General features: G+C 37.4%; 99 protein-coding genes and 2 tRNA genes (1 of these 101 only partly in view). 38 read left to right on the top strand and 63 right to left on the bottom strand.

The features are described from left to right. Positions 1–263 precede the first annotated feature (263 nt). Positions 264–866, top strand: coding sequence for an HXXEE domain-containing protein (locus LS68_RS08610; RefSeq protein WP_034369729.1), 603 nt, complete (start codon positions 264–266; stop codon positions 864–866). Between the two features lie 65 nt (positions 867–931). Here the strand turns inward: LS68_RS08610 and LS68_RS08605 are convergent, their stop codons facing one another. Next, positions 932–1,993, bottom strand: coding sequence for an AI-2E family transporter (locus LS68_RS08605; protein WP_034369727.1), 1,062 nt, complete (start codon positions 1,991–1,993; stop codon positions 932–934). Positions 1,994–2,076: 83 nt separating this feature from the next. Between LS68_RS08605 and LS68_RS08600 the strand changes: the two genes are divergently transcribed. The 10 genes from LS68_RS08600 (at position 2,077) to LS68_RS08555 (ending at position 10,696) form a co-directional block, all read left to right on the top strand. Next, positions 2,077–2,856, top strand: coding sequence for a Nif3-like dinuclear metal center hexameric protein (locus LS68_RS08600; protein WP_034369725.1), 780 nt, complete (start codon positions 2,077–2,079; stop codon positions 2,854–2,856). Between the two features lie 58 nt (positions 2,857–2,914). Further along, positions 2,915–3,658: a zinc ribbon domain-containing protein gene (locus LS68_RS08595; protein WP_034369723.1), complete on the top strand. Its 744-nt coding sequence runs from the start codon at positions 2,915–2,917 to the stop codon at positions 3,656–3,658. Positions 3,659–3,678: 20 nt separating this feature from the next. Continuing rightward, the gene (gene waaA, locus LS68_RS08590) at positions 3,679–4,911 is read left to right on the top strand and encodes a lipid IV(A) 3-deoxy-D-manno-octulosonic acid transferase (protein WP_052100160.1); all 1,233 of its coding nucleotides are present in this window, start codon (positions 3,679–3,681) and stop codon (positions 4,909–4,911) included. Next, on the top strand, positions 4,898–5,632 hold the full coding sequence (locus LS68_RS08585; RefSeq protein WP_034369721.1) for an RluA family pseudouridine synthase: 735 nt from the start codon (positions 4,898–4,900) through the stop codon (positions 5,630–5,632). Before waaA ends, LS68_RS08585 begins: the two co-directional genes overlap by 14 nt. Before the next feature lie 163 nt (positions 5,633–5,795). Then, positions 5,796–7,079 carry a citrate synthase gene (locus LS68_RS08580; RefSeq protein WP_034369719.1) on the top strand — a complete coding sequence of 428 codons (1,284 nt, stop codon included), beginning with the start codon at positions 5,796–5,798 and terminating at the stop codon, positions 7,077–7,079. Positions 7,080–7,144: 65 nt separating this feature from the next. Next, a complete protein-coding gene (locus tag LS68_RS08575) occupies positions 7,145–7,681 on the top strand; it encodes a 50S ribosomal protein L25/general stress protein Ctc (RefSeq protein ID WP_034369717.1) in 537 nt (178 codons plus the stop codon). Next, a complete protein-coding gene (gene pth / locus LS68_RS08570; RefSeq protein ID WP_034369715.1) occupies positions 7,681–8,277 on the top strand; it encodes an aminoacyl-tRNA hydrolase in 597 nt (198 codons plus the stop codon). The genes LS68_RS08575 and pth overlap by 1 nt, the downstream gene beginning before the upstream one ends. Next, positions 8,278–9,357 (top strand): LptF/LptG family permease, encoded by a 1,080-nt coding sequence (locus LS68_RS08565; protein ID WP_034369713.1) that lies wholly within the window; start codon positions 8,278–8,280, stop codon positions 9,355–9,357. Positions 9,358–9,438: 81 nt separating this feature from the next. After that, positions 9,439–10,119, top strand: a complete 681-nt coding sequence (locus LS68_RS08560) for a F0F1 ATP synthase subunit A (protein ID WP_034369711.1) — start codon at positions 9,439–9,441, stop codon at positions 10,117–10,119. A 49-nt stretch (positions 10,120–10,168) separates the two neighbouring features. After that, the gene (locus LS68_RS08555; RefSeq protein WP_052100158.1) at positions 10,169–10,696 is read left to right on the top strand and encodes a thiamine phosphate synthase; all 528 of its coding nucleotides are present in this window, start codon (positions 10,169–10,171) and stop codon (positions 10,694–10,696) included. Positions 10,697–10,722: 26 nt separating this feature from the next. Here the strand turns inward: LS68_RS08555 and LS68_RS08550 are convergent, their stop codons facing one another. Together LS68_RS08550 and hemW are read right to left on the bottom strand one after the other, a co-directional pair. Then, positions 10,723–12,768: an alkaline phosphatase family protein gene (locus tag LS68_RS08550; RefSeq protein WP_241993722.1), complete on the bottom strand. Its 2,046-nt coding sequence runs from the start codon at positions 12,766–12,768 to the stop codon at positions 10,723–10,725. 90 nt (positions 12,769–12,858) lie between these two features. Then, positions 12,859–13,947 (bottom strand): radical SAM family heme chaperone HemW, encoded by a 1,089-nt coding sequence (gene hemW, locus LS68_RS08545; protein ID WP_034369708.1) that lies wholly within the window; start codon positions 13,945–13,947, stop codon positions 12,859–12,861. Positions 13,948–14,104: 157 nt separating this feature from the next. Here hemW and LS68_RS08540 point away from each other — a divergent pair, with 157 nt between their 5' ends. From LS68_RS08540 to LS68_RS08500, 9 genes are all read left to right on the top strand, one after another. Next, on the top strand, positions 14,105–14,578 hold the full coding sequence (locus LS68_RS08540) for an RNA pyrophosphohydrolase (RefSeq protein ID WP_034369706.1): 474 nt from the start codon (positions 14,105–14,107) through the stop codon (positions 14,576–14,578). 98 nt (positions 14,579–14,676) lie between these two features. Beyond that, the gene (locus LS68_RS08535) at positions 14,677–15,882 is read left to right on the top strand and encodes an aspartate kinase (protein ID WP_034369704.1); all 1,206 of its coding nucleotides are present in this window, start codon (positions 14,677–14,679) and stop codon (positions 15,880–15,882) included. Positions 15,883–15,887: 5 nt separating this feature from the next. Beyond that, the gene (locus LS68_RS08530; protein ID WP_138091408.1) at positions 15,888–16,448 is read left to right on the top strand and encodes a HobA family DNA replication regulator; all 561 of its coding nucleotides are present in this window, start codon (positions 15,888–15,890) and stop codon (positions 16,446–16,448) included. An 8-nt stretch (positions 16,449–16,456) separates the two neighbouring features. After that, positions 16,457–17,077, top strand: a complete 621-nt coding sequence (locus LS68_RS08525) for a DNA polymerase III subunit delta' (protein WP_034369777.1) — start codon at positions 16,457–16,459, stop codon at positions 17,075–17,077. Then, positions 17,074–18,210: a dihydropteroate synthase gene (folP, locus tag LS68_RS08520; protein WP_034369779.1), complete on the top strand. Its 1,137-nt coding sequence runs from the start codon at positions 17,074–17,076 to the stop codon at positions 18,208–18,210. Before LS68_RS08525 ends, folP begins: the two co-directional genes overlap by 4 nt. After that, the gene (locus tag LS68_RS08515) at positions 18,207–19,187 is read left to right on the top strand and encodes a hypothetical protein (protein WP_034369781.1); all 981 of its coding nucleotides are present in this window, start codon (positions 18,207–18,209) and stop codon (positions 19,185–19,187) included. The genes folP and LS68_RS08515 overlap by 4 nt, the downstream gene beginning before the upstream one ends. A 71-nt stretch (positions 19,188–19,258) precedes the next feature. Beyond that, on the top strand, positions 19,259–20,545 hold the full coding sequence (locus LS68_RS08510) for a TolC family protein (protein ID WP_241993721.1): 1,287 nt from the start codon (positions 19,259–19,261) through the stop codon (positions 20,543–20,545). Next, complete coding sequence (locus LS68_RS08505; protein WP_034369783.1) at positions 20,545–21,633, top strand: efflux RND transporter periplasmic adaptor subunit; 1,089 nt, start codon at positions 20,545–20,547, stop codon at positions 21,631–21,633. Before LS68_RS08510 ends, LS68_RS08505 begins: the two co-directional genes overlap by 1 nt. Next, the gene (locus LS68_RS08500; RefSeq protein ID WP_034369786.1) at positions 21,633–24,698 is read left to right on the top strand and encodes an efflux RND transporter permease subunit; all 3,066 of its coding nucleotides are present in this window, start codon (positions 21,633–21,635) and stop codon (positions 24,696–24,698) included. The genes LS68_RS08505 and LS68_RS08500 overlap by 1 nt, the downstream gene beginning before the upstream one ends. Before the next feature lie 48 nt (positions 24,699–24,746). Here LS68_RS08500 and LS68_RS08495 read toward each other — a convergent pair whose 3' ends face one another. The 5 genes from LS68_RS08495 to recA are packed head-to-tail and all read right to left on the bottom strand — an operon-like array spanning position 24,747 to position 28,453. Further along, complete coding sequence (locus tag LS68_RS08495; RefSeq protein WP_034369787.1) at positions 24,747–25,259, bottom strand: shikimate kinase; 513 nt, start codon at positions 25,257–25,259, stop codon at positions 24,747–24,749. 5 nt (positions 25,260–25,264) lie between these two features. Then, on the bottom strand, positions 25,265–25,852 hold the full coding sequence (locus LS68_RS08490) for an AMIN domain-containing protein (protein ID WP_052100291.1): 588 nt from the start codon (positions 25,850–25,852) through the stop codon (positions 25,265–25,267). Between the two features lie 5 nt (positions 25,853–25,857). Further along, the gene (locus LS68_RS08485; RefSeq protein ID WP_034370992.1) at positions 25,858–26,121 is read right to left on the bottom strand and encodes a hypothetical protein; all 264 of its coding nucleotides are present in this window, start codon (positions 26,119–26,121) and stop codon (positions 25,858–25,860) included. 7 nt (positions 26,122–26,128) lie between these two features. Then, the gene (eno, locus tag LS68_RS08480; RefSeq protein WP_034369790.1) at positions 26,129–27,403 is read right to left on the bottom strand and encodes a phosphopyruvate hydratase; all 1,275 of its coding nucleotides are present in this window, start codon (positions 27,401–27,403) and stop codon (positions 26,129–26,131) included. A 9-nt stretch (positions 27,404–27,412) separates the two neighbouring features. Continuing rightward, entirely contained in the window at positions 27,413–28,453 is a 1,041-nt protein-coding gene (gene recA / locus LS68_RS08475) for a recombinase RecA (protein ID WP_034369792.1), read from the bottom strand. 105 nt (positions 28,454–28,558) lie between these two features. Here recA and LS68_RS08470 point away from each other — a divergent pair, with 105 nt between their 5' ends. Next, positions 28,559–29,416, top strand: coding sequence for an MqnA/MqnD/SBP family protein (locus tag LS68_RS08470; RefSeq protein ID WP_138091406.1), 858 nt, complete (start codon positions 28,559–28,561; stop codon positions 29,414–29,416). Positions 29,417–29,436: 20 nt separating this feature from the next. Here LS68_RS08470 and LS68_RS08465 read toward each other — a convergent pair whose 3' ends face one another. From LS68_RS08465 to LS68_RS08430, 8 genes are all read right to left on the bottom strand, one after another. Further along, positions 29,437–30,315 carry an ATP-binding cassette domain-containing protein gene (locus LS68_RS08465; RefSeq protein WP_034369796.1) on the bottom strand — a complete coding sequence of 293 codons (879 nt, stop codon included), beginning with the start codon at positions 30,313–30,315 and terminating at the stop codon, positions 29,437–29,439. A gap of 20 nt (positions 30,316–30,335) precedes the next feature. After that, the gene (gene modB / locus LS68_RS08460) at positions 30,336–31,001 is read right to left on the bottom strand and encodes a molybdate ABC transporter permease subunit (protein ID WP_034369798.1); all 666 of its coding nucleotides are present in this window, start codon (positions 30,999–31,001) and stop codon (positions 30,336–30,338) included. 24 nt (positions 31,002–31,025) lie between these two features. Further along, positions 31,026–31,427, bottom strand: coding sequence for a hypothetical protein (locus tag LS68_RS08455; protein WP_034369800.1), 402 nt, complete (start codon positions 31,425–31,427; stop codon positions 31,026–31,028). Positions 31,428–31,429: 2 nt separating this feature from the next. Continuing rightward, the gene (gene modA, locus LS68_RS08450) at positions 31,430–32,194 is read right to left on the bottom strand and encodes a molybdate ABC transporter substrate-binding protein (RefSeq protein WP_034369802.1); all 765 of its coding nucleotides are present in this window, start codon (positions 32,192–32,194) and stop codon (positions 31,430–31,432) included. A gap of 94 nt (positions 32,195–32,288) precedes the next feature. Further along, positions 32,289–32,681, bottom strand: coding sequence for a LysR family transcriptional regulator (locus LS68_RS08445; protein ID WP_138091404.1), 393 nt, complete (start codon positions 32,679–32,681; stop codon positions 32,289–32,291). A gap of 16 nt (positions 32,682–32,697) precedes the next feature. Next, positions 32,698–33,327: a lactate utilization protein C gene (locus LS68_RS08440; protein WP_034369804.1), complete on the bottom strand. Its 630-nt coding sequence runs from the start codon at positions 33,325–33,327 to the stop codon at positions 32,698–32,700. Then, positions 33,320–34,753, bottom strand: coding sequence for a LutB/LldF family L-lactate oxidation iron-sulfur protein (locus tag LS68_RS08435; protein WP_034369806.1), 1,434 nt, complete (start codon positions 34,751–34,753; stop codon positions 33,320–33,322). The genes LS68_RS08440 and LS68_RS08435 overlap by 8 nt, the downstream gene beginning before the upstream one ends. Position 34,754: 1 nt before the next feature. Next, positions 34,755–35,486 carry a (Fe-S)-binding protein gene (locus LS68_RS08430; RefSeq protein ID WP_034369808.1) on the bottom strand — a complete coding sequence of 244 codons (732 nt, stop codon included), beginning with the start codon at positions 35,484–35,486 and terminating at the stop codon, positions 34,755–34,757. Between the two features lie 306 nt (positions 35,487–35,792). On the opposite strand from LS68_RS08430, the gene LS68_RS08425 reads away from it, so the two are divergent. After that, positions 35,793–37,439 (top strand): L-lactate permease, encoded by a 1,647-nt coding sequence (locus tag LS68_RS08425; protein ID WP_034369811.1) that lies wholly within the window; start codon positions 35,793–35,795, stop codon positions 37,437–37,439. 77 nt (positions 37,440–37,516) lie between these two features. On the opposite strand, the gene LS68_RS09865 is transcribed toward LS68_RS08425, so the two are convergent. From LS68_RS09865 to gatB, 6 genes are all read right to left on the bottom strand, one after another. Beyond that, positions 37,517–38,155 carry a glycosyltransferase family 90 protein gene (locus tag LS68_RS09865; RefSeq protein WP_241993720.1) on the bottom strand — a complete coding sequence of 213 codons (639 nt, stop codon included), beginning with the start codon at positions 38,153–38,155 and terminating at the stop codon, positions 37,517–37,519. Beyond that, positions 38,100–38,513 carry a hypothetical protein gene (locus LS68_RS09860; RefSeq protein ID WP_241993719.1) on the bottom strand — a complete coding sequence of 138 codons (414 nt, stop codon included), beginning with the start codon at positions 38,511–38,513 and terminating at the stop codon, positions 38,100–38,102. Before LS68_RS09860 ends, LS68_RS09865 begins: the two co-directional genes overlap by 56 nt. Next, positions 38,510–39,448 (bottom strand): UDP-glucuronic acid decarboxylase family protein, encoded by a 939-nt coding sequence (locus LS68_RS08415; protein WP_034369813.1) that lies wholly within the window; start codon positions 39,446–39,448, stop codon positions 38,510–38,512. Before LS68_RS08415 ends, LS68_RS09860 begins: the two co-directional genes overlap by 4 nt. 131 nt (positions 39,449–39,579) lie before the next feature. Next, entirely contained in the window at positions 39,580–40,200 is a 621-nt protein-coding gene (locus LS68_RS08410; RefSeq protein ID WP_241993727.1) for an ATP-grasp fold amidoligase family protein, read from the bottom strand. 154 nt (positions 40,201–40,354) lie between these two features. After that, positions 40,355–40,699: a hypothetical protein gene (locus LS68_RS08405; protein WP_034369815.1), complete on the bottom strand. Its 345-nt coding sequence runs from the start codon at positions 40,697–40,699 to the stop codon at positions 40,355–40,357. Between the two features lie 153 nt (positions 40,700–40,852). Then, complete coding sequence (gene gatB, locus LS68_RS08400; RefSeq protein WP_034369817.1) at positions 40,853–42,280, bottom strand: Asp-tRNA(Asn)/Glu-tRNA(Gln) amidotransferase subunit GatB; 1,428 nt, start codon at positions 42,278–42,280, stop codon at positions 40,853–40,855. Between the two features lie 237 nt (positions 42,281–42,517). Between gatB and LS68_RS08395 the strand changes: the two genes are divergently transcribed. Beyond that, positions 42,518–43,177: a hypothetical protein gene (locus LS68_RS08395; protein WP_034369819.1), complete on the top strand. Its 660-nt coding sequence runs from the start codon at positions 42,518–42,520 to the stop codon at positions 43,175–43,177. A 60-nt stretch (positions 43,178–43,237) separates the two neighbouring features. Next, positions 43,238–44,182 carry an NAD(P)H-dependent glycerol-3-phosphate dehydrogenase gene (locus LS68_RS08390; protein WP_034369821.1) on the top strand — a complete coding sequence of 315 codons (945 nt, stop codon included), beginning with the start codon at positions 43,238–43,240 and terminating at the stop codon, positions 44,180–44,182. 26 nt (positions 44,183–44,208) lie between these two features. Here LS68_RS08390 and LS68_RS08385 read toward each other — a convergent pair whose 3' ends face one another. The 11 genes from LS68_RS08385 to LS68_RS08335 form a co-directional block, all read right to left on the bottom strand. Beyond that, the gene (locus LS68_RS08385) at positions 44,209–44,496 is read right to left on the bottom strand and encodes an HU family DNA-binding protein (RefSeq protein WP_034369824.1); all 288 of its coding nucleotides are present in this window, start codon (positions 44,494–44,496) and stop codon (positions 44,209–44,211) included. 130 nt (positions 44,497–44,626) lie between these two features. Further along, positions 44,627–44,860, bottom strand: a complete 234-nt coding sequence (locus LS68_RS08380; RefSeq protein ID WP_034369826.1) for a hypothetical protein — start codon at positions 44,858–44,860, stop codon at positions 44,627–44,629. Continuing rightward, on the bottom strand, positions 44,844–45,227 hold the full coding sequence (gene fliS, locus LS68_RS08375) for a flagellar export chaperone FliS (protein WP_034369828.1): 384 nt from the start codon (positions 45,225–45,227) through the stop codon (positions 44,844–44,846). The genes LS68_RS08380 and fliS overlap by 17 nt, the downstream gene beginning before the upstream one ends. 9 nt (positions 45,228–45,236) lie before the next feature. Further along, positions 45,237–47,285 carry a flagellar filament capping protein FliD gene (gene fliD, locus LS68_RS08370; RefSeq protein ID WP_034369830.1) on the bottom strand — a complete coding sequence of 683 codons (2,049 nt, stop codon included), beginning with the start codon at positions 47,283–47,285 and terminating at the stop codon, positions 45,237–45,239. Positions 47,286–47,331: 46 nt separating this feature from the next. Continuing rightward, on the bottom strand, positions 47,332–47,724 hold the full coding sequence (locus LS68_RS08365; protein ID WP_034369832.1) for a FlaG family protein: 393 nt from the start codon (positions 47,722–47,724) through the stop codon (positions 47,332–47,334). A gap of 62 nt (positions 47,725–47,786) precedes the next feature. Next, positions 47,787–49,004, bottom strand: a complete 1,218-nt coding sequence (locus LS68_RS08360) for a peptidoglycan DD-metalloendopeptidase family protein (RefSeq protein WP_034369834.1) — start codon at positions 49,002–49,004, stop codon at positions 47,787–47,789. Continuing rightward, positions 49,004–49,813 carry a hypothetical protein gene (locus tag LS68_RS08355; RefSeq protein WP_034369837.1) on the bottom strand — a complete coding sequence of 270 codons (810 nt, stop codon included), beginning with the start codon at positions 49,811–49,813 and terminating at the stop codon, positions 49,004–49,006. The genes LS68_RS08360 and LS68_RS08355 overlap by 1 nt, the downstream gene beginning before the upstream one ends. Beyond that, complete coding sequence (locus LS68_RS08350; RefSeq protein ID WP_034369839.1) at positions 49,800–50,468, bottom strand: ABC transporter ATP-binding protein; 669 nt, start codon at positions 50,466–50,468, stop codon at positions 49,800–49,802. The genes LS68_RS08355 and LS68_RS08350 overlap by 14 nt, the downstream gene beginning before the upstream one ends. Positions 50,469–50,471: 3 nt before the next feature. After that, positions 50,472–51,671 carry a tRNA (guanosine(46)-N7)-methyltransferase TrmB gene (gene trmB / locus LS68_RS08345; RefSeq protein WP_034369841.1) on the bottom strand — a complete coding sequence of 400 codons (1,200 nt, stop codon included), beginning with the start codon at positions 51,669–51,671 and terminating at the stop codon, positions 50,472–50,474. Further along, positions 51,671–52,873 carry a hypothetical protein gene (locus tag LS68_RS08340; protein WP_241993726.1) on the bottom strand — a complete coding sequence of 401 codons (1,203 nt, stop codon included), beginning with the start codon at positions 52,871–52,873 and terminating at the stop codon, positions 51,671–51,673. Before LS68_RS08340 ends, trmB begins: the two co-directional genes overlap by 1 nt. Continuing rightward, on the bottom strand, positions 52,860–53,948 hold the full coding sequence (locus LS68_RS08335; protein WP_034369845.1) for an RluA family pseudouridine synthase: 1,089 nt from the start codon (positions 53,946–53,948) through the stop codon (positions 52,860–52,862). The genes LS68_RS08340 and LS68_RS08335 overlap by 14 nt, the downstream gene beginning before the upstream one ends. A gap of 64 nt (positions 53,949–54,012) precedes the next feature. Here LS68_RS08335 and LS68_RS08330 point away from each other — a divergent pair, with 64 nt between their 5' ends. From LS68_RS08330 to LS68_RS08305, 6 genes are all read left to right on the top strand, one after another. After that, positions 54,013–55,155, top strand: a complete 1,143-nt coding sequence (locus tag LS68_RS08330) for an FtsW/RodA/SpoVE family cell cycle protein (RefSeq protein ID WP_081950918.1) — start codon at positions 54,013–54,015, stop codon at positions 55,153–55,155. After that, positions 55,117–55,193 (top strand) — tRNA-Ile (locus LS68_RS08325). The genes LS68_RS08330 and LS68_RS08325 overlap by 39 nt, the downstream gene beginning before the upstream one ends. Before the next feature lie 230 nt (positions 55,194–55,423). Then, on the top strand, positions 55,424–56,917 hold the full coding sequence (locus LS68_RS08320; RefSeq protein ID WP_034369847.1) for a peptidylprolyl isomerase: 1,494 nt from the start codon (positions 55,424–55,426) through the stop codon (positions 56,915–56,917). 10 nt (positions 56,918–56,927) lie between these two features. Beyond that, positions 56,928–58,310: a cell division protein FtsA gene (gene ftsA / locus LS68_RS08315; protein ID WP_034369849.1), complete on the top strand. Its 1,383-nt coding sequence runs from the start codon at positions 56,928–56,930 to the stop codon at positions 58,308–58,310. A 10-nt stretch (positions 58,311–58,320) separates the two neighbouring features. Continuing rightward, entirely contained in the window at positions 58,321–59,487 is a 1,167-nt protein-coding gene (gene ftsZ / locus LS68_RS08310; RefSeq protein ID WP_138091400.1) for a cell division protein FtsZ, read from the top strand. Positions 59,488–59,519: 32 nt separating this feature from the next. Next, positions 59,520–60,014, top strand: coding sequence for a hypothetical protein (locus LS68_RS08305; protein WP_138091398.1), 495 nt, complete (start codon positions 59,520–59,522; stop codon positions 60,012–60,014). Positions 60,015–60,120: 106 nt separating this feature from the next. On the opposite strand, the gene LS68_RS08300 is transcribed toward LS68_RS08305, so the two are convergent. After that, positions 60,121–60,197: transfer RNA gene (locus LS68_RS08300), tRNA-Arg, on the bottom strand. A gap of 132 nt (positions 60,198–60,329) precedes the next feature. On the opposite strand from LS68_RS08300, the gene rpsU reads away from it, so the two are divergent. From rpsU to LS68_RS08275, 5 genes are all read left to right on the top strand, one after another. Next, positions 60,330–60,542 (top strand): 30S ribosomal protein S21, encoded by a 213-nt coding sequence (gene rpsU, locus LS68_RS08295; RefSeq protein ID WP_034372203.1) that lies wholly within the window; start codon positions 60,330–60,332, stop codon positions 60,540–60,542. A 117-nt stretch (positions 60,543–60,659) separates the two neighbouring features. Beyond that, entirely contained in the window at positions 60,660–61,409 is a 750-nt protein-coding gene (locus tag LS68_RS08290) for an ABC transporter ATP-binding protein (protein ID WP_052100461.1), read from the top strand. Continuing rightward, complete coding sequence (locus LS68_RS08285) at positions 61,406–62,140, top strand: hypothetical protein (RefSeq protein WP_034372206.1); 735 nt, start codon at positions 61,406–61,408, stop codon at positions 62,138–62,140. The genes LS68_RS08290 and LS68_RS08285 overlap by 4 nt, the downstream gene beginning before the upstream one ends. Next, complete coding sequence (locus LS68_RS08280) at positions 62,137–64,062, top strand: phosphoethanolamine transferase (protein WP_138091396.1); 1,926 nt, start codon at positions 62,137–62,139, stop codon at positions 64,060–64,062. Before LS68_RS08285 ends, LS68_RS08280 begins: the two co-directional genes overlap by 4 nt. After that, on the top strand, positions 64,059–65,861 hold the full coding sequence (locus LS68_RS08275) for a phosphoethanolamine transferase (protein ID WP_138091394.1): 1,803 nt from the start codon (positions 64,059–64,061) through the stop codon (positions 65,859–65,861). The genes LS68_RS08280 and LS68_RS08275 overlap by 4 nt, the downstream gene beginning before the upstream one ends. A gap of 15 nt (positions 65,862–65,876) precedes the next feature. On the opposite strand, the gene LS68_RS08270 is transcribed toward LS68_RS08275, so the two are convergent. The 8 genes from LS68_RS08270 to selA form a co-directional block, all read right to left on the bottom strand. Then, on the bottom strand, positions 65,877–66,986 hold the full coding sequence (locus LS68_RS08270) for a glycosyltransferase family 4 protein (protein WP_138091392.1): 1,110 nt from the start codon (positions 66,984–66,986) through the stop codon (positions 65,877–65,879). Continuing rightward, complete coding sequence (locus LS68_RS08265) at positions 66,983–67,756, bottom strand: glycosyltransferase family 2 protein (RefSeq protein WP_034371839.1); 774 nt, start codon at positions 67,754–67,756, stop codon at positions 66,983–66,985. Before LS68_RS08265 ends, LS68_RS08270 begins: the two co-directional genes overlap by 4 nt. Positions 67,757–67,864: 108 nt before the next feature. After that, positions 67,865–69,484, bottom strand: a complete 1,620-nt coding sequence (gene traF, locus LS68_RS08260) for a conjugal transfer protein TraF (protein WP_052100414.1) — start codon at positions 69,482–69,484, stop codon at positions 67,865–67,867. 32 nt (positions 69,485–69,516) lie between these two features. Then, on the bottom strand, positions 69,517–69,933 hold the full coding sequence (locus LS68_RS08255) for a universal stress protein (protein ID WP_034371844.1): 417 nt from the start codon (positions 69,931–69,933) through the stop codon (positions 69,517–69,519). 9 nt (positions 69,934–69,942) lie between these two features. Then, positions 69,943–71,193 carry a molybdopterin molybdotransferase MoeA gene (locus LS68_RS08250; protein ID WP_034371847.1) on the bottom strand — a complete coding sequence of 417 codons (1,251 nt, stop codon included), beginning with the start codon at positions 71,191–71,193 and terminating at the stop codon, positions 69,943–69,945. Between the two features lie 10 nt (positions 71,194–71,203). Continuing rightward, entirely contained in the window at positions 71,204–72,331 is a 1,128-nt protein-coding gene (locus LS68_RS08245) for a cysteine desulfurase (protein ID WP_138091390.1), read from the bottom strand. Beyond that, on the bottom strand, positions 72,331–74,247 hold the full coding sequence (gene selB / locus LS68_RS08240) for a selenocysteine-specific translation elongation factor (RefSeq protein ID WP_138091388.1): 1,917 nt from the start codon (positions 74,245–74,247) through the stop codon (positions 72,331–72,333). The genes LS68_RS08245 and selB overlap by 1 nt, the downstream gene beginning before the upstream one ends. Beyond that, positions 74,231–75,622 (bottom strand): L-seryl-tRNA(Sec) selenium transferase, encoded by a 1,392-nt coding sequence (gene selA, locus LS68_RS08235; protein ID WP_052100171.1) that lies wholly within the window; start codon positions 75,620–75,622, stop codon positions 74,231–74,233. The genes selB and selA overlap by 17 nt, the downstream gene beginning before the upstream one ends. Positions 75,623–75,711: 89 nt before the next feature. Here selA and LS68_RS08230 point away from each other — a divergent pair, with 89 nt between their 5' ends. Next, positions 75,712–76,296, top strand: coding sequence for a hypothetical protein (locus LS68_RS08230; RefSeq protein WP_034369853.1), 585 nt, complete (start codon positions 75,712–75,714; stop codon positions 76,294–76,296). Between the two features lie 80 nt (positions 76,297–76,376). On the opposite strand, the gene LS68_RS08225 is transcribed toward LS68_RS08230, so the two are convergent. The 3 genes from LS68_RS08225 to LS68_RS08215 all read right to left on the bottom strand — a co-directional run bounded on the left by LS68_RS08225 (position 76,377) and on the right by LS68_RS08215 (position 78,202). Beyond that, positions 76,377–77,393, bottom strand: a complete 1,017-nt coding sequence (locus LS68_RS08225; protein ID WP_277872322.1) for a glycosyltransferase family 8 protein — start codon at positions 77,391–77,393, stop codon at positions 76,377–76,379. Continuing rightward, on the bottom strand, positions 77,380–77,559 hold the full coding sequence (locus tag LS68_RS08220) for a hypothetical protein (RefSeq protein ID WP_138091384.1): 180 nt from the start codon (positions 77,557–77,559) through the stop codon (positions 77,380–77,382). Before LS68_RS08220 ends, LS68_RS08225 begins: the two co-directional genes overlap by 14 nt. Positions 77,560–77,857: 298 nt before the next feature. Further along, on the bottom strand, positions 77,858–78,202 hold the full coding sequence (locus LS68_RS08215; protein ID WP_138091382.1) for a hypothetical protein: 345 nt from the start codon (positions 78,200–78,202) through the stop codon (positions 77,858–77,860). 68 nt (positions 78,203–78,270) lie between these two features. Between LS68_RS08215 and LS68_RS08210 the strand changes: the two genes are divergently transcribed. Continuing rightward, positions 78,271–80,358: a phage tail tape measure protein gene (locus LS68_RS08210; protein ID WP_034370002.1), complete on the top strand. Its 2,088-nt coding sequence runs from the start codon at positions 78,271–78,273 to the stop codon at positions 80,356–80,358. 19 nt (positions 80,359–80,377) lie between these two features. Continuing rightward, positions 80,378–80,869 (top strand): hypothetical protein, encoded by a 492-nt coding sequence (locus LS68_RS08205; RefSeq protein ID WP_241993718.1) that lies wholly within the window; start codon positions 80,378–80,380, stop codon positions 80,867–80,869. 158 nt (positions 80,870–81,027) lie between these two features. Here the strand turns inward: LS68_RS08205 and LS68_RS08200 are convergent, their stop codons facing one another. From LS68_RS08200 to LS68_RS08115, 18 genes are all read right to left on the bottom strand, one after another. Continuing rightward, entirely contained in the window at positions 81,028–81,795 is a 768-nt protein-coding gene (locus tag LS68_RS08200) for a hypothetical protein (RefSeq protein ID WP_034370000.1), read from the bottom strand. Next, positions 81,782–81,970: a CJH_07325 family protein gene (locus LS68_RS08195; RefSeq protein ID WP_034369998.1), complete on the bottom strand. Its 189-nt coding sequence runs from the start codon at positions 81,968–81,970 to the stop codon at positions 81,782–81,784. The genes LS68_RS08200 and LS68_RS08195 overlap by 14 nt, the downstream gene beginning before the upstream one ends. A 193-nt stretch (positions 81,971–82,163) precedes the next feature. Beyond that, positions 82,164–83,093 carry a contractile injection system protein, VgrG/Pvc8 family gene (locus tag LS68_RS08190; protein WP_034369996.1) on the bottom strand — a complete coding sequence of 310 codons (930 nt, stop codon included), beginning with the start codon at positions 83,091–83,093 and terminating at the stop codon, positions 82,164–82,166. Further along, on the bottom strand, positions 83,084–83,335 hold the full coding sequence (locus LS68_RS08185) for a hypothetical protein (RefSeq protein WP_034369994.1): 252 nt from the start codon (positions 83,333–83,335) through the stop codon (positions 83,084–83,086). Before LS68_RS08185 ends, LS68_RS08190 begins: the two co-directional genes overlap by 10 nt. 2 nt (positions 83,336–83,337) lie before the next feature. Continuing rightward, on the bottom strand, positions 83,338–83,886 hold the full coding sequence (locus tag LS68_RS08180) for a hypothetical protein (RefSeq protein ID WP_034369992.1): 549 nt from the start codon (positions 83,884–83,886) through the stop codon (positions 83,338–83,340). A 137-nt stretch (positions 83,887–84,023) separates the two neighbouring features. After that, positions 84,024–84,287: a phage tail assembly protein gene (locus LS68_RS08175; protein ID WP_034369990.1), complete on the bottom strand. Its 264-nt coding sequence runs from the start codon at positions 84,285–84,287 to the stop codon at positions 84,024–84,026. An 18-nt stretch (positions 84,288–84,305) separates the two neighbouring features. Continuing rightward, on the bottom strand, positions 84,306–84,809 hold the full coding sequence (locus tag LS68_RS08170; RefSeq protein ID WP_034369987.1) for a phage major tail tube protein: 504 nt from the start codon (positions 84,807–84,809) through the stop codon (positions 84,306–84,308). Next, the gene (locus LS68_RS08165; protein ID WP_034369985.1) at positions 84,810–85,922 is read right to left on the bottom strand and encodes a major tail sheath protein; all 1,113 of its coding nucleotides are present in this window, start codon (positions 85,920–85,922) and stop codon (positions 84,810–84,812) included. It lies immediately after the preceding gene. Positions 85,923–85,975: 53 nt separating this feature from the next. Next, positions 85,976–86,188 (bottom strand): hypothetical protein, encoded by a 213-nt coding sequence (locus LS68_RS08160; protein ID WP_034369984.1) that lies wholly within the window; start codon positions 86,186–86,188, stop codon positions 85,976–85,978. Further along, a complete protein-coding gene (locus tag LS68_RS08155) occupies positions 86,188–86,523 on the bottom strand; it encodes a hypothetical protein (RefSeq protein WP_034369982.1) in 336 nt (111 codons plus the stop codon). The genes LS68_RS08160 and LS68_RS08155 overlap by 1 nt, the downstream gene beginning before the upstream one ends. Further along, the gene (locus tag LS68_RS08150) at positions 86,523–87,101 is read right to left on the bottom strand and encodes a DUF5675 family protein (RefSeq protein ID WP_138091380.1); all 579 of its coding nucleotides are present in this window, start codon (positions 87,099–87,101) and stop codon (positions 86,523–86,525) included. Before LS68_RS08150 ends, LS68_RS08155 begins: the two co-directional genes overlap by 1 nt. A gap of 25 nt (positions 87,102–87,126) precedes the next feature. Beyond that, entirely contained in the window at positions 87,127–87,426 is a 300-nt protein-coding gene (locus LS68_RS08145) for a phage holin family protein (RefSeq protein ID WP_052100374.1), read from the bottom strand. Between the two features lie 2 nt (positions 87,427–87,428). Next, the gene (locus LS68_RS08140) at positions 87,429–87,725 is read right to left on the bottom strand and encodes a hypothetical protein (protein ID WP_034371674.1); all 297 of its coding nucleotides are present in this window, start codon (positions 87,723–87,725) and stop codon (positions 87,429–87,431) included. Positions 87,726–87,728: 3 nt separating this feature from the next. Next, positions 87,729–88,277, bottom strand: a complete 549-nt coding sequence (locus LS68_RS08135) for a hypothetical protein (RefSeq protein WP_034371671.1) — start codon at positions 88,275–88,277, stop codon at positions 87,729–87,731. A gap of 10 nt (positions 88,278–88,287) precedes the next feature. Beyond that, complete coding sequence (locus LS68_RS08130) at positions 88,288–89,787, bottom strand: hypothetical protein (protein ID WP_034371669.1); 1,500 nt, start codon at positions 89,785–89,787, stop codon at positions 88,288–88,290. Positions 89,788–89,897: 110 nt separating this feature from the next. After that, complete coding sequence (locus LS68_RS08125) at positions 89,898–90,962, bottom strand: hypothetical protein (protein WP_138091378.1); 1,065 nt, start codon at positions 90,960–90,962, stop codon at positions 89,898–89,900. 84 nt (positions 90,963–91,046) lie between these two features. Beyond that, entirely contained in the window at positions 91,047–91,628 is a 582-nt protein-coding gene (locus LS68_RS08120) for a phage tail protein (protein ID WP_034371663.1), read from the bottom strand. Then, on the bottom strand, positions 91,628–92,353 hold the 3' portion of the coding sequence (locus LS68_RS08115) for a baseplate J/gp47 family protein (RefSeq protein WP_034371660.1). 306 nt of this gene lie beyond the right edge of the window; 726 of the gene's 1,032 nt are visible here — the last part of the coding sequence; its start codon lies off the right edge, out of view; its stop codon occupies positions 91,628–91,630. Before LS68_RS08115 ends, LS68_RS08120 begins: the two co-directional genes overlap by 1 nt.

The raw sequence follows: 92,353 nt of genomic DNA, 5'->3' as shown, positions 1-92,353 counted from the left end.
AGAGAATGTAGAGATTGCTAATGCAAGCTCTGAAATCAGTGAGAGAGTAGATAAGGTTGCTAAAGATATTTTAGATGATGTGAATAAGAAGAGGTTTTAATAAGGATACAATGGTTTCTTTGGGGATTCTAAAAACTTAGATTCTGTCATGGACTACAGAAACCTAAGTCGGTGCAGTTTAATGAAGTTGAGATGCTATGTGAGCGTTTTTTTTTTTTTTGATATAATCTTGACTTTTAAAAATATGATATAGGGAGGTTTTAATGAAAAAATGGCTTTATGACAATTGGATGAGGGCAACTCCGTTCTTGGCAATTTATACATTTATCTTGGTTTTTTTGTATGTGAGAGATGCGAATTATGCGCTATATCTGATATGGCTACAAGGTATTATTTATTGGATTCATGAATTTGAAGAGTATATTTTGCCGGGTGGATTCTTAGAATTTTTTAATCGCAATATGATGAGTTCCAATCAAGCCGAATATCCATTGAGTAAAGTTGGGTCTTTTTGGATTAATATTCCACTTGTTTATTTCGCTATGCCTTTTTCGGCGGTTATTGCGCATTTTTTTGGTCTTGAATGGGGCTTATGGACGGCATATTTTTCATTTTTAAATGCGTTTGCCCATGTGGTGATGTTTTTTAAATTTGGACGCAAATATAATCCCGGGCTTATAATCAGTATATTGCTTAATATCCCTGTTGCGATTTATATGATATGGTATTTCTTGTCAAACGATCTTGTATCTTTTAATGTCAATGTTATCAGTATTATTGTTGCGATTTTGGCTCAAGCGTCAATGATGATTTATGGCTTTGGTTTTCTTAAACCTAAAATGGAAAAAGACGCCATATGCAAATAATTTTACTTCTTAATGGGCTAGGGAATGTTTCAGATTCTGTGAGGCAAACCTAGCCTTTATTTTGTCTATGCCTCACCACTTTTAGGAGTATCAAGCGATTCTTTAGTCATTTGTTTGCGATAAATACGAAGCAATGAAATAAATAAAGCAGTAATTGCAGGTCCAAGAATAATCCCCCAGAATCCAAAGCTTGTAAGCCCAGCTAAAATCGCGAAAAATATGACAAGCTCATTGATTCTCACTGATGTTTTGAGAATCTTTTTGTTTATGATGCCAATCAAAATAGGCTTGATGATATTATCAATAAACACCGCACAGATAGACAAGGCATACAGAGCGATAATGATTGCATTTTTCGTGTGTCCTAGATAAAATTCATATCCAGCCAAAGGCAACCACACAAGCCCTCCTCCTACAACAGGGACAAGCGAGGCAAAGCCATAAAGTGCGCCAAAAAATGCTCCGTCATACCCAAAAAATGCAATCATCACACCAAACGCAAAGCCTTGCAAGACGATATTGACAAGTGAAGTATAAAATACGACTTTAATCACACTTGTTACTTCGTTTAACACATCTGTGGTTTGGGTATTTTCAAAAGGAATGAGAGCCAAGATATACTCATAGGCTTGTTTCCCATACAAAAAATAAAAGAATAAAAACACCACAATAAAGCCGGTATCAATGATAAAATTGAGACTTGATTTTCCAAGTTGTGAGCTAAAATTTAAACCATAGCTTAGAATCGATGAGGCAGAAATATTGCTTAGCACATCTGCGACTTTGCGCTCGATTTCGGGGAATGAAACAAACAATGAGAGAATCTGTGTTTTTGTGCCTTCTATAAAATGCGTAAAATCCGTGGGATTGATCTCTGTGGCAGAAACCACGATAGATTTTATCAAAAAGAAAAAGGGCACGACTAAAAGCAGGACGAGTATTGCAACACTTAATAAGGCAGCTATGATAGGGAATCGAATATGTTTGGAGATGAAGTTATGTAGCCCGTAGGTCGCGATGCAGATGAGAAGTGCAATCAGTATGTCCATTAAATAGATAGCATAGACATAATACATCAAATATGCTGCTGCTCCAAACGCAAGCCAAAAGAAAGTAATTGCTCTCAATAAAATCCTTCGCTAAATAATTGAAGCGGATTCTATCAAAATTAAGCTACAATATGGTTATAAAATCTAATCAAAGGGATAGAATGCCTCCGTTGTCTTTGCACAAATTTAATGTTAGAGAGATTTATACATTGTGTGATTGTATTTCTCCTTTTGCCACACAAGAATCATGGGATAATAGCGGTCTGAATCTAGGTTCTATAGAATCTTCTTGCAACTCGCTTGTTGTGTGTCTGGAGCTTACTTATGAGATTGCCCTTAGGCTCTCTCCCAAGACGCTTGTCATCACGCATCACCCGCTTTTTTTCCGCCCTCTTAAAAATTTTATTTATGAAACTTATCCTGCTAATATTGCGCAAATCTTGATTCAAAAAGAATGTTGCGTCTTAAGCCTTCATACGAATTTTGATAAAAGTCATTTAAATGCTTACCTTACGCATCAAGTGTTGGGATTTTCGCATTTTAAACCTGATGACAATGAGTTGATGATGCAAGGGAAGCTAGAGCCTGTGAATCTTACTACGCTCGCCCAGCAAGTCAAGCAAAAGATTCACGCTCCTTTGGTTAATTTTGTCAAAGCAGAGAAAGATTCTAAAGATGATATGATTTCTTATGCTTATGTCGTGTGCGGGAGTGGTTGCTCACTGATGTATGACATTACTCATAAAGATAATGTATGTCTTATTACTGCAGATATTAAGCATCACGATGCGATGATAGCGAAAAGTATGGGGTTAAGTTTGATTGATATGGGGCATTATGAGAGTGAAAAATATTTCGTGCAAATTTTTGATTCTATTTTGCAAAATGAAGGATATAACGCTATAATTACGGATTGTAAAAATCCGTTCTGTTTTTGTTGATTTGGCAAAAGGCATTAGCAGGGCATCTTGACACAAAATAAAGCATAAGGAAAGCACAATGAATAAACACTTACGAGATTTGATTGAGGTGGCAAATTTTGATAAACAAATTGACGATTTGGGACCGAAAATTGATGAAGTGCGTAAAGAACTTGATGAGAAGATTCGACAAAAAAATCAGATTCTCAAAAATATCGAGAATCTTCATCAAGAGTATAATAGCATCAATTTAGAGATTGCCCATCATGATAGAAATATCCAAGAAACATCATTGAAGTTAGATACTATCGCTAAAAAACAAAAGGATATTAAGACCGAAAAAGAATTGCGCGCACTTGATATAGAAGAAGATATTGCTAAAGAGAATATGACACATTCTAATAATGAGATTCAGCGGTTAGAAGCTGTGAAAAGCGCAAAAGAAGAAGAAAAGGCAAACCTTGAAAGTCAGATTCAGTCTTTGCAAGAAGAAATTGATGTGCTAGAAAGCCAAACCCAAAGTAAGGTGCAAGAAATCAAAGCAATACAACAAAATCTCTTCGATCAAAAAGAAGCACTTGTCGCACAAATGGACAATAAAATTACAAGTTTTTATGCCAAAATCAGACGTTGGGCGTTGAATACGAGCGTTGTCCCTGTTTTTAAGCAAGCCTGTGGCGGTTGCTTTATCAGATTAAACGATACGATTTATGCGGAGATTTTAAAGGGTAATGATATTATTAATTGCCCACATTGTGGTCGGATTCTCTATGTCCCTACAGATAAGGCAAAAGTGTCTTCAAAAACTAAGGCAGAAGCTTAAGATTCTGTGAGGATAAGCAGTTGCGATTTCCTTATGGGTATTATTTACTTTGTGTATTTGTTTATCTTATCGCACTTCCTTTTTTGGTGATAAGTAGCTTTCGTCAAAAACACAGATATTCCTTGCCAGCGCGTTTTTTTACGCGTGATTTGAATCTCACCTACAAACCACATTATTGGTTTCACGCTTGTTCATTTGGTGAGGTTAAATCTCTTGAACCCATTATTTCAGCCCTCAAAAAAACGCACACAACGATTCTGATTACAACCATTACACAAACAGGATATGAAGAAGCCAAGCGTCTTTATGAAACATCCGATTCAAAGGATTTGGGGCATCAAGAAGAAAAAGGGCAAGTGATGGTTAAATATTTGCCTTTTGAATTGTTTCTGCCTGTTTGGAATCGCTATTTGGACGAATTGAAATGTCTTATAGTTACGGAAGCAGAGATTTGGAAAATGCTTTTTTTTGTTGCTAAAGCACATAATGCCCATACAATGCTGATTAATGCGCGTATTTCCGAACGCTCATTAAAAAATTATTTGCGTTTGAAGTGGTTTTATCGGGGTGTTTTTAAGACAATAGATTCTGTCCTTGCGCAAAGTCAGCTTGACAAAAGCCGATTAGAAATGGTAGGTGCGCATAATGTCGAAGTATTTGGGAATCTCAAGGTGTTAAATGCTCCAAAGTTGGGTAAATCTTATGTCAAACCTCCTGCTTTTGTGGTGATGGGAGCAAGCACTCACAAAGGCGAAGAAAAACTGATTTTGCAAGCCTTTATGTCTCTCAAAAAGACAACGCCCGATGCGATACTTCTTATTGCGCCTCGACACCCCGAGCGATTTTCAGATGTTTATCAATCCCTTTTGCAAAGCTCACTGCGTGTGGCAAGATTTTCACAAAAAGGTTTAGAAGCGATAGAATCCGCGGAGGTGATTCTTGTCGATGTTTTAGGAGAGCTTGTGAATCTTTATGCAATCAGTGATGTGGTGATTTTAGGTGGAGCATTTGCAAAAGTCGGTGGACACAATCCGCTTGAACCAGCTTTTTTTCATACTAAATTGATTAGCGGGGAATATATCTTTAATCAACGCGCACTTTTTGAATGTGTAAAAAATGCTTATATCATTCCTCCCGAGAAACTTGAAGAAACTCTTTTAAATCATAAAAATTTATCTCAAAGCAGTGTGGAATGTGCTAGTGATGACAAACTCCACCAACTTCTTGAAAAGATCACCCATGCAAACCGATAAAGCCTATAAGATTCTCGCCTTAAATCATAATCTTTCCCATAAACAGGCAAAATCCCTCATCGATAGTGGGCTAGTGATGCTTAACGGCAAAAAAATAAGTATTGCGCGTTTGGAAGTCCCGTATTCGAGTAAGTTTGAGATTCTCGAAGTGCGTAAGCCTCATATCCTTTTTGAGAATGATGATCTTCTTGCAATTGATAAACCTGCATTTATAGAATCTTACGCACTTGCTAAGATGTTTGAGGGTTGGAGCTTATTGCATCGTCTTGACCAAGAGACAAGCGGTGTGATTTTGCTCATTAAAGAGGGGAGCGCATTTCATCAACAGGCTAAAGAAGCGTTTAAAAAAAATGAGGTCTATAAAGAATATCGTTGCCTTGTGCAAGGGATCATTGCACAACCTATGGATATTGATACGCCTATTTCTACAAGTAAGAAAAAAGGTTTTGCAAGATCTCGTATTGACAAACAAGGCTTAGAATCTTTTACGCAGATTACACCTATTGGCATAGTGGGTAAAAAAACATTATTAAAAGTCGTGATCAAAACAGGGCGGACACATCAGATTCGTGTGCATCTCCAAAGTATCCAACACCCTATTGTGGGTGATCGCATTTATGCAAAAGATTCTAGTGCTAAGCGTTTGATGCTCCATGCACATAAAATCGCACTTCTTGGCGTAGAAATTACCTCGCCTTTACCTCCTAATCTCTGTCTTTAATACTAAAAATTCTTATTAACAAGCTATATCAAAGTAGTATTTTTTGTATCATTTGCCCCTTTTACTTATAGAATTTGTTAAAAAAATTAATTTTTTTTTGACTTTAGTGGGTGGATTGTGTCATAATGGATTACTTTGAGATAAAATGAAGGAGAACAAAAATATGGCAACTGTAACACTCACTAACAATGAAACAAATGAAAGTTTTGAATTTGACTTGATCGAATGCACACGCGGACCTAAGGCGGTAGATTTTTCAAAACTTTTTGAGCGCACTAATATTTTCTCTTATGATCCGGGGTATGGCTCTACAGCAGGTTGTAAATCTACAATCAGCTATATCAATGGAAAAGAAGGCAAACTGCTTTATAAGGGTATTCCTGTGGCGGAGTTGGTTGAAAAGTATCGATTCACCGATGTGTGTAAGCTTTTGATTACAGGTGAAGCCCCCAATAATGACAAAGAATCTAAAGAGTTTGAAAATGAATTGCGTCATCGAAGTTTTTTACATGAAGGATTGGTAAGTATTTTTAATGCTTTTCCTGACTCAGCACACCCTATGGCAAATCTTTCTGCTTCGCTATCGGCACTTTCTACTTTCCATTTTCAACATTTAGATATGAGCAATGAGGAAGAGCGTCAAGTAATGGCTCGCCGAGCAATTGCAAAGATTCCTACACTTGCAGCTTTTGCTTATCGTCATTCGATTGGTGCGCCTTTTATCTATCCAGATGTTGAACGAGGATATGTAGAAAACTTCTTGTATATGCTTCGTGCATATCCGGGAGGTAAAATGAAGCAAACTATTGATGGAGCAGCAGAAATCACACCTTTAGAAATTGAAGCTATGGATAAAATTTTTACTTTACATGCTGATCATGGACAAAATGCTTCTACGACAACTGTTCGCAATGTCGCTTCTACAGGCGCACACCCTTATGCAGCATTGAGTGCGGGAGTGAATGCACTTTGGGGTGCAGCACATGGGGGAGCAAATGAAAAAGTGCTTGATATGCTTAATCAAATTGGCGATGCAAAGAATGTAGAAAAATTTATTGCTAAAGCCAAAGATAAGAATGATCCTTTTAGACTAATGGGATTTGGACATCGTGTGTATAAAAATTACGATCCTCGTGCGAAGATTCTTAAAAAATTGAAAGATGATCTTGATGCCAAGGGTATCAAAATGGACGCAAGATTAAGTGATTTGGCTCATAAAGTAGAGGAAGTTGCTCTAAAAGATAGCTATTTTGTTGAAAGAAATCTTTATCCTAATGTGGATTTTTATTCTGGCATTATTCTTTCTGCTTTGAAGATCCCTGTCTCACTCTTTACACCGATTTTTGTTATTGGACGAATGCCCGGTTGGTGTGCGCAGCTTTTGGAACATATCCAAGATCCAGCTACGCGTATTACAAGACCAAGACAAGTTTATATCGGAAAATGAGCTTAAGTCTTTTTAAGTCTTTTTCGCTATAATTGCAGGCTTAAATTTTTCAAAAGGACAAAGTTATGTTAGAAGGAAAGATTAGAGAGAGTATTTCAAAATCTGAAGCAAAAGCTTTAAGGAATGATGGTTATCTAATTGCAAACATTTATGGCAAAGGACAAGAGAATATTCATTGTGCTTTTAAAATAAATGATTTTATCAAAGAAGTAAAGCAAAAAACGACTTTAATTTTTCAAGTTAAAGTCGGAGGGAAAACTTTAGATGTTGTAATACAAGAATATCAAAAAGATCCCGTGAGCAATACTATACTTCATGTTGATTTACTTCTTGCACAAAAAGGTGTTGTGAGTAAATACAAAGTGCCTGTAAGTGTCAAAGGAAGCGCAAAAGGGCTTAAGAACAAAGGGGTGCTTTTCATCTCTACAAAACGCATTAGCGTTAAATGTGCGGCTGAAAATTTGCCCAATGTCTATGAGCTTGATGTAACAGATTTAGATGTGGGAGATTCTATTTTGGTTCGAGATCTTCCACAAATCAAAGGCGTTTCCGTGCTGAATCGCCCTGCTGTAGCTGTTGTCGGGGTTATTAAAGCAAAATAATGTCTTGTCTTGTTGTTGCAGGACTTGGCAATCCCGGTGCTACATATCAAAATACACGGCACAACATTGGTTTTATGGTGCTTGATGTTTTGTCAGAATCTCTTCAGTTTCGTTTTTTGTTTGAAAAGCGATTTAATGCCCAAGTAGGTGAGGTGATGATAGGAAAGCAGAAAATCTTTTTTATCAAACCTCAAACTTTTATGAATGCTTCTGGTGAATCCATTGCTCCTTTTATGCAATATTTTGATACTCAAACATTGATGGTTATCCACGATGAGCTTGATATTCCATTTGGCGATATTCGTTTCAAATATGCTGGCTCAAGCGGAGGACATAACGGACTAAAATCTATTGACAAGCATTATGGCAATAATTATACAAGGATTCGTTTTGGAATCGGACGACCTTTAGATTCGCAAATGAGCGTCGTGGATTTTGTATTGAGTGATTTTAACAAAAAAGAATCTTCTCAACTCCCATTATTGCTAGAGCATTGTAAAGAAGCGGTTTTATCGTTTTGCTCACATCAAGATATGGTTTCCTTGCAAAATCAATTTACTCTTAAATCCAAGAATCTATCTATCCAAAGGACTTAGATGCTTTTTAGATTCGTAGGATTTTATTATTTAAAATATTTTTTGATTATATTTTTAGCTTTGGAAGGGTTTTTTCTTGCTATTGATACACTGAAATATGTTGATGATTTGCCAGATTCTGCAAACTTGTTGATTTTGTTTTTATTTTACGATGGTGTTTATGCACTTACTTACACTCTTCCTATCTCTTTAGTGCTTTGTTCGATTATGTTTTATATAACTTTCTTAAAAAATTCTCAATTAACCGCATTAATGGCATTAGGATATTCCAAGCGTCAGATTCTTGCACCGATTTTGTGTATTTCGAGTTTGGTTATTGCAGGATTTATAGGGCTCAATGCAACACCTTTTGCTTATGCACAAGAATATGCTGAAGCTATCGTTTATCAACAAAGGGCAAAAAGTGTGCGTGAAAATTTATTGCTAAAAAGTGATAATCAATATATTTTTGTGCATAAACTTTATCCGCTTTTAAATGGTGAAGTGAGGGCAGAGGGGATTAAGATTTTTGAGCTTGATGAGGAATTTAAATTGCGCGCATATCACGAATCGCGTGAGGCATATTTTGAAAACAATGGGTGGATTCTCAAAAATGCTACAACATCAAAGATTGCCTCAAATTTGATATTAGGTAAAAAGGTTTTACAGACAATATTTGACCAAGATCTTAGGACACTTGAAGGATTTAATTCAAAAGTTTTAGAGACAATTGCTCAAGATAAGCCTGTCGCCTCAATCATTGACGCGTTAGCATCTTTGAAAATTGCGCATCAGCAAGGTATAAGCTCTGATAAGATTCGTGCGATTTTATATGGACTAATCATCATACCTTTTTTTGTGCCTTTGTGCATAGCTATCATTGCTTTTTATATTCCCTCGTTGCCACGATATGGGAATCTTGCGATGATTTCGTTTGCTTGTATTATTGGTGCTTTAGCGATTTGGGGGCTATTTTTCTCATTGACACAATTAAGCGTGGCAGGACTTGTGTATCCTGAAATAGGTTTGTTGTTTCCTATAGCAATACTTTTTGCAGTGTTTTTGTGGCATATTACACATATCAATAAAAAATTTTTATAAAAGTAAAACTTTTTAAGCATATTTTACAAAAAATAAGGCATAATCTTAGTGCATTATAAAATTTGTCATAAAGGCAAGATTATGGACGAGAGAGTATTTACCTTTGCGGGATTGATCAATCCAGATCATGATTTTATCATCGGGTTTTATACCGTTGTAGTAGCGGTATTGATTTTGTTATTTGCTAAGATTGCTACACATAAGATGCAAGTCGTGCCTAGTGGGATACAGAATGTCTATGAATTTTTACTTTCTGGAATTGTTTCCTTTTCAAAAGACATCGTAGGTGAAGAAGTAGCAAGAAAATATTTCCCTTTAGCAGCTACGATTGCTTTCCTTGTGTTTTTTGGCAATGCAATAGGGATTATTCCCGGATTTGAATCTCCTACATCTAGCTGGAGTTTCACACTTGTATTGGCTCTTGTAGTGTTTTTCTACTATCATTTTGAAGGTATTCGGACGCAAGGCGTTATCAAGTATTTCAAACACTTTATGGGACCTGTTTGGTGGTTAGCACCATTAATGTTCCCTGTCGAGATCATTTCTCACTTATCTCGTATTATTTCTCTTTCTTTCCGGCTTTTTGGAAACATTAAGGGCGATGATATGTTCTTGCTTGTAATGTTGATGCTTGCTCCTTGGGTAGTGCCTGTTGTTCCTTTTGCAATTTTGGCATTTATGGCATTACTTCAAGCTTTTGTTTTTATGATTCTTACTTATGTGTATATTCACGGCGCAGTAGTCGTGGATGAAGACCATTAATTTTTTATCTTTTCTTATCACGCCTTCCCTCACAAGGGAGTATCTACAGATGCTCCCTTTTATTTTAGAATCTCGATTTAATGACATTGATTGTATTATTTATCGTGATCAATCTGATTATTTTATACCGGCTTTTTTGCGTCTTGTTGCCCCTTATAAAAAGAAGCTCTATCTGAATCTACCTTTACAAAATGTGAAAGATATTTTGCCGCTAGCCAAATGTTTTGATGGCGTGCATTTAAAAGGTGCTTATCAGCATTTGATTCCTCAGATATGTGAATATAATCAGCAAAGGCGGCGAGATTCTAAACATACTTTGCAGATAGGCTTCAGTGCGCATAGCGTGGAAGAAGTCTTGTTGGCATTACAATTAGGGGCGGATTATTGCACACTTAGTCCGATTTTTGCCACTCCTAATAAAGGCGCGCCTTTAGGCATACAATCCTTGCAGTCTTTGCCTGTGGAAGTGAGACAAAAGGTCGTGGCTTTAGGAGGGATCATTTCCAAAGAGCAGATTGAGCAAATCAAGCATTTAGGGGTCTTAGGATTTGCATCAATCAGATTCTATGAGAAATAAAATCTTGCAAAACTGCTAAGATTCTGTTATTCTTCTGTTTTGACGCCCATAATACGTTTGTTGATTTCATAAACTAATAATTCATGGTATTTTGTAGCAAAATTTTTCTTAAAAGAATCCAGCTCGAAACTTTCTTCACTTGAAACAAGTGGAATCATCTTTTGAGAGGGGCTATAAGCATAGCCTTTTGTGCTATTGACAGGATAGATTCCTTGTTTGTCAATCCACACTAAAGCATTATAACCAAAATCATATCGAGAATCTTGTATGCGTGCAAGGATATTGCGTCCTCCTATGCTCATATAGTTTGTGCGAGACAGGCTTAGCTCATACAAAGTAGGAAAAATATCTTTATGTGAGCCAAATCGCAAGGGGTCATAAAGGGTATTGTCTTGGTAGGGTTTTGGCACATATAAATACAAGGGCACAGCATATCCTAATGCTTTATCAAGGCTAGGATCAATAGTCAAGTTTCTTACATGATGATCTCCACTTGCTGCGACAATGGTTTTTTCTTTTAAAGATGAGTTTTTAATGTTATTCATAAATTTACCAAAAGCATCATTGGCGTATTGATAAAGTTGTATGGCTAATAAGGTTTTTTCTTCTGAATCTTGTGTTTTGTTGATAATGTCTTGAGGGATTGTTAAGGGTATAGGTGTGTAATTGCGAGGTAGTAGGTAAGGTGGGTGATTACTAGTGGTTAAAATCGCAATAAATGTGGGCTTTTGGGCGCGAGAGAGTATATCAAAGGCAAGTCTGTAAGCGTATTCATCGGCGACACCATAGCCATTTTCATCATATTTTGCTTCGGGATAAGCTTTGAGAAGAGACAAGGTATCAAAGACTTGCGTCCCCCCCCCTCCTTGTGTTTTTATGTATTCTCCTAAGCTTTTCCATGAGCCATGACCTGAAGTGATGAATATTGTTTCATAACCCGCATTTGCGTATATTTCAAAAGGATTCAGTGCAAGTTTGATTGTTTTAGCATGACCTTGTGCGATTTTATCAAAAGGGCTTTCAAAGAAAAGCGCGACAAATGAAGGTGCTGTCCAATTAGCCGCCGATAAGAAACGATAAAACATAAAATCATTTTGCAAATGCTCTCTCAAATCTCCCAATAAGTCAAAATCCTGTGGATTATCATAAGCCAAAAGATTGCTCCCGAAGCTCTCCATAAGATTCACAATAATATGCGGGGGATTTTCTGCTGCAAAGGTATTTGTAGGCGTTTGGTGGTAAATAGGAAAAAGCTCTTCTTGGAATTTCTGCTCTTGATTTTTTGCTACAGGATAGAATCTCATATCGGCTCGATAGTTTTTTAATGCCCAGTCAAATGCCATTATAGGATTGGCAGCTAAGTCATTAAAAATCGCATGGGAGGAGATGTGGTAATTGTTTTCTTTAATAGGAAATGTCCCTAATGATCCCCTAGAGGCAATTACAAGCATAATGATAAAGCCAAGATTTAGTATTGTGCCTATTATATTTTGTTTAAAGATACAGAAAGGTTGGTGAGAGCATTGAGGAATCTTAGAAAAAGTGTGATGTAGCCATAAAGTTATAAGCCCTGCTATAAGAGATATGAGAATCCCCGTTATTAAAGGATAGTCTCGCCAAATGATTTCTAGAATCGTCCAAGTATTGTCGTCTTTGAGTTCAAAAATAAAAACATCAATCTTGCCTCCATAAGTTTGGTAATAATAAAAACTGATAAAAGCAAAAACAACAAAAATAAATCCTAATAAAAAAGCATAAAAATGTGTAAAAAATGACAGAAAAGAAGAAGAGAATCGAAGTAATGTGCGTTGATGATTTGCATTTAAAGAATAGATTCTGTCAAATAAAAGCATTATATAATTTAAGATAATATAGCCAAGCATTGCTATACCAATTGCGCGCATATCGAGCCTAAATCCCATAAGCCACATGGCTTTAAAATCTTCCCCATACTCACTCCATAGATTTTGAGGAAGATACTCTAATACTAAGATAAGACGTGAGAGAAAGCAAATAAAGATTAAAAATAGCATCAAAATGCTTGCACGAATGATGAGTTGGACAAAACGCATAAAAACTCCTTAGAAAATGATAGAATCTTTGTAAAAAGCGTATTTTATCCAAATAAAGTTGTAAAAGATTCGCAATTTTTCAAACGATTTTTAATCTCCCCTTGTGAGCCATAATGCGATTTCGTCAGCTAAAAATAACTCATTTGCGACTAAATAATCTCCATTTTTGCGGGATTCTATATGGCATTTTTGCTCATCAAGAAGTAATTTTGTGCGTTTTGAAGCAAGATTGATACGCTCACAATTGACGCCTATTTTGCATCTTAAGCCAAGCATTATTTCTTCGAGATTTAAGTCTTCTTTACTAAGAGATTCGATATTTTTGTGTGTGGGTTGTTGGATATAAGAATCAAGTTTAAGCAAACCCTGTGTTCTTGTATTTTTTACTCTTCCCACAGCTCCCGCACCACAACCGATATAAGGTAAGCCTCGCCAATAGCCAAGATTGTGTTGGCATTCATAACCTCGCGCATAATTTGAGACTTCGTATTGTAAAAATCCGTATTTGTGTAGGTTTTCTCGCACCCATTTTTCCCAGTCATTATCAGAGATTAGTTTTTTTGTATAATGAGCAAAACGTGAGCCGTCATCAATGCTCAAAGCATAGGCTGATAGGTGATTGATAGGCAGGTTGCTTGCACATTTGATTTCAAAAGCAAGAAGTGAAGGATTATCGACAGAAGTGCCATAGATAAGGTCGCAGCTGATATTTGTGAATCCTGCACGATAAGCAATGCCAAAATAGTGTTCAATGTCATTCACTTGATGATCTCGTTCTAAGAGGTCGAGCTTCTCTTGGACAAAACTTTGCACACCGATACTTAGGCGATTTGCCCCTAAAGCGATGAGATTCTGACACCATTGGGATTCTATAAGATTCACATTTGCCTCAAGTGTGATTTCGCAAGTTTTGCTTAGTTGTGCATATTTATGGATTGTCGCAAAAATCTCTTCATAAAAATGCGATGGAAGGATATTAGGTGTCCCTCCACCAATAAATACAGAATCTATCACAAGCGGCGTATGAGGAGCAGAGCGATAGGTCTGTAAGCTCCATTGAATGTCTTTGCATAATGCTTGAATGTAGGGAGCATAAAGATTCTGTTGATTGGGGAGTGAATGAAATGCGCAATAGCCGCATTTGCTTGCACAAAATGGGATATGGATATATAAAAGCATTTTGTCTCTATGAATTAAGATTAAAATATTGATTTTGTATTCATTTTCTTTTATCTTTAAAAGCCGTAATATCGTTATGGACGATATTATAGCATTTATTAGCAATAATTAAATATAATAAATATAATATAATAATTATTTTTGAGAGGTGGTGTTGATGCAAAAAGCTAAAAAATATCGTCCTAATGTTGCAGCGATTATCCTTTCAAGTGATTATCCTCTTAAATGTCGATTTTTTATTGCCCATCGTTGTGATATTAAAGGTGCATGGCAATTTCCTCAAGGTGGCATTGATGAAGGTGAAAGCCCAAGAGATGCGCTTTTAAGAGAGCTTAAAGAAGAGATAGGCACAAATGAAGTTGAGGTGCTTTGCGAATGTCCCGAATGGATCAAATATGATTTTCCTAAAAATATGGCAAAGAAAATCTATGCTGGCTTTGATGGGCAGATTCAGAAGTATTTTCTAGTGCGTTTAAAGAATGATTCATTAATTGATATTCAAACGCCTGTGCCTGAATTTGATAAATATGATTTTGTCGATTATGAGCGACTTTTGGAGCAAGTAACGCCTTTTAAAAAAGAAGTGTATAAGCAAATTTTGAATTATTTTAAAAAAGTGGGCTATATTTGAGGTAAAAGTAGGGGAATGTAAGGAGTTTTGCTTGATTTAAGCAATAACATTTTATTATTTCATTCTCTATTTTGAAGGCACTTTATTAAGGATAACAAATGTTGATTGTGCAGAAATATGGTGGGACAAGTATGGGAGATTGCGACAGAATCCGCAATGTAGCTCAACGCGTGATAAAGACAAAATCACAAGGGCATGATATGGTGGTAGTCGTGTCGGCAATGAGTGGTGATACAGACCGCTTGATTGGATACACACAACAATTCACATCTTTACCCAATACGCGTGAGGTAGATATGGTTCTTAGTTCCGGTGAGCGAGTAACTGCAGCGCTTCTTGCGATTGCTTTAGAATCTATGGGTGTTAAGGCAATTTCATTAAGCGGGAGAGGGGCAGGCATTATCACTGATGAGATTCACACAAAAGCAAGGATTAATTATATTGATACCACGAAAATATTTCAGTTTATTAACGAAGGTTATGTTGTTGTCGTTGCTGGATTCCAAGGGATCACACCAAAAGGTGAGGTAACAACTCTAGGACGCGGAGGGAGTGATTTATCTGCAGTCGCACTTGCTGGAGCTCTTAATGCGGGAATGTGTGAAATTTATACTGATGTCGATGGTATCTATACTACTGACCCACGCATTGAAAAAAAGGCAAAGAAAATCGAAAAAATCAGTTATGATGAGATGCTTGAGTTAGCTTCAATGGGCGCAAAAGTCTTACTGAATCGTTCCGTAGAGCTTGCTAAGAAGTTGAATGTAAAGCTTGTTTCACGAAGTTCTTTTAGCGATGCAGAGGGGACGCTTATTACTAAGGAGGAGGATATTATGGAAAAACCCATTGTAAGTGGTGTAGCACTAGATAATAATCAAGCACGCGTAAGTATTGCTGATGTGCAAGATCGACCGGGTATTGCAGCAGATATTTTTGGATCGCTTGCTGATAATAATATTAATGTCGATATGATCGTGCAAACGATTGGGCGAGATGGAAAGACAGATATTGATTTTACCATTCCAAAAACAGAAGTAGCAATCACCCAAAAAGTGCTTGAAAGATTCAAAGATGATGTCCAAAGTATCGAATACGATAATGACATTGCAAAAGTTTCTATTGTAGGTGTAGGTATGAAATCTCACTCCGGCGTTGCAAGCACGGCTTTTAGAGCTCTCGCACAAGATAATATTAATATCATGATGATTAGCACAAGTGAAATCAAAATTTCTATGATTATTGCAGCTGATTTTGCAAAACGCGCTGTGCAGACATTGCATAGTGTTTATGATTTGGATAAGTAGCAGTAATGGAAAACCTTAGTGATTGGATATTGAAAACAATCCGCGAAGATGAGAAAAAAGGCATAATGAGCGGTTGGCTTGAGGAAAAGCGATTTGTGCTTTTGCCTATTATGGCTCGCAGTATCCAGCATCTTATCAGCGGTCGGAGCATTATTGTTTTGACAGACAATCAATTTGAATGGTGTGGAAATTATATTTTGACGCACATTAATCGTCCGCATGCAGGGCGACCTTTCTTTCCTATTGTCAAAATGGAGCATTTGGACAAGATGATTGATTTGGGTGCTAAAGAAAATGGTGTGCAAGGATTCAAGCTGATTTATAATATGCTTGATATGATGTATGGACATTACATATTTTGGTATGTTGGGAAGAAAAATGCTCGGGCAGATTTTGCAATGGGCAAAGGAGATGGGCTTTATTGGATTCTCGATGAAATAGTCGATGATGCCTTTGGGCTTAGCTCGACTGATGAGAAGCTTGATTATAAGCTTTTAGGGCTAGTAAAGCTTTTTGATCGTGCTATTTTGGAAGCGATGCTTAACAGAATCTCACTTGAGATATAAGAGGGATTATGTTAGGTGAAATTCATATCACACACACGCCACAAGATTTGATTGAGCGTTTGACTTTGAATCTTGACCCGGAAAATTATTATATTTTTGAAAGGGAAGACTTTAAAATTGATGATGCCAAAGAAGTCATTGCTCAAAGCTATCTAACAATTAAAGATGATATGTTGATTATCCTTAGTGCTAATAAATATAATCAAGCCGCTCAAAATGCCTTGCTTAAAATCACTGAAGAACCTCCAGAAAAAATTAAATTTATTTTTATTGCAAGAAATAAAAATGCTTTTTTGCCTACTATTCGCTCAAGAATGAGGATTATTTCACATAAGCAATATACAGAGATTCCGCCATTTGATATTGATGTGAATAAACTTACTTTAGAATCTATCTATCACTTTTGTAAATATAATGATGATCATCGTCATACTAAAGATGAGGTCAAGATACGCATAGAATCACTTCTGTATGCCTTACATAATGCGAAAATCCCGCTTAATAAAAATGAATTAGCATATTTTGACAAAGCTATTGCTCTCAATCAAAATGACGCAAGTGAAAAAGAAAACTACATTTTTTTACCACTTTTATTAAGGCTTTTACAAAAGCAAAGAGGCAGAAAATGATCGTTCAAAGATGTAATCCTCATCAACTTCGCAATACGATTAAGGCTATCGGTGCTGATGCGATGGGTGTGAAGATTATGAGTCAAAAAGGCACAATCTTTGTCTTTGAGATACGAGAGTTAAGTTTTGAAGCAATGAGTATTCTTAAGCAAGAGGCTTTAAGTGCTGGTGGCGATCTTGCGACACCGCGCGAGGCGATTAAGTATCAAGGTGAAAAGATCGCTCTTTTAATTGCCACAGAAACGCAACTTACAAAAATTATTTACAAGCTAGGCTATCAGCCTTTTGGATTAAAAAAACTCCAATCAATACTGCAAGCACATTTGGATTCTCATCGTATGTCTTTTTCACCACAACTGATGGCAATAGTGAATGTTACACCCGATAGTTTTTATGAATCTTCTCGTCAAGATACGATAAGTGCGATTGATAGAATCTATACACTTTTAGACAAAGAAGTAGATATGATTGATATTGGCGCGGCAAGCTCTCGTCCAGGCAGTGAATTGCTTGAATCTGATGTAGAGATTACGCGTCTTAAGGGTGTTGTTGAGGAAATTTATCGTCATTCTTTAATGAAGCATTGTCAATTTAGTATTGATACTTATAATCCACAAACAGCAGATTTTGCTTTGTCGCATGGGTTTAGTATCGTCAATGATGTGAGTGGTTTTGCGCATTCTCAAATGCCAAAAATTGCTGCAAAATACAATGCGACAGCGATTTTGATGCACACAAAAGGCACACCTAAAGAAATGCAGAATCTTACGCATACCTACACGCATCTTATCAATGATATTGATGCTTTTTTTGTGCATAAGATTCAGCTATTGCGTGAAGAAGGAGTGAAAAATATCGTGCTAGATGTAGGATTTGGTTTTGCAAAGAATGTCGCACAGAATCTTGAGATTATTAAAAATTTAGCACATTTTAAACATTTTGGATTTCCTATTTTAGTGGGAGCAAGTCGCAAAAGCACAATTGGTGAAATCACGAATAGAGCGACCCAACAAAGGTTGTCAGGCACATTGGCATTACATTTGCTTGCATTGCAAAATGGTGCAAATATTTTGAGGGTTCATGATGAAGATGAGCATATTGATATGATAAAGGTTTATAAGGCATTGCAATGAATGAAAGCACTGATTTGAAACCGATTAAAGCATTTCTCAAGCGACATGGGCATACTGATGAGGAATTAAGTCGTTTAGACAGAGATGGTATCACAAGTCTTTACGAAAAAGACGCACGCGCTGATGTGATGAATTTTCAACGATATATGAATCAAGAGGAAGGTTTGTCCGCTATTACTTCGCTTGATACAGCAGATATTGGCGATCTTAAGCTTAAGATTAAAGAATGTATCAATGATACTATGCAGCTTATTGATGTGATTCGGGAAGGTTTGAATGATTTTAGTTATGCCGATATTGCTGATATTCTTACTTTAAGTATTAAAAGCGTTTCCGTCCATAAACTCCAAAGAATCTTGCGCATCGCCTATCGGGAGTATCAGGAGATTCTCCTTGATCAGATTGCTGCGCAGTTGAAAGAATTGCCGATTGAAGAATACAAGGTTATGATGAGCCATTATGAGGAGATACGCAATGATATTCCTCGCCTTAAATTGACCTTGCAGCAGTTGTCTGACCCGAAGAAATGTGAGCAGATTCTTAATATGGCACACTTCAAGCTTCATATCGTGAAAGATTTTATGCCTTCAAGTGTTTTTAATGATGCTTACAGAGAATATTTGAACAATACCCCAGAAAAACTCAAGCTTGTCGATGAGGTGCTTTCTCTCACGGGTATGCACACGAAAAAGTATCTTAAGAATCTGCCTATGGAAGAGCTTGAAGAAATGAAAGAAAAATTGATCGAGGATAAACGCCGTGATGAAAAAGATCACAAGATTTTCGTCCATTATACACAAATGCTTGATGAAGCGATGTTTGGAGCTGATGAACAAGAATTTAGCGAAGTGTGTATCCGAGCTATCACAAATCTTAACCAAAAACAGATTCTGATGATTGAAGATTATCTTGCTTCAAAAAATCCCATTTTTATCAGTCGTTTTAATTCACTCTTGCATGGATTTAATAAGGGATAATAAAATGAGGTTGCCAAAAAATGCAAAAAATACTATACAATAAAATATCCAAAAAATAAAGGAATATGAAAATGAGATTCTGCCTTTTTCTTGCGTTATTGGTTGGATATATTTGGGGAGATTCTGAATTTATTGATTTTGAAATTGAAAATGAAGTTTATCTTTCAGAGCCTCAAGTAATGAATATTGATGAATTTACTCAAAGGGTTGAAAAAAATTCTATCAATCTTGCCAAAAGTAGAGCAATGGCGCAAAGTCTTGTGTATGAAGGCAAGGCTCAAAAGGCATGGAATACTTCATACATTGATGCAGATATAGCTCCCGTCAAATCCCCTAGTGGAGGCACTCAAATTGAAAGCACTATTGTATTGATGCTGACACCAAGACTCCCGTGGGTTACACACACTTTACGCCAAAGTTATCAAAACAAAATTTTGAGGCAAGAAAAGTCTTATGAGCTTACAAAGCGTCTTGCGCTTATCTCTGCAAAGCGATTGTATTTGGACTATCTTGTATTAAAAGAGCAGCATCAAATTTATACTAATCGTTATCACAATGCACGAGACCAGCTCAAAATTTCCCAAGCTCAATACAATGCAGGGCGTATCTCTAAATCGCAGTATCTTTTTTTTAAAAGCGATTTTCTTGATACAAAATATGCACTAAAAACTTCTCATGTCGAGATGATTTCTGCACTTAGCGCACTTAAAGTCGTGTTGGGTATTACTGATGATAGTGATATTATGGTGAATGATTTAGCATTTACTTATCTTGATTTTGATGAAAATGCTTTAGAATCCACACTTGCACAGAATCTTTATCTTGAGATTGTCGCACTTGATGTGAAAGATTATCAATATAGCGCACAAGTCGCCTCAAGGAGTCGGTTTGATAGTTTTGAGATTGGCGGAGGATTTACTAAATCTGAGACGAGCGAGGGTGTTCAATTTTCTCTCCAAATCCCTATCCCTCTCACGACCAAATATGGTAACCAAAGAGCAATGTATTTGGCATTGCAAAGTGGCTCTATTCGTGAGGGTGAGATTCTTAAAGATTCTCTATCAGTCAATGCAAAGTCTTATCTTGAGCAGCTTTTTTATAAGAAAGAAGCAATAGCACTTGCAAAGGACAATGAAAACAATAAAAGAGAATTGAGTGAAATTGCAAAGATTGGTTATGAAGCAGGCAAAACAAGTGCCTTTGAATATTTGAGTGTTAAAAATGATCATTTGAGCGCAATGATTGCTACGACACAAGCCAAAAGAGATTATATCAATACTTTGGCGATGTTAGAAGAGACATTGAGTTCTGTTTTGAATCTCCAGCCTGTATCTCTAGCTTATAATAAGGATAATTAATGAAACGATATATTTGGATATTGCCCCTTATCTTGAGTGTTTTTACATTTGCGTATGATGAGATTCTAATCTCTCAAGAGGAAACCACTAAAAATGGCATTAAGGTCATTCCGCTCAATCAAGCCTTTAACACTAAGGGTGTGCCTTTCAATGCGCTGATTGATTTTGATGACAAAACATCAATCGCACAAAGCTTAAGTTTTGAAATTATTGTTGTCAATATTTATAAGCGTGAGGGAGAGAGCGTCAATAAAGGTGATTTGATTTGTGAGATTAGCTCCAATGAGCTTAGTGCAATCTTTTTTGATTTGATTAACACACAAGAACGATTAAAGATCGCTTCAGAAAATGAGCGCAAAGATAAGGCTCTCTATAAAGCAGGTGTTATCTCTAAGCGTGAATATCAGTTGAGTTATTTAGCGATGAATGAATTGCGCTTAAAACTTAATGAAATCAAATCTAAACTTGATTTATCTGGTATTGATCAAAACTTTATTAACAACAGAGCGCAAGTGCAGTATGGATTCCCAGTAGTCGCAAAAACATCGGGGGTTTTGTCAGTCGCTCCTAAACGAAGCGGAGAAAAAATCGAAGCTTTTACGCCTTATGTCAGAATCTCTCAAGTTACCGACAAAGAAGCGAATAACTTGCTTGGACGCATTAAGATTCCTTTGCATCTTTCGCATAATATCCAAAAAGGAGCACCCATTTTTGATGATAATGGCACAAAAATTGGTGAGATAGAATCTATTTCAGTAGTGATTGACAAAACTTCTAACTCGGTTTTAGCGACCGCAAATATCCGTGATAACCAACTGAAAGTGGGCGAAATGATCGACATATATATTGATGGTTTATTGCCTAAAGGGACGATTCTTATTCCCTCATCAGCGGTGATTAAAAATGGCAATGACTATTTGGTTTTTGTCCAAAGTGCCAAAGGTTTTAAACCTTTTAAGATTCAGATTGTTGAAGAAAGGGATAATGGTTTTGTGATTGACACTAAAGGCTTAAATAATACGATGAAGATTGCCACAGGTAATATTATCAGTCTCAAAGGTGCTATGGAAGGATTAGGAAAAGAATAATGTTGTCGGCAATTATTGAATTTTCTTTGTGTCAAAGGATTATCGTTATCCTTAGTGCGATTATGCTTTTTATTTTTGGTGTTTATTCCTTTTTCTCTATCCCTATTGATGCCTTTCCTGATGTGTCTTCCACGCAAGTAAAGATTATCCTAAAAGCTCCGGGTATGGCACCTGAAGAAGTAGAAAATCGCGTTGTGATTCCTTTAGAGCTTGAGTTACTTGGTTTGCCAGACCAAAAGAGCCTTCGTAGCATTTCTAAATACGGGATTGCCGATATTACGATTGATTTTAACGATGGGACAGATATTTATCTTGCGCGTAATATGGTGAATGAAAAGCTTTCGATGGCAATGAGTGATTTACCATCGGGTGTGAGTGGAGGGCTTGCACCGATTGTAACGCCCTTAAGTGATATGTTTATGTTCACCATTGAGAGTGTCGATGGCTCTGTTTCTGAAATTGAAAAGAGGCATTTGCTTGATTTTACGATTCGTCCTGCTTTGCGAAATATTAAAGGTGTTGCCGATGTGAATCGTTTGGGTGGATATGCAAAAGCAATCGTTATTGTGCCAGATTTTGATGATATGGCGCGTTTGGGTATTACAATCAGTGATCTTGAAGATGTGCTTGAGGCAAATCTCAAAAATGAAGGAGCGGGAAGGGTTTCGCGTGATGGAGAGAGTTTTTTAGTCAAGATTCAAACCGGCTCTTTAAGCATCGAAGAGATTAAAAATATCCCTGTGATTACAAAGTTAGGCACGGTGCGTATAGGGTATTTTTGTGATGTGATTGAAAGCCATCTTACGAGATTAGGTCTTGTAACAATTGATGGCATAGGAGAAACAACGCAAGGTTTGGTGCTTTCACTCAAAGGGGCAAATGCAAAAGATGCTATTGTCGGTATTCGAGCCAAAATGGAAGAGCTCAAAGAAGTTTTACCCGAAGGTATAGAACTCCGTGTGTTTTATGATCGTTCAGAATTGACACAAAAAGCTGTCAATAATGTCATCAAAACTCTTGCTGAAGCAGTAGTGCTCATTGTGATTGTGCTTTTTTTATTCTTAGGTGATGTGCGAGCGGCTGTCGCAGTGAGTGTTATTTTGCCTTTAGCTATCGCAGTTGCATTTGTGATGATGCGTCATTATGGCATTTCGGCTAATTTAATGAGTCTAGGGGGATTAGCTATTGCAGTGGGTATTTTAGTGGATTCTGCTGTAGTAACCGTTGAGAATGCTTTTGAAAAATTAAGTGTTGCAAAAAATTCACCCAAGCTCCATACGATTTTCCGTGCTTGCACGGAGATTTCTAGGTCTGTTTTTAGTGGTATTATTATCATTATTATATTTTTCGTGCCAATCCTCACGCTGGAAGGGCTGGAGGGAAAATTTTTCGTGCCTTTAGCTCAAACGATTATCTTTGCGCTTTTAGGTTCGCTGATTCTTTCTATGACGGTTATTCCTGTGATCAGCTCTTTTGTGCTTAAAGCGACACGGCATCATGAAACAATCGTAACAAGGTTTTTTCATCGTGTGTATGAGCCTGTATTAAATTTTGCACTCACAAAGACAAAGATTCTTATTGTGGGCGCATTGTGTTTTTTGGTATTTAGTTTTTCACTTTTTCCTTTGATTGGAAGTGCGTTTATGCCTACATTGCAAGAAGGAGATTTGGTGCTTAATATCGAATCAAGCCCTTCAATTTCTTTGGAGCAAAGTCGTGAAGTGATGCTTTTGATGCAAAAAGAATTGATGAGTAGAGTGCCTGAAATCAAAAGTATTGTTACGCGCACGGGTGCTGATGAGGCGGGATTAGACCCGGCTGGACCTAATCAAAGTGATGCGTTTGTCTCTTTCAAACCCAAAGAAGAGTGGGAATCTAAAAATATGGCAGAAATCGAAGATAAGATTCGCGCAGTTATTAGCGAATTTAAAGGTATGAATATCGCTTTGGTGCAGCCTATTGATATGAGAATCTCCGAAATGCTTACGGGTGTGAGGGGGGATTTGGCGATCAAAATTTTTGGGTTAGATATTGATGAGCTTAATCGTTTAAGTTCTCAAATTGTAGATATTCTTATGAGTATTAGAGGTTCAGCGGAAGTTTTCACTACTCTTAACAAAGGGGTAAATTATCTGTATGTTACTCCACAACATTCTGTAATGTCTGCTACGGGTATTACAAGTGATGAGTTTGCGAAGTTTATGCGCTCAAGTTTGGAAGGTATCATCGTGAGCTATATCCCCCAAGGTTTTGCGAGAATCCCCGTGATGATTCGTCAAGATGCAGACATCGCTACAGATATTACCAAGCTCAAAAGTTTGCAAATGAGTTCGCTTGATGGTAATTCTGTACCTATCAGTGCGGTAGCAGAGATTCAAGAAGTCGATGGACCTGTGCAAATACAAAGAGAACAATCTAAACGTTATAGTGTTGTGCGCAGTAATGTTATAGACAGAGACTTAGGAGGATTTGTCGAAGAAGCCAAACAAAAAATCGCCCAAGAAGTGCAGTTGCCTGATGGCTATACAATCACTTATGGAGGACAATTTGAGAATCAACAAAGGGCAAATAAACGTCTCTCAACAGTTATTCCTTTAAGTATTTTGGCGATTTTCTTTATTTTGTTTTTTACTTTCAAATCTGTGCCGCTTTCCTTGTTGATTTTGCTTAATATTCCTTTTGCGGTAACAGGCGGATTAATCTCGTTATTTGTTTCTGGAGAATATATCTCTGTGCCTGCATCGGTGGGATTTATCGCGCTTTTTGGTATTGCTGTGTTGAATGGTTTGGTAATGGTAGGATACTTTTTACAATTGCTTAAAGAGGGCTATAGTCTTGATGATACGATTGTTATTGGAGCAAAACGAAGATTAAGACCTGTCTTAATGACGGCTTTTATCGCAGGATTAGGGCTTGTCCCTATGCTTTTGTCATCGGGTGTAGGAAGTGAAGTGCAAAAACCCTTAGCAATTGTTGTATTGGGAGGGTTGGTAACTTCTTCAATGCTAACTTTGGTGATTTTGCCACCATTATTTAGGATTGTCGTGCGAAAATTTGGTGTATAGATTCTATAGAATCTATACATTTTGCTAATAAGTCGTGTTTGGGGAATCTTAGAAAATTTGTTGTTTGTCTTGTTCGATATAGGTAAAAATAGTCCTTGCGATATGAGAAGCAGAGAGATGCCCCTCTTCTACGACATATTTTGCCTTAGATTCGTAGATTTTTTTGCGCTCGTTGTAAAGTTTTCTCGCTTGATCAATATCTTTAAACAAAGGTCTTTTCGCTATTTCTGTTGAATCTAATCGCTCTATGATTTGCTCAAAACTGACATTGAGCCAAAAGATTTTGCCAAGAGAACTCACATCATTATAGATAGACATACCACCACCTGTAGCAATCACAGCATTTCTTACATTGTGAGAGAGCCAAAAAATGAGTTGGGATTCAATGCGTCTAAATCCACTTTCTCCCACAGAATCAAAGATTTCAGCAATACTTTTGCCCATATTTTGTTCAATCAAGCAATCTGTATCAAGCAAGAATCTCTTGCCAAGCAGTGCCAACTCTCTCCCAACAGAAGTTTTACCACTTCCCATAAAACCGATTAAGACAATATTTTCCAATATTTTTACTCTAATGTGATTGAAAAGCCATCTCTTTGAGGGCTGATTCTGTATTTATAGCGTCCATCAAATTCGAGAGAGATTCTATAAAATCCGTCATGTGTGGAAATTTCTGCTTGAGTGAAATATTTTTTATCAATCTTCACTTTTTCATAAAAATTATCTTTTGTCCCTTCAATATCAAGCATAAGCCGATAAGGTTCAGGCAAGACAAAGTCTCGCAACATTTTTTTACGCGTGGCAATGAAGATGCGATTATGATTAACTATTAGCTCAAATTCACCTAATTTAAAACGATTCTCTCCTTGATAGACTGCCCCTTGAGCTCTCTGTGCGACTAATAAGGGATAATGCCAGTCAATACTTTCATCAAGCTGTATTACTTTGCTTTCGATAGAGCCATCTAGGTTTTGATAGGTAACTTGAATGCTTTTAAGGATTCTAGCTGTGCTAGGCAATACAAATTCTACACTCGACAAAGGTTCTTGGTGAATACTTGATTGTTGGTGTTCGCCTTCTTTTGGTGTGATAGCTGATGCAAAGGCGTTGTCTCGTGCCCATAGACTCGCTACTAGAGCGCATATTAAAATCATTGCTTTCAAGGTTTTAATCCTCTCAATTCAAAAATTTGTTTTTGTAGCTCTGCATTTTCGTCTTCAATGATTTGCGCATTTTGCTCTAAATGTTTTTTTTGAGATTCTAATCGTAAAAGCACTTCAACAGAGTTGCTTCCAAAAAGTAAATATCCCATATAAACTCCCAATAACGCAATAATACCAAAGACAATAACCCATACACGATTTGTATAGATTCCTCTCCAAATACGCGAAGGCTTGATAAAAAGATCGGAATCGTAATTCATTCTTTTATTACTTAAAGAGGGTTTTACCAATATACTCTGTATCAGTGATTTCTCTCTCAATTTCTAATAAGCGATTGTATTTAGCGATACGCTCACTTCGGGCAGTAGAACCCGCTTTGATTTCGCCTGTATTGAGTGCAACAGCAAAATCAGCGATAAATGTATCTTCACTTTCACCACTACGATGACTCATAATGCACTTATAATGATTGCGTTGAGCTAAACGAACGGTTTGCATCGTCTCGCTCACCGTGCCTATTTGGTTGGGTTTGATTAAAATAGCATTCGCAATATTTTTATCAATCCCTTCTTGCAAGATTTTCTTATTTGTAACAAATAAATCATCACCCACTAACTGAATCTTATCGCCTAATTTTTGTGTCAAGAGTTTCCAACCTTCCCAATCGTCCTCACTCAAGCCATCTTCAATTGAAACAATCGGATATTTTGCAACAAGATTCTCATAATATTCTACCATACCTGCTGAATCAAGAATTTTTCCTTCCCCAGCAAGATGATAAAGCCCATCTTTTTGCACAAGCTCACTGCTTGCGACATCAAGTGCAAGAGAGATTTCTTCGCCGGGCTTGTATCCTGCTTTTTCAATTGCTTTTAAAATAATCCCAATAGGCTCTTCATTACTTTTCAAATTTGGTGCGAATCCTCCCTCATCACCAATGCTTGTAATATGTCCATCTGCCTTGAGAATCATTTTAAGATGTTGATACACTTCTCCTGAAGCGCGTAATGCTTCCGCAAAGCTATCAAAGCCTAAGGGCATAATCATATATTCTTGAAAATCCACGGTATTATCAGCGTGGCTTCCACCATTGATAATATTAAGCATCGGGGTAGGTAAGACAAGCGCATTGCTTCCACCCAAATACCGATAAAGCGGTAATTTGAGAGCTTGAGAGGCTGCTCTAGCAATTGCCATACTAACACCCAAAGTCGCATTTGCTCCGAGTTCGGAGTAATTGTCTGTATCGTCCATTTTTTTAAGAATCAAGTCGATTTTGCTTTGATCAAAGGGGCTGACACCTTGTAATTGTGAGGCAATCTCTGTTTTAATATTCGCGCAAGCTTTCAAAACACCTTTTCCTAGATAGCGATCTTTGTCGCCATCACGCAATTCTAATGCCTCTCTTTTTCCTGTGCTTGCTCCACTAGGGACAATCGCTGATGCTCTTGTGCCATCACTTAAGCGCACCATTGCTTTTACTGTGGGATTACCTCGACTATCCATTACCTCTTGTGCGTCAATGGTTTCAATATGTATCATGTTTTCTCCTTATTCTTCATCTTCGGGTTCATCAGGTAGAGGCATTATCTCATCTTTAGAACCGATTTGTTCTTTAATCTTATTTGTAATTTCTTCCGCGAGAATCTTATCTTCTTTCAAATAAACTTTGGCATTTTCTCGACCTTGCCCAAGTTTTTTATCTCCATAACTAAGCCAAGCACCGCTTTTATCGATAATATCAAGCTTGATTCCATAGTCAATAATCTCACCCTCTTTGCTTATGCCTTCTCCAAACATTATGTCAAACTCTGCTTCACGGAAAGGTGGAGCGACTTTATTTTTGACGACTTTTGCTTTGGTGCGATTACCAATTTGTTGGTCATTTTGTTTGAGTGTCGCAATGCGTCTTACATCAATACGAACGCTTGCGTAAAATTTGAGAGCATTTCCACCTGTGGTTGTTTCTGGGCTACCATAACCCATTGTCCCGATTTTCATACGAATTTGGTTGATAAAGATTAATGTTGTGTTCATTTTGTGTAATACGCCTGTGATTTTGCGTAACGCATGACTCATAAGACGCGCTTGTAAGCCTACATGTTGATCGCCCATATCGCCGTCAATTTCAGCTTTTGGTGTAAGAGCTGCTACAGAATCAATCACGACCAAATCCACTGCTCCGCTACGCGTAAGTGTCTCGAGAATCTCAAGGGCTTGTTCGCCTGTGTCTGGTTGAGAGACGAGAAGATTCTCTATATCAACCCCAAGACGCTTGGCATAATACACATCAAGCGCATGTTCAGCATCAATAAAGGCACAAATCCCGCCATTTTTTTGACATTCTGCGACAATTTGAAGACTAAGAGTAGTTTTCCCGCTTGATTCTGGACCATAGATTTCAATGATTCTGCCTTTAGGCACGCCCCCGATCCCTAGAGCCATATCAAGCCCTAGAGAGCCTGTCGAAATGCTGTCAATTTTTTCGACTTGTTTGTCTCCTAATCGCACTAATGTGCCCTTGCCAAATGCCTTGTCGATTTGTTTAAGGGCTAGTTCGATTGCTTTTTGTTTTTTTTCATCTATTGCCATTTTTATCCTTAAAATTAATGACTGCAAATTGTCAATTTTGGAAGGATTTTAGCGAAGTTTGACTAAAATCTGCCTATAATTTTGCTTAAATTTTTTGGAGTTAATATGATTAGTGTAGGACATAGCCCCGATGCGGACGACTTATTTATGTATTATGCCATTGTTTTTGGCTGGGTAGATTCTCAAAATGTAACTTTCTGTAATGTTGCAAAGGATATTCAAACGCTCAATCGTGCTACACTTAAAGGTGAATATGATGTGAGTGCAATTTCTTTTGCCCTTTATCCTTTTGTGGCTGAAAATTACGCTCTTTTGCGCACAGGAGTGAGTTTTGGTGATGGTTATGGACCAAAGTTGATTAAGCTCAAAGGCAAGATTCTTAAAAAGTCTTTCAAGGTTGCTCTTAGCGGGGAGCATACGACTAATGCTATGCTTTTTTCTCTCGCTTATCCAGAAGCGCGTATCGTATATAAAAATTTTCTTGAGATAGAAGTAAGCGTGCTTAATGGTGAAGTTGATGCAGGTGTGTTGATACACGAATCGATTTTAAATTTTGATGAAAGGCTTGAAGTCGAGCGTGAAATATGGGATATTTGGAATGAGCTTAGTGGCGGTGGATTACCTTTGCCTTTGGGAGGTATGGCTTTGAGGCGGTCTTTACCCTTGACTACAGCGATTGAATGTGAGGAGATTCTCACAAAAGCAGTGCGAGTAGCTGTCAATAATAAAAGAATCTTGAGTCAAATGCTTCTCGAGCGTGGGCTTATCCGCGTGAATGAAAAAGAATTGGACACTTATCTGAATCTTTATGCAAATGATAACTCTATCACAATGAGTGAAAAGGAGATTCGAGCAGTAGATAAACTTTTTGAGCTTGGCTACAAGGCAGGCTTTTATCCGCAACAAATCCGTGCGTGTGATTATTTTATCCCAAGTGAGTATAATAGATTGAGATTCTCATAAATAAGGATTTAGAATCTCATTCAAAGCTTGTAAATCGTAGGGTTAAAGGCTTTGGAGGCGATGATGACTTGTTCGCCGAGTTGGAAATTTTTGCCATCTTTAGGGTCATAAACGATTTTAAGAATCTCATTGCCACATAATACTTCAATCACAAATAACACACCCTCATCAGTGATGCGCACGATTTCTCCTACAAGTTTGATTTTGGCACTGAGTCTTTTTTGGGCAAATACCTCATCGCATGTGCCATCTTGTGTAATTTGTCCTTCTTGTAAGACAAAACTACGTGAGGCAAGATAGAAAATTTCACTAAGATTATGACTAACAAGTATTGTTGTGAGGGAGAAATGCCGATGAATCTGTGCGAGCTCTTCTTGGAGTTTTTGCCGCATTGAGAGATCAAGTGCGGAAAAAGGTTCATCTAAAAGCAAGATTTTAGGGCGTCTGACAATTGCCCTTGCTAAAGCTACGCGTTGGGATTGCCCACCGCTAAGTTGAGATATTTTCGTATTTTTTAGGCAATGAAGATCCATGAGTGCAAGCAATTCATCGGCAAATGTTTTGTCATTTTTGTTTTTTAATCCAAAACAGATATTTTCATAAACATTAAGATGTGGGAAAAGGGCATAATTTTGAAATACAAAGCCAATTTGACGCTTTTGAGGAGGAAGAAAAATCCCTTTTTGTGTATCTAGCCATACATCATCACCTACACGAATATAACCTTCATCAGCATTGTCAAGCCCACTAAGAATGCGTAAAATGCTTGTTTTTCCTGCTCCACTTTTGCCAAAAAGCGCAATAAATGCACCAAAATCAATGTTTTTATCAATGTTAAGCCTAAATTCTCCCGCCCCGCCGAGTAATTTTTTTGAGAATCTAATCTGTATGTTGTTCATTTGGCTTTCCTTAGATTCTGTTATGTGCGCTGAAATTTTTTGTTGAGATAAAAAATCACGAGCAATAGCACAAAGCAAATTGTAAAAAGTGTGAGAGCGTATTGGTGAGCTAAAGGGTAATTGAGCGATTCGACTTCGTCATAAATAGCAATACTTGCTACGCGTGTTTCTCCGGGGATATTGCCTCCAATCATCATTACTACGCCAAATTCACCGATTGTGTGTGCAAAACTTGTTACACAGCCCAGCAAAAGTGAAGGTTTAATATTAGGCAAGAGGACGAAAAAAAGCGTATAAAGACGCGTTTTACCTAATGTGAAACTTGCTTCTTTAAGCGATATGGGTAGGCTAGATAAGCCACTTTTAATGGGATTGCACATAAAAGGAAGTGAGAAAATCACGCTTGCTAAAATCAAACCTTCAAAGCTAAAGACAAGCTTGAAATCAAAGTATTCTAGTAGAAAATGTCCCAAAAAATTTTTAGGACTAAAGGTGATAAGCAGATAGAATCCTAACACTGAAGGAGGTAAGACAAGAGGCATCCATACAAGCACTTCGACAATAGGACGGATAAAATGATTTGAGAACGCTAAGTAGTTGCCCAATATAATACCGATGGGAAGCAAAATGAAAGTCGTAAGTGTGGCAACAAGAAAGGTGAGTTTCATCGTTTCTACAAAATCCATCTTGAATCCTTTAATCTTTTGCGTTTAATATTCGAGAATCATCTGACTTGGGGATACAAACCACTTGCAAGGCGTCCCTTTATCCAATGAGAAATCTTTTAAGCTGATATTTGGGAGGAGTGCGTGGATAATGATATGAGATTGTGAATCTGTAGGAGTTTGCAGAGCAATACGCGTAAAAAGATCATTGCTTTGTGTGTCATAAATGCTTGCCTCAAAGCAATTGGGTGTGCTAATGACTGCGTTATCCAAAGCACACAACATCACATCATTTTCCTTAAAACTCACACTTATTTTTTGCCCAAGAGAAAAATCTTGAGAATCTAAAAGCGCGATGTGTAAAATACCAATATCAGATTGGGCTTGTATCAATGAGCAGCTTTGATACGCATTGATACAGCTTATAAGGCAAGGGATTTTATTCATTGTTATTTATCAGGTGTATCATACCCATAATCTTTGAAAATGGCTTGAGCTTTGGATTCTAAAAGAAATGCCGCAAAATCTTTTGCTAATTGAGAATCTTTGCCATATTCAGGGATAATAAGGGCTTGATTGATAGGTTTGTAGGTTTTTTCATCAATCAATGTATAAGTGAGGTTGGGTGTTTTCTTATCTTTAATCACCATTGAAAGCGCACTGAATCCAATCTCACTCGCTCCTTGCAACACATAACTTGTAGCTTGTCCGATAGAATCTCCCACAGAAAGTTTATTTTTAAGTTTTTTATCAAGCTTTTGAGATTTGAGAAATTCTTCAGCAGCTCTTCCATAAGGTGCGACTTTGGGGTTTGGGATTGCGATATGAGTGATTTTCTCATTTGTCAGCACATCAATAGTATTCGCCTTGAAGTCAGCATTTGCACTAAAAAGCACTAATTTTCCTTTCGCATAATTTACAGGTTTTTGGCTGGAGAGCTTTTTTTCATAGACTTTTTGAGGATAGCTTGTGTCAGCTGCGATAAAAAGATGCGTGGGTGAGCCGTTTTCGATTTGTGCATAGGCTTTGCCAGAAGAGATATAACTCACTTGAATCTTATCTTTTTTATGTGTTTTTAAATACTCTTTTTTAATGTCTTCAAGCACATATTTGAGACTCGCAGCAGCAAGGATATTGATTTCTTCTGCCAAAGAATATACGCCCATTAATCCGGTGAGTGCCAAAGCACAAAATATTTTTTTGCCAATTTGCATGGTGTCTCCTTGTATCAAAATGAGGATTTGATTTTTGTCATAAAATTGCAAAAATCATATATAAAAATGTATAACGAAAAAGCAAATAAAGAGCTTAATTTTTTGGCTTAAAGCTTTGCAGCGCAGATTCTAAATGAGAGAGACGCTCTAATAATTCTTTGAAATCAGAGGATTGATCCAAGTAGTCAAAGAAAATATTTTTGACTCTTTCTGTTTCGTTGAAAGCATAAATCGCTTCTTCCCCTGCAGGGGTGAGCTTTGAGCCTCCTCCACCTTTACCGCCATTGGAGCTATCGACCAATGGTGTAGGGGAGAGTTTATTGACAATATCAACGCTATCCCATGCAGCTTTATAGCTCATACCCATTTCTTTGGCTGCCTTAGAGATAGAGCCTGTGCGACCTATGCGGGTGAGTAAGTCAATGCGTCCTACACCCAAGTAGCTTTTATCTTCTTTTTGAAACCAAAATCGTGCAAAAATACGCATTTTAGATTCTCTAGGATTAATATAAAATCACATGCGTATTGCGAGAACCATGCACACCAAAAACGGTTTGAAGCTCTATATCAGCAGTGCGTGATGGACCGGCAATCAAAATAAGATTGGTAGGTGCAACATTACTATCACCTCGTAAAAATTTGACACCTTCATAAAGATTCTCGACAATGTTTTGCTTTTTGAGTAGCACAATGCAAGTGTTTGTGATAAGCGAAGAAAGGCGAGGAGAAGTCAAGCCCGAAGTGATGCCAATGATGCCAAGATTAGCCACACCGCAATTAGCCTGAATGATTGATGTATCAATCCCAAAAAGTTCATCACGGATTTCATCGACACTTTGTGTATAAGCGACTTTGGTAAATGCCCCTTGAATTGTTTCCATATCAACATCAATGTTTGGATTATAAAGCACTTTTTGAGCATTTGTTTGGCTAAGAATCTCTTGCAAATCTTTTGCTAAAGTCGCCTCGTTTGATTGATGCACAATGGCTTTATTTGCACTTTGGTAATTGATATATTCTTGGATTTTATCCTCATTTTTAATCATAATATTTTTATAATGAGGAGCAAAAGTGGGTATGGGATTGCTTTGAAGTGAAGACTTGACACGACTAAGGATAGCTTGCTTACTCATAAATAACTCCTTTCATATTTGATACTTTTTTATGCAGATTGCCATTGAGGGTGGGGAATGTGCGATATGTTACCCAGTTTTTAAGACCCGGGATAAGACCGCTCAATATTTTCACAAAAGGTGAAAGAGCATTGATTAATGTAAGCATTCTACGCCATGAATCGCCCTCTGTTACAAGCTTTGCAAATTGTCTCATAGCATATTCTTCTTGTTTGTCGCGCAATGAGCCGTCATTATCATTAAGATTCTTGCGTCCTTGTCCGACTTTTTCACTGCGCAAATCTCTAATGAGTTCGGCTAGAGGAATTTTCACCGGACATACTTCAGAGCATCGTCCGCATAATGAGCAAAGATTGACCATGTGTCCAAAATCTTTCATACTAAAAAGCTGCGGGGAAATCACTTCACCAATCGGACCGGGATAGGTGCTTAGATAGGCATGACCGCCGATTTTATCATATACCGGGCAGTGATTGAGGCATGTCCCACAACGGATACAAGAAAGTGAGCGATAGAAATGAGAATCTTTGAGTATTACCGAACGATTATTATCAAGCAAAATGACATGCACTTCTTTAGGACCATCAAGCTCACCCTCCTTGCGTGGAGAAGTGATGATATTGTTGTAGCAAGTGATAGGCGCGCCAGTAGCAGAAGGGACAAGCAATGTATCAAGAATCGCTGCATCTTCAAAACTTTCAACAATCTTTTCAATACCGCAAATAGCAATATGAATATCACAAGCTGTCGTGCTCATACGCCCATTGCCTTCATTTTCAATAAGCCAAATCGCCCCTTCATTTGCGATGCCAAAATTCACACCGCTTAAGCCCATTTTGAATCCTTGAAATTCTTTGCGCAAATGCACACGCGCAATGTCGTTGAGTTTTTCGGGTTCAGATTCTAAAGCTGCACCGAGTTTTTCGTGGAAAATTTCGCCGATTTGATAGCGGTTTTTATGAATCGCAGGTGCGACAATATGCACAGGTGGCTCATCAATGAGCTGAATGATAAGCTCGCCCAAGTCTGTTTCAATAGGGTTTAGCCCTTTTTGCTTAAGAAACGCATTGAGATGAGTTTCTTCGCTCGCCATTGATTTACCTTTGAGAATCTTTGTAATTTGCTTTTCTTGCATCAAATTATAGATAATCTCATTTGCCTCTTTGCCATTGCTTGCCCAGTGAATCTTGATACCATTTTTAGTCGCATTTTGTTCAAATCTCTCTAATAATACATCAAGTTGTGAAAGGCACTTTTGCTTGACTTCTTTGCCTAATTCTCTTAAACCTTCCCAATCAGTGTAACGCGATTTGATAAGATTCTTGCGATTGTTTTTAAGTGTATCCATCACACTTTGGAGATTCTTTCTTAGTTGTTTGTCCCCTAGTTTAATATGGACAATATCAGTATGTTCTTGATGGCTCATATTACGCTCCTATTCCGATTCTTTGAGCTAAGAAATCATATAAATGTATGGGCTTAACAGCGACATTTTGTTTTTTCATCGCGCCACTGATATTGAGCAAACAACCAGCATCAGCGGAGATGAGATACTCGACATCGCGTGAGAGAATATCTTGGATTTTTTGACTTACCATTGCGTTTGAAATTTCAGGTTCTTTGATACTAAAAGTCCCCCCAAATCCGCAACATTCTTCCTCTCGTTCTAGTTCGATGAGATCGACATTTGCAAGTGAGCTGATAAGAGCTTTGGCACTATCAATCACTTTTGCAGAGCGTAACGCGTGGCAATTGCTATGCCAAGTTACTTTTGTCGGCTCACCTTTGTCTTGATAAGACACCTTAAGAATCTTATGCAGATACTCACCTAAATCATAGACGCGTGAGCAAAATTGTTTCACACGCTCATATTCAGGCTCTCCTTTGAAAAGCTCTAAATAATCCTCTCTCATCATACCAGTGCAAGAACCTGAAGGGACGATGATAGGCTCTTCCCCTTTGAAAAGATCAACATTATAAAGAGCGATTTTTTTGCTTTGTTCGTAATACCCCGAATTATAACTAGGCTGCCCACAACATGTTTGATCTTTTTTAAAGACCACTTCTAATCCCTCTTTTTGCAGAAGCCTAATGGCGTTCATACAAGTATCTGCATACGCTACGCCTCCTAAACAAGTCGAGAAAAAATACACTCGCATCAATAACTCCTTCCTTAACTTAACCTTAATTTGTGCCTATCATTATAAACTATAGACCTTAAAAAATACAAAAGACTAAAAAGTTACGATTTTCTTTTTTTGCATAATGTTTCAAAAATGTTTCAAAAATGCTCATTCTATATAGGTTATTTTTTTAAATGTGATACTTTTACACATAATAACAGAAAAACATTGCCTATTCTTTAGAATCTCACCTTATATTAAGCTTATTTTCTTTTATAATCTCACTCAAGCGAGCAATTTTGATTTATTGCTTGTAATCACAATTTGGAAGGAGATTTTTGTATGGTATGGCAGCAAGTCTATGACCCATTATCGAATATATGGTTAAGCGCGTTAGTTGCTTTTTTGCCTATCGCATGTTTTCTAGCTTGTTTATTGGTTTTTAAGTTGAAGGGTTATCAGGCTGGATTCTTAACCGTTGTGTTTGCTTCGGTATTAGCAGTGGTTGCTTATGAGATGCCCTTTTCGCTTGTGGGGGCAAGTTTCGTTCAAGGTTTTGCTCAAGGGATTTGGCCTATCGCATGGATTATTATCGCAGCGATTTTCCTCTATAAGCTTTCGGTAAAATCGGGTTCATTTGAAGTCATTAAACAAAGTGTTATGAGTATCACACCTGACCATAGAATCCAAGTGATTTTGATTGGTTTTTGTTTTGGCTCATTTTTGGAAGGTGCGATTGGTTTTGGCGGACCAGTAGCAATTACTGCAGCTTTGCTTGTGGGATTGGGACTTCGCCCATTGTATGCTGCGGGACTTTGTCTGATTGCTAATACTGCGCCTGTGGCTTTTGGGGCAGTTGGGATTCCAATCATTGCGATGACAAACCTTGTAGGGATTGAACAACAAGCTGTTGCTGCGATGGTGGGTAGAATGCTTGTGCCTTTAAGTTTGACGATACCTTTCTTTATTGTATTTTTAATGGACGGCTTTAAAGGTGTGAGACAAACTTTCCCAGCTATTCTTGTAGCAGCTGTAACTTTCACAACCACACAATTTATCAGCTCTAACTTTTTGGGTGCAGAATTACCAGATATTGCTTCAGCAATTGTTTCACTTGCTTGCACCACTTTATTCTTACGCATTTGGCAGCCTAAAGAGATCTTTAGACTTGATGATGAAAAAGATTTTTCTCATAAGAATACATTAGGGCTTGGGCAAGTCTTTAAGGCATGGTTACCTTTCATCTTGCTTGTTTTGTGTATTATTATTTGGACACAACCATGGTTTAAGGCACTTTTCGCAAAAGGTGCGCTTTTTGATTACACACAAGTAACAATTGCCTTTAATAATATTGCTCAATCAATCCAAACACCTAGCGGTGCTAATGTCGCTTTGACACTTCCTATCAATTTTGTTGCTTTGCAAGCAGGCACAGCGATTTTGGTCGCAGCATTCCTAACGATTTGGTTCTTAAGGATTAAAGCAAGCGATGCGGCGGATTGTTTCTGGGATACTTTGAAAGAAATGGCAATCCCTTGTATTACTATTGGGCTTGTAGTTGCTTTTGCATTCGTATCAAAAAATAGCGGTATGAGCACAACTTTAGGTATTGCGTTTTCTAAGACAGGCGATTTATTCGCATTCTTTAGCCCTGTTATTGGTTGGCTTGGTGTGTTTATCACAGGAAGCGATACGAGTTCAAACCTCCTCTTTGGTCCGCTTCAACAAGTTACAGCTCAAGAATTAGGTATCAAAGAAACTTTATTCTTGGCTGCAAACTCTGTAGGTGGTGTTGTCGGTAAAATGATTAGCCCACAAAGTATTGCGATTGCATGTGCAGCTGTGGGATTAGTCGGTAAAGAATCAGACCTTTTCAAATTCACTTTGAAATATTCTGTGGCGTTCATTATTCTTATTGGAATCTGGACGGCAATTATCACTATGTTCTTACCTACAATCATACCTGATGCGATACCACTTGTTAAATAAACAAGTTTAGACATTTCATTGCGCGTATGCGCAATGGGTGTCGATATTTTCTAAACACCACCTCATTTCAATTTTATTCAAATGCGTAATGTTTCAGTTTGTCCGGTATAGTAAAAGTATTTTTCAAGCACTAAAAGTGAGATGATAGATTCTCTTTGTGGATTGAGAAATTGCTCAATATACTGATGCGCATTAGCAATAATCTCTTTTGCTTCATTTGGGTGGGCAATAAAGTATTCGAGCTTTTCTTCTAAATCCGCGTAATTGGGTGCAATTTGCACATAATGCACATTGGGTAAAAGTGTGTCTTCCATAAACCAAGTCTCAAATTTTGGCTTTGGCATAATGCAGAGAGAATTTGAGCTCATCACCCATTTGAGGTTGCTTGCTACATCATTGCCTTCTAGTGAGAGAAGAAATTTGTAGGGCAAGTGTTTAGCAATGCTGACTTTTGGTTTTTGCCATTGCTGATAAATGCTTTTACTGCCGGTATGTCCTAAATCACATAAGTGATGGTTGAAATATTGTTTAAAAAACTCTGTGCGATGGGCTTGATAAATCGCCCCGCGATAAAAAAGCAGGTTTTGTTTTTCTTCAAAATGATAGGGGTCTTTGATAAAAGTAAAATGCCGCACTTTTGCGAGATTAAGTAAGGTCGAGTTAGAATAAGAAGATTCTATCCCCCCCCCCCGCATCACTTTGTAGTTTTTGTGCATAAGATGCAATCGGGCGGGATTTCGTGATAGAAGGTTTAGGGCAGATAAAATTCACATCGCCAAATGCAAAATGTGCCTTGAAGTCTTGGGGAAAATAGCGTGTGTATTCGTAAGTATCAAAAAAATACACGCTTTGTTTGCGGCTAAAACGCAAATAATCAAGACTCTTTGCCTCATCATCAAGACTGACTTTTTCTTTCATTTGGCAGTAATAATCCACGCGTGATTTGATATAGCTAATATCTGCTCTATCCTGCACATTATGGAGAATCTTTTCGCGATTTTTAGGCAAGAAAATACTAGGCACAAGGCTACGCCCGATACCTTTGCAATTGTAGAGAAAATAATTATTTTTCATACGAAATCTTTGAAGTATTCTATTGTTTTACTTAAACCCTCTTTTAGCTCAATGGTAGGCTGCCATTGCAGTTCTTGCTTTGCTAGGGTGATGTCGGGTTGTCGTTGCTTGGGGTCATCTTCAGGCAATGGGTGGAAAGTGATTTTGGATTTGGATTGAGTGAGTTCTATGACAAGCTGGGCTAGTTCTAAAATCGTAAATTCCTTTGGATTCCCAATATTGACAGGCCCATAGAATCCATCAGGGCTATTCATTAGCTTAATCATTCCATTGATGAGGTCATCGACATAGCAAAAACTTCGCGTTTGCTTACCCTCCCCATAAATGCTAATGTCTTCACCTTTGAGTGCTTGAATGATAAAATTGCTTACCACACGCCCATCATTTGGGTGCATACGCGGTCCGTAAGTATTAAAGATTCTCATTACTTTAATGTTGAGATTGTGCTGTCTTTGATAGTCAAAAAAGAGCGTTTCTGCGCATCGTTTGCCCTCATCATAACATGCTCGAATACCGATAGGATTGACACTTCCGCGATAGGATTCTATTTGAGGGTGGATTTCGGGGTCTCCATAGACTTCACTCGTGCTTGCTTGGAGAATCTTTGCTTTTGTGCGTTTTGCAAGTCCTAGCATATTGATTGCACCCATTACAGAGGTTTTGGTCGTTTGCACGGGGTCAAATTGATAATGCACAGGCGAAGCGGGGCAAGCGAGATTGTAAATCTCATCGATTTCCACATACAGCGGGAAAGTTACATCATGGCGCATAAACTCAAAGCGTGGGTGGCTTAGCAGGTGTGCGATATTTGCCTTTGTGCCGGTGAAAAGATTATCCACGCATAGCACTTCATTGCCATGCTCTAAAAGCCTCTCGCATAAATGCGAACCTAAGAATCCAGCCCCACCGGTTACTAGAATTTTTTTACTTTGCATTAAGCCCCCTTACTATGTATTTGGTGTAATTATAGTTAAAAATGATTACAGAATCGCAATAATTATAGCGTATGGGCTTCGTTTATCGCAAATAATGTGGATTCTGTGATAGAGATTAATGAATCTTTATGCTAGAGTTTCCACAAATCCCCAAAATTTTTATCCCATTCTGGAGGATTAAAATGTTCTGTCCCTCCCCCATGTGTGAAGGTAAGCTCACCCACAATGACAGGATTTTGACTAGAATCTGCACAATTTACTTCATATAAATCCACGCGCACATATCCTACTTCCATTTTTTCGCTTAATTTTTGTGCGATTGCTAACATTGTGTTTAGATTCTGTGGTTTTTGTGGTGTGTAATCTGGTGTGGGATAGCCAAAGATAAAGGGCTGTTTCTCCCACTTTTCATTAAAAATCGTCCTTGTGTGATTAGTGAATCTGTCTGTATCAATTTGAATAAAGGTTTGTTTGCCAAAACAATGAAATTTATAGTCATCAGGCACTTCAGGGCTAGTGTTTGTCGTGCTTTGGTCGCTATTTTGAGGTTTTTCTTTGAGTAATAATTCTTCTACAAACACGCGGGGTTCAATATCTTTGTAGTGCCATTCTCTATATAAGGAGTAATAATTTGTCTGCAAGTGTTTTTCGATTTTTTCTTTGGCTGATTTCAGTCGCGCTTCATCTTTTAAAAAAGATTTTTTATCTTCTACAATCACGATACCTCCGCAATCGTGGTTAGTTTTTATCACAAAAGATTGAGGCAATGTGTGAAAATCTATCGCATCAAAATTTTTATAGATTCCATAAAGTTTAGGGAGAAAGGGGCAAACATTTGTCGCAAAAAGGAGAGATTCTAAATCATCAATGGGCTTAAAAAGGAGCGAGGAAGACTTTTGGGAAATATTAGAATCTACTGCCCCCCCCCCCGTTAAAAGCTACATCATTGGGAGTATAGAAATCTTGAAGCATAGAAGCAACATAGATTCTCGCTTTGAGTTTATCGGCTAATGCTGTGTATATTGGTCGTCTGTCGTATAAAACACGATGAATAATCTTTTCGTTAAAGGTTTGAGGTTTTTTGAAATGGGGCGTGTAGCCAAAGATATGTTTATGTCTGCGAGAAAAGTATTGGGTATCGCTTAGATTAGATTCTCTGCGCTCTTTTACTTTAGCGCGCCACGCACGATAAGAAGTATAAGCAGAACTTTGCTTGATAGAGGATTTAAGGGATTTGAGGATATTTGACATTAAAGCTCCTTGTGATGAATATAGGGTGCATTATAACACAATCTCTTGTGGAATACGGAACTTGATTGGCGAGATTCTAGCTGTGCTAAAGATAAAAATCTCACCGATAGGGATTGACAATATAACAGAATCTTAAAGCTAGATTCTGTGGGATTATTGTAGTTTTTCTTTCAATAATTCATTGACGCGTGCGGGATTTGCCCCTTTAGAATTTTTCATCACTTGTCCGACAAAGAATCCAAATAGCTTGTCTTTACCGCTTTTGTATTCTGCGACTTTATCGGAATTGTCGCGTAATACTGCCTCAATAGATTCTAATAAAGCCCCATCGTCATTGACTTGTGCCAATCCCATCGTGTCAATCAGAGAATCTACATCGCCACCTTTTTGCTCTATCAGGACATCAAGGATTTCTTTGCCACTTTTTCCGCTGATTTTGCTCTCATCAATGCGTTTAACAAGCATGGCTAAAGTCTGTGAGGTAATGCCGCAATTTTGTAAATTATTCTCTGCTTTTAATCGTCCTAAAAGCTCCGTTGTAAGCCAAGTAAGCGCACCTTTTGGACTTGCTCCAAATGCAATCATTTCTTCAAAATACAAAGCTCGCTCCAGCTCTCCTATCAGCACGCTTGCATCAGATTCTTTAATGCCAAAATCTTTGATATAACGCGCTTTTTTTTCATCAGGCATTTCGGGTATTTGTCTTCCTTCTTGCATGAGAATCTTGTCAATATGCACAGGCAAAAGGTCAGGGTCAGGAAAATAGCGATAATCAGCTGCCTCTTCTTTGCCACGCATTGAGCGAGTAATGCCTTTTGTGGTGTCAAAAAGACGCGTTTCTTGGACGACTTTTTGGGCATAGTTGCCATTTTCCCATGCTTCTATTTGTCGTTCTACTTCGTATTCAATCGCTTTTTGGATAAACTTAAAGGAGTTGAGATTCTTAATTTCTACGCGGGTGTAGAGTTGAGAATCACCTTTGGGGCGAATAGAGACATTTGCATCACATCGGAAACTTCCTTCTTGCATATTTGCATCAGAGATTCCCAAAAAGCGCACGATTGAGTGAAGTTTTTTAAGATAAGCAATTGCCTCATCGGAGTTTCTCATATCAGGCTCACTGACGATTTCAAGTAAGGGTGTGCAGGCACGATTCAAATCGACTTTAGAATGGTCATTTTCATGAATATTTTTACCCGCATCTTCTTCCATATGAGCGCGCGTAACGCCTATGATTTTGGATTCTCCATTGATTTCTATGCTAATACTCCCACGTCCGACAATGGGAATCTCGTATTGGCTGATTTGGTAAGCTTTAGGTAAATCGGGATAAAAATAATTTTTTCTTGCAAATACGGAGTTTTGATTGATCTCTGCATTGATTGCAGTGCCAAACGCGATTGCTTTTTTGACGACTTCACGATTGAGCACAGGTAAAGCACCCGGAAGCCCTAAGCAAGTGGGACAAATGTTTTTGTTGGGTTCTTCCCCAAAACTTGTCGCACAAGAGCAAAAAATCTTTGTTTTTGTATTGAGCTGGACATGAACTTCAAGACCAATAATTGTTTCAAAAGCTGACATTGGAAATCCTTAATCATCTAAAATGTAAAATTTGGAATACAAAATGCTAGTATAAAGCAAAGCGTATAAAATATTAATAAACCCTTAAAACATTTTTGAATAGAATCCTTTATTTATAAAGAAAAATATCCAAAAAGTCATAAAATGTCGATTATTATCTTTAGGTAACAACTTCCAAAAAACAAATTCAATGCAAATCTATAGAAGGTTAGTGGTGGGAAAAAGGCAATGGCAAAGATGAAAATTGTTTTTTTATTAGTGTTTATTTTTGTCTTAGGTTATGCCGAAGAGCTAGAAATATACGAATCTCATACAGATACTATGCAAAATCAGCTCAATATGTCTAAAGATAAAGAATCTGAAAATAAACCTCATATTGATGAAAAACAAGGTTTGTCCATCGGTGCAGATGTCTATGAGGCAGAGGGTTATTCTGAAATGGAATTATACAAAGGAGGGACTCAAAATGAGTTTGAAGCTCCAATGTCGCGATATGGGATTGGATTTCGTTTGAATTATTCTATACAACCTGTCAAAATATTCAAACTAAGTTTTTTTGTCTCTAATGGTTTAGAAATCAATATGGAGAGAAGAGGTGGGAGAATTAAGGCTTATGATACGATTCAACGTTATGAAGAGAATGCTTATAATTATGGGCAAAGATCAATGACTTATGGGCTTATGAATAGTGTAGGTATGATTATTGCGATAGCAGAACAACATCATATTTCTCTCACACTTAAGCAAACTTATAATTATCAGAATATGTTAGGGTTTTCTATGAATGCGACAGAAAGTTTTGCTTTGAATAACATTGAGACCTCTCAAAATTCTGTTACACAAAATCCTTATTGGCTTACGACACAGATTTTTCTCACTTATTCTTATGTATTTTAGTCTTGCGAATCTGTCAAAGCTTTTGATAAAATCTAAAAAATCAAATATTAAGGGGCAATGATGAATAAAATCAGCGTTTTTGGAGGAGGTGCATGGGGTAGGGCATTGGCTTTTGCCCTTGCAGAAAAAAATGAGGTGAGTATTGTTTCAAGACGCGATATAGGCTCATTGCTCACGCCTTTAAATGAAAAATTACAACAACAAAAGTGTTTGTCAATCAGACAAGTTTCTCATGACAAAGCACTAGATGCAGAATATTTTGTTGTCGCTATTGCGACTTCGGCTTTACGAGGTTGGATAGAATCTGTCAATCTTCCTAAGAATATTAAGATTCTCTCCGCAAGCAAAGGAATAGAAGCTGGTAGCGGTGCATTTGTGAGTGATATTTTAGAAGAATTTATCCCCCACAAGAATATTTGTTATCTTTGCGGACCTAGTTTTGCCTCTGAAGTAGTGCGCTCTTTACCCTGCGCATTGGTGATACATTCGAGAAATCTTGTCCTAAGCCGTGAATTTGGTAGCTTGATGCCTTCATTTATTAAAACTTATGCAAGTCCCGATGTGGTCGGAGGTGAAGTCGCAGGTGCGTATAAAAATGTGATTGCTATTGCGGGGGGGATTTGTGATGGGCTTCAGTTTGGCGCAAATGCAAAGGCTTCTCTATTGGCTAGAGGATTGGTAGAAATGAGTCGGTTTGGGGAATATTTTGGTGCTAAGATGGAGACATTTTTAGGATTATCTGGTGCAGGCGATTTATTTTTGACTTCAAATTCGACAATGTCGCGAAATTATCGTGTAGGATTGGGATTAGCAGAAGGAAAGAAGATTGATTTGATACTCCAAGAATTGGGTGAAGTGGCTGAAGGAGTAATCACTGCTCATGCAATCACACAAATTGGGCAAAGAGAGGGTATTTATACGCCTATCGCAAGAGAGATTGATTTGATTATAGGTGGGAAATGTATGAAAGAAAGTTTGGCGACTTTGATGTATAGCCATAAATAATTTTATGGCTATCGGGTAGCAAATATTTATTTTTTTGCTTTAGCTACTTGGTCTTTTAAACCTTTTCCGGGTCTAAACTTAGGCACATTTTTTTCTTTAGTAGTGTAAGTTTTGTTTGTTCCGGGAACTTTTCCTGATTTAGCTTTTTGAATTGCAGTTTCAAATTTACCAAAGCCAACAAGCTCTACACTTTGTTTTTTAGAAAGTGCTTTAGAAATTGCTTCTGTAAAAGCATTGATTGCTTTTTCAGCATCTTTTTTTGTGTCGTATTCTCCGACTTTTTTAACTAAATCTACAAATTCTGCCTTGTTCATGCAAACTCCTTGTTATTAAAATTTGAACATTCTATTCTATAAATTTTTTGGCTATAAGTCAAGGTATATGCGCATATATTGTGTAAAAAATGCGAAAAAATGCCTATATTCTGTCTTGTTTTGAAAAAAATCAGTCAAGAATTTCTAAAAATTTCTTTGCAGCCTTAATTTGTTCCATATAGATTTGGGTTTGAAGTTGTTTTGATTCTAAGAGATCTTTGGTTTGTTGGATAAGCTCAAGTGCTTGCATTTTTTCTTCCAAAGGGCTAGATTCTAAATCATCAGGCAAATGAGCAATGAGATCAAATGCTTTTTGGTCATCTTGCTCTAAAAGTGCAATCTTGAGTTTATCGAGCCAATTCATCTTGATTAATTTCTCTCCATGCTTCTAAGAGACCTTTAGCGACATTAATAACGGTATCTACTTTGGTCGTATCATTAGTAACATTAGCTTGTGTCAAAAGTTTGATTTGGTGTGTATAAAGCCCCGTAAGATACACAGCTACATCGCCACCTTTATCATAATCAAGCGTATTAAGAAGCTCGGTAAAAATATCTGTTGTGCGATTAATGTAGTAGATTTTTTTCTCGATGTCTTCTGCTTCAATGTATCGTTTGGCTTGAGCAGAGAATCTTAAAATCCCTTCATAAAGCATCTCGATGAGTTTAGCAGGAGATTCTACGGAAACTGAATTTTGTTGGTATAAATTATAAGCATTATTGCCACGCATATTTACTCCTTATTTTTTAGCTACAGATTGGTCAATCATTAATTGCACACTACTGAAAGCATTATTAGTTTTTGAAATCTGCGAATCATAAGCGGCAAATCGTTGCGCCATAATATCATAACGCGTATCCAACTGCTGGATAGCTTTTTTACGATCTTCACGCAACTTTTTGTCATCTTTTGTGAGACTTTCTTCTAAAATCTTGAGTCTTGCATTCCCACCATTCAAGAGTCTGTCAAGTTCTTGATCAAACTTCTTAAAGACACCATCAACCTGCACCTCTTTGAATTCTAATGTTTTTACACTTCCATTGAAAAATTCTTGAGTTCCCTTCGGATCGGCACTAAGAGCCATTTGCAGTTTGCTCACATCAAGGCTCATTCTTCCTTTTTCATCAAGTGCTAATCCGTATTTTGCAAGGCTTTTGATTTCGGTTTCTGTAACGACATTTGTAGAAAATATCCGTGTAAGAGATGGGCGTATCATACGAATATCGCTATTGCCATTAAAGATTCCAGCAATCTTAGAATCTTCATCGTATCGTGTAACTTCATCAAGCTTTAGAGAAAGCTCGTTGTAGGATTCTACAAAATTTTTCACTGATTCTACGATAGCCTCATCGTTGCGAGTGATATTGATGACGGCAGGTTTGTCTGGCGGAGTTGTCGTAAGAAGCTCAATATTAACACCGCTTACAACATCATCAATAGTATTTGTAGGACGTTTCATTGAGATTCCATTATAAGAGAATCTCGCATCTTCTGCACTTTGAACTTTTCGAATTTTAAACAATTCTGATTGTGTTTTTGCATAATCCATAATTGTTCCAGATTTTAAGCCTAAACTTTCCAAAGCTTTTTTACTATCTGCATCGGCATTGGCAAAAATACTTACTTCGCCTGTGTCTGAATTGATAACGAGTTTGCCCTCATCATTGACTTTAGCATAGATTCCGGCAATATTGTTAATCGCTTCAGCAATTACTTTAGCATTTTGGCTTGCTGAATTTTTTTCTTTTGTTAAAGTTGCCAAATCAAGAGGCACACTACCAATAGTGATTGTTCCTTTAATTTTGCCAGCCCCTATGCTCCTTGTAGCTACAATCAAATCTTCTTGAGTGGCTGCTTGATTCTCTGCACTGAATCCTAGATTGCGTGCTTTATTGCCTTCAATCTTGATTGCATAGCCTCTCCTGTCGTTAATAGTGAGCGCATCACTATTAGCTCCACCTATGCCGATATTAATCTCTTCATCAAGCAAACCCTCAAAATCAGCATTGTTTCTAATAGCCTCCATAATGGCATCTTTAAGGCTTTGAGCGTTATCTTGTGATTTGGCATTCGAGCTTGTTCTTGGAAGAGTGATAGAGAGTGTTTTTTCTAGACCCTTCTTGTCTTTAAGAGTGATATTAAAATCCCCATCTTTCAGTTCAATAGCACCTGATGGGACAATATTGCCACTTGCCGTAGAACCGAAATAAACGCGATTTGATTCGCCGGTATCTTTTGAGTTAATCATAAGCTGATAAGGATTTGAGCCACCTGTTTTCATAACGATACCTAATACTTCACCATTTGTAGTATCCGTGATCATTTGAGCGACTTCCCCAAGCTCCATTCCAGCCTTGATGTCAATCTTATAATCTCGTCCTTTGTGATGGAATTTTAAGACAGAATCTTTTTGGCTAAAAACAGATTCACGACTTTCGTATTTTCCTCCCATCTCGTTAATATCTGAAGTTGCTACAGAATCTACATCAATTTTAATATCCTGTGTGGGCACACCATCGGAAATAGTAGCCTTAAGCGCATCACCAATAACATTGCTTGTTCGTCCTAAATAGGTCGAATAATCACCTAATTTACTTGCAGAAGATTTTAAATCTCTTAGAAAAGAAGTGATAGCAACCAATTCGGTTTGTTTTTCAACATTTTCTTCTATTTTTTTATCAATAGGCTTAATATGTGATGCTTCATCAGCCTGTCTTAGTTTGTCAATCACATCATGATTTAAAACTTTACTTCCAAGACCGAGAGAGCTTAATGTGCCAAGTGCCATACTTTATCCTTAATTCTTTAAACAAAATGCCATAATGATTGAATTATCAACCCTGTTTATTAAAAATAACACCAATGACTTCGCGCATTCTTGTCATAAGCTCAATTGCCTCTTTTGAAGGAATCTCACGAATAACTTTATCGGTGTTAGCTTCTTTTACGGTTACCATTAAGCCGGGAATATTTTCTTCGTATGAAAATTTAATGTCTGTATCAATGCGTTTCATTTCGTCATTAAGTTTCTTACTAAGCTCCCTTAGCTCACTTTCAAGCTGCTTTTTATCTTCTCTATCCTGATGTTGTGCGGTTTCTTCTCGCATTTTAATTTCTGTCGGTCTCGCATCTTCGTTGATCAGCTTTCCGCTAGAATTTACCATATTCATCAGTTGATTCTTGATTGCATTCGTGTTTGTATTTGCGCTGTTGATGCCATCAATCATAACTTCCTCCTTGAAATTTTAGACTAAAATCAAAACATATATCGGTTAATTATTATAATTGTTTAATTGAGTTTAATAAATTCTGCAGGGTTGATATGTTTGTCTTTTTGCGTAACTTCAAAACTTAATCTCTCATTGACTTTCCCGATAATCGTGCCTTTTTTAATATTCATACCTGCTTTGATGCTTGATTCTATTTTGTCTAAATAAGCATAAATTGTATGAATTGCATTGATATGTTCTATAATAATGACTTTTTTCAATCCCGGAGCATCTTTAGCATAGACGACTTTTCCATCAAGGACATTTTTAACGCTCGCATTGGGCGATTTAGGATTGAACATAATAGCTGCATTGAAAATTTTGAATTGATACACCGGATCAAAATAAGGTCCAAACTTTTTTTCAATCGTATATCTTTCAAGAGGCGGAAAAGTTTTAGCCCCTTTATAACTGACAATGGGGACATCACGATACGAAGTGCCAAGTTGTTTAGGAGCTTTGATGCTGTTAGGTTTTTTTTGATTATTGATAAAGGCTTGCTGGTTGGTAGCTTTTCCTTGTTGATCACGCTCCTTGATGATGTTTAGCTTTGCAAGAATATCATCAAGACTTTTACGTTCTTTTGCAATGTCTTTGAGTTGTTGGTCATAAACTTTAAGTTCAGTCTGCATTTTTGCGAGAATAGCTTTTTGATTGTCTTTGGCATTTTGGAGGGTTTCTTTGCGGGTAGTTTGCGTTTTGATTGATGTTTGGAGTTGATTAATAGTGCTAGAAATTCGTTTTATTTCATTATTGAGAATGGTTTGCTGAGCATCAAATTTTTTTACTTGCGTTTTTGTATTACGATAGAGAATCTCATAAATATGAAATTCAATGACATCATCAATGGAATCAATCGAAGATTGGTTATTGATAACAGCATTAAATGCAATACTTTGAGTGATTAACTTAATCAATTGTGTTTCAATATTTTGCTTTTGTTTAAGCAAACGATTCTGTTTTTCTTGAGTTTGTTTGAGAGTTTTTTCTTGAGTTTGGTATTTACCTTGATTTTGGGCAATATCTTTTTCTAATTGTGTGATTTTATGCCCAAGTTGCGTGAGCTCGATGTTTTTTGCATTGATAGCTTTGCCCAGCTCATCAAATTTTTTACTAATGGCTTTTTCTTGAGATTGCGTTTTGGCAAGCTTGTCTTTATTAGCGGCAATATCTTTGTCGATATTTGCCTCACATACATTAATGAGGACAAATAAAAGAATCCAGGCATAGCCTCGCATTACAAATCTTTTTGTTTAATAATCACAAAGACCACAGACACAATTGAGACAAGAATGGAAGTGAATAAAAGAATGATAAAATCACTAGCCGTTCTAAAAATATCACTGGTTACCTCAAGCGTTCGTAGGATTTCTTGCATACGATCATATCCCATTAGATAGGCTGTCCCTATGATAATTAAAATGGTTGAAATAATAGAATCTATAAAAGCTAAGCGGAATAAAATCCCATTGCGCATCCACGCAGGTGCGCCCAAAAATGCCATAATCTCCATACGATCACTATGCTCAAATTTCCAAATTTCGATTTGTTTAACCATCAAAATATAGCTTAAAACAGCAATTAAAGAAGCAAAAACAACAATAGAACTTTTGATGATGAGTAAAAGCTTATAAACTTGAGAATGGCTTTTTGTGAAAGATTCGACTTTAGTTACGCCATTGAGTTTTGACAATGTGTTATTGATTTTTTGTAATCTTTCTTCATCAGGGAAAACAGAGAGTTTGAGAGAATAGAAAAAAGGTAATTCTTTTTGGAGTGTCTCGAGGCTCTCCCTGCTTAACTCTTTTTTGAGCTCATTAAGCATATAGTCAGGAGTGATGGTTTTAAGCTCTTTTGCTTCACGGATAAAACTTTCGATTTTATCAATAGTGAGAGGGCTTTTGGAAGCAATCACGATTGAATAGCTGTCAGAGAGTTTGTTTTCGTGTTTTGTTACGGCACGATTGACAAGCATAATACTTTCCAAGCTAAAAAGTAGGGCTAAAAGGGGAATAATCAATGCCAAGTGTCTTTTAAGCAAATTCATACACAACTCCTTCTTCAATGTGTAATCGCCGATAGGGAATATTCAGTCGATCAGGCATACGGTGTGTAACGACAACCACGGTGATACCGAGCTGTTCATTAACGCCTTTGAGCAGATTCCATATCAATTCACTTGAATAATCATCGAGGTTACCCGTAGGCTCATCAGCGAGGATAATAGTAGGATTATGTGCTACTGCTCTTGCCATTGCTACGCGTTGCTGCTCACCCCCGCTAAGTTCTAAAGGAAACTTATTAGCTTTGTGTGAAAGTTTGATATGCACAAGAAGCTTTTCTACCTGTGATTTGCATACTTCTTTTTTGTAGCCATTAATGATCATGGGCAACATAACATTTTTTTCGATATTCCATTCTTTGATCAGTTTATAATCCTGAAAGACAATCCCAATACTGCGGCGTAAAAAATTAATGCGGTTTTTTGAGGCTTTTTGCATATTGAGACCATAGACATTCAGATGTCCGCTTTTGACACCGAGATAGCCATAAAAAGAGCTAAGAATTGTGCTTTTTCCGCTCCCTGAAGCACCTGTGATAAACACAAATTCTTTTGCGTTGATACTAAAGGTTGCGTCTTTAATGACAATTTCATCACTATAGCCCAAATTGAGATTCTTTGCTTCAATAATTGCACCCAATTTTCACTCCTTCATTAAAATTTTCTTTAAGTATTGGTGAGCCTTTACGGCTGCATTTGTAGGGATAGGATCACCCCCGACATACCATGATTTTGTCTCATCTTCTCGAAATTCGATGTGTAAAAATTTGTTTTGAGGCTGATTAAAATCCCCAAAACATAGCATTAAAACATAAATATTATGAGCCTTATAGAGACTATCAATGTGTAAAAACCAATCTTTTTCTAAGATTTTACTCGGATAGTTTATATAATTATCCAAATTTTTTCTTAGAATCTTATCAAAGTGGAAGGTTTTTTGTATATTTTGTGTATTTTTTGTAGGGGTATTGTCTATTGATGTATTTTTAAAGATTTGGAGATCAAAAATGTTTTTACATTGTCTTTTCCATCTTGCTTCGTATTTGCTCACGACAGAAGCTTGTTGGTTTTTATATATGTGCATTTTAAGAGAATCGAGGCGAAGGGCAATGTGAAGTGAATCTGTAAAATATTGCTCATCATCACTTCTTAAATGTAGCATTCCATTGGGTTGAAGCACCCTTAAGGCTTGCTGTAAAAATATTTCTGAAAAAACGCGTCTATGGGGTTTTTTATGCCATGGCACAGGGAAATGTATATAAATAGCTTGAGCAAGATTATCGGGCATAATTTCAAGCAAGATTCTCGCATCGCAATTGATAATATAAAGATTATTGAGATTCTCAATCTGAATCTGTCGCAGAATCTGCTCAATTGAAGGTGTGTGAATCTCAATGCCAACGCAAATAGTGTGAGGATTTTCTTTTGCAAGATGCAGTAAATGTCTGCCCGAACCAAATCCAATTTCAAGGATAAAAGATTCTGTAAAATTTGTAAAAAATGCAATTGATTTGAGATAATCAGACTGGAGATTCTGACGAATACTATTGTTGTTGAGATTATGAGAAATAACGCTTTCTTGGGTATCACACAGAATCTTTAACGCATTCTTGATAATACCTGTGGGCTTGATTCTCGTATTTTTCTCACATTTGAGAATCTCATTGTGTTGAGAATCGTTGCGTTGCACTTTGCGTAAGTAAAACTCTTGATCATCAAAACGCACGAGAATCAAGGATTGTTTATCATCACCATATTTTTTGGCTTCATAGACAAAGTGATAATCTCCTATTGTGCAAGGTAAGGGAGGTATAACAATATGAGGTGCAAGAAAATGTGGCATTATGGCTCAAGGGATAATTCAATTTCTTGAGAAGGAGCAGATTCTATTTCATGCTCATCAACACTCACGACACTATAGAGATATTTTTTATTAGGCTGCATCTCTTTATCGATAAAAAAAGTATCTGTAATGTCTGTGAAACGCAAAGCTTGTTTCCATAGTTGTTTTTCTTTGCGATAAATTGCGTAATATTTAACGCGCTCATCACTCGAAGCTTTCCATTGAAGATGTGCTTGCTGGTTTTGCATTTTTCCCTCAAACATTGTAGGAGCTTTGGGTGGATTCAGACTTGAACCTTGAGGCGGATAACTGCTCCATTTTCCCTCAAGTTCATTTTCTCCAAGTAATACGACTTGATAGATATAACTTTCTCCATCTTCTTTAAGCTTGTGTGTATAAGAAGTTTGGGTTGTTGTAGCTAAGTTTTTAAAATCTTTGCCATTTTTAGAATACAGAATCTTGTAACGCTTAGTTTTCACACCTTGCGCATCAGGTGCTTCGTCCCATGTGATTTTGATTGTTTTTGGGAGATTTGTAGTGGCTTGAATGTTGGCGATAGGATTAGGTTGCTGTATGGTCGTAACACTGACACTTTGAGAGGGTTTAGCACGGACACCTTCGTAACTTTTCGCAACAATACGATAGGTGTAGGTAACTCCATCTTTAAGATCTGTATCGAAATATTCCACACTCAAGCGATGAGGAATGGTTTCGATTGTTTTAAATTCTCCTGCACTATCAAGACGTTCGACCAAATAAGATTTGATACTAGGATTTGGGTGCGGAGACCAAATGAGTTTAATTGTTTTGGGACGATTATTGATTGCAAAAACACTCTCTACCGGATCAATATAAGAGGTCTGAATCGGGATAGGATTGCTTTTAGGAGAAATAGTGTTATTTGCTCCAAGTGTTGCAAAGGCGTAAGTGTATTTGGTTTGTGGCTTAAGTTTTGTATCAGAATAATGTGTAGAAAAAGGATTTTTGATGGTTGCGATTTTTTGTAATGTTTCGTCTTTGTTGTTTTGAGCACGATAAATCACGAAGCCTTTGATACGAGAATCTGCGATTGACTTCCATTCAAAGCCTACCGATGAGACATCTATGAGTGTATTGACAGAATCTAAAGATGGTAACGAAGCATCTTCTTGTGGTGTTTTGCCAAGTGATGATAAAGTAGCGCAAGATTCAAGAGAGAACATCAAAAGAGCGCATAATGCGATCTGTTTCCAACATTTCTGTAATATCCTTACAGCCATTGAAGTCCTTTGTGAAATGAGTTTGTATAAATTCTAGCATATCTGTTAAAATAGGAGCTTTAAAAAACATTTTTTGCGAAGTTTTGGGGTGATTGAGATATAAAATATAAGCATGAAGCAAGATTCTGTTTTGATAGAAAAATGTTTTTGCAGAGGGTTTATAGCCATAAAGCGTATCTCCTAAAATGTGCCGCGAGAGACTCTCAAGATGAACGCGTATCTGATGTGTGCGTCCTGTGTGTAGTTTGACTGCTATTAACTCAAGTGCGCCATTGTCAGAAGTCGCAAGTTTTACCATAGAGCTTTTTGAATAACGAATGCCTTTGGGGATATGAGTGTGTGTGGTGTTTGTGATGTCAGATTCTGTAAAGGGCATGGGAATGTGAATCTTGCTCATTTTGAGGCGATTATGAGGAGAGCGTCCCATGAAACATTCAATATCTTGATGATTTTTTAGTGGGGTGTCAATAATAGCAAGGTAATAACGACCCATTTCTCTTGTCTTAAGTGTGTGGGAAAGATTCTGATAAGCAAGAGGTGTTTTAGCAATCGCCAAAGCCCCGCTAGTCTGCTTATCAAGCCGATGCACAATACCATAACGCTCATTCCCGCTTAAAGTATGGAATCGGTAAGAATGAAATTTGAGCCAATCTACAAGGGTGGATTCTTTGACACTAGGAGCTTCGTGAATTACTAAATGTGGGGGTTTATTAATAATCAAAATATCTTCATCTTCATAAATAATACTAATAGCAAATTTTTCATCATCAACACAAAAAGCAGTATTTTTGTCTGCAGATTCTACAGATTCTGTCGTGGGTGATAAAATCGTGATAGTGTCGTTAAGCCCGATAGTATAGCCGTTTTTATTGCAGATTTTCCCATTGACGAGCACAAAGTGATTTTTAATCAGATTCTGAATCTGGTTTTTGCTACTTTGTAATTTGAGACTTAGATAAGAATCAAGTCGCATTTTGCTATTCGTTAAGTCATTCTCTGTTATAATAAGATTCTGCATATTTTGTATGTCCTAAATACTTATAAATTTAAAGATATAGAATCGATTGTTTTAAGGAAAAATAGTGATTGACCGGCGTATTTTAGCACACTTTGATTATATTTTATTACTCTTTGTGATTCCTTTAGTGGGTATTTCGCTTTTTCTTATCCACGAATTAGATCCTGTGCTTTTTGCTAAGCAAGTAAAATATATCAGCTTGGCTTGTGGTTTGGTCATTTTTTTATTTTTTGTTCCTTTTAGAAAGCTTAATACGCTTATTATGGCACTTTATGCGATTTGTTTGGTGCTTTTGGTGTTGGTGCATTTTATAGGGACACAAAAACTCGGTGCGCAACGTTGGGTGGATATTCCTTTTACAAATTTTTCTATTCAGCCTAGTGAAATTATGAAAACTTCTTTGATGCTTCTTTTGGCATCATATATTGCTAACAATCCTCCGCCTAAAGATGGCTATGGATTCAAAGAATTTGTTGTTATTAGTATTGGGATTCTTATACCTTTTCTGATTATCCTTAAAGAGCCGGATTTGGGCACGGCAATGGTGGTTTTACTCACAGGATTTGGCACACTTTTTTTGATTGGTGTGAATAAAAAAATTTGGATTTCTTTAGCACTGATTGTTGTGGTTTTAGCACCGGTGATGTATGTAGTCGATCCGCTTAAGGATTATCAAAAAAAACGCATTATGGACTTTGTTTCCGATAAATCTCCCTATCAAGTCAATCAAGCTTTAATTGCCATTGGAGCAAGCGGATTGGTTGGTAAATCCAAAGAAAATGCTACACAATCGCAGTCTCGATTTTTGCCTTATGCAAATACTGATTTTATTTTTGCGTATTTTGTCGAACGTTTTGGATTTTTAGGTGCGTTAGGCTTGTTGGCGTGGTTCTTTTTTATGATTGTGCATATTTTAAGCTTAGGTTTTGCATATGGGAAAGATTATTTTTTACGCGTAGTGGCGAGTTATATTGCTATATTGCTTTTTTTGTATGTAGGAATCAATATTTGTATGGTTATAGGGTTAGCTCCTGTGGTTGGGATTCCCTTACCTTTGGTAAGTTATGGAGGGACAAGTTTTGTAACCTTTATGACACTTTTTACAATCTTAGAAAACATTCTTGCCTTTAGGTTTGTTTTTGAGTATAATTCCAACTCGAATAAGCGGGGACCTTTAGCTCAGCTGGTCAGAGCACTCGGCTCATAACCGATTGGTCGCAGGTTCAAATCCTGCAAGGTCCACCATAAAAACTTTTAAGAGTATTACTTAATCATCAATATTAAAAAATCAAGACTTAATCTTTTAAAGGTTGAGTCTTGATGATATTTCTGTGATTTTTTAGAATCTCCAAAACATTATTTTGCTGTTTTTATTTCGATGAATATTAACAAAAGAGCCTTTTTAGATTGGCTTTTTGTGCTATAATAACCCTTATACTTAAAAAATATTAAAACATTTAAAAGGTTTGGCTTTAATGATTACTTGGATGCAAAAGCATAAAAAGTGGTTGGTAATTACAATTTGGATCAGTGCTATTGCTTTTATTGGTGCTGGAATGGTGAATTGGGGTTCTTATGGTTTTGGTTCAAGTAACGATAAAGTTGCCACTGTGGGACATATCGATATACATTTTGCAGAATATCAACGCGCTTATAATGAAGTCTATAATGAATATTCGCGCATACCGCAGCTTGGAGGTATTTTAGATGAGGCGCAAGCTAAGCAGCTCGGTTTGCCTAAAATTGCTTTACAAAGACTAATCCAGCAGACACAATTGCTTAATTTTGCACAAGATTTGGGTTTGGAAGTCAGTGATCAAGAAGTTAGCAATGAAATTATTAATGCTAATGTCTATGTCGATGATCAAGGACGATTCAGTAGCGAAATTTATAAACAATCTCTCCGTGATCGTCAGATGCGCACTGATGAGTTTGAGGAGAGCATACGCAAAGTTTTACTGATACAAAAGTTACTTGGTGTAATGAATCTCAATACCGAGCAGCCTCTTGTGCATATTACACCACTTGAAGTTTCCTCTCTAAAAATGGCTTCTTCAATTTATGATAGATTAATGGTAGGAATAATCCCTACTAGCCAAATATCTTTTGATGTCAAAGAAGATGAGGTAAAGGAGTTTTGGTTAAAGAATGCAAGTCAATGGAAGACTCCTATGGCTTTTCATGTCGAATATATCCTTGTCCCCTATAGTGAGCAGAATCCACAAGAGGAAGAGCTTCTAGAGCATTACAATGATTTCAAGACCGACTATTTCAATGAAGATGGGCATTTGATGAGCTTCGATGAAGCAAAAGATCTCGTATTGAGAGATGTTCAAAAAAGCAAGGCTGAAAGTGTGGCAAAGCGAGAATATATTGCTTTGCGTGATGGCAAGAAAAAAGGCGAGGAAACTCATTTTGATGAAAATGATCACTATTTTATTAAAAATGGTGTAGATTTGGTAGTCGCAGATATGAAGGTTGCTCAAAAAGGACAGACGCTCCGACCAATCGAGGCAGATAAGGGTTATGTAACTTTGAAGATTCTTGATAAAACAGAGAGTGTGGATAAAAGTTTTGATGAAGCGAGAAACGAGGTAAATGAGGCATTTAAAAAATATAAGAGACATCAAGAATTGATTAAGATTGCGCAAGAAAGTATCTCCACATTTAAGGGCAAAGATATTGGGTTTGTGAATAAGTATTATAATGGCACAATTGAAAATCTAGATACGACACAAAAAGCACATTTTCTTAATCAAGTTTTTAGCAGCAATCAAAAAGAAGGATATGTGCTTTTTGAAGATAAAGCTGTGATGTATCGTATTTTGGAGCAAGCAGTGATGCCTTTACAAGCGGTTGATTTTGATGTAGTAGCTAAAAATGTGAAATACGGTATAATAGCCGAGACATTAATGGTCTATTTAGGTAAACGTTATAAAACCACAATGTATATAGATTTGGATAAGTGAGGTATAAGCAGTGAATCAGACCATATTAGGCATTGATATTGGTTCTACCAAAATTTGTTCGATCATTGCAGATATTAAAGATGGTGTTCCTTATATTATAGGCACAGGTTTTCATAAAGCTGAAGGAATCAGAAAGGGTTCTATCACAAACATTGAGCAAGCTTCGCAAGCCATTAGAAATTCTGTAAATGATGCCAAGCGCGTGGCAGGGACAAATGTAGAAAAGGCTATTGTATCACTATCTGGTGCTTATACAAAAAGCCTAAGATCTTCAGCAGTGGCAAATGTGCCTAACAATGAGATTGGATTAAAAGAAATTAATCGTGCAATGCAATCAGCCATTTATAATGCCCTTATTCCCGATGATCACACCTTGATTCACGCATTGCCTTATGAATTTAGGCTTGACGATCAGAATCCCGCAGAAGATCCAATGGGTATGAGCGCATCGCGTTTAGAGGTATTTGTGCATATTATAACAGCTAAAAAAGCGGCATTAGAGAATCTAAAGAAAGCTGTGCGTTCAAGCGGTATAGAGATTGACAATATCGTTTTAAGTGCTTATGCTTCATCTATCGCTGTTTTAACGAATGAAGAAAAAGATTTGGGTGTAGCGTGTATTGATATGGGCGGGCAGACTTGTGATTTAATGATTCATAATGGTTATTCAATGCGTTATAGTGATTTTCTTAGCGTGGGTTCTAATAATATCACGATTGACTTAGCTACGGCTCTTAATACACACCCAAGCACTGCAGAAAAGATTAAGACAGATTATGGTAAATTAATCTTGAGTGATGAGGACAAGGATAAAGCTTTGGAGATTCCTATTATGGCAAATGAATCTGCTACAAATAAAGTCAATCTTGAAATTATACATACCGTGATTTCCGCGAGAGTGGAAGAAACTTTATTACTTTTGGCAAAGAGTATCGAAAAAAGTGGTTTGAGAGAAAAGATTGGCGCAGGTATTACCCTAACTGGGGGTATGGCAAATCTTGAAGGAATGCAAGAATTTGCATCAAGCATATTCCGTAAGCCGGTGAGAATCTCAAAGCCTGTTTCTATAGATGGGCTTTTTGACGGATTAAAAGGGACGCATAGTGCTACTGCAATAGGCTTGATACTTCATGGTGCTGGACAACATACGAATTATGAAATGGATTGTGAAAAGAAGATGCGCTACCGAAAGAGTAATCTTGTTGCAGACACAAATGGTATAGGTAATATTGAGCTATCAAAAGAACATAATGTGCAAGATATTGCAATAACGACACAAAATGCTCCTCATATTATTCACAAAAGTGATCTTTCACAGATTAAGACTTCTGATGGGGATAGGCATGACAATATATTCATTAGATTCTGGAAATGGCTTAGCCAACTATTTTAAAGGATAAGATATGGAAGAAATTAATTTGGACATTCACGAAGTAAATCAAGGCGCGGTTATTTCTGTCATTGGTGTTGGCGGTGGCGGTTCTAATATGGTGAGTTATCTTACCACAACTAATCCACATAATGCTATAAGGCTTATTGCTGCCAATACTGATATTCAGCATTTACAAAGCACTAATGCTGCTGTCAAAATGAAACTTGGAGAGAAGCTTACTAAGGGATTGGGTGCAGGAATGCAACCAGAAATTGGAAAAAGAGCAGCGGAAGAAACTTATGAAGAGATTAAAGCTGTATTAGCAGATTCAGATATTGTTTTTATTTCTGCAGGATTGGGTGGTGGCACAGGCACAGGTGCTGCACCAGTCATTGCCAAAGCCGCAAAAGAAGTAGGCGCATTGACAATTTCTATTATCACCAAACCTTTTAAAATGGAGGGTATGAAACGTTCTCGTCTTGCTGAAGAAGGATTAAGAAATTTAAAACTAGAAAGTGATTGTTTAATTGTAATTCCTAATGATCGTCTTTTATCTATTATTCCTAAAAATTATGGCTTACGCGAAAGTTTTAATATGGTTAATGATGTCCTTGCTAGAGCAGTTAATGGGATTTCAGGTGTTATTTTAGAACATAGCGCGCATGACATTAATGTAGATTTTGCTGATGTCCAAACTGTTATGAGTTATAAAGGTCTAGCGTTAATGGGTATTGGTGAATCAAGTGGAGATGGTGCTGCCTCTCATGCTGTGCGTATGGCAATAGAATCTCCGCTTTTTGATAATATTTCTATTAATGGCGCAATGGGCATACTTGTCAATTTTGAGATACACAGCAACTATCCTCTTTTGGAAATTCAGGAAGCAATGGAGATTGTTAATGCAATCGGAGATGCAAATGAGGCAGCAATCGTATTTGGAACAAGAACATTGAATGATATACCACAGGATTTTGTGCGTGTAACAATCGTTGCAACAGGCTTTGAGAAAGAAGTTGTAGGAGGTAGTGATTGTGAATCTTCTTCTAAAACCCATACTAGCCAAAAAAGTTTAGAACAATCTCGCGATCTCATTATTGATATACAGAGAAGAAAAGTGAGTGGTGATGAGTTTCGTTTGCTCACAGATGAGCACGATAGCATTGATGTGCCAACCTATTTGCGTAACCAAAAAGACTGATATTATACTAGCAAATTGGATTAATTGAAAATATGCAAGAAGTTGATTTAGACATTCGCGTAGTAAATCAAGGTTGGGTTATTTCTGCCATTGGTGTTGGCGGTGGCGACTCTAATACGGTGAGTTATCTTGCTATGACTGATTCACCTCATGACCTTGAGGTAGATTTTGTCGATATCCAAAAGGTTATGAGCTATAAAGGTCTAGCGTTAATGGGTATTGGTGAATCAAGTGGAGATGGTGCTGCCTCTCATGCTGTGCGTATGGCAATAGAATCTCCGGATAATATTTCTATTAATGGCGCAATGGGCATACTTGTTAATTTTGAGACACACGGCAACTATCCTTTCTTGGGACTTCTTGAAGCAATGGAGATTGTTAATGCAATCGGAGAAAATGAGGCAGCAATCGTTTTTAGAGTAATAACATTGAATGATATACCACAGGATTTTGTGCGTGCGACAGTCATTGCAACAGGTCTTGAAAAAGAAGTCATAGGTAGTGGTGATTGCGAAATCAACGCATAAATCGTTCAGAATCGAATTTAGTAAATTAAGATTCTATAAATACAAACAAAAGAATTTAATAATGGCTAAAATAGTGTTGAAAATCAAAAGTAGGGTATCAAAGATATGGTATGCTCGGAGGGATTCAAACCCCCGACCTACAGGACCGCAACCTGTTGCTCTATTCAGCTGAGCTACGAGCACTTGTATTCTTAAATCAATTAAACGATCTAAATTTGAAATTCTAGCTAAAAATCCTTAAAACTCACTTCAAATTTAAATAAAATTTGTTATAATCTGAATCTTTTTTACATTTTAAAGAAAGTAGGTGATTAGATGCCCGGTATCAAAGTTAAAGAAGGTGAATCGTTTGAAGAAGCATACAGAAAGTTCAAAAAACAAACAGATCGAAATCTTGTTGTAACAGAGGTGCGAGCTCGAAGGTTTTTTGAATCAAAAACTGAAAAGCGTAAAAAACAAAAAATCAACGCTAAGAAGAAAATGCTCAAACGACTTTATATGCTTAGACGCTACGAATCTAAACTCTAAAATCAAATTGCGCTTTAAGCGTAATTTGATTTACTTCGCTTCATTTTTTACTGACACAATTGCTTAATCGTTGCTTTTATTTCACTATAATCATAAAAAATAAAATTAGGATTTGCGATGAACTCTCCTCTCGTTCGTATCGTTTCTCTCACTAAAACTTATAAAAATGTTACGGCTCTTAGAAATGTGAATTTAGAGATTCCGCAAGGTCGGATAGTCGGATTATTAGGACCTAATGGTTGTGGTAAAACAACAATGATTAAAATTCTCGTAGGGCTTTTGCAACAATATGAAGGAGAGGTTTATATTGACGGATTCAAACCCGGCATACAAACAAAGTCTATCGTGGCTTACTTGCCTGATAGAAATATCCTTAATCCCGCAATGAATGCGTTTGAATGCGTGAAGTTTTTCGAGACTTTTTATGCAGACTTTGACAGCACACAAGCTAAAGAAATCATCAATGTTCTTCAGATTCCCACTAATCGCCCAGTCAAATCAATGTCTAAAGGCACAATCGAAAAGCTTCACTTGCTTCTCACGCTTTCTCGCCGCGCAAAAATCTATATTTTTGATGAGCCGATTGCGGGAGTCGATCCTCTAGCGCGTGAGCAAGTTTTTGAGCTGATTTCTCGCTATGCAAATGCTGATGCAAGTATTTTGCTTGCTACACATCTTATCCACGATGCACAGAAGATTCTGAATGATGCGATTTTTCTCTACGAGGGAGAAATTTTGCGTTATGAGAGTATAGATCGCATCATTTCTGCTGACCAACCTCATCTTGAGGAAGCATTTAAAAGCGACTTTAAGGCAAAAATCAACCAAAAGCAGCAAATCTCATCACAATACGGAGAGGCATTATGAAAGGCTTTCTAAGAGATTTTTTCAATTTATTCAAATATGAGCTTTTATCAAGTGCAAAGTCTTTGCTTTTTACTTATGTCTTAGGTATGGTTTGTTTTTGTCTTGTTATTATTGTCCCAGACCGCAATAATATTGTGCTTTTTAGTAGCTTTGATTGGCTTGAGCTAGTGGTTGGTTTTATAAGTGTCGCAAGCTTTGCTGCTTTCTTTGTCATTTTAGTTTTGCGGGTATTTCATACTTTTTGGCGTGAGATTTTTGGCGCACAAGGATACCTTACGCTGACACTTCCTGTGAGTCTTGATGCGATTTTGCTTTCTAAAATCTTTACTTATACATTTTGGATTGTTGCTGGAATCATTTTGGGACAATTTATCATTATGTTTGTCGATAATGGACGCAATGTATCTCCCAAAACATTTGTGGATTCTTTTGTGTTTTATCACACGATTTCGACTATTTTTTGGATTTGTTTTATTCTTTTTATTACTGCATTGTTAAATGCCCTTCAAGTGCGTTCCTTTGTATTTATTAAGGGCTTCTTGTTAGCTCTTGTGATTTTTATCATCAAAAAGATTCTTGGTTTTTCAATCATTATTTCAGACTTTGAGCAAAATGCGCTTATGATATGGTTTGACAATAGCTCTTTGTCCCTTTTACTTGATGTGGTGTTTAGTATTCTTTTCTATCTTGGCGCACGATTTTTGATCATTTATAAGCTTGAATTGGAATGACTACATTTAGCAGGGTTTTAAACGATAGATTCTTAGCCAAAAGCTATGTCCTTTTAATCTTCCTTAACACCCTTATTTTATTTGGTTCTCAATATTTTGTCTATACTAAACATTGGGATTTGTATTGGTTTAGCTCATTTTTTTATCGCGAATTGCTTTTTATTACGAGTTATTTTTTAGTCTTTTATGCGCTTAGTTTTTTGCCTAAGCGTTTGTGTTATTTATTTGTTGGTGTGATTCTTGCACTTAGCGGTGTTTGTTTTGTGATTGATGCTTTTTTGCTTCATCATTTTGATACGAATCTCAACTCTTATCTTGTCATTGTGGCTTTAGAGACAAATCCTCAAGAAAGCAAGGATTTCTTAGCAAACTATCTTGATGCCTCACTTTTTGGAATCTATGCCCTTAGCGCGGTGGCGATAGTGATTTTGTGGCGTCTTATCAAGCCTGTGTTAATCTCGCCAAAGATTCTAGGAGCTGTGATTTTTGTCAATCTTACTATCCTTGCTGTAATGATTTTCACTCACACAAAGCCCTTAAACGAAGATTGGTCGGATATGCTTTATAATTATACTAAGCAGATTTATCGCGCGATAAATGGCACGCAAGGCTTTATTGAAGAGTATAAAAAGCTCAATGCAAAATTCGATAGTTTCGCTCATAGTCTTGAGGTAAAGCCCAGCAAGCAAAAGATTGGCAATATCGTTTTGGTGATTGGAGAATCCACCCAACGCGATAAACTTAGCCTTTATGGTTATCCACTATCGACTACGCCGCTTTTAGAATCGCTTAAAAGCCAAAAGCCTGATAATTTTTTGATTTTTAATGATGTGATTTCTGCCCATGCCCAGACACACGAATCTCTTTCGCTTTCCCTCACTTTTGCCAATCAAGATAATGCACAAGGTATAGAGACTTTGCCTTTACCCAAATCAAAAAAGAAAGCCAATCCCACCCCACCGCTCAAGGAATGGTATGAATACCTTAATCTGATAGATTCTCTAAAGCTTGGCGGTTATCACACCATTAGTATTTCCAATCAAGAGCCGGTTAGTCTTTTTGGTAATGCCGCCGCGACAATCCTCAAACGCGCCGATGAAGTGGAGTTTGTGAATGTCAATGACAAGATGAGCACGACAAAATTTGACGAGAGTATTTTGGAAATACTTGATTCTTATATAGAATCTCCTGAAGAGAATCTGCAATCAAGTCAAGATAAAAATCCCACCAAATCGTCTTTTGGGCGGTTTTTTGCTTTGCATTTAATGGGTAATCACGCCAAATATTATAATCGCTATCCGACAGAATTTGCTCACTTTGAGCCTGAAGATATGCTTTGCCAAATTGACAGCGAAGCCATAAAAGATACGCCGCAAGGTGGAGATTCACCTAGCCCGAGCACAATCCCATCAGAATCCACGCAAGAAAATGCGCATTATGACAATAGCGTGCTTTATGGGGATTTTGTCCTAAGTGAGATTATTAAGCGATTTGAAGATAAAGATTCTATTGTGATTTTTTTTAGCGATCATGGCGAGGAGATTTATGATTGGCGTTCATTCATTGGACATTCAGATTCTAAAATCTCGCGTTTTATGGTTGAAATCCCCTTTATGGTGTATGTCTCTGATGAATTTATCTCCAAACATCGTGCATTGTATCAACGTATCAAAAAAGCGCAAAATCACCGCTATATGAATGATGATTTGATTCATAGTATTTTGGATATTGCCGGTGTGAAAATGAAAGGCTTTGAGCCAAAGCGCAGTATCTTTAGTGCAAACACAACGCTTTTAGATTCTCGCAAACGCATTGTCGGCAATGCAAACAACGCAAAAGATTATGACAAGGAGTTAAAAGAGCAAAAAAGCTACATTGAGCAGGGGTTATGCCATATTGAGCGACACAAGGAAGAGGAATGATAGGGAATATTTTAAGCAAGATACTGCAAAATCCATTTTATGATAAACGATTTTTTCGGACATTTTTAGCCACCTTTGCACTTAACTTTATTGTGCTATTTTTCTCACATTATATAGTGCTACAAGCACATTTTGATATGTATTATATGTTAAGTTTTATATACAGAATAATAATGTTTTTTGTAAGCTATATCGCGTTATTTTATCTCATTTATTTGCTTCATTTTTATTTCTTACAAAATTTTCTCTTAGGTATTATTCTGCTAGGCAGTGTAGTATGCTATGTTGTAGAGATATTTTTACTCTATACCTTTGATACACCGCTTAATTCGTATCTTATCATCGTATTTTTAGAGACAAATCTCCAAGAGAGCATAGAATTTTTACATACATACTTCAATCTTACATTTTGTCTCATTTGTATTGCTTCATTTCTTGTTGTATGGGGTATTTATAGGCTTAATCCCCCACCTTTGCATACTTTACGCTCTTTGAAATGGATATATGCTTTTTTATTTTTGCTTGTCATAGGTGCTCATGTTGCACACTTGCGTCCATCAAGCCCTATGTTACGCTATTCTGACATACTCTATCATACATTTCACTCATTTCATCGCGCTTTGAGTAAGACTCAAGCTTTCATTGAAGAATACAAAACATTGAATGCCAAGTTCGATAGCCTCTCTTCAACACTTCAAGTAGAAAAAGCAGAAAATCCTATTGATAATATCGTGCTGATTATCGGAGAATCTACTCAAAGAAACAAACTAAGTCTTTATGGTTATCCTTTACCTACAACGCCACTTTTAGATCAACTCAAGCACACAAAACCAGAGAATCTTATTGTCTTTAATGATGTGATTGCTCCTCATGCTCAAACGCATGAATCTCTCTCACTTTCCCTCACTTTTGCCAATCAAGATTCTCAAGGCATAGCGACATTGCAAGATGAAACATCTCAATCCACACAAAAGGAATGGTATGAATATCTCAATATCATTGATGCCTTTAAACTCGGAGGCTATGAGACCTTAAGTATCTCCAATCAGGAGGGAGTTTCTCTCTTTGGTAATGCCGCTGCAAGTATCCTTAAGAGGGCTGATAGGGTAGAGTTTGTGAATGTGGGCGATAGTCTTGATTTGACCAAACACGATGGGGCATTGCTCCCCATGCTTCAGTTATACTTATCCCCCCCCCCCACAGAAAATCGCTTTATAGTTTTGCACCTTATGGGCAGTCATGCGCGTTATGAAAGTCGCTATCCGGTAGATTTTAAATATTTCCATAGTGAGAATGTAATCGCGCCCACATTTGCCCATAAATCCACACTAGCAGCCTATCTCAACTCCGTTCTCTATGGGGATTTTGTCATCAGTGAGATTATTAAACAATTTAAAGATTCTGATTCTTTGGTGTTATTTTTGAGCGATCATGGAGAAGAAGTCTATGACTTTAGAGACTTCATCGGACATTCAGATTCTAAAATCTCGCGTTTTATGGTTGAAATCCCCTTTATCATCTATGTAAGCGATACTTTTATAAACAAACACCCTATGCTTTATGAGAGAATCCAACAAGCCAAAGACCAACGCTATATGAATGATGATTTAATCCATACTCTGCTTGATATAGCAGGGATCAGCCTTAAGGGCTATGAGCCACAAAGAAGTATTATAAGCCTTGATAAAAGCCTCTTAGATAAAAGAATGCGTAAAGTAGGAGATAAAAGTAATCTAAAAGATTATGATAAGGAATTGATGCAAATACCCACACCAAAACAAGAGAATCTGGAGCATTGATTAGAGCCAATTTGTTTATTTTTTATTAAAAAGCACTTCTTCCCATAATGGCAGTATAGTCTCTTTGCTAAATCTGTCTTGTATGATTTTCTTGGCTTTTTTGCCCATTGCTTTGCGTTTAGATTCATTGCTCATAAGCTCTAGTAGCCTTTCTGCATAGCTATTTATATCATTATCCTTGATAAGATAGCCGCTTACATTAGATTCTATAATATCACTTGGTCCTGTGGCAATATCAAAAGCGATACAAGGCAAGGCATAGCTGCTTGCTTCAGCTAGCACCATACCAAAGCCTTCAAAATGACTTGCCATAGCGTATATACTTGCGCTTAAGTATTGTGATTCTATATCTTTTGTGAAAGGTTTTAGGATTATTGAATCTGATAAATTCTTTGCTTTTATTTTAGATTCTATTTGTTCTTTGAGCTTACCACTGCCTACTATCACTAATGACCATTGTAAGAGATGGGAATCTAAGCCTTGTTTTTTGATTTTATTTTGCACTTCTTCCCAAATATCAACTAGTCTTAAAAAACCTTTTTGATCGCCTTTATCCATACGCCCAGCGGATAAGATTCTACATTGATGAGAATCTGTGCTAGATTCTGGCATATAGGGCAAGAAGTTGGGAATGACTTTGATATTTTGATGATAGCTTTGCCAAGTGGTAAGCTCATAGTGTGAGAGGATAACTAAGGTAGAAAATCGCTCAAAAATCACCCTTTTTCTTGTATTCATTTTTTGAGGAGCGTTTAAATGCCATAATCGCACATATTGTGTGTTACAAGCTTTTTTGGGAGGGATATACCAGCCATCATTTGCTAGGAGCGCATCTGGTTTAGAATCTGCGATAATATTATTAATCTTATGACAGAGATAATAGCGATAGATGCTTTTATAAAAAAGCTTTTTTATAGAGTTTTTGGTCTTTGGGGATTTGCCTGATAGAAAGGTTATCTTGATATTTTTATCTAATTGATAGGATATGTCGTTATGGAGTGCAAAAAAGCTTATAATTTCTACATCATAGCCTACTTGATTTAAGGCATTAGCGAGGTTGGCACATACCCTCTCGCCCCCGCCGGTTTCTGTAATGTCTTTAAGCGTGATGACAAGACGCTTCATTCTCTCTCTTTTGTTTGTTTGTGAAGTTCATAGAGTTTAGCATAGCGGAAAAACGCACCATTAGCGTTCAAAAGAGCGACAATAAAGCCCTTGTAGCCGTATTTGAATCCTCCACGCACAAGATAATCTTTGGCAAAGGTTACAAAGAATCGTGCAATTGCCCCAAACATACTCGTCTTTTTGCCCTGCTTGTATTTCTGTTGTGCGGAGTAGGTTGTATAGCGATCCATTTTGGCAATGATAGATTCTATATTTGATGCAGCATAGTGCTTGATGCCGCTTTGTAATTTGAGTGTTTGCGCATTTTGGGGGATTATCACGCTTTCATGCACGACATTATCATTAAAACGCGTGAAATTTTTATTAAAAAGTCTCCATACATAGTCGGGATACCAGCCACAGGCTTTTATCCACTCTCCATTATAGAGATTTTTACGCGGGAGGGCGTAAATTGTATTTGTTTGGAGAGTCATTGTAGTGAGTGCTTGTTTTGTGCTCTCTTCTAAAATCTCATCAGAATCAATACTTAAAATCCAATCATTTTTAGCATAACTCACTGCGAGATTTTTTAACGCACCAAAGCCGATGAATGCGCTTGTGTAGATTCTGACATTAGGGAAACTTTGAGCGATACTTTGCGTGTCATCGGAGCTTTCATTATCAAGCAAGATGACTTCATCGAAATCTTTTAAGGCTTCAAGGCATTCTTGAAGCGTCTTTTGGGCATTTTTAGCAAGTATTGTAACGCTGATAGAAGAAAGATTGTTCATAAGAACTCCATATCACAATAGGTTTTGTGAAAGTATTTTACCAAAAGCCTAGAAATTTTTGTGCAAGATTAGGCAGGTTAAAGTCAATTTCCCAATACAATATAAGGGCTAGAAGCTAAAGCTTCCGCCGATTCGGAGATTAAAGTATTGAGGGACTTTGTATGAATTGACTTGAGTGAAAGTTGTGCTGCTTTGCACAGATACATCTAAGAATCCAAAGAGATTTAGCCCACCTGTAAGGATAAGCCCTGTATCTTGACGCAAATCTTTCATCGCTCCTAATCGCAAGTCTAAGATTTTTAAATCTAAAGCGACACCGCCCCCTATCATTTGGCTTTGTTGCTTGATATTACTAAAAGCAAGTAAGTCATTAGGAGCGAGATCCGCATCAAAGGCGAGGTTGATAAATTTTGAGTTGTAGCCTATACCGAAACGATATTGAGGCTTGATAGTGATGTCGTTAAAGGTCGATTTGAATGAGGGTGAATTGAGATTCTTTCCTACGACACCTATCGTGAGGTAACGAAATTTAGGCAAATCAAGCTCATAAAGCAAACCTACATCGATTCCGTAAGTATTTGATGAAATTGCATTATCAAGTGAAGCAAAGCGTGTAAGCTCTTCTTTAAAGTTTGTATCTGAAGTGATATTCATTTTATTTTGGTGAGTGATGCCATTCATCAATTTTCCTACAACCCCTATATTGACATTACCCCTCTTGAGATAAAATGTCCGCGCATAGCCGATAGGGATTTCAGACAAGATAAAGCTTGTGGCAATAAGCTTATGCGACTCGTCATTATTGGTTTGCAATGAAGCAATAATCGAATATTTCTCATAATCATCTTTTGTGCTTTGTGTCAAAGCATAGCTATTGCCATTATTGACTAATTCATAATAGCCATTCCCGCCGTTGATAATCAGACGCAATTTGTCTTCATTTGCTCTGATAGAGATACTTGAATATACCGAACCAAAATACGCCACACCCAATGAGCCAAGCTTTTCATTGAATGTTTTGCTTGAGATTTGCAAGATTACACCATTTTGACTTACTGCGTTGAGGTGATTGCTTTTAAGCACATCTTGGATTGTGGCTATATCATTGATGCTTTTGTCTAATCCTTTATCACCGCCTTTATCAATGGTGATTGATGAGAGAAGTTTGCTTGTATCGAATTGGAGATTGTCATATTCTATATTTCCTGCGATAGATTGTAGTAATGCTTTTTGTTCAGCAGTGAGCGCATTGCTTTGCTGGACTTGTGTTTGAATCGCCCCAATTAATGCGGAATAATCACTTCCCACACTTTGTAAATAAGTCTGTAAATCTTGATTAATATCATTACTAGGGACTTGTCCAGAGCTTGCCAATACAGAATTTAAGGCGTCTTGAACGATACCGGTAAATTGACTTGGATTTGCTCCACCAGCACTGCTAAAGGTGTCGATTAGTCTTTCGGCTGTGTTTTGCATATTTTTGACATCAATATCAGCTAATGGAGCGAGGTTGCGCTCTTTCAAGCCTAGACCTAGTGAATATCCGATTTTGACTTTTGGGTCAGAGCTTAGAAGTGCAGGATTGTAGTAAAGCCCCCAAGCAGAATGTTTGAGAGCCACTCCAGCTCCTCCCATTCCCGCAGAGGTGTTGCCCATAGATCCAAATTCTAAAGCTCCTAATGTAGAAACTAATCCTAAACTTCCCCAAACACATATTTTTGCAAACATTCAGCCCCCATTACCATTATCGCAATATGCAATTATTTCGCCACCAAAACAGGAATCGGCGAAGAATTGATAAAACTATTTTGATGAGAATTAAAAATACGATGCAAGAGTGAAGATTCACTTGCTCCGATAACAAGTAAATCGTAATTATTAACAATTTCTAAAACGACATCAATCGGATTCCCGGTTTTGAGAATCTTTTGGCACATAATACCCTCTTTATTGAAGGATTGTTCAAATTCGCTAAGAATATTGTTGGATTTTTCATTCTCAATATTCTCGATTGTGCCATAATCCACAATGCCACTCTCCGCATATACGACAATTTCAGGTGTTACATGCAAAAGTGTTAATTCGACTTCATCACGATGTCCAAAAAATTTGATAATCGTTTGGATAGCTCTTCTACACTCTTGCGTATCGCTTACACCAAATAATAGCTTTGTCATCGTTGCTCCTTAAGAATGATTTACAAAATCCATTATATCACAAAAATCGGCATTGTATAAAAGGACATTGATTTTCGCTCCAGCCCGCACATACTCGACATTATTAAAGACAGCAATTGCATTATTGCAGCGCATATTGCCTAGAGAGCTTGAGCCAATTTTGCCACGATTATAGAGATGAAAAGTATCTTTATGCGCAGTGCCTAAAACAATCGAAGTCGTATTTGGATTGAGTTTAAGCTCTGAATCAAGCGTTAGCGTGAAAGATTGAGGATAGATTCTCACACCTCCTTGCAGAGATTCTAAAAGAGGCAAAATTAAAGTGTGTAAATGCAGTAAAAGCGCAAGAGGATTACCCGGAAGCAATATGACGATAGAATCTTTCCATTGAGCAATCGCTAGATGACGACCCGGCTTGACATTAATACCATCAAAAATAAATGTCGCCCCATTGTTAAGCAGTGTTTCTTTGAGTAAATCCGCATCGCCCACGCTCGCACCCCCGCTTGTGATAATCACATCATATTGGCTTAAGTCATCAAGCGCGGCTTGTAAAGATTCTTTACAATCACTAAGAATGCCTTTGTATTCGCAATCATAAGCGTATTTTTGTAGCAAAGTCATAATGCTTGTGGCATTGGTGTTGTAGATTTGATGAGGGAGGGCTAATTCGTGTGGTTCAATCACTTCATCACCGCTTGAGAAGACAGCGATTTTTAGTGGTTTGTAAGTGAGAATCTCATTTATTCCTTGCGAGGCAATCAGGCTAAGATCAAGATGAGAAAGCCTTTGTCCTTTTGAGACAAGGACAGAATCTTCTTTGATTTCTTCACCTTTAAAGCGGATATTTTGTCCCATTGTGATAGAGGGATTGTGCGTTATTGATGCGGGAATGGCGATGAGATTATTTTCAAGCGGTTGTGTCCATTCAAACTGCACAACAGCTTGCGTATGTAAAGGCAGCATTGAACCCGTCATCACTTTATAAGTGTGTCCTTGAGTGAGTGTGAATTGCGAGGCATTATCACCTGCGAGAATCTTCCCATCACACACGCATTGCTTTCCCCAATCATCAAGTAATATCGCATAGCCGTCCATTGCTGAAGTATCAAGCGGTGGTAAAGGGCGCGAAGCGATAATATCTTCAGCGATAATGCGTTTGGCAGAGTTAAAAAGCGAAGTGCGTTGTGTGGCATGAGAGAAGTTTTTTGTGATGTTTTGAACGAGTGCAAAAGCTTGAGTAAAACTGACAGATTCCATTATGTGTCCTTTAAAGGTGGAGTTGGATAATTTGGTGATATGCAAAGGCGATTTTTTGCGTGATAATTGCAATTTGATGAGGTTCAAGATGTCTATAACTCACGCTTAAAAGCTCCCGACAATGTTTTTCTTCATAGCCCATTGTTTGTAAGACAAAAGAGGGTTTAGCCTTACCAAAGAGACAATCCTGCCCATTAATCGCAAAGATTTGCTCCACGCTTAAGGCTTGAATGAGTGTGCGTGCCTTGATGTTTTTCAATCTCAAAGGCAGGGCATTTGGCGGTGTGTCATCAAGAGATGCGAAAGTGTCTAGATTCTCACCTAAATGTCTTTGGAGGGTTTGGTAAAACAAATGTTTTGAATCAACGATAGGCTCTTGTGCGAGAATCTGCATCAGTGCACAATCAAAAGATTCAAAGAAATGTTCTTGCCACAGATTTAAAGCGGATATATCCTCCAAAAGTCGCGTATGACGCTTGTCATCATAAAGAGATTGGGAAAAAAACATTGCGCCATTGCAAGGGGCTAGCCCGATGTTTTCAGCATTGACAAGCCACAGAATCTGTGGGTGATTGATACGCATAAGAGAAGTAAGTATCTGTGTATTTAAGAAACTTAATTGCATAGAAATATCGATAAAGGCGATAAAATCAGGGATATGCGTTTGAAGCGTTTTGAGCAAAGATTCAATAGGATTTATTGTCAAAATATCTTGATTGATTAAAGGGATAAAAAAGACATTTGCACCGGCTTTTATGGCAGATTCTATACTATTTTCTCCGCTTGATTTTAATGTGCCTTTTTGGCCAAGATAAATCCAATAAAGCGCATCAGGAGCAATTCTCTCAAAAAGTTTGCCTGCATAAAAGCTTTGCTGGTGGAGGCTTGGGCAAAGAGCGATTTTATATTGATGCGCATAGAGTGCGCAAAAAAGCGACAAAAAATCCCCCGCACTGAATCTAAACATCTCACAATGTGCCTTGCCTAATCGTTGTGAGAGGCGCACAGAATCTTCTTGAAGTGTTTGGATTATCGCAGGATTTAGGGCGTTAAAATGAGGATACACATCTTTACACAGAGCGTTAAGCTGCTGATTTTGAGGAAAATTTGCGAGGAAATCTAATCGAGTGCTTTGCATTAGGGATTCTTTGTAGGAGGATTATATTTGAAAAATCGCTTATTATCGCTGCTTTGTATATCGTCAAATTGATCAAGATATTCTAAATAGCTGATAAGATATTTACGTGATAGCTGCGTGTAATTTTTGAGTATTGCGACATCAATATAGCTATGTTTGCGGATAATATCGCGCATTTGTTCGATAAGTGCATTCAAAGAAGAATGCGTGATAAAAACATTGTGTGTGATTCTCACGACTTTTTGTGCTTGACAAAGGGCTTTTAGGGCTTCATCACCCGCTTTTTTGTCAATATCAAGCATATCATAGATATTGTAGGGTGCAAGAGGTGCAGTGTCTTGTGAAAGTAAAATCTGATAAATCTTATCTTGAAGATATGCTTTAATATCTTTGATTTGGCAATGTTTGGAAATATATAAGCTCCCATTTTGCTCGATAAAATGTTCGCAAACAAGCTCATCAAGTGCTTTTTGCAAAAAACTTTCGCTTGCCCATTTGAATTTATAAGTAAGGCTTTGGGCTGATAAGAGAGCGGATTTATTGCGTGCGAAAATCTCAAGAATCGCATTTTTCAGCAATTCAAGCTGTGAGAGTGGATAAAGGGTAAGTGATTTTTTATCGACAAATACTGCATCAAGATTTTGTGCAATTTCAAGGCTTTGTGCGTGGCTTAAGCAAAAGCGTTGCGTGGAGCTCACAAGCCCAAAGCCTTTTTTATGAATTAATGAGAGTTGTGAAAATGCGCTGCTAAAGTCATTTTTTGCAAGTGCTTTGAGTAAAACAATCCGTTGTTCTTTCTTAATCGGATCAATGATGGGATTGAGAATCACCCCTCCGATGACATTAAGGCTCTCGTTGCGTAAAATGAAATGTTGAGAGAAAATACCAAAAACAGGCTCATCGCATTTGAGTGTGGCAAAATACATCGTCTTTGAGCCATAAGAATGTGTTTTTGTTTGGGCATTGAGTAAGCAAAGCTTGGCATTTATTTTGCGTGAGCCTAAAAAGAATTGATAATGCGCGTTGTGCTGAAAGATATTGTCTTCAAATGCAAATAATCCCACATCAATTTGATCAAATCCGCGCAAAAAGCCTTTTTGTGAGATGAGATCGCCTCGTTGCAAGATGTCGTAATTGATTTTGTTAAGGTTAAGGGCGACACGATGAGAAGGAGTCGCAATAGGCGAGGATTGGTCGTGAATCTGTATGGCGCGGACACTGACTTCTTGAGCATGATGATAGACATAGAGTTTTTGTCCGACTTCGCATTGTCCGCTTAGGACGCTTCCTGTAACGACACAACCTGCCCCTTTGATACTGAATGCACGATCAATGTAATACACAAACAAACCAAAGTCGCGTTTGGAGGGTTTAGGAATCTGATCAAGCAAGGATTTAAGACGATTGATAGGCGTGTTATGATAAGAATCTTGTGCGTGAGGCAAGAGGGAGGTTTCAATCATCGCGTGGAGATTCATATCTAATGTGTCAAAAAGGCTTGTGATATTTTTCTGGAGATTCTGAAGATAGGAGGGCGGTTGTGATTGAATCTTGTCGATTTTGGTAATGACACAAATACATTGTGTGATGCCTAGCATATCAGCGATTTGCAAGTGTTCTGTGGTTTGAGGCATAATACCATCATCAGCAGAAATGACAAGGAGCAAAACATCAATCCCAAATGCCCCAGCAATCATATTTTTGACAAGTTTATTGTGTCCGGGCACATCGATAAAAGAGACATTGCGAGAGGGGAGAGTGAGATGAGAAAAGCTTAAATCAATCGTAATACCTCTTTGCTTTTCTTCTGCTAGCTCATCGCCATCAAATCCATTGAGAGCTTTAATCAGTGTCGTTTTACCATGATCAATATGCCCTGCTAAGCCTACAATTAAGTCATTATGAGAATCTGTCATTGTTTCCCTTATTTTCTTGATGTGCAATGTGGTTTAGAATCTCTACAATGCGCTTTTCATCGTCTTCTAAAAGTGTGCGCACATCAAGGAGTATGCGGTTTTGTTTGGTTGAGGTGATTAAGCCTTTTTCGCGTAATAGAGATTCTAAGGTTTTGGTGGGAATCTGTGTGTGATAGAGTGAGACACCAAAAGAGGCAAAAGTCTCTTCTGGTAAGCTTCCTCCTCCGGCAATTGATTGAAGATTGATCATTTCGCATTGAATATGTGGGATATTTTTGAGCGATTCATAGAGGGATTGTGTTTTTTGTTGCAGTGCTTCTTGAGGGATTTGCAGCATTGCTAAAGTAGGGATTTTATGCCATTGCCGCTCTTTGTAGGCTTTGAGTGTCGCTTCAAGGGCTAGAATAGTGAATTTATCCACACGCAACGCACGCAAAAGCTGATTTTGTTTGAGTTGTTTAATCAAAGCACTTTTTCCAATGATAATGCCTGCTTGAGGACCTCCGAGCAGTTTATCCCCGCTGAAACTAATCAAAGAGGGTTTGTGCTTGAGAATCTCCTTGACACTGGGCTCATTGGGCAAATCCAGCACCCCTAAATGCCCACTCCCTAAGTCATAGTAATCAATCAAGCCATGTTCCTGCGCAAGATGTGTCAATGCGCGCATATCACACGATTGCACAAAGCCTATTTGTTTGAAATTACTTTGGTGAGTTTTCATAATCATTGCGCTTTGCTCGTTGATAGCCTCTTGGTAGTCTTTGAGATGCGTTTTGTTGGTGCTTCCTACTTCGCGTAAAATGCTAGAGGCACATTTCATCACTTCGGGGATTCTGAAGCTCCCGCCAATCTCGACAAGCTCTCCTCGTGAGATGATGACTTCTTTATTCCGAGCAAAGGTGTTAAGAATCAAAAGCACTGCAGAGGCGTTATTATTGACAAGCAGAGCATCTTCGCAACCTAGCATCTCGCATAATGTCTCTTTCGTGTGAATGTATCGCTCACCGCGTTTGCCCGTATGTAGGTCGTATTCAAGTGTGTGGTAGCTTTGTAAAAAAGGTGTGATTTCATCAAGTAGGCTTTGAGAAAAGATACTTCGTCCAAAATTTGTTTGCAAAATCACACCGGTAGCATTGATGATACGCTTTAGTGTAGGCTCTTGTGCAAGTTTGCATTGAGCCTTAATCGTAGGGACAAGCTGCTCTAATCGGATTTGTAGCTGATTTTCATCAATCTTTTGAGCAAGAATCTCATCACGCAAAGTGTTTAATGTAGAAGTGATGACACGCTTAAGTGTGGCTTGAGGTAGATTCTGCAAGTCTTGATGCGAAAGCAATGTATCAACTTTGGGGAGCAGTTTAAGTAAATGGCGCATATCGTCTCCTTAATAAAACGAATGATACCATATTTTAAATTTATAAATTTTTGAATAAAATTTGGCAACAGGTAAATAAGGATTCTGCAATGCCATTGAGAAAATTAATATACGCAATGATTATTTGTGTGATGGTAGATTCTGTAATTTTTATAGAATCTAAGGCAGAGGAGCGATGCTTTATGCCCGAACAAATAGCTACCAAAGTATATGCTGCACATATCAGCAATCTGTGGTTGTCTGAAAGAGCTCAAGATTCAACAATACGAAGCATCATCACTGCTTTGTATCCTTCTGCAATCTATGTCGAGGCTTTATCATGGGGGGAAGAAGCGGAGATTTATACTTTTGAAACACCGATTAAAAATCTTGTCGTATTGGCACAGAAAGACGATAAGGGGAGTGTTGATGATTGGTTTCCTAATAGCGAGGGTATGTGGGATTTTAGGCTCAATGGCAAAGTGATTTTACAAAAGCCATTTTTGCCTAAAGGCAGTGTATTAGCTGTCAGGACTGCAACTACAGGTAGCGCAAGTATTGGTGGCGTAGTGGAGTTTGAGCTTGAAAATGGTGTGAAAATACAGCATACCATTACAGAAGATGGGCTGGGAAGTGATTATTTTTATGATATGCAAGGGGTTTTGCATAGTGAATGTGAGGCTTTAAGAAGATAAACAAGACTTAAGCTTAGATTCTGACAAGGTGAGAATCTACTGCATTGCAAAAAATGGAAAAATCAAGTCATCACAATTGATTAACGCACAAAGCGCGATTTTAAGATTCTGCAGAGTTTTTTGTATCGATATTTATAGGGGTGTCTTAATCGCCATATTTGCTCCTCAAGCTTAGAGATATTGTGCTCTAGGGTTTTGATGTGTTCGTCATTTTGTATGATGCTTTCTTTGGAGTAATCAAGAATCAATTTTCTTAATTTGAATTCTTCCTCAAAGCCACAAGTATTCTGTGCCATATCCCACCATCTATCGGCGACAAATGTTTGCATCGCATCACTATGCCTTATAAAAAAGCTGCTCCACGCTTTAGCAGGACCATTGCAGTGAATGATTTTGATATGCTTCATAATTTTTTGTAGTTTGATAGTCTCTTCTTGATTGTGTTTGATGATGATATATTGATAAAGGTAGAGTCCATAGTGTGGAGGCAGGATAAATGAATCAGTGATCGCAACATTAATCGCATCTTGATTAGCAAAATCGGTGATATAGTTTTCAAGAAAACTGATACATTTGGATAATATATCATTCTTCCGCCACTGCTCCATATCAATCAGCAATAAACCAGAACAGAAATACTGATTTGTTTGTGTAACTAAATCTTTACCACTATCTCTAGCCTTAAAATTTAGAGTGCAGCTAAATGGTGAGCTAAAGCCATTTGAAGCAGCTAGAATCTTGCCCTTTAAATCAAGCGCAAAAAGTTCTCTTATATCACACAATACAAGCATATCAGTATCAAGATAAAGTGCCTTTGTAACCTCACTTGGCAGAATCTCATCGATGAGCAAACGATAATATGCACTATAGCTTTTGTCTCCATTAAAGCCCCACTTTTTATATGGACGAAATATGCTATCATCGATGATGTGGGTTTTGATTTGGCATGGATAGCGTTGATTGAGATTAGATTCTAAGAGTTTTAATTTATGAAGAGAATCTTGCGAAATAAAGTCGCTAATAATATGAAAGCAATACCCTTCATGCTCGTTTGAAGATTCTGTATTATTTTGCTGTGAAAATTTATCTAAATGTATAATGGGGGGGGGGGGTAGTAGTATCTACTTTGTTTGCTTGAAAAATAGAATCTGTGCTAAAACTTGAAAAATCTCTTGATGTGTCTGTGTATGCAATAATATTTGTCATTAGCACAGCGGTGTATTTGATGTAGTTTTCATCAGCGTTAAAGACTATGTGTAGCATTTGACTTCCTTTTGTTTTATGAAGTGAGAATATTATGAAATGAATAATACCATAAAATAGAGGATTTGGAGGCTATAAGGTAGGCTAAAATATGATGAGTGATGATTTAAGTTTGATGCTTTAGAATCTATGGCAGAGAGGAAGGGACTTTATATTTATGGGCTTAAATGCCTTGTGTAAGGCTTTAATGTTTATATTGTCCCCAATCTGTCCCCAGTAATCATAAAGAACTCTTACCTTGCTGTTTTAAAGATTTAACATCTCTTCTTTATATTGCTTTTGTAGATTCGTGCTGACTTTAGCTTTGGAGTTTTTCTTGGAGTTTGGCAATCCTAGCATCACCTAGCTTTTTTGTTTCACGAATTTTCTTTCTCCATTTTAGCCAATCTTCCAACCACCAACCGAGAAATAGCTCATAAATGTAATATGTAATTATTCCCCCAATAAGAACGACAAGTATAGAGGCAAGGAGAAGAAAGAAAAAGCCCACTAATACATATCCAGCCCACTCTGTGCCAAAGACTAAATCAATCACAAAGCATACTAGGGAAGCACCACAGCCAAGAATAGCGATAATGCTAAAAATCTCTTCGAATTTATATTTAAAGAAGTCGTTTATTTTATTTCCAAAATCACTCATCATAAACCTCCTTTAAAGCTTGGGGCTTAAACATTTTATAATACATTCATTATAACACAAGGATTTTCAAAATGCAAACACAGCTTACTTTAAAACTAATTCCCGAGATGAGTGCATTATCAAGTGCTATTGATAAAGTTACTAGAGATACGAGTGAGGCTCTAAGTAAAACCATCGATGCACCTTTGAAAAATTTAAAAAATAAACTAAACACAGAATTTAAGATAGGTAAATCATTACAGGGACCTATATTACCTACCCAAAGCATTAATGAGATGAAAAAGAAATTAAAAGAGGCAATGAGAGTAAAATTGGACTTAGATTTGAGTGCAGCGAATGCAAAAATAGATTCTATGCGTTATCAAATACTTGGCACATATGCTTCTTTTAAAAGTATAGTAGGCAAACCTATCTCTGTAGCTATGGAGTTTGAAAGCTCAATGGCAGATGTCAAAAAAGTCGTAGATTTTGCAAGCAAAGAGGAGCTAAAGGGATTTGAAAACCAAATTTGGGAGCTAACTAAAACTATTCCTTTAGCGGCTAAAGATTTAACCGCAATCGTGGCAAGTGGGGGGCAACTAGGATTAGAGAAAAATATACTTATCCCCTTTACTGATGTCGTGGCAAAAATGAGCACTGCCTTTGATATGAATACAAGCGAGGCAGGGGATACCATAGCAGGGCTTATGAAAAAAATGGGCATAGGCATTGATGAAGTAAAAGAGCTAGGCGATGCGATTAATTATATCGGGGCAAAGAGTGCAGGAAGTCCTAGAGAAGTCGTAGCAATATTAGGGCGTATTGGAGGTATGGCAAAAACGATTGGTTTAAGTGCCGAGCAGACTGCAGGATTAGCAGGGGCATTTGCTAATATGAAGATTCCAGCTGACCAAGCGGGGACGGCTATCAATAAAATGCTAAGTGTTTTGGGGAATGCTGATGGTGGCACAACTCGATTTCAAAGTGCGCTAGGCAAAATAGGCTTAAGTGGGGAGGAACTTAAAGAAATGATGAGTGATAATCCCTTGCAAGGTTTAAGGCAGGTGTTAAAGTCAATCGAGGGAGTGGAGCAGAGTGCAAAAATTGGAATCCTTAAAGATATGTTTGGAGAAGAGGCGGGACCCAAAATAGCACAAATTACTGCAAATATGGGGGAATTTGATAAGATTCTAGGGCTTGTGGCAAATAAAGAGAATTATTTAGGCTCAATGCAAAAGGAATTTGATGAAGTGAGTAATACTACTGCAAATGCGATACAATTAATGCAAAATAGTTTTACTAGGATAGCTAATGCTGTAGGAAGTGTCTTTTTGCCGACTCTAGCAAAGGTTATGAAAATGACCGCTTCTGTGGCTAGTAAATTTGCAGAGTGGTTAGAGAGATTCCCTGCTATAACAGGAGCAATAAGTTGGACAGGAGTTGCGCTTGTTGGTTTAAAAGTAGTTATTATCGCTGTAAAGAGTGCAAGTGCCTTATTGACACTTTTTACTTATCCCCTAACAAAATCTTTTATTGCATTGAGATTTACTACCATAGGCAATACCTTAGCTCTTGCAAAACATCGCGTTGCTCTTATCGCTTCAAGTGTCGCTACAAAAACTCACATTGTAGTAAGCAAAATGGCAAATCTCGCTACAAAAGCATGGGGCGTTACAACGCAGTGGTTTGCTAGAATCTTTAAAATGAGTATGTGGGGCGTGAGAGGAGCGTTAATCGCCACAGGCATAGGGGCATTGATGGTAGGCATTGGCGTGGCTATTTCCTATGTATCGGAGAATTGGGAGAGTATCGCGCCACGATTAGTCGCGGTGTGGGAGTGGATAAAAGAGGCAATGTCGCCTATCATAGAGTGGTTTAAAGGGGTATTTGGCTTTATCGCTCAAGGGATTGACAAGGTGCTAAGTGGAGCGAGGGCAGTTAGTGATTTTTTAGGCATTACGGATTCCCAAGATTCTATAAATTCACTCTCCCCAGCTCTTAGCACACAAGGCTTAGTCGATAGCACGATAGCTTCGCAGCAACAAAACGCACAAAATTTCTATAACTCCGCGCAAAGTAGGCAAATCAATGATAACAAAACGATTTATATCACAACAAGTGCAAATGCTAATGAAGTCGCTAGAGCTATTGCAAGCAATAGTTATAGCTATGAGGATTAAGTTTTAAAGGAGTTAGGTGATGATAAATATCAAAAATCTCTCAAGAGCTAAGGAAAATCAGGCGAGGTTTGAGCATCTCAAAGACTTAGAAAAACAAGCTCTCAATACACCGCTAAAAAGCATCGCACCACGAGAGAATGAAAAAATCATTAAGATTGATAGGTTTATCTTCACGACTTTTCACAATATAGAATCGCTTGATTATGAGCTAAATCTTGGTATCTCTAAGGTAGAAACCCTCTCTCAAAATTATTACCTCAAGCTTGGTGGGAATGAAGAGAGGATAAGCTTTGAAGCGAGAATCTTTGTAGAGCATTTGGAGCATTTTAATGGCTTTGTGGATAGCATCAAAAAGCGCACACCGCTAAGCTTTTCGACATTAGAATCTAGCTCTTTGCGTAAGATTATCATCGATAAATTTAGCTCTAAGAGCAAAGATTGGCTGATGGATTCAAGTCGGAATGTGGTGTATCATACCAAAGAATTTAGTATTAGCGGGGTGTTGGTGTAGGAATTTTAAATTATAAAAGATAAATCTATCCCATTTCCCTTGATGTCAAGGGGAGCATTACCAAAGATTTTAATGGCTATAGCTTGGTTAGTCTATAAAAAATAGGTTTCTAAGTTTTTATTTTTAGGTAGGTGTATAAGATTTTTTTAAACAAAAAGTTATTTGACTTTACTTGTTTGTTTTGCTTTGACAGGTTGAAGCTGCATACATTCATTAAAGAGTTCTTTGTATCTTGTTGTAAAATCCTTATCTTTAATATCCTTTCCAAGTTGTAAAAATTCATTAATGCGGATTTGATGATAGCATTCTATCAATCGATGTGGTATATTTATTTGTGGTATAATAAAACGAAGCAACATCTTGTAATAGTCCAAAATAGCTCTATAGAGATGATTTTGTGCCTTCCCTAGATTGTTATTATCATCCTTGCCATAATAAATAATATTTGCTATGTGTGCAAGTGCATTATTAAACTCTAACACAGCTTGAACCAAAATTGAACTTTGTTCTTTCTTTCTAATTTGGAATCGTTGTCTTACATCTTCTGACAAGTCTATATGCGGTAGATATTGTAAAAAATCTTGATATGCTACTTGATATTCTTTAAGCAAACTGGTAAATTTTGGATTGTCAAAAAAACCCACTGGAATTTTTGTAGATTCTTGATAATTAAGATGTCGCTTATCCAGCTTAAAATGCGAATTGTTGGCATATTTTTTAGTAACTTCTTGTAAATCATCTAGAGCTTTTTTTATATCTTTTTCTTCCATATTCTTGCATACCAATAAGTAGAAAGTATCTTGAAAGGTAATAATTACATCGGTATTCCTTCCTACAAGAGAGCTTTCAAGCATTGAGGTGAAAAGCTCAACTTCAATATATTGAAAATAAATACTAAAAAATCTCTTAAGATTATCTTCGTTCATATTTTTCGTAAAGCCTATCAAGTGTTTTATTTGCCTTTATAATAGCCTCTTTTAATCCACTAGGATTCTTTTCACCATAGACATTTTTGGATATACTTCCTGTATTGAGTGCAGAAATATTAATATAGCCGACCTTGCCAAAACTTGCACGAAGCAACCTCTTTGAATTTTTCATTATTATGGTCCTTGTGTTGGAATTCCCTACTCTAAATTATGCCTTTAAAATAAAAATAAAAAATATGGAGGCTGAATTCTACCATTATTTTTTTTACTTGTGGCTTAAAAGGTATCATTGTCAGTTTTTTAGTATTTGATTAGTATTTCTTAGGTAAGAGCACTTATCTAGATTCTAAGTATTATCCCTTAACCTACCGCTCACTTTCAAATTCTACATTCATATTCCAGCTTTGAGAGTTAAGATGATGCGTTACTTGTGTGATGATATGCGTGCTGGTGGTGGAATCTTTTGTGAGTGATAAATATCCCCCTGCAAAAAGCACTCTGCCTATGGCACTTAAATGCCCTTTTGTCTTTTTTGCATTTAAGGCTTGAAGTCTTGTGGTAGCCATTTGTAAGGCGTGATTATCATCTTTTGCCTCTCGGCTCATTCTGTAAATCGGCACACCTTTGCCGACTTTGACATTACGCGTATTGCCACTCTCATCTTGATAAGTAAGCTCCACGCTTTTGTAATGCTTTTGTGCAAAATACTCTATCTCTAGACTTAGTGTATCTCTTGCATTGATTGTATAAGTGCGCCTATCAAAGCTTTTATCTCTATCTAAAAATATCAATGTGTCATTTTTGACACTAAAGCTACAATCTAGCTCATCAGCTAGTCTTTTGCATAAAGCAGAATCGCTCTCATCATTTTGCTCAAGATGCGTAATAGAATCTTGATACTTAAAATCAAGCTTGGCTTTGAGATTATTTTCCCTTGCGATACTTTGGAGTATTTGTGCGTAGGAGAGAGATTCAAAGCTGCGGCTTTTGATGATTTTAAATTCTTTGGTGTAATCAATGCTCGTGGCTTCTATGGTGTAATGCTGTAAATAGTTTTCTTTAATGCTACTAACATAAAATGCACCCATAAAATTAAGCGCACTCCTGCCTAAGAGGAGTTCGATTCTATCACCAAAGCTAGGGAGCTTAGAGTGAGGAGCAAGGGTAAGGCTAAGCATATCGACATTATCCTTTTCATAATCCATATAGCTTAAGGAGAGGATTCTCATTTGATGCTTCGTGTTGCCTTTATGTGTAATGGCAAACTTCGGAGCGATGTATTGCTCTATTCCCATAACCCTATTTCCTCTGTGTTGTTTTGGGTTGTTTGTAAGTTTGGTAGATAGATGATTTCACCGCCCTTACAAACTCCACTAAAGTCCTTGCATCGGAGTAAGTGGATATTGGCTATCACAAAGGCATTATATCCGCTCTCATAGCTTGAAAGCGTCATATCGCCATAGATTTTGACATAGATAGAATCGAGCCTATCACCTTGTTTTGCTTGGTAGGTTTGTAATTCTTGTTTATCTTGCATACTCACTCCTTTGATAACTCTTTTTTAAAAATATCACAGGCTTGTTTTTGCAATGCCTTTGTCTTATCTAAGGCGATGAGGCTAAATTCCTTTGTCTTGAGATAGTAGAGGGAAGTGCCGCGTGGAGTTTTAGTATTTTTGTAAGAATAAATCGTTGCTTTGGAGGTTTGGAATCCTTGAGATTCATTAGGGTTTTTAATCGCCATAAAGCCACTATTTCGTTTTTGTGTGGCTTTGCTTTGTCCTTTGCGTAGTCCTAAAAATGCTCCTTTGAAAAACACCTCCTTGCCTTTGGCGATTTTTACCCTTACGCCTTGTTTGTTTTGGAATCGCTTGAAATTGTTGATAGAGAGCTTGACTTTTGTGTTTGATAGTGTCGCTTCTAGCTGGTCTTGTTTGGCTCGTTTGATTTTGGTAAGATTGCGGATTTTTTTATTTGATAAGGCATAATCTTGCTGAATAAGTTCTCTTTGTGCCTTAGCGCATTGGGTGATGGTGCGATTGAGGGCATTTCTTGTGAATCTAAAGATGTCTTTTTGCCATTTTTGCATTAAAAAGCCCTATATCTTTGGCATCTCTGCGAATTTCTTAGCGATTTGGCAATATGACATAAACTCACTTACACGCATGGATTTAATATCACTCAAACTAAAATGCAGGGCATAGCCAATTAAAGCTATGCCCTCTCTTAGTCCTTTTCATCGATGCCTATAAATGTGCTGACTTCATTGCTTAGGCGATTAAACTCCCTCGCAGGGAGAGAATCTAAAAACTCATTATTTAACTCCCCATCACTCATATCAATTAGCAGGGCTTTAGCAAGGGCAATCTCATCATCTTTGGCTTTAGCTCTTGCACTTTGAATCTGTAAAAGCGTAGGCTCTTTGAGTAGCACTTCTTGCCCATCTCTAAAAGTGAAAGTCTTGGTTTCTTTGTCAAAAGATTTTAGCATAGATACTCCTTTGGGTGATTAGGTGATGTTTTTGCGGATAGAGGCGAATTGGTCAATGCCATTTATCATATAGATAGAGTTTTCTACATCATAGACAATCAAAGGCACTTTATCCACTTGATAGGAAAAGGTATAAACTGCCATTTCAAAGCTAAACTCCACTTCTTTAATCATTTCATATTGTGGTAATTCCCCGACTTTTACGACACCACCCATTGTAGCGATGATTTGCGTATCTTTTTGCGTGATGCCCACAGATGTCATATTCTTTTTGACATACACCACTTTAGGGATAAGCGTGGAGAGCGGAGCTAAAAGCACAGCATTAACATCTGTAAGCGTGATTTTGGCAGTGAGGGGTTTAAGACTTGGTAGCACTTTTTCATACTTACCGATACTCGCACTTGCTTCTATCGTATCATAATCAAGCTTGGGTGGTTCAAAGGATTTGAGAATCCCTAAAGCTCCGATACCATCGATAAAGACATTGCCTCCTGTGAAGGCTTGAGGTGTAAATTGCATTTATAACTCCTTGATTAGCTCTTGGCTGTATTTGGTTACGCGATAGATTTTATTGACTACTTTTGAGATTAAAGGCATTTCTTGGACTTCTTGCTTGATATAAATCTCCCCTTGAGCAATTGCCTCATTGGTATTTAAATCCTCTGGCAAAGAAATCTCATAGCCCACGATGACATTATTAGCAATGAGTTTTCGATAAAAGCTGTTGAGGTCATCTTGGAGCTGCTTTACCATATCTGCTACTTGCTTGTCAATCGCTTCTTTTTGTGAGGCAAAGAGGGTTTCAATAATCGTGTCAAAAATCACGATAGAATGCAAAGATTCTATCCCTAAGGCAGCATCTCGCGTATGCCTTCCCCACGCTCTGATGCCATTATCTACAAAGATTGTCGTAACGCCTAAGGCTCTTAGCCTGTCTGCTTCACAATCCTCTCCTTGAATATACTCTATGGTATCCACCACACCGATAATGCCATCTATGATGCGGTTTGAATAAGTTTGCGCAAAGCCAAAATCTGAACTTGCCATTATCTTGGCATAAAGTGCGATGATAAAAGCAGATGCAGGGCGGACGACTTTATCAATGCGCTGCACCTTTTGGAAAGTGATAATAGCTCTGTGGGTTTGAATAGATTCTAATGCCTTTTTGATAGATACCCCATCAGTGGCATTGAGTTCAATGGCATAATAAGCACGCAGTGAGGTTGCAATGGATTTAAGCTTCTCATATACGCCTAAGTCATTGTATTGTGGGCAAAGAATGAATTTAGGCTTGATACTTAACTCCTGCTCGGCATTTTTAAGTGCAGTGATAGAATCTATGGCTTTGTTGATATTTTCTTGTGTGATGTCTTCACTCTCTCCTATTGTTTTGCTAAAGACTGAAAGAATGATTTGTGATTGTAGGTTTGTAGCCTCTAAATCTTGCAGGGTATTTTTAATGCTTCCAACACCCACTGCTTGCAGTGCTTCTTCTACACTTCCATAGTGATACAATCCATTAGTCAAGGTATCATCATCGCCCACTATGGCGATAGGATAAGTGTTATTTATATCATAGCTTGTAGGTGCAGAGTTGTGTAACTCGACATTGATTCCGTATTTGCTAGGCATTGTTACTCCTTGATGTGAATTGATAGGATTCTATATTGTTTAAGACGCAAAGGCTAAGGTTTGTTTCCTGTGCAAAAGTGCAAATCCCTTTGTATCATCTCATCATAGATAAGAATATTTTTTAAGTCTTTTTGCACATCACCTGTATAAGTGGGTTTTGGCGGGGGAGTGATAGTGCAAATTGTGGGGATTAGCACTTCTTGCGTAATCGTGCGTGTGGAGCAAGCGCAAAACAAAAGGGGAAAGATAATCAAAATGTAGCGCATTAGGGTTTTTCTCCTTTTTGACTGATACCATACCAAAGCTTTATATCCTTTTTGATAGCTTCTAGTTGGCTTTGGCAAGAGCTATCTTGAAGAGGAGAGCTTTGGTATTTAGTGATAATTATTTCTTTGCCTTGTGCTTGTTGGTGTTGGTAGCTTTTCGTCTCTAGCTCCAAAGATTTAAGGGCTTGATTTTGTGCTTGTAATGATTGCAGTATTGTGATATTTTCGTATTCTTTTTTGGCTAATTCGGCTTTGGTATGACTATAACTATACAGCATAAAAAGCGTAATCCCCACGCACACAAACAAAGCAATGATTTTGATAGAAGATGTCATCAGTCAATCTCCCGCACTTGCAAAGTGCAATTTTGAGCGCCGATTTTTTCTATCAGCGTAAAAAATTCCTTGCATGCTTCAATGCTTGTATGCACGACACCCTTACCTTTTGCCTTACCCAAAAGGATACAACCCTTTGTATCTTGAGGATAATTCCCCACATGGATAAGAATACGCCTAAGCGCAAAAGAGGGTAAATCCTTGCACTTTAGCCATAAAGCTGTATTGACAAACTTAAGGTCATTTACCCACTCTTTGATAAGCTCTTTTTTATTATCCGCTTTCCATTGTGGATAAGTTCTAGCCAAAGAGGCGTTTTGAGATGTGTTTGTCCATTCGATTTGATACTCACGCGCAATGATTCTTTTATCAAGGTTTGGTGTATCAGTAGATTCCCCGATATTTTCACAAGTGAAACACTGATAGATACTTTTGCCTAAATATCCATTTGCTAAGACCTCATAGACATTGAGTTCGCCTAAGGTAGAATCTTCAATTTCCCCAACTATTTGCCCATTTTTAAGTTTTTTAATGTCTTTATGCTCACTTTGTCTTTGTAAAATGATGCGATATTTCATTGTTGCTCCTTACATTGATTTTGCCTTACTTGGCATTAAATTTATTCTCTAGCCATTTAATGGCAATGCGGCTTAATGTATCACTCCCTAAGAATCCAGCCCCACCCCCTAGCATTACACTTAAGGAATTAGGCAGCCCAAAATAGAGCGCAATTTCATAAAAAAGAAATGTCAAGAACATCGAGCCAATCGTAGCGATAATAAGCCTTCTTACAAACTTTCCTTTATCGTGCTTTTCCTCTGTATCATAGAGTTTAAGTGCAGTGAGAAATCCCATAATCACTGACATTATCATCACCCACATATAGTCCCAGTCAAATTTCATCATCAACCCTTTTGCTTAAAAAGCATTAAAAACACAAGAGATGCAATGATGCCATTAATGGAAACGATGCAAGTGATAAAGGTTGAAATCTTTGCATTAATAAGGCTTTGGTGAGAGAGTGAATCTAGCAAGCAATCAAAGTTTTTATCTACCATGCAAAATGTAGCGTATTTCCAAAAGTCCAATGTTTGATAATATAAAAAAATACAAAGAGATACGCTTATGATAAAGGCAAGGATAATAAATCCTAACATAATGAAATAAGTAGTCTTCTCTTTAAATCGTGATTGAATATCCATGAGCTATTCCTCCAGCTTTGCTTGTATGTTTTGGTAAGAATCCCAGCTCACTCTTTGTATCTCTTCTGTATCACTTAAGCCCTCTATATAGTTTTTAAGCATTCCGCATATAAAAATAATATCATTTTTGTAGTTAAGCCAATCGGTATAGACTTGTTCGAGTTGTGCCTGTGTGTGAGGGACATTTGCTTTAGATTCTCCTTTTTTTGCGCAACGAAAGGGCATATCTTTATTTAGAGCCACCGCGCCCATTAAATTGAGCTGGTCTTCTAAGCCTCCATCATAGATATGCTCCTCTCCTAATGCGGAGCTTTTAAATGATGTGAGCAGTGAGTCACACATCGCATTAAGCTCTTTTATTTTTTGCTCTTTTGTAAGATTTATTTGTGTTTGCAATGCTGCTTCTAGGTTATGCGGCAATAAATCCTCCACAAATGGAGATTCTAAATCTTCTCCCTCTACATAGACTTTGCCATTTTCTTCACCCAAATAGTGAAAGTTTCCTTGCACTTGGGTAATTTGACTAGCAATGAGGCTATAAATCTTTTTCATTTTCACTCCTTTAAGATTGTTTTTGCAGGGTTTGTGTGGCGATATTGATATTCCCATCTAAGTATGCCCCGCAGCTATATATGCCATCATCACATAAGGCAATCAGATTTGCTTCATTACCAAAAAAATAGAGATGATAGTCTTTAAAATGCGGGGGTGTATAGACTTGTGTAAATTCTCTTGTATTGGTAGTAGTGCCAATCCCTAGAGTGCCATCGGTATTAAATCCAAAGGCTAAGAGGTCGCTTGCGTCTTTTAATTTCGCAAAGACTCTTGTGGCAGTTCTATCGACAAAGCAAAGACTTTCTATGTTTTCTAAGGCAATGCTTGCCATTTGGTTATTGCCACTTCTGTTATCTCCAAAGCCATAGCCTCCATAACCCCAGCTCCATAGATTAGAATCTTCATCAAGCGCAAAGGCTGTGCCATTGATACTTGAGCTAAAGGCTGTTTTGATATTATCTAACTCTTCGCCATTTTGTTTTAAGATTCTTAAAAAAACCGATGAGTTACTTGTGTTGCTTTGAGAGAGTTGGTATTGTGCATTATATCCCGCTCCGCGAATACTTTTATCTTCTAAAACGATAAGAGAAGTCGCTGCATTAGTGCCTACGCTGATTGAGAGTTGCTTCACTTTGGCATTAAATGTAATCTTGGCAGGGATTGAGACATTATTTGTATGGTTTAGTCCTAAATTACCACTGCCATTATAACCCCAGCTCCATAAACTCCCCTCTTTATCAATCGCCAAAGCATAACCGATAGTGCCATTACTTGCAAAAGCAATATCAATAATATCTCTTAAATAAGGGCTTTGTGTGAAAGTGGAAGTGTTGATTGTGTTTCCTATGGCTAACTCCCCGCAAGCATTACTCCCCGCTCCATAGACTTTGCCATCTTCGCTTAAAATAAGCGTGGTTTGCTTACCTGTGGTTTCACTTGTGCCACTTAGGATTTTAAGAGGTCTAAAACCTAGATTGATTTTGATAGGCAAGGGGATATTATTTGTATTGCCACTTCCTGCGCAGCCACTAGTATTTACACCCCAAGCATAAATAAAATTTCCCTCTTTAGGCAAGGCATAAAATACATTGTGTCCCCCAAAGACTTCTATAAATTCTATATCTTTAGGCAAACAAATGCGTGTAAATCCTGCATAATGCGTGCGGGAAGCTCCACTTGTAACATTACTCAAAGAATGTCCCCGCATCAGCACATCACCATAATGCACAATCTCTCCCTCGCTATTGATAAGCACCTCTTGCACCATAAGGGAGCGATAAAGATGCACTTGCTTTAAGAGTCGATAGGATTTTTTATAGATATGATGATTTTGTTGTGTGGAAAGTATCTCGTTTTTGATGTTAGCACCTATTACCTTTAAACTCATCGCTTGCGCGCTTAACTCATCAATGCTGTTTTGATTGATTTGCCTTAGTTGAGCGTGGAGTTCATTTAATTTATCATAAAGCAGGGTAGTAGAGTTGGGTGATGTTGAGTTGTCAGGCATAATCTCTCCTTTGGTTTAAACTTATGAGAGATTATAGGTTTTATAAGACGCAAGGAAATGGTGAGGATTCTATAAGAGATAAAAGTCGCTTGATGCGAGGTGAGTAAGCTTTATCTATCCCCCCCCCCCACATAAATGCCCTCTAAAAGCAATATGTGATTGACTTCTACACTTTGAGTGCGTCCATAGATAGGATTAAATCTATTAAGATTAAGATTCTCATTGTTTCCTCTTGCGCCCCAGTCATCATTACTACCGCCACTTCGCCCATTAAGAGAGTATCTACTCACCACTCTTGTCCAGCTTCCTGCATTCACATCGGGCAATCCCTCTTGCATAAAAGCTCCTACTTGTGAAATATCATCAGTGCCTTTGGTGTAAAATCCTCCACGAGGCAGTCTAAAGTATCCTGAAGGGCAATTGTCTTGGAGCTGTGAATCTGTGCTTGCAAAATACATATAAGCAGCGGGATATTTCTCAATAGAGAGCATTGCACCTAATGGCTTAAACCCTTTAGGTAAGGCATTTCTAAAAAATAAGCGATACTCTCCGATTTTCTCCCTTTCTCTTTCTCGTTCTTTTTGTGCAATGAGTAGGAATTGCGCAAAGTTTAGCATAGAATCTACGATGGTGTGTGCGTAGTCTAAGAAATCTTTTGTCTCTTGTATCAGAGGGGTGATTTGCTCTACAAGAGCTGGAATATCGACTTTTGGAGGTTTGAGTGAGGCTTTAAGGACATTAAACTCATCGCGACTGACATAATCGCTACTCACAAACACGACTTCATTGATTTCGCCCTTAATCGGGAGCTTTATGGTGATAAGCCCTCCTATGCCTTGCACTAAAATCACTTGTGGTGTGGGGAGGGCAGCAATGACTTGATTGTGTAAATCAAGTAAGAGTATGCCATACATATATTTGTCGGTATTGATGGCTTGGAGATTAATTTCATAAGTGAGGATTGAATTTTCATCAAAATATCCCACATCAATACTTGCAGTATGGAAAATCAGCTCTTTCACCTCATCAAAGCGCAAATCCTCTTTTAAAAGCATTTGCTCTAATATCTCATCTTTAGGTGTTTGTGTGCCTACTAGGGCGTAAGTTTGCACTTGCTCTTTTAACTCTGAATTGAGAATCTCAATGCCTGCATTGGTGGGAATCCCTCTAATCATACGCTCTCCTTATGAATGGTTTAAAATCTTTATAGAATCTTATTCTTTTTAAGACTTATCACTTAATATTCTAGACTTTGGGGCTTAAAGCTTTAAATGCCATTGCGCAATACACTCTATATATGCCCTTGCTTGCAGGTTTCTGTGTAATGATGTTTCTTTGTCTAGTTTAAGGCTAAATCTCCCTAGTGTGGTTATATGTGTAGGGATTTGTGCCTTAGGGAAATTAATCGTGATGCCTAAAGAGCTATCACGCAGAGGTTTGTATTTGTCAATGAGGATTTGAGCTTTTTTTAAATCAATGATATTAGTGCTTGTAGGCTCGATTTGTATTTCAAAGCAAAAAGGTTCTAAGCTTTCTTTGGTAGCGTGTGTTTGGATATTAATATCACCAAAAATACCAAATACCGCTTCTTTGATACCATTATAAGTGCCGAGTTTGGATTTTTTTAAAATGGGTTTCTCACAAAGCTCTATGGCAATAGAATCCACCTCATCTTTGATGTCGATGTCAAAGGTATTTGCAATAAGTTGGAGATGTTTTTGATTGTGTTTGGAATTGTAAAAATACATAAAATCAAGTTTGAAATGTTGATTGAGTAAATCCGCAAAAAGCGATTCTAAGATGTGCAGCTCTTTGGGATAGGCAGTAGGAAGTAAGGGCATTATATTTTCTTTATATTAATAGTGCGTAATTCATAGATAGAATCTTCACCCACGCGCTCAAAAGATTCTACTTGCGTATTAAGGACATTTTGGGACACAAAGCATAGCGAGATGACTTTATTGAGTGCGACTTCTTGCCCAATCTCAAGGGCATTGAAAAATGTTTGTATGTTACTAATGATACTTTCTCTAATCAAAGTAAAATCCGCTTCTTTGCTTAAAGTGAGCGTAATATCTAAATCAATTATCGTAGGTTCTAGCTTTTCTATGATGATTTTATCGGTGAGGGGGATATTGCCTTGAAGATTCTCTTTTATAAGCACATCTGCAGCTTCATTATCGCCATAATACACGATTTTCACCACACCTTTACTTGGACTAAAGGCTTTGACTTTGCCCACACCCTCTACGGAGGCATAATGCGTATAGCTCTCCTTACTCCCTGCGGTGCTAAAAGAGGCGAGGGCATTTAAAAATCGCTTTCTTAAAGACTCATCATCTTCACTCTTTTCATACACGATAAATTCACTAAGCATCGTAATGTCAGTAATAAGCGGATTATTGACTTCTAAGATGTTGGTTTCCCACGCTCCTTGCGTATCACCTTGCAGGAGTATTTCATTCTCACTATCTGCATATAGCTCATAATCTTCCAAGCTATAAGCTATCACGCCCTCTTGTGAGACAAACTTAGAGCCTTTGCTTATAAAAGTATCTTTTTTGCA

The sequence above is a fragment of the Helicobacter sp. MIT 05-5293 genome, from assembly GCF_000765665.2.
Taxonomy (GTDB): Bacteria; Campylobacterota; Campylobacteria; order Campylobacterales; family Helicobacteraceae; genus Helicobacter_C.
The sequence above is the reverse complement of the archived record's forward strand: the minus strand, read 5'-3'. Positions and strand labels throughout refer to the sequence as shown.

Bases quoted from the DNA above. Each gene is read 5' to 3' on its own strand.
- LS68_RS08610 (WP_034369729.1), top strand. From the start codon at position 264: ATGAAAAAATGGCTTTATGACAATTGGATGAGGGCAACTCCGTTCTTG.
- LS68_RS08600 (WP_034369725.1), top strand. From the start codon at position 2,077: ATGCCTCCGTTGTCTTTGCACAAATTTAATGTTAGAGAGATTTATACA.
- LS68_RS08595 (WP_034369723.1), top strand. From the start codon at position 2,915: ATGAATAAACACTTACGAGATTTGATTGAGGTGGCAAATTTTGATAAA.
- LS68_RS08585 (WP_034369721.1), top strand. From the start codon at position 4,898: ATGCAAACCGATAAAGCCTATAAGATTCTCGCCTTAAATCATAATCTT.
- LS68_RS08580 (WP_034369719.1), top strand. From the start codon at position 5,796: ATGGCAACTGTAACACTCACTAACAATGAAACAAATGAAAGTTTTGAA.
- LS68_RS08575 (WP_034369717.1), top strand. From the start codon at position 7,145: ATGTTAGAAGGAAAGATTAGAGAGAGTATTTCAAAATCTGAAGCAAAA.
- pth (WP_034369715.1), top strand. From the start codon at position 7,681: ATGTCTTGTCTTGTTGTTGCAGGACTTGGCAATCCCGGTGCTACATAT.
- LS68_RS08565 (WP_034369713.1), top strand. From the start codon at position 8,278: ATGCTTTTTAGATTCGTAGGATTTTATTATTTAAAATATTTTTTGATT.
- LS68_RS08560 (WP_034369711.1), top strand. From the start codon at position 9,439: ATGGACGAGAGAGTATTTACCTTTGCGGGATTGATCAATCCAGATCAT.
- LS68_RS08555 (WP_052100158.1), top strand. From the start codon at position 10,169: ATGCTCCCTTTTATTTTAGAATCTCGATTTAATGACATTGATTGTATT.
- LS68_RS08550 (WP_241993722.1), bottom strand. From the start codon at position 12,768: ATGCGTTTTGTCCAACTCATCATTCGTGCAAGCATTTTGATGCTATTT.
- hemW (WP_034369708.1), bottom strand. From the start codon at position 13,947: ATGCTTTTATATATCCATATCCCATTTTGTGCAAGCAAATGCGGCTAT.
- LS68_RS08540 (WP_034369706.1), top strand. From the start codon at position 14,105: ATGCAAAAAGCTAAAAAATATCGTCCTAATGTTGCAGCGATTATCCTT.
- LS68_RS08535 (WP_034369704.1), top strand. From the start codon at position 14,677: ATGTTGATTGTGCAGAAATATGGTGGGACAAGTATGGGAGATTGCGAC.
- LS68_RS08530 (WP_138091408.1), top strand. From the start codon at position 15,888: ATGGAAAACCTTAGTGATTGGATATTGAAAACAATCCGCGAAGATGAG.
- LS68_RS08525 (WP_034369777.1), top strand. From the start codon at position 16,457: ATGTTAGGTGAAATTCATATCACACACACGCCACAAGATTTGATTGAG.
- folP (WP_034369779.1), top strand. From the start codon at position 17,074: ATGATCGTTCAAAGATGTAATCCTCATCAACTTCGCAATACGATTAAG.
- LS68_RS08515 (WP_034369781.1), top strand. From the start codon at position 18,207: ATGAATGAAAGCACTGATTTGAAACCGATTAAAGCATTTCTCAAGCGA.
- LS68_RS08510 (WP_241993721.1), top strand. From the start codon at position 19,259: ATGAGATTCTGCCTTTTTCTTGCGTTATTGGTTGGATATATTTGGGGA.
- LS68_RS08505 (WP_034369783.1), top strand. From the start codon at position 20,545: ATGAAACGATATATTTGGATATTGCCCCTTATCTTGAGTGTTTTTACA.
- LS68_RS08500 (WP_034369786.1), top strand. From the start codon at position 21,633: ATGTTGTCGGCAATTATTGAATTTTCTTTGTGTCAAAGGATTATCGTT.
- LS68_RS08490 (WP_052100291.1), bottom strand. From the start codon at position 25,852: ATGATTTTAATATGCGCTCTAGTAGCGAGTCTATGGGCACGAGACAAC.
- LS68_RS08485 (WP_034370992.1), bottom strand. From the start codon at position 26,121: ATGAATTACGATTCCGATCTTTTTATCAAGCCTTCGCGTATTTGGAGA.
- eno (WP_034369790.1), bottom strand. From the start codon at position 27,403: ATGATACATATTGAAACCATTGACGCACAAGAGGTAATGGATAGTCGA.
- recA (WP_034369792.1), bottom strand. From the start codon at position 28,453: ATGGCAATAGATGAAAAAAAACAAAAAGCAATCGAACTAGCCCTTAAA.
- LS68_RS08470 (WP_138091406.1), top strand. From the start codon at position 28,559: ATGATTAGTGTAGGACATAGCCCCGATGCGGACGACTTATTTATGTAT.
- LS68_RS08465 (WP_034369796.1), bottom strand. From the start codon at position 30,315: ATGAACAACATACAGATTAGATTCTCAAAAAAATTACTCGGCGGGGCG.
- modB (WP_034369798.1), bottom strand. From the start codon at position 31,001: ATGGATTTTGTAGAAACGATGAAACTCACCTTTCTTGTTGCCACACTT.
- LS68_RS08455 (WP_034369800.1), bottom strand. From the start codon at position 31,427: ATGAATAAAATCCCTTGCCTTATAAGCTGTATCAATGCGTATCAAAGC.
- modA (WP_034369802.1), bottom strand. From the start codon at position 32,194: ATGCAAATTGGCAAAAAAATATTTTGTGCTTTGGCACTCACCGGATTA.
- LS68_RS08445 (WP_138091404.1), bottom strand. From the start codon at position 32,681: ATGCGTATTTTTGCACGATTTTGGTTTCAAAAAGAAGATAAAAGCTAC.
- LS68_RS08440 (WP_034369804.1), bottom strand. From the start codon at position 33,327: ATGAGTAAGCAAGCTATCCTTAGTCGTGTCAAGTCTTCACTTCAAAGC.
- LS68_RS08435 (WP_034369806.1), bottom strand. From the start codon at position 34,753: ATGAGCCATCAAGAACATACTGATATTGTCCATATTAAACTAGGGGAC.
- LS68_RS08430 (WP_034369808.1), bottom strand. From the start codon at position 35,486: ATGCGAGTGTATTTTTTCTCGACTTGTTTAGGAGGCGTAGCGTATGCA.
- LS68_RS08425 (WP_034369811.1), top strand. From the start codon at position 35,793: ATGGTATGGCAGCAAGTCTATGACCCATTATCGAATATATGGTTAAGC.
- LS68_RS09865 (WP_241993720.1), bottom strand. From the start codon at position 38,155: ATGCACAAAAACTACAAAGTGATGCGGGGGGGGGGGATAGAATCTTCT.
- LS68_RS09860 (WP_241993719.1), bottom strand. From the start codon at position 38,513: ATGAAAAATAATTATTTTCTCTACAATTGCAAAGGTATCGGGCGTAGC.
- LS68_RS08415 (WP_034369813.1), bottom strand. From the start codon at position 39,448: ATGCAAAGTAAAAAAATTCTAGTAACCGGTGGGGCTGGATTCTTAGGT.
- LS68_RS08405 (WP_034369815.1), bottom strand. From the start codon at position 40,699: ATGTCAAATATCCTCAAATCCCTTAAATCCTCTATCAAGCAAAGTTCT.
- gatB (WP_034369817.1), bottom strand. From the start codon at position 42,280: ATGTCAGCTTTTGAAACAATTATTGGTCTTGAAGTTCATGTCCAGCTC.
- LS68_RS08395 (WP_034369819.1), top strand. From the start codon at position 42,518: ATGAAAATTGTTTTTTTATTAGTGTTTATTTTTGTCTTAGGTTATGCC.
- LS68_RS08390 (WP_034369821.1), top strand. From the start codon at position 43,238: ATGAATAAAATCAGCGTTTTTGGAGGAGGTGCATGGGGTAGGGCATTG.
- LS68_RS08385 (WP_034369824.1), bottom strand. From the start codon at position 44,496: ATGAACAAGGCAGAATTTGTAGATTTAGTTAAAAAAGTCGGAGAATAC.
- LS68_RS08380 (WP_034369826.1), bottom strand. From the start codon at position 44,860: ATGAATTGGCTCGATAAACTCAAGATTGCACTTTTAGAGCAAGATGAC.
- fliS (WP_034369828.1), bottom strand. From the start codon at position 45,227: ATGCGTGGCAATAATGCTTATAATTTATACCAACAAAATTCAGTTTCC.
- fliD (WP_034369830.1), bottom strand. From the start codon at position 47,285: ATGGCACTTGGCACATTAAGCTCTCTCGGTCTTGGAAGTAAAGTTTTA.
- LS68_RS08365 (WP_034369832.1), bottom strand. From the start codon at position 47,724: ATGATTGATGGCATCAACAGCGCAAATACAAACACGAATGCAATCAAG.
- LS68_RS08360 (WP_034369834.1), bottom strand. From the start codon at position 49,004: ATGCGAGGCTATGCCTGGATTCTTTTATTTGTCCTCATTAATGTATGT.
- LS68_RS08355 (WP_034369837.1), bottom strand. From the start codon at position 49,813: ATGAATTTGCTTAAAAGACACTTGGCATTGATTATTCCCCTTTTAGCC.
- trmB (WP_034369841.1), bottom strand. From the start codon at position 51,671: ATGCCACATTTTCTTGCACCTCATATTGTTATACCTCCCTTACCTTGC.
- LS68_RS08340 (WP_241993726.1), bottom strand. From the start codon at position 52,873: ATGTTCTCTCTTGAATCTTGCGCTACTTTATCATCACTTGGCAAAACA.
- LS68_RS08335 (WP_034369845.1), bottom strand. From the start codon at position 53,948: ATGCAGAATCTTATTATAACAGAGAATGACTTAACGAATAGCAAAATG.
- LS68_RS08320 (WP_034369847.1), top strand. From the start codon at position 55,424: ATGATTACTTGGATGCAAAAGCATAAAAAGTGGTTGGTAATTACAATT.
- ftsZ (WP_138091400.1), top strand. From the start codon at position 58,321: ATGGAAGAAATTAATTTGGACATTCACGAAGTAAATCAAGGCGCGGTT.
- LS68_RS08305 (WP_138091398.1), top strand. From the start codon at position 59,520: ATGCAAGAAGTTGATTTAGACATTCGCGTAGTAAATCAAGGTTGGGTT.
- rpsU (WP_034372203.1), top strand. From the start codon at position 60,330: ATGCCCGGTATCAAAGTTAAAGAAGGTGAATCGTTTGAAGAAGCATAC.
- LS68_RS08290 (WP_052100461.1), top strand. From the start codon at position 60,660: ATGAACTCTCCTCTCGTTCGTATCGTTTCTCTCACTAAAACTTATAAA.
- LS68_RS08285 (WP_034372206.1), top strand. From the start codon at position 61,406: ATGAAAGGCTTTCTAAGAGATTTTTTCAATTTATTCAAATATGAGCTT.
- LS68_RS08280 (WP_138091396.1), top strand. From the start codon at position 62,137: ATGACTACATTTAGCAGGGTTTTAAACGATAGATTCTTAGCCAAAAGC.
- LS68_RS08275 (WP_138091394.1), top strand. From the start codon at position 64,059: ATGATAGGGAATATTTTAAGCAAGATACTGCAAAATCCATTTTATGAT.
- LS68_RS08270 (WP_138091392.1), bottom strand. From the start codon at position 66,986: ATGAAGCGTCTTGTCATCACGCTTAAAGACATTACAGAAACCGGCGGG.
- LS68_RS08265 (WP_034371839.1), bottom strand. From the start codon at position 67,756: ATGAACAATCTTTCTTCTATCAGCGTTACAATACTTGCTAAAAATGCC.
- traF (WP_052100414.1), bottom strand. From the start codon at position 69,484: ATGTTTGCAAAAATATGTGTTTGGGGAAGTTTAGGATTAGTTTCTACA.
- LS68_RS08255 (WP_034371844.1), bottom strand. From the start codon at position 69,933: ATGACAAAGCTATTATTTGGTGTAAGCGATACGCAAGAGTGTAGAAGA.
- LS68_RS08250 (WP_034371847.1), bottom strand. From the start codon at position 71,193: ATGGAATCTGTCAGTTTTACTCAAGCTTTTGCACTCGTTCAAAACATC.
- LS68_RS08245 (WP_138091390.1), bottom strand. From the start codon at position 72,331: ATGCAAAGCACTCGATTAGATTTCCTCGCAAATTTTCCTCAAAATCAG.
- selB (WP_138091388.1), bottom strand. From the start codon at position 74,247: ATGACAGATTCTCATAATGACTTAATTGTAGGCTTAGCAGGGCATATT.
- selA (WP_052100171.1), bottom strand. From the start codon at position 75,622: ATGCGCCATTTACTTAAACTGCTCCCCAAAGTTGATACATTGCTTTCG.
- LS68_RS08230 (WP_034369853.1), top strand. From the start codon at position 75,712: ATGCCATTGAGAAAATTAATATACGCAATGATTATTTGTGTGATGGTA.
- LS68_RS08220 (WP_138091384.1), bottom strand. From the start codon at position 77,559: ATGCTACACATAGTCTTTAACGCTGATGAAAACTACATCAAATACACC.
- LS68_RS08215 (WP_138091382.1), bottom strand. From the start codon at position 78,202: ATGATGAGTGATTTTGGAAATAAAATAAACGACTTCTTTAAATATAAA.
- LS68_RS08210 (WP_034370002.1), top strand. From the start codon at position 78,271: ATGCAAACACAGCTTACTTTAAAACTAATTCCCGAGATGAGTGCATTA.
- LS68_RS08205 (WP_241993718.1), top strand. From the start codon at position 80,378: ATGATAAATATCAAAAATCTCTCAAGAGCTAAGGAAAATCAGGCGAGG.
- LS68_RS08200 (WP_034370000.1), bottom strand. From the start codon at position 81,795: ATGAACGAAGATAATCTTAAGAGATTTTTTAGTATTTATTTTCAATAT.
- LS68_RS08195 (WP_034369998.1), bottom strand. From the start codon at position 81,970: ATGAAAAATTCAAAGAGGTTGCTTCGTGCAAGTTTTGGCAAGGTCGGC.
- LS68_RS08190 (WP_034369996.1), bottom strand. From the start codon at position 83,093: ATGGGAATAGAGCAATACATCGCTCCGAAGTTTGCCATTACACATAAA.
- LS68_RS08185 (WP_034369994.1), bottom strand. From the start codon at position 83,335: ATGCAAGATAAACAAGAATTACAAACCTACCAAGCAAAACAAGGTGAT.
- LS68_RS08180 (WP_034369992.1), bottom strand. From the start codon at position 83,886: ATGCAAAAATGGCAAAAAGACATCTTTAGATTCACAAGAAATGCCCTC.
- LS68_RS08175 (WP_034369990.1), bottom strand. From the start codon at position 84,287: ATGCTAAAATCTTTTGACAAAGAAACCAAGACTTTCACTTTTAGAGAT.
- LS68_RS08170 (WP_034369987.1), bottom strand. From the start codon at position 84,809: ATGCAATTTACACCTCAAGCCTTCACAGGAGGCAATGTCTTTATCGAT.
- LS68_RS08165 (WP_034369985.1), bottom strand. From the start codon at position 85,922: ATGCCTAGCAAATACGGAATCAATGTCGAGTTACACAACTCTGCACCT.
- LS68_RS08160 (WP_034369984.1), bottom strand. From the start codon at position 86,188: ATGCGCTACATTTTGATTATCTTTCCCCTTTTGTTTTGCGCTTGCTCC.
- LS68_RS08155 (WP_034369982.1), bottom strand. From the start codon at position 86,523: ATGACATCTTCTATCAAAATCATTGCTTTGTTTGTGTGCGTGGGGATT.
- LS68_RS08150 (WP_138091380.1), bottom strand. From the start codon at position 87,101: ATGAAATATCGCATCATTTTACAAAGACAAAGTGAGCATAAAGACATT.
- LS68_RS08145 (WP_052100374.1), bottom strand. From the start codon at position 87,426: ATGAAATTTGACTGGGACTATATGTGGGTGATGATAATGTCAGTGATT.
- LS68_RS08140 (WP_034371674.1), bottom strand. From the start codon at position 87,725: ATGGATATTCAATCACGATTTAAAGAGAAGACTACTTATTTCATTATG.
- LS68_RS08135 (WP_034371671.1), bottom strand. From the start codon at position 88,277: ATGAAAAAGATTTATAGCCTCATTGCTAGTCAAATTACCCAAGTGCAA.
- LS68_RS08130 (WP_034371669.1), bottom strand. From the start codon at position 89,787: ATGCCTGACAACTCAACATCACCCAACTCTACTACCCTGCTTTATGAT.
- LS68_RS08125 (WP_138091378.1), bottom strand. From the start codon at position 90,962: ATGATTAGAGGGATTCCCACCAATGCAGGCATTGAGATTCTCAATTCA.
- LS68_RS08120 (WP_034371663.1), bottom strand. From the start codon at position 91,628: ATGCCCTTACTTCCTACTGCCTATCCCAAAGAGCTGCACATCTTAGAA.